Origin of the sequence: Octadecabacter ascidiaceicola (assembly GCF_900185015.1) — a bacterium.
GTDB lineage: Bacteria > Pseudomonadota > Alphaproteobacteria > Rhodobacterales > Rhodobacteraceae > Octadecabacter > Octadecabacter ascidiaceicola.
In genome coordinates this window covers 1-112,537 of record NZ_FXYD01000001.1, presented here as the reverse complement: position 1 = coordinate 112,537, position 112,537 = coordinate 1, and the positions used below count along the sequence as shown (strand labels likewise).

The 112,537-nt window shown below is 55.1% G+C and carries 117 protein-coding genes, 1 tRNA gene, 1 other RNA gene and 1 pseudogene (1 of these 120 cut by a window edge); 49 read left to right on the top strand and 71 right to left on the bottom strand.

Going from position 1 to position 112,537, the window contains the following annotated elements; all coding sequences use genetic code 11:
- Positions 1 to 270 carry the start of an alanine--tRNA ligase gene (gene alaS / locus OCA8868_RS00605; RefSeq protein WP_093994631.1) on the bottom strand. 2,385 nt of this gene lie to the left of the window's left edge, so only the first 270 of its 2,655 coding nucleotides appear in the window; its start codon is at positions 268 to 270; the stop codon falls past the left edge of the window.
- Between the two features lie 129 nt (positions 271 to 399).
- On the bottom strand, positions 400 to 1,476 hold the full coding sequence (gene recA, locus OCA8868_RS00600) for a recombinase RecA (protein ID WP_093994630.1): 1,077 nt from the start codon (positions 1,474 to 1,476) through the stop codon (positions 400 to 402).
- Between the two features lie 181 nt (positions 1,477 to 1,657).
- Between recA and OCA8868_RS00595 the strand changes: the two genes are divergently transcribed.
- Entirely contained in the window at positions 1,658 to 2,257 is a 600-nt protein-coding gene (locus OCA8868_RS00595) for a gamma-glutamyl kinase (RefSeq protein WP_093994629.1), read from the top strand.
- 87 nt (positions 2,258 to 2,344) lie between these two features.
- Positions 2,345 to 3,256, top strand: coding sequence for an MBL fold metallo-hydrolase (locus OCA8868_RS00590; RefSeq protein ID WP_093994628.1), 912 nt, complete (start codon positions 2,345 to 2,347; stop codon positions 3,254 to 3,256).
- Here the strand turns inward: OCA8868_RS00590 and OCA8868_RS00585 are convergent.
- From OCA8868_RS00585 to OCA8868_RS00520, 14 genes are all read right to left on the bottom strand, one after another.
- Positions 3,253 to 4,308 carry a YeeE/YedE family protein gene (locus tag OCA8868_RS00585; RefSeq protein ID WP_093994627.1) on the bottom strand — a complete coding sequence of 352 codons (1,056 nt, stop codon included), beginning with the start codon at positions 4,306 to 4,308 and terminating at the stop codon, positions 3,253 to 3,255. The two genes, OCA8868_RS00590 and OCA8868_RS00585, sit on opposite strands and share 4 nt — an antisense overlap.
- Positions 4,309 to 4,339: 31 nt before the next feature.
- Complete coding sequence (gene hemA, locus OCA8868_RS00580) at positions 4,340 to 5,563, bottom strand: 5-aminolevulinate synthase (RefSeq protein WP_093994626.1); 1,224 nt, start codon at positions 5,561 to 5,563, stop codon at positions 4,340 to 4,342.
- An 8-nt stretch (positions 5,564 to 5,571) separates the two neighbouring features.
- Positions 5,572 to 6,003 carry a DUF302 domain-containing protein gene (locus OCA8868_RS00575; protein ID WP_093994625.1) on the bottom strand — a complete coding sequence of 144 codons (432 nt, stop codon included), beginning with the start codon at positions 6,001 to 6,003 and terminating at the stop codon, positions 5,572 to 5,574.
- 84 nt (positions 6,004 to 6,087) lie between these two features.
- The gene (locus OCA8868_RS00570) at positions 6,088 to 7,359 is read right to left on the bottom strand and encodes an NAD(P)/FAD-dependent oxidoreductase (RefSeq protein ID WP_093994624.1); all 1,272 of its coding nucleotides are present in this window, start codon (positions 7,357 to 7,359) and stop codon (positions 6,088 to 6,090) included.
- A 26-nt stretch (positions 7,360 to 7,385) separates the two neighbouring features.
- Positions 7,386 to 8,090 (bottom strand): c-type cytochrome, encoded by a 705-nt coding sequence (locus OCA8868_RS00565; protein WP_093994623.1) that lies wholly within the window; start codon positions 8,088 to 8,090, stop codon positions 7,386 to 7,388.
- Complete coding sequence (locus tag OCA8868_RS00560) at positions 8,087 to 9,334, bottom strand: c-type cytochrome (RefSeq protein WP_093994622.1); 1,248 nt, start codon at positions 9,332 to 9,334, stop codon at positions 8,087 to 8,089. Before OCA8868_RS00560 ends, OCA8868_RS00565 begins: the two co-directional genes overlap by 4 nt.
- Entirely contained in the window at positions 9,318 to 10,592 is a 1,275-nt protein-coding gene (gene soxC, locus OCA8868_RS00555) for a sulfite dehydrogenase (protein ID WP_093994621.1), read from the bottom strand. Before soxC ends, OCA8868_RS00560 begins: the two co-directional genes overlap by 17 nt.
- Positions 10,593 to 10,607: 15 nt before the next feature.
- Positions 10,608 to 12,311, bottom strand: coding sequence for a thiosulfohydrolase SoxB (soxB, locus tag OCA8868_RS00550; protein ID WP_093994620.1), 1,704 nt, complete (start codon positions 12,309 to 12,311; stop codon positions 10,608 to 10,610).
- Positions 12,312 to 12,412: 101 nt separating this feature from the next.
- Positions 12,413 to 13,264, bottom strand: coding sequence for a sulfur oxidation c-type cytochrome SoxA (gene soxA / locus OCA8868_RS00545; protein ID WP_093994619.1), 852 nt, complete (start codon positions 13,262 to 13,264; stop codon positions 12,413 to 12,415).
- A 24-nt stretch (positions 13,265 to 13,288) separates the two neighbouring features.
- A complete protein-coding gene (gene soxZ / locus OCA8868_RS00540) occupies positions 13,289 to 13,618 on the bottom strand; it encodes a thiosulfate oxidation carrier complex protein SoxZ (RefSeq protein WP_093994618.1) in 330 nt (109 codons plus the stop codon).
- Positions 13,619 to 13,632: 14 nt separating this feature from the next.
- A complete protein-coding gene (gene soxY, locus OCA8868_RS00535; protein ID WP_093994617.1) occupies positions 13,633 to 14,049 on the bottom strand; it encodes a thiosulfate oxidation carrier protein SoxY in 417 nt (138 codons plus the stop codon).
- Between the two features lie 33 nt (positions 14,050 to 14,082).
- Positions 14,083 to 14,553 carry a sulfur oxidation c-type cytochrome SoxX gene (gene soxX / locus OCA8868_RS00530; protein WP_093994616.1) on the bottom strand — a complete coding sequence of 157 codons (471 nt, stop codon included), beginning with the start codon at positions 14,551 to 14,553 and terminating at the stop codon, positions 14,083 to 14,085.
- 106 nt (positions 14,554 to 14,659) lie between these two features.
- Positions 14,660 to 15,223, bottom strand: a complete 564-nt coding sequence (locus tag OCA8868_RS00525) for a thioredoxin family protein (RefSeq protein WP_093994615.1) — start codon at positions 15,221 to 15,223, stop codon at positions 14,660 to 14,662.
- A gap of 12 nt (positions 15,224 to 15,235) precedes the next feature.
- A complete protein-coding gene (locus OCA8868_RS00520) occupies positions 15,236 to 15,973 on the bottom strand; it encodes a cytochrome c biogenesis CcdA family protein (RefSeq protein ID WP_093994614.1) in 738 nt (245 codons plus the stop codon).
- A 58-nt stretch (positions 15,974 to 16,031) separates the two neighbouring features.
- Between OCA8868_RS00520 and OCA8868_RS00515 the strand changes: the two genes are divergently transcribed.
- The 9 genes from OCA8868_RS00515 (at position 16,032) to OCA8868_RS00475 (ending at position 25,061) form a co-directional block, all read left to right on the top strand.
- A complete protein-coding gene (locus OCA8868_RS00515) occupies positions 16,032 to 16,418 on the top strand; it encodes a thioredoxin fold domain-containing protein (protein ID WP_370737980.1) in 387 nt (128 codons plus the stop codon).
- A gap of 113 nt (positions 16,419 to 16,531) precedes the next feature.
- Positions 16,532 to 16,867: an ArsR/SmtB family transcription factor gene (locus OCA8868_RS00510; protein ID WP_093994612.1), complete on the top strand. Its 336-nt coding sequence runs from the start codon at positions 16,532 to 16,534 to the stop codon at positions 16,865 to 16,867.
- Positions 16,868 to 16,921: 54 nt separating this feature from the next.
- Positions 16,922 to 17,977: a YeeE/YedE family protein gene (locus OCA8868_RS00505; protein ID WP_093994611.1), complete on the top strand. Its 1,056-nt coding sequence runs from the start codon at positions 16,922 to 16,924 to the stop codon at positions 17,975 to 17,977.
- 68 nt (positions 17,978 to 18,045) lie between these two features.
- On the top strand, positions 18,046 to 18,645 hold the full coding sequence (locus tag OCA8868_RS00500; protein ID WP_093994610.1) for a TetR/AcrR family transcriptional regulator: 600 nt from the start codon (positions 18,046 to 18,048) through the stop codon (positions 18,643 to 18,645).
- A gap of 4 nt (positions 18,646 to 18,649) precedes the next feature.
- Positions 18,650 to 19,813, top strand: a complete 1,164-nt coding sequence (locus OCA8868_RS00495) for an acyl-CoA dehydrogenase family protein (RefSeq protein ID WP_093994609.1) — start codon at positions 18,650 to 18,652, stop codon at positions 19,811 to 19,813.
- Positions 19,813 to 21,420, top strand: coding sequence for a carboxyl transferase domain-containing protein (locus OCA8868_RS00490; RefSeq protein WP_093994608.1), 1,608 nt, complete (start codon positions 19,813 to 19,815; stop codon positions 21,418 to 21,420). Before OCA8868_RS00495 ends, OCA8868_RS00490 begins: the two co-directional genes overlap by 1 nt.
- 8 nt (positions 21,421 to 21,428) lie before the next feature.
- Positions 21,429 to 23,414, top strand: coding sequence for an acetyl/propionyl/methylcrotonyl-CoA carboxylase subunit alpha (locus OCA8868_RS00485; RefSeq protein WP_093995452.1), 1,986 nt, complete (start codon positions 21,429 to 21,431; stop codon positions 23,412 to 23,414).
- A complete protein-coding gene (locus OCA8868_RS00480) occupies positions 23,407 to 24,264 on the top strand; it encodes a hydroxymethylglutaryl-CoA lyase (RefSeq protein ID WP_093994607.1) in 858 nt (285 codons plus the stop codon). Before OCA8868_RS00485 ends, OCA8868_RS00480 begins: the two co-directional genes overlap by 8 nt.
- Complete coding sequence (locus OCA8868_RS00475; protein WP_093994606.1) at positions 24,261 to 25,061, top strand: crotonase/enoyl-CoA hydratase family protein; 801 nt, start codon at positions 24,261 to 24,263, stop codon at positions 25,059 to 25,061. The genes OCA8868_RS00480 and OCA8868_RS00475 overlap by 4 nt, the downstream gene beginning before the upstream one ends.
- Here OCA8868_RS00475 and OCA8868_RS00470 read toward each other — a convergent pair.
- The 7 genes from OCA8868_RS00470 to OCA8868_RS00440 form a co-directional block, all read right to left on the bottom strand.
- Complete coding sequence (locus OCA8868_RS00470; RefSeq protein WP_179214739.1) at positions 25,058 to 26,179, bottom strand: phenylacetate--CoA ligase family protein; 1,122 nt, start codon at positions 26,177 to 26,179, stop codon at positions 25,058 to 25,060. The genes OCA8868_RS00475 and OCA8868_RS00470 overlap by 4 nt on opposite strands.
- Before the next feature lie 14 nt (positions 26,180 to 26,193).
- The gene (locus OCA8868_RS00465) at positions 26,194 to 27,021 is read right to left on the bottom strand and encodes an ABC transporter ATP-binding protein (RefSeq protein WP_093994604.1); all 828 of its coding nucleotides are present in this window, start codon (positions 27,019 to 27,021) and stop codon (positions 26,194 to 26,196) included.
- Positions 27,022 to 27,084: 63 nt separating this feature from the next.
- Positions 27,085 to 28,371: an ABC transporter substrate-binding protein gene (locus OCA8868_RS00460; protein ID WP_093994603.1), complete on the bottom strand. Its 1,287-nt coding sequence runs from the start codon at positions 28,369 to 28,371 to the stop codon at positions 27,085 to 27,087.
- Between the two features lie 63 nt (positions 28,372 to 28,434).
- Entirely contained in the window at positions 28,435 to 29,511 is a 1,077-nt protein-coding gene (locus OCA8868_RS00455) for a branched-chain amino acid ABC transporter permease (RefSeq protein WP_093994602.1), read from the bottom strand.
- 41 nt (positions 29,512 to 29,552) lie between these two features.
- On the bottom strand, positions 29,553 to 30,548 hold the full coding sequence (locus OCA8868_RS00450) for a branched-chain amino acid ABC transporter permease (protein ID WP_093994601.1): 996 nt from the start codon (positions 30,546 to 30,548) through the stop codon (positions 29,553 to 29,555).
- Positions 30,549 to 30,577: 29 nt separating this feature from the next.
- A complete protein-coding gene (locus tag OCA8868_RS00445) occupies positions 30,578 to 31,399 on the bottom strand; it encodes an ABC transporter ATP-binding protein (protein ID WP_093994600.1) in 822 nt (273 codons plus the stop codon).
- Positions 31,396 to 33,360 carry an AMP-binding protein gene (locus tag OCA8868_RS00440; protein WP_093994599.1) on the bottom strand — a complete coding sequence of 655 codons (1,965 nt, stop codon included), beginning with the start codon at positions 33,358 to 33,360 and terminating at the stop codon, positions 31,396 to 31,398. The genes OCA8868_RS00445 and OCA8868_RS00440 overlap by 4 nt, the downstream gene beginning before the upstream one ends.
- A gap of 147 nt (positions 33,361 to 33,507) precedes the next feature.
- On the opposite strand from OCA8868_RS00440, the gene OCA8868_RS00435 reads away from it, so the two are divergent.
- The gene (locus OCA8868_RS00435; protein ID WP_179214738.1) at positions 33,508 to 35,424 is read left to right on the top strand and encodes a hybrid sensor histidine kinase/response regulator; all 1,917 of its coding nucleotides are present in this window, start codon (positions 33,508 to 33,510) and stop codon (positions 35,422 to 35,424) included.
- Positions 35,421 to 36,125: a response regulator transcription factor gene (locus tag OCA8868_RS00430; protein ID WP_093994597.1), complete on the top strand. Its 705-nt coding sequence runs from the start codon at positions 35,421 to 35,423 to the stop codon at positions 36,123 to 36,125. Before OCA8868_RS00435 ends, OCA8868_RS00430 begins: the two co-directional genes overlap by 4 nt.
- 2 nt (positions 36,126 to 36,127) lie before the next feature.
- On the opposite strand, the gene mmsB is transcribed toward OCA8868_RS00430, so the two are convergent.
- From mmsB to OCA8868_RS00405, 5 genes are read right to left on the bottom strand one after another with little or no spacing between them, the layout of a single operon-like run.
- Entirely contained in the window at positions 36,128 to 37,003 is an 876-nt protein-coding gene (mmsB, locus tag OCA8868_RS00425; protein ID WP_093994596.1) for a 3-hydroxyisobutyrate dehydrogenase, read from the bottom strand.
- The gene (locus OCA8868_RS00420; protein ID WP_093994595.1) at positions 37,000 to 38,040 is read right to left on the bottom strand and encodes an enoyl-CoA hydratase/isomerase family protein; all 1,041 of its coding nucleotides are present in this window, start codon (positions 38,038 to 38,040) and stop codon (positions 37,000 to 37,002) included. Before OCA8868_RS00420 ends, mmsB begins: the two co-directional genes overlap by 4 nt.
- A gap of 4 nt (positions 38,041 to 38,044) precedes the next feature.
- Positions 38,045 to 39,190, bottom strand: coding sequence for an acyl-CoA dehydrogenase family protein (locus tag OCA8868_RS00415; protein ID WP_093994594.1), 1,146 nt, complete (start codon positions 39,188 to 39,190; stop codon positions 38,045 to 38,047).
- Entirely contained in the window at positions 39,187 to 40,377 is a 1,191-nt protein-coding gene (locus OCA8868_RS00410; protein ID WP_093994593.1) for an acetyl-CoA C-acyltransferase, read from the bottom strand. Before OCA8868_RS00410 ends, OCA8868_RS00415 begins: the two co-directional genes overlap by 4 nt.
- A gap of 9 nt (positions 40,378 to 40,386) precedes the next feature.
- Positions 40,387 to 41,136 (bottom strand): SDR family NAD(P)-dependent oxidoreductase, encoded by a 750-nt coding sequence (locus tag OCA8868_RS00405; RefSeq protein ID WP_093994592.1) that lies wholly within the window; start codon positions 41,134 to 41,136, stop codon positions 40,387 to 40,389.
- A gap of 84 nt (positions 41,137 to 41,220) precedes the next feature.
- Here OCA8868_RS00405 and OCA8868_RS00400 point away from each other — a divergent pair, with 84 nt between their 5' ends.
- Positions 41,221 to 42,243 (top strand): AraC family transcriptional regulator, encoded by a 1,023-nt coding sequence (locus tag OCA8868_RS00400; RefSeq protein ID WP_093994591.1) that lies wholly within the window; start codon positions 41,221 to 41,223, stop codon positions 42,241 to 42,243.
- Positions 42,244 to 42,454: 211 nt separating this feature from the next.
- Here OCA8868_RS00400 and OCA8868_RS00395 read toward each other — a convergent pair whose 3' ends face one another.
- From OCA8868_RS00395 to OCA8868_RS00375, 5 genes are all read right to left on the bottom strand, one after another.
- Complete coding sequence (locus tag OCA8868_RS00395) at positions 42,455 to 43,510, bottom strand: DUF1513 domain-containing protein (RefSeq protein ID WP_093994590.1); 1,056 nt, start codon at positions 43,508 to 43,510, stop codon at positions 42,455 to 42,457.
- Complete coding sequence (locus OCA8868_RS00390; protein ID WP_093994589.1) at positions 43,510 to 44,463, bottom strand: imelysin family protein; 954 nt, start codon at positions 44,461 to 44,463, stop codon at positions 43,510 to 43,512. Before OCA8868_RS00390 ends, OCA8868_RS00395 begins: the two co-directional genes overlap by 1 nt.
- A complete protein-coding gene (locus OCA8868_RS00385; RefSeq protein ID WP_093994588.1) occupies positions 44,464 to 45,996 on the bottom strand; it encodes a di-heme oxidoreductase family protein in 1,533 nt (510 codons plus the stop codon). It abuts the gene before it with no gap.
- A gap of 76 nt (positions 45,997 to 46,072) precedes the next feature.
- The gene (locus tag OCA8868_RS00380) at positions 46,073 to 47,332 is read right to left on the bottom strand and encodes an imelysin family protein (protein ID WP_093994587.1); all 1,260 of its coding nucleotides are present in this window, start codon (positions 47,330 to 47,332) and stop codon (positions 46,073 to 46,075) included.
- Positions 47,333 to 47,341: 9 nt separating this feature from the next.
- The gene (locus tag OCA8868_RS00375; protein WP_306456093.1) at positions 47,342 to 47,989 is read right to left on the bottom strand and encodes a hypothetical protein; all 648 of its coding nucleotides are present in this window, start codon (positions 47,987 to 47,989) and stop codon (positions 47,342 to 47,344) included.
- Between the two features lie 196 nt (positions 47,990 to 48,185).
- Here OCA8868_RS00375 and OCA8868_RS00370 point away from each other — a divergent pair, with 196 nt between their 5' ends.
- The 3 genes from OCA8868_RS00370 to OCA8868_RS00360 are packed head-to-tail and all read left to right on the top strand — an operon-like array spanning position 48,186 to position 49,996.
- Entirely contained in the window at positions 48,186 to 48,710 is a 525-nt protein-coding gene (locus OCA8868_RS00370; protein ID WP_143849468.1) for a hypothetical protein, read from the top strand.
- Entirely contained in the window at positions 48,710 to 49,183 is a 474-nt protein-coding gene (locus OCA8868_RS00365; protein ID WP_093994584.1) for a hypothetical protein, read from the top strand. The genes OCA8868_RS00370 and OCA8868_RS00365 overlap by 1 nt, the downstream gene beginning before the upstream one ends.
- A gap of 27 nt (positions 49,184 to 49,210) precedes the next feature.
- Complete coding sequence (locus OCA8868_RS00360) at positions 49,211 to 49,996, top strand: siderophore-interacting protein (RefSeq protein WP_245847967.1); 786 nt, start codon at positions 49,211 to 49,213, stop codon at positions 49,994 to 49,996.
- 71 nt (positions 49,997 to 50,067) lie between these two features.
- On the opposite strand, the gene OCA8868_RS00355 is transcribed toward OCA8868_RS00360, so the two are convergent.
- The 7 genes from OCA8868_RS00355 to OCA8868_RS00325 form a co-directional block, all read right to left on the bottom strand.
- Entirely contained in the window at positions 50,068 to 52,059 is a 1,992-nt protein-coding gene (locus tag OCA8868_RS00355) for a TonB-dependent receptor plug domain-containing protein (protein ID WP_143849466.1), read from the bottom strand.
- Between the two features lie 140 nt (positions 52,060 to 52,199).
- Positions 52,200 to 53,147 carry a cell envelope integrity protein TolA gene (gene tolA / locus OCA8868_RS00350; RefSeq protein WP_093994581.1) on the bottom strand — a complete coding sequence of 316 codons (948 nt, stop codon included), beginning with the start codon at positions 53,145 to 53,147 and terminating at the stop codon, positions 52,200 to 52,202.
- Positions 53,144 to 53,539, bottom strand: a complete 396-nt coding sequence (locus OCA8868_RS00345; RefSeq protein WP_093994580.1) for an ExbD/TolR family protein — start codon at positions 53,537 to 53,539, stop codon at positions 53,144 to 53,146. The genes tolA and OCA8868_RS00345 overlap by 4 nt, the downstream gene beginning before the upstream one ends.
- Before the next feature lie 3 nt (positions 53,540 to 53,542).
- Entirely contained in the window at positions 53,543 to 53,887 is a 345-nt protein-coding gene (locus OCA8868_RS00340; protein ID WP_245847965.1) for a biopolymer transporter ExbD, read from the bottom strand.
- A gap of 47 nt (positions 53,888 to 53,934) precedes the next feature.
- Positions 53,935 to 54,549 (bottom strand): MotA/TolQ/ExbB proton channel family protein, encoded by a 615-nt coding sequence (locus tag OCA8868_RS00335; RefSeq protein ID WP_245847964.1) that lies wholly within the window; start codon positions 54,547 to 54,549, stop codon positions 53,935 to 53,937.
- Entirely contained in the window at positions 54,546 to 54,995 is a 450-nt protein-coding gene (locus OCA8868_RS00330; RefSeq protein ID WP_093994578.1) for a hypothetical protein, read from the bottom strand. Before OCA8868_RS00330 ends, OCA8868_RS00335 begins: the two co-directional genes overlap by 4 nt.
- Before the next feature lie 2 nt (positions 54,996 to 54,997).
- Entirely contained in the window at positions 54,998 to 57,034 is a 2,037-nt protein-coding gene (locus tag OCA8868_RS00325; protein WP_093994577.1) for a TonB-dependent receptor domain-containing protein, read from the bottom strand.
- Between the two features lie 201 nt (positions 57,035 to 57,235).
- On the opposite strand from OCA8868_RS00325, the gene OCA8868_RS00320 reads away from it, so the two are divergent.
- The 4 genes from OCA8868_RS00320 to OCA8868_RS00305 are packed head-to-tail and all read left to right on the top strand — an operon-like array spanning position 57,236 to position 60,997.
- Positions 57,236 to 58,282 carry a hemin-degrading factor gene (locus tag OCA8868_RS00320; protein ID WP_093994576.1) on the top strand — a complete coding sequence of 349 codons (1,047 nt, stop codon included), beginning with the start codon at positions 57,236 to 57,238 and terminating at the stop codon, positions 58,280 to 58,282.
- Positions 58,283 to 58,285: 3 nt separating this feature from the next.
- Positions 58,286 to 59,122, top strand: a complete 837-nt coding sequence (locus OCA8868_RS00315) for a heme/hemin ABC transporter substrate-binding protein (RefSeq protein WP_093994575.1) — start codon at positions 58,286 to 58,288, stop codon at positions 59,120 to 59,122.
- Between the two features lie 3 nt (positions 59,123 to 59,125).
- On the top strand, positions 59,126 to 60,205 hold the full coding sequence (locus tag OCA8868_RS00310) for a FecCD family ABC transporter permease (protein WP_093994574.1): 1,080 nt from the start codon (positions 59,126 to 59,128) through the stop codon (positions 60,203 to 60,205).
- A 3-nt stretch (positions 60,206 to 60,208) separates the two neighbouring features.
- Positions 60,209 to 60,997 carry a heme ABC transporter ATP-binding protein gene (locus OCA8868_RS00305; protein WP_093994573.1) on the top strand — a complete coding sequence of 263 codons (789 nt, stop codon included), beginning with the start codon at positions 60,209 to 60,211 and terminating at the stop codon, positions 60,995 to 60,997.
- Here OCA8868_RS00305 and OCA8868_RS00300 read toward each other — a convergent pair.
- From OCA8868_RS00300 to OCA8868_RS00285, 4 genes are read right to left on the bottom strand one after another with little or no spacing between them, the layout of a single operon-like run.
- A complete protein-coding gene (locus OCA8868_RS00300; protein WP_093994572.1) occupies positions 60,994 to 61,746 on the bottom strand; it encodes an iron ABC transporter ATP-binding protein in 753 nt (250 codons plus the stop codon). The two genes, OCA8868_RS00305 and OCA8868_RS00300, sit on opposite strands and share 4 nt — an antisense overlap.
- The gene (locus tag OCA8868_RS00295; RefSeq protein ID WP_093995450.1) at positions 61,743 to 62,627 is read right to left on the bottom strand and encodes an iron chelate uptake ABC transporter family permease subunit; all 885 of its coding nucleotides are present in this window, start codon (positions 62,625 to 62,627) and stop codon (positions 61,743 to 61,745) included. Before OCA8868_RS00295 ends, OCA8868_RS00300 begins: the two co-directional genes overlap by 4 nt.
- Before the next feature lie 49 nt (positions 62,628 to 62,676).
- Positions 62,677 to 63,630 (bottom strand): ABC transporter permease, encoded by a 954-nt coding sequence (locus OCA8868_RS00290; protein WP_093994571.1) that lies wholly within the window; start codon positions 63,628 to 63,630, stop codon positions 62,677 to 62,679.
- A 6-nt stretch (positions 63,631 to 63,636) separates the two neighbouring features.
- The gene (locus OCA8868_RS00285; RefSeq protein WP_093995449.1) at positions 63,637 to 64,524 is read right to left on the bottom strand and encodes a siderophore ABC transporter substrate-binding protein; all 888 of its coding nucleotides are present in this window, start codon (positions 64,522 to 64,524) and stop codon (positions 63,637 to 63,639) included.
- Between the two features lie 360 nt (positions 64,525 to 64,884).
- On the opposite strand from OCA8868_RS00285, the gene OCA8868_RS00280 reads away from it, so the two are divergent.
- Positions 64,885 to 65,049 carry a hemin uptake protein HemP gene (locus OCA8868_RS00280; RefSeq protein ID WP_093994570.1) on the top strand — a complete coding sequence of 55 codons (165 nt, stop codon included), beginning with the start codon at positions 64,885 to 64,887 and terminating at the stop codon, positions 65,047 to 65,049.
- A gap of 69 nt (positions 65,050 to 65,118) precedes the next feature.
- The gene (locus OCA8868_RS00275) at positions 65,119 to 65,376 is read left to right on the top strand and encodes a DUF1289 domain-containing protein (protein ID WP_093994569.1); all 258 of its coding nucleotides are present in this window, start codon (positions 65,119 to 65,121) and stop codon (positions 65,374 to 65,376) included.
- Between the two features lie 95 nt (positions 65,377 to 65,471).
- Here OCA8868_RS00275 and OCA8868_RS00270 read toward each other — a convergent pair whose 3' ends face one another.
- Positions 65,472 to 65,942 carry a Dps family protein gene (locus OCA8868_RS00270; RefSeq protein WP_093994568.1) on the bottom strand — a complete coding sequence of 157 codons (471 nt, stop codon included), beginning with the start codon at positions 65,940 to 65,942 and terminating at the stop codon, positions 65,472 to 65,474.
- Positions 65,943 to 66,202: 260 nt separating this feature from the next.
- Between OCA8868_RS00270 and OCA8868_RS16565 the strand changes: the two genes are divergently transcribed.
- The 4 genes from OCA8868_RS16565 to OCA8868_RS00250 all read left to right on the top strand — a co-directional run bounded on the left by OCA8868_RS16565 (position 66,203) and on the right by OCA8868_RS00250 (position 68,399).
- Positions 66,203 to 66,379 (top strand): hypothetical protein, encoded by a 177-nt coding sequence (locus OCA8868_RS16565; protein WP_179214736.1) that lies wholly within the window; start codon positions 66,203 to 66,205, stop codon positions 66,377 to 66,379.
- Positions 66,380 to 66,891: 512 nt separating this feature from the next.
- Positions 66,892 to 67,275, top strand: a complete 384-nt coding sequence (mobC, locus tag OCA8868_RS00260) for a plasmid mobilization relaxosome protein MobC (protein WP_245847962.1) — start codon at positions 66,892 to 66,894, stop codon at positions 67,273 to 67,275.
- A complete protein-coding gene (locus OCA8868_RS00255) occupies positions 67,272 to 67,511 on the top strand; it encodes a hypothetical protein (RefSeq protein ID WP_093994566.1) in 240 nt (79 codons plus the stop codon). Before mobC ends, OCA8868_RS00255 begins: the two co-directional genes overlap by 4 nt.
- Before the next feature lie 12 nt (positions 67,512 to 67,523).
- The gene (locus tag OCA8868_RS00250; protein WP_093994565.1) at positions 67,524 to 68,399 is read left to right on the top strand and encodes a relaxase/mobilization nuclease domain-containing protein; all 876 of its coding nucleotides are present in this window, start codon (positions 67,524 to 67,526) and stop codon (positions 68,397 to 68,399) included.
- Between the two features lie 300 nt (positions 68,400 to 68,699).
- Here the strand turns inward: OCA8868_RS00250 and OCA8868_RS00245 are convergent, their stop codons facing one another.
- On the bottom strand, positions 68,700 to 69,734 hold the full coding sequence (locus tag OCA8868_RS00245) for an IS110 family RNA-guided transposase (RefSeq protein ID WP_093995447.1): 1,035 nt from the start codon (positions 69,732 to 69,734) through the stop codon (positions 68,700 to 68,702).
- A 132-nt stretch (positions 69,735 to 69,866) separates the two neighbouring features.
- Between OCA8868_RS00245 and OCA8868_RS00240 the strand changes: the two genes are divergently transcribed.
- The 3 genes and pseudogenes from OCA8868_RS00240 (at position 69,867) to OCA8868_RS00230 (ending at position 71,757) form a co-directional block, all read left to right on the top strand.
- On the top strand, positions 69,867 to 70,394 hold the full coding sequence (locus OCA8868_RS00240) for a hypothetical protein (RefSeq protein ID WP_093994564.1): 528 nt from the start codon (positions 69,867 to 69,869) through the stop codon (positions 70,392 to 70,394).
- Positions 70,322 to 70,501 (top strand): annotated as a pseudogene (locus tag OCA8868_RS16975) (type IV secretory system conjugative DNA transfer family protein); the annotation flags it as partial. The gene OCA8868_RS00240 and the pseudogene OCA8868_RS16975, both read left to right, overlap by 73 nt.
- Before the next feature lie 59 nt (positions 70,502 to 70,560).
- Positions 70,561 to 71,757: a recombinase family protein gene (locus OCA8868_RS00230; protein ID WP_245847960.1), complete on the top strand. Its 1,197-nt coding sequence runs from the start codon at positions 70,561 to 70,563 to the stop codon at positions 71,755 to 71,757.
- A gap of 249 nt (positions 71,758 to 72,006) precedes the next feature.
- Here the strand turns inward: OCA8868_RS00230 and OCA8868_RS00225 are convergent.
- The 12 genes from OCA8868_RS00225 to OCA8868_RS00170 all read right to left on the bottom strand — a co-directional run bounded on the left by OCA8868_RS00225 (position 72,007) and on the right by OCA8868_RS00170 (position 82,595).
- A tRNA-Ser gene (locus tag OCA8868_RS00225) sits at positions 72,007 to 72,096 on the bottom strand.
- A gap of 58 nt (positions 72,097 to 72,154) precedes the next feature.
- On the bottom strand, positions 72,155 to 72,520 hold the full coding sequence (locus tag OCA8868_RS00220) for a hypothetical protein (RefSeq protein ID WP_093994561.1): 366 nt from the start codon (positions 72,518 to 72,520) through the stop codon (positions 72,155 to 72,157).
- Positions 72,517 to 73,236 (bottom strand): alanyl-tRNA editing protein, encoded by a 720-nt coding sequence (locus OCA8868_RS00215; protein WP_093994560.1) that lies wholly within the window; start codon positions 73,234 to 73,236, stop codon positions 72,517 to 72,519. Before OCA8868_RS00215 ends, OCA8868_RS00220 begins: the two co-directional genes overlap by 4 nt.
- Complete coding sequence (locus tag OCA8868_RS00210) at positions 73,233 to 75,614, bottom strand: DUF3772 domain-containing protein (protein ID WP_093994559.1); 2,382 nt, start codon at positions 75,612 to 75,614, stop codon at positions 73,233 to 73,235. The genes OCA8868_RS00215 and OCA8868_RS00210 overlap by 4 nt, the downstream gene beginning before the upstream one ends.
- Positions 75,614 to 76,651, bottom strand: coding sequence for a cysteine synthase A (locus OCA8868_RS00205; protein ID WP_093994558.1), 1,038 nt, complete (start codon positions 76,649 to 76,651; stop codon positions 75,614 to 75,616). The genes OCA8868_RS00210 and OCA8868_RS00205 overlap by 1 nt, the downstream gene beginning before the upstream one ends.
- 50 nt (positions 76,652 to 76,701) lie before the next feature.
- The gene (locus OCA8868_RS00200; RefSeq protein ID WP_093994557.1) at positions 76,702 to 77,820 is read right to left on the bottom strand and encodes an NUDIX domain-containing protein; all 1,119 of its coding nucleotides are present in this window, start codon (positions 77,818 to 77,820) and stop codon (positions 76,702 to 76,704) included.
- A complete protein-coding gene (locus OCA8868_RS16435; RefSeq protein ID WP_143849464.1) occupies positions 77,820 to 78,260 on the bottom strand; it encodes a TrgA family protein in 441 nt (146 codons plus the stop codon). Before OCA8868_RS16435 ends, OCA8868_RS00200 begins: the two co-directional genes overlap by 1 nt.
- A gap of 240 nt (positions 78,261 to 78,500) precedes the next feature.
- Entirely contained in the window at positions 78,501 to 79,484 is a 984-nt protein-coding gene (acuI, locus tag OCA8868_RS00190) for an acryloyl-CoA reductase (RefSeq protein ID WP_093994556.1), read from the bottom strand.
- 18 nt (positions 79,485 to 79,502) lie between these two features.
- The gene (locus OCA8868_RS00185; protein ID WP_093994555.1) at positions 79,503 to 80,609 is read right to left on the bottom strand and encodes a dimethylsulfoniopropionate demethylase; all 1,107 of its coding nucleotides are present in this window, start codon (positions 80,607 to 80,609) and stop codon (positions 79,503 to 79,505) included.
- 6 nt (positions 80,610 to 80,615) lie between these two features.
- A complete protein-coding gene (locus tag OCA8868_RS00180) occupies positions 80,616 to 81,119 on the bottom strand; it encodes a DinB family protein (RefSeq protein WP_093994554.1) in 504 nt (167 codons plus the stop codon).
- Entirely contained in the window at positions 81,116 to 81,829 is a 714-nt protein-coding gene (locus OCA8868_RS00175) for a DUF1326 domain-containing protein (protein ID WP_093994553.1), read from the bottom strand. The genes OCA8868_RS00180 and OCA8868_RS00175 overlap by 4 nt, the downstream gene beginning before the upstream one ends.
- Before the next feature lie 13 nt (positions 81,830 to 81,842).
- The gene (locus OCA8868_RS00170; RefSeq protein WP_245847956.1) at positions 81,843 to 82,595 is read right to left on the bottom strand and encodes a DUF2182 domain-containing protein; all 753 of its coding nucleotides are present in this window, start codon (positions 82,593 to 82,595) and stop codon (positions 81,843 to 81,845) included.
- Between the two features lie 70 nt (positions 82,596 to 82,665).
- Between OCA8868_RS00170 and OCA8868_RS00165 the strand changes: the two genes are divergently transcribed.
- From OCA8868_RS00165 to OCA8868_RS00155, 3 genes are all read left to right on the top strand, one after another.
- Positions 82,666 to 83,385 carry a FadR/GntR family transcriptional regulator gene (locus OCA8868_RS00165; protein WP_093994552.1) on the top strand — a complete coding sequence of 240 codons (720 nt, stop codon included), beginning with the start codon at positions 82,666 to 82,668 and terminating at the stop codon, positions 83,383 to 83,385.
- A gap of 94 nt (positions 83,386 to 83,479) precedes the next feature.
- Positions 83,480 to 83,830, top strand: a transfer-messenger RNA (tmRNA) gene (gene ssrA / locus OCA8868_RS00160).
- 133 nt (positions 83,831 to 83,963) lie between these two features.
- The gene (locus tag OCA8868_RS00155) at positions 83,964 to 84,608 is read left to right on the top strand and encodes a DUF1194 domain-containing protein (protein WP_093994551.1); all 645 of its coding nucleotides are present in this window, start codon (positions 83,964 to 83,966) and stop codon (positions 84,606 to 84,608) included.
- Positions 84,609 to 84,656: 48 nt separating this feature from the next.
- On the opposite strand, the gene OCA8868_RS00150 is transcribed toward OCA8868_RS00155, so the two are convergent.
- On the bottom strand, positions 84,657 to 85,118 hold the full coding sequence (locus OCA8868_RS00150) for an Lrp/AsnC family transcriptional regulator (protein WP_093994550.1): 462 nt from the start codon (positions 85,116 to 85,118) through the stop codon (positions 84,657 to 84,659).
- A gap of 135 nt (positions 85,119 to 85,253) precedes the next feature.
- Here OCA8868_RS00150 and cysG point away from each other — a divergent pair, with 135 nt between their 5' ends.
- From cysG to OCA8868_RS00120, 6 genes are all read left to right on the top strand, one after another.
- The gene (gene cysG, locus OCA8868_RS00145; protein ID WP_093994549.1) at positions 85,254 to 86,651 is read left to right on the top strand and encodes a siroheme synthase CysG; all 1,398 of its coding nucleotides are present in this window, start codon (positions 85,254 to 85,256) and stop codon (positions 86,649 to 86,651) included.
- Positions 86,651 to 86,956: a DUF2849 domain-containing protein gene (locus OCA8868_RS00140; RefSeq protein ID WP_093994548.1), complete on the top strand. Its 306-nt coding sequence runs from the start codon at positions 86,651 to 86,653 to the stop codon at positions 86,954 to 86,956. The genes cysG and OCA8868_RS00140 overlap by 1 nt, the downstream gene beginning before the upstream one ends.
- Positions 86,949 to 88,613, top strand: coding sequence for a nitrite/sulfite reductase (locus OCA8868_RS00135; protein ID WP_093994547.1), 1,665 nt, complete (start codon positions 86,949 to 86,951; stop codon positions 88,611 to 88,613). Before OCA8868_RS00140 ends, OCA8868_RS00135 begins: the two co-directional genes overlap by 8 nt.
- The gene (locus tag OCA8868_RS00130) at positions 88,603 to 89,322 is read left to right on the top strand and encodes a phosphoadenylyl-sulfate reductase (RefSeq protein ID WP_093994546.1); all 720 of its coding nucleotides are present in this window, start codon (positions 88,603 to 88,605) and stop codon (positions 89,320 to 89,322) included. The genes OCA8868_RS00135 and OCA8868_RS00130 overlap by 11 nt, the downstream gene beginning before the upstream one ends.
- 48 nt (positions 89,323 to 89,370) lie before the next feature.
- Entirely contained in the window at positions 89,371 to 89,787 is a 417-nt protein-coding gene (locus OCA8868_RS00125) for a DUF934 domain-containing protein (protein WP_093994545.1), read from the top strand.
- 85 nt (positions 89,788 to 89,872) lie between these two features.
- Complete coding sequence (locus OCA8868_RS00120; protein WP_093994544.1) at positions 89,873 to 90,727, top strand: ferredoxin--NADP reductase; 855 nt, start codon at positions 89,873 to 89,875, stop codon at positions 90,725 to 90,727.
- A 69-nt stretch (positions 90,728 to 90,796) separates the two neighbouring features.
- On the opposite strand, the gene OCA8868_RS16560 is transcribed toward OCA8868_RS00120, so the two are convergent.
- Entirely contained in the window at positions 90,797 to 91,687 is an 891-nt protein-coding gene (locus OCA8868_RS16560) for a hypothetical protein (protein WP_179214735.1), read from the bottom strand.
- 202 nt (positions 91,688 to 91,889) lie between these two features.
- On the opposite strand from OCA8868_RS16560, the gene infC reads away from it, so the two are divergent.
- Entirely contained in the window at positions 91,890 to 92,438 is a 549-nt protein-coding gene (infC, locus tag OCA8868_RS00110) for a translation initiation factor IF-3 (protein WP_093994543.1), read from the top strand.
- 80 nt (positions 92,439 to 92,518) lie between these two features.
- Here infC and OCA8868_RS00105 read toward each other — a convergent pair whose 3' ends face one another.
- Complete coding sequence (locus tag OCA8868_RS00105; RefSeq protein WP_093994542.1) at positions 92,519 to 93,484, bottom strand: XdhC family protein; 966 nt, start codon at positions 93,482 to 93,484, stop codon at positions 92,519 to 92,521.
- Positions 93,481 to 94,674 carry a LysM peptidoglycan-binding domain-containing protein gene (locus OCA8868_RS00100; protein WP_245847954.1) on the bottom strand — a complete coding sequence of 398 codons (1,194 nt, stop codon included), beginning with the start codon at positions 94,672 to 94,674 and terminating at the stop codon, positions 93,481 to 93,483. Before OCA8868_RS00100 ends, OCA8868_RS00105 begins: the two co-directional genes overlap by 4 nt.
- 74 nt (positions 94,675 to 94,748) lie before the next feature.
- On the opposite strand from OCA8868_RS00100, the gene OCA8868_RS00095 reads away from it, so the two are divergent.
- A complete protein-coding gene (locus tag OCA8868_RS00095; RefSeq protein ID WP_093994541.1) occupies positions 94,749 to 95,303 on the top strand; it encodes an LOG family protein in 555 nt (184 codons plus the stop codon).
- Positions 95,304 to 95,320: 17 nt separating this feature from the next.
- On the opposite strand, the gene OCA8868_RS00090 is transcribed toward OCA8868_RS00095, so the two are convergent.
- Positions 95,321 to 96,436 carry a hypothetical protein gene (locus OCA8868_RS00090; RefSeq protein WP_143849462.1) on the bottom strand — a complete coding sequence of 372 codons (1,116 nt, stop codon included), beginning with the start codon at positions 96,434 to 96,436 and terminating at the stop codon, positions 95,321 to 95,323.
- Between the two features lie 174 nt (positions 96,437 to 96,610).
- Positions 96,611 to 97,210, bottom strand: a complete 600-nt coding sequence (locus OCA8868_RS00085; RefSeq protein ID WP_093994539.1) for a superoxide dismutase — start codon at positions 97,208 to 97,210, stop codon at positions 96,611 to 96,613.
- A 237-nt stretch (positions 97,211 to 97,447) separates the two neighbouring features.
- On the opposite strand from OCA8868_RS00085, the gene OCA8868_RS16745 reads away from it, so the two are divergent.
- The 3 genes from OCA8868_RS16745 (at position 97,448) to OCA8868_RS00065 (ending at position 101,870) form a co-directional block, all read left to right on the top strand.
- Positions 97,448 to 100,051, top strand: a complete 2,604-nt coding sequence (locus tag OCA8868_RS16745; RefSeq protein ID WP_245847952.1) for a glycosyltransferase family 2 protein — start codon at positions 97,448 to 97,450, stop codon at positions 100,049 to 100,051.
- Positions 100,051 to 101,064 carry a glycosyltransferase family 2 protein gene (locus tag OCA8868_RS00070; RefSeq protein ID WP_093994538.1) on the top strand — a complete coding sequence of 338 codons (1,014 nt, stop codon included), beginning with the start codon at positions 100,051 to 100,053 and terminating at the stop codon, positions 101,062 to 101,064. The genes OCA8868_RS16745 and OCA8868_RS00070 overlap by 1 nt, the downstream gene beginning before the upstream one ends.
- A gap of 62 nt (positions 101,065 to 101,126) precedes the next feature.
- Positions 101,127 to 101,870, top strand: coding sequence for a sulfotransferase (locus tag OCA8868_RS00065; protein ID WP_143849459.1), 744 nt, complete (start codon positions 101,127 to 101,129; stop codon positions 101,868 to 101,870).
- On the opposite strand, the gene OCA8868_RS00060 is transcribed toward OCA8868_RS00065, so the two are convergent.
- The 6 genes from OCA8868_RS00060 to OCA8868_RS00035 all read right to left on the bottom strand — a co-directional run bounded on the left by OCA8868_RS00060 (position 101,867) and on the right by OCA8868_RS00035 (position 108,270).
- Positions 101,867 to 102,871 carry a glycosyltransferase family 2 protein gene (locus OCA8868_RS00060; protein ID WP_093994536.1) on the bottom strand — a complete coding sequence of 335 codons (1,005 nt, stop codon included), beginning with the start codon at positions 102,869 to 102,871 and terminating at the stop codon, positions 101,867 to 101,869. The two genes, OCA8868_RS00065 and OCA8868_RS00060, sit on opposite strands and share 4 nt — an antisense overlap.
- Positions 102,872 to 102,875: 4 nt before the next feature.
- Positions 102,876 to 103,907, bottom strand: a complete 1,032-nt coding sequence (locus OCA8868_RS00055; protein WP_143849457.1) for an ATP-grasp fold amidoligase family protein — start codon at positions 103,905 to 103,907, stop codon at positions 102,876 to 102,878.
- A 145-nt stretch (positions 103,908 to 104,052) separates the two neighbouring features.
- Positions 104,053 to 104,583: a sarcosine oxidase subunit gamma gene (locus tag OCA8868_RS00050; RefSeq protein WP_093994534.1), complete on the bottom strand. Its 531-nt coding sequence runs from the start codon at positions 104,581 to 104,583 to the stop codon at positions 104,053 to 104,055.
- Positions 104,576 to 107,584: a sarcosine oxidase subunit alpha family protein gene (locus OCA8868_RS00045; protein WP_093994533.1), complete on the bottom strand. Its 3,009-nt coding sequence runs from the start codon at positions 107,582 to 107,584 to the stop codon at positions 104,576 to 104,578. The genes OCA8868_RS00050 and OCA8868_RS00045 overlap by 8 nt, the downstream gene beginning before the upstream one ends.
- Positions 107,581 to 107,922, bottom strand: a complete 342-nt coding sequence (locus tag OCA8868_RS00040; RefSeq protein ID WP_093994532.1) for a sarcosine oxidase subunit delta — start codon at positions 107,920 to 107,922, stop codon at positions 107,581 to 107,583. Before OCA8868_RS00040 ends, OCA8868_RS00045 begins: the two co-directional genes overlap by 4 nt.
- A gap of 129 nt (positions 107,923 to 108,051) precedes the next feature.
- Positions 108,052 to 108,270 carry a hypothetical protein gene (locus OCA8868_RS00035; protein ID WP_093994531.1) on the bottom strand — a complete coding sequence of 73 codons (219 nt, stop codon included), beginning with the start codon at positions 108,268 to 108,270 and terminating at the stop codon, positions 108,052 to 108,054.
- A 344-nt stretch (positions 108,271 to 108,614) separates the two neighbouring features.
- Between OCA8868_RS00035 and OCA8868_RS00030 the strand changes: the two genes are divergently transcribed.
- Positions 108,615 to 108,824 carry a hypothetical protein gene (locus OCA8868_RS00030; protein ID WP_093994530.1) on the top strand — a complete coding sequence of 70 codons (210 nt, stop codon included), beginning with the start codon at positions 108,615 to 108,617 and terminating at the stop codon, positions 108,822 to 108,824.
- A 32-nt stretch (positions 108,825 to 108,856) separates the two neighbouring features.
- Complete coding sequence (locus tag OCA8868_RS00025) at positions 108,857 to 109,039, top strand: hypothetical protein (RefSeq protein ID WP_093994529.1); 183 nt, start codon at positions 108,857 to 108,859, stop codon at positions 109,037 to 109,039.
- A 20-nt stretch (positions 109,040 to 109,059) separates the two neighbouring features.
- Here OCA8868_RS00025 and OCA8868_RS00020 read toward each other — a convergent pair whose 3' ends face one another.
- Positions 109,060 to 110,304, bottom strand: coding sequence for a sarcosine oxidase subunit beta family protein (locus OCA8868_RS00020; protein ID WP_093994528.1), 1,245 nt, complete (start codon positions 110,302 to 110,304; stop codon positions 109,060 to 109,062).
- Between the two features lie 169 nt (positions 110,305 to 110,473).
- Here OCA8868_RS00020 and ccmI point away from each other — a divergent pair, with 169 nt between their 5' ends.
- From ccmI to OCA8868_RS00005, 3 genes are read left to right on the top strand one after another with little or no spacing between them, the layout of a single operon-like run.
- Entirely contained in the window at positions 110,474 to 111,697 is a 1,224-nt protein-coding gene (ccmI, locus tag OCA8868_RS00015; RefSeq protein ID WP_245847951.1) for a c-type cytochrome biogenesis protein CcmI, read from the top strand.
- Complete coding sequence (ruvX, locus tag OCA8868_RS00010) at positions 111,694 to 112,170, top strand: Holliday junction resolvase RuvX (RefSeq protein WP_093994527.1); 477 nt, start codon at positions 111,694 to 111,696, stop codon at positions 112,168 to 112,170. The genes ccmI and ruvX overlap by 4 nt, the downstream gene beginning before the upstream one ends.
- Entirely contained in the window at positions 112,167 to 112,397 is a 231-nt protein-coding gene (locus tag OCA8868_RS00005) for a DUF1289 domain-containing protein (RefSeq protein WP_093994526.1), read from the top strand. Before ruvX ends, OCA8868_RS00005 begins: the two co-directional genes overlap by 4 nt.
- Positions 112,398 to 112,537: the final 140 nt, after the last annotated feature.

Here is a 112,537-nt window from a genome sequence, read left to right as displayed (position 1 = left end):
AAAGAATGTATGGTGACGTGCGGTGTAGCCGACATTATCGAGGTCATTGTGTTTGCCCCCTGCGCGGACGCATTTCTGCGACGTCGTCGCGCGCTGGTAGTCGCCAGCTTCAACACCGGTAAAGCGGTTCTTGAACTGCACCATGCCGGAATTTGTGAACATCAGCGTCGGGTCATTGCGCGGCACCAGCGGGCTGGAGGACACGACCTCATGTCCCTGACGTTTAAAGTAATCAAGGAAGGTAGAACGGATGTCTGACAAGCTGGTCATGGCACTTCTTTCGGGCGGGTTAATTGCGACCCATGAAATAGCCCTGCACCTGCGCCAAGTCCACAGTGGGAAAACAGAAAAGGGCGCAAGGTTTCCCCTGCGCCCTTCAATTCTAGTAATCAGGCCGGATTAGTCTTCCAGCAAGGCACCATCATCATTGGCGGCATCTTCCGCGCCGTCAAAATCAAGCCCGTGCGCTGCGCGGATCTTATCTTCGATCTCGACTGCGAAATGCGGGTTGTCGCGCAGGAAGGATTTGGCGTTCTCGCGCCCCTGCCCGATGCGTTCATCCCCGTAGGAGAACCAAGAACCGGATTTCTCAACCACACCGGCCTTCACACCCATGTCAATCAGCTCGCCCATCTTGGAGATGCCTTCGCCGTACATGATGTCGAATTCAACAACTTTGAACGGTGGTGCAACCTTGTTCTTTACGATCTTGACCTTGGTGGTGTTACCCACAACTTCGTCGCGATCCTTCACAGCACCGATGCGGCGGATGTCCATGCGCACGGAGGAGTAGAACTTTAGCGCGTTACCGCCTGTCGTTGTCTCAGGAGAACCGAACATAACACCAATTTTCATCCGGATCTGGTTAATGAAAACAACAGTACATTTAGTGCGGCTGATCGAACCGGTCAGCTTGCGCATCGCTTGGGACATTAAACGCGCATGCACGCCAACGGAATGATCCCCCATGTCGCCTTCAAGTTCTGACTTCGGAGTCAAAGCTGCCACGGAGTCTACGACAACCATGGATACAGCGCCGGAACGCACCAATGTGTCAACGATCTCAAGAGCTTGCTCGCCCGTGTCTGGCTGGGAAATCAGCAGTTCATCAAGGTTAACACCAAGCTTTTTAGCATAGCCCGGGTCAAGCGCGTGTTCCGCGTCAACAAACGCACAAACACCGCCCTTTTTCTGCTCTTCTGCGATGCAGTGCAGTGTTAGCGTTGTCTTACCAGATGATTCCGGCCCGTAAATTTCAATGATGCGACCCTTCGGGATACCACCAATGCCAAGCGCAATATCCAGCCCGAGTGAACCGGTTGAGGTGCTTTCAATCTCTTGCACGGCATTGCCGCCCAACGTCATGATTGAGCCTTTGCCGAACTGACGTTCGATCTGTGCCAGCGCAGAATCGAGCGCCTTTTGCTTGTCCGCTGATTTCTTGTCACTCATTTTTAAAAGCTCTGCCGTTGCCATGATTTTCTTCCTTATTCCACGCCCTACTAAGGGTAGCAATTGATTGCTTTGTTCACCTCTTGTTCTCTCCCTTATGAGATCAAAACGAGAACGCATCAACTAAAATCGTTCATAACGCATCTTTCATGCCTATTGGTTAAAGAGTAGTTTACGGTTAATCGGAGAGTGGAGCCGCATATAGATGCTTGTTTTTGCAAAAGAAAAATTAGTCCTACTGGCCCTCCCGAAGACGGGTACGACTGCGATCGAAGAAGCGCTGTCACCGCGCGCTGACATGGCATTGCGCAATCCAGCGATTCTAAAACACACGCCAGCCTATCGGTATAAACGCTATTTAGAGCCTTACTTAGGCAAGTGCGGGCTGAACGACTTAGAAGTCGTTTGCACCGTGCGCCACCCGATTGGCTGGCTTGGAAGCTGGTATCGGTATCGCCAACGCCCCGCCGTTGACGGAAAACCCCAAAGCACCAAAGACGTATCGTTCGATGACTTTGTGAGTGATTACGCCAAGGGCGACCCAACAAGTTGGTCGCATGTGGGTGACCCGAAAAAGTTTGTGCGGAGCAATGATGGTGAATTAGCCGTCGATCACATGTTCCAGTACGAACAGCTGGATAAATTGGTCGCATTTCTTGAGGAACGTTTGGATACGGAAATCAAGCTTGAGAAGCGCAATGTCTCCCCTGCGGGTGACATGACACTAAGCCGCCAGACCGAAAACAAACTGATGCGAATGCGACCTGAATTGTATTCGGATTGGGAAGCCGCGCGGCATGGCTGAACTCCATCTCTCATCTGCCGTGGCATTTGACTAAACACGGAGAAACCCATTACACATTCCTAAATGAGAATATGTAAAGGACGTGCCATGACTTTATCGCGAAGAAAATTACTTTCGCTTAGCGCCGCAGGGGTCGCTGGGTCACTTTTGCCCTATAAACCGTTGATGGCGCAGACAGAAATTGGCACCTATACATTGACATCGCTATCTGATGGCTCCCTAACGCTGCCAGCGTCGATGGTCCTTGCACCTATTCCCGAAGGTGACAAAACGGGAGCAATCGAGGCGTTTGGTTTGGGTGAGGCCTTAACCCCACCTTGCAACGTCACCCTTTTGCAAACCGGTGAGCGCAACATCCTGTTTGATGTTGGTGCAGGATCCGAGTTCATGAGCAGTGCGGGCTTCTTGCTTGATGCACTTGATGAAGTCGGGCTGTCACCAGAAGATATCACCGACATTGCCTTTACCCATGCGCACCCCGATCACATTTGGGGTCTGGTGGATGATTTCGATGATCTGCTGTTCCCAGATGCGAAATACATGATTGGTCAGGCCGAATGGGACTATTGGACCAACCCTGAAACCGTCGACACCATTGATGAAGGGCGTACGACCTTTGCGGTGGGCGCAGCACGCCGTCTAGCGCGGATAGCGGACAACATCACGTTCTTCAACGACGGCGAGGAAATCCTGCCCGGCGTCGCGGCGCGTGCCACTTTTGGTCACACACCGGGGCACATTGCGTTTGAAGTACGGCAAGGCTCGAATGCGATGATGATTATTGGTGATTGCATCGGGAATGATCATATCGCACTGGCCCACCCCACGTGGAAAACTGGCTCGGATCAAGATATGGAAATGGGTGCTGCGACGCGTACATCCCTATTGGATCAGATTGCCCATGAACAGATGTCGGTTCTTGGTTTCCATCTAAAGGGCAATGGTATTGGGCGTATCGAAGCCGCTGGCGACGGATACCGTTTTATTCAGGATATCTAGGCTGTTACCGCTTGCGGGCGGTCCAGCACCAGCTTTGCACCCATCGCACCCAACCACATGCACGCAACAGCTACCCACGCCGTGAGAGAGAAGATCGCGCCGCCAGACATACCTGCGCCCACGGCGCAGCCGCCAGCAAGCATGCTGCCAAACCCCATGAGGAACGCACCGATTAAATAGCGCTCCATCGGGGTGTCTGGGCCAAACCTTTGAATGCGCAGGCCAGACATCAATGCCGCAGCCGTTGCCGCGCCGACAAACACCCCAGGAACGAGGCCAAGGCCAAAGCCCATTGGCACCGTTGGCGCTGTGACCAATGCCATCAAAGTATCCGCCGACGGCCCTGTGAACGTAACCGAGGTGATTGAAACCACATCAAAAGATGCTTGCGCAATCTGGTAGGTACCGACCCACCCGCCAGCAACCGCAAGCCCGACAATTACCGCTGCACCGTACTGGGAAACCGGAACCAGTTTTTTCATCGCGAACACAAGCGCGCCTGCAAAGCAGATACCTGCCAGAGCCGCGGCGCCGGATGCATTCAATCCAATCAGGGCCAACATATCGCGCGCCGATCCCCCTTGGATGGACCATAAACCGGACAAATAGACTCGTGCAGGTGCAAGGACCCCGCTGAGGGATGCTTGTGCCACAACCGTTAGAACCAAGCCTGTTACCAGCGCACGTAGGTTTCCTGTGCCGGACAGTACCAGTAACCGGCTCGCACAGCCGCGTGCCAGGACCATGCCGACGCCGAACATCAATCCGCCAATGATTGCCCCGGACAGGCTGCCGACGTTTGCCAATTGGCGTGCATCTGCGACACTCAGCCAACCCATTGCGATGGAAAACTGAACACCGAATACGGCCGCGCAAAACGCAATGAGCCAGATGCTCAACCGGCTTCCGAATTGACCCTGCGCAACTTCGATCGTCGCTGCACGCAGACAAAACTTTGACTGATAGGCCGCCGCGCCGAACACCAACCCGACAATACCGCCGAGCGCGAACAATACGGCACCTTCGCCGTAGATTTCCAAGAGATTTTCCATGTGACCTACCCGTTATCGAGCGTTGGAATTGCTACTGCGCCGCCATCGGAATGCGTGCCAACTCGCACTGGGACCAAAGCAGTTCCAATGCGCCAACGAGGTTATCAATATCCGCTTGGCTATGGACCGGAGACGGCGTGATACGCAGACGTTCGGTTCCCTTAGGAACCGTTGGATAATTGATCGGCTGGATATAAATACCGTGATCTTTCAACAAAATATCAGACAGGTATTTGCATTTAACCGGATCACCTACCATCACCGGAATGATGTGGCTTTCGTTATCAGTGTGTGGAATTCCAACCGCGTCCAGACGTGCGCGAACTTGCGCCACGCGCTGCTTTTGCTGCGCACGCTCAAAACTGCTGTTTTTCAGGTGACGCACCGACGCCGCCGCGCCTGCGGCAATAGCCGGCGGAAGCGCTGTTGTGAAAATGAACCCGCTTGCGAAGGAGCGGATGAAGTCACATAGCGCAGTTGAGGCCGCGATATAGCCGCCCATCACGCCGAATGCCTTGCCTAACGTCCCTTCGATCACTGTCAGGCGATCCATCAGACCGCGTTCCTCGGCGATGCCCCCACCGCGCGGGCCATAAAGGCCAACAGCGTGAACTTCATCCAGATAGGTCATCGCGTTGTACTTGTCCGCCAGATCGCAAATTTCCTCAATCGGGCCGATGTCACCGTCCATCGAATAGACGGATTCAAAAGCGATCAGTTTCGGGCGATCAAGCGGCTGCGCCTTCAGCAGCTCTTCGAGGTGTTCGACATCATTGTGGCGGAACCGCTGGCATTCGGCACGCGAATGGCGGATGCCTTCGATCATGCTGGCGTGGTTCAAAGCGTCCGACAACACCAAGCAATTTGGAATACGCGCGGCCAATGTGCCAAGCGCGGCCCAGTTGGAAACGTAGCCGGATGTGAACAACAACGCCGCTTCTTTGCCATGCAAGTCAGCAAGTTCCTGTTCCAGAACGACGTGTTGGTGGGTTGTACCAGAAATATTGCGCGTCCCGCCTGCCCCTGCGCCGACCGTATCAATGGCGTCGTGCATTGCACCCAAAACGTCTTCGTGCTGGCCCATGCCAAGGTAGTCGTTGGAACACCAGATCGTCACGTCGCGCTTATTGTCGCCGTCGCGATTCAGGGCCTGCGGAAAGGAACCGCGCTTGCGTTGCAGGTCAGCGAAGACACGGTAGTTGCCGTCGTCGCGCAGACGATCAAGTTCGCCAGTGAAAAAGTCGCTGTAGTTCATGTCGCGTGTTAATCTCCGAGGGCCTCTTGGACGATGTCGTCAAGAAGGCTTTGGACCTTCTGCATTTCGCCCTCTGGGTAGTTGCGATAGCCGATCATCACTTTGCCGTCACGTTCGGCGACAAAGACACCGTATGGGCAATATGCGATGTTCATTGGATCCGCTTCCATCACTTCGCGGGACAGGCTGGCGGAGCAAAACACAAAGATGTCTGCGGCCGTAAACAGCTCCACGTCGCTACCGACGTCTTGCGCTGTCCGTGCCAGCATTTCACCTGTGTGACTGACATAATCTATAACCAAACCATGGCCAACAATCGCGCTTTCAACTGAAAAAGTTGCGTCATCAAAGGATCCGTCAAACGAGTAGACTGTGGATCCTTGTGCCGCAGAAATCGTGGCAATTACGCTAAAGCAAGCTGAAAGCAGAAGTCGTTTCATTGTCTTTCCTCCAAAGTTCAACTTTTGGTAACGCAATTGGGTGTGCTGGACCGTGACATAGATCAAAGCCCAGCAGCTTTTTTTTTAGCCAAACATGTCGGCTGTAATGCCGTCATACCAACCAACAGATTCTTCAAACGTCGCTTGGCGCACATCCGCGCTTTCGCCGACCTCAGAAATGAACCCGTCTACCTTAGCGATCTTTTCGTCCGTTGCTTCATAAGACGCACCAACTTTAACACCGTCGTTGGTGTCGATCAGCGACCAGCATGTGTTTGCAAAACGTGCTGGGAACACAGTGGACCCCGTCAACGCACCGCGCACGGCATTGGCGCAAACCTTCGCCTGAGAGTTGGCCGAGAAGCCGGATTTGGGCATATCGCCCTGCGCACAAGCATCGCCCAAGATGTGGATGTTTTCATCCATCTTGGAAGACAGATCAGCCGCATTTACTGGGGCCCAGTTGCCTTCAGTGATGCCTGCGATTTCTGCGATCTTGCCCGCTTTCATTGCTGGGATAACGTTACAAACGTCTACGTTTGTAACTTCGCCATCAATGCTGAGCGTCATTGCGTTTGGATCAACTTCAACGTTGTCACCGCCAAAGTCAGGACCGACGCGTTCGATCATGCCCGCGTAATGCGTGCTCCAGCCATCTTCAAACAGACCCTGCTTAGAGAACTTTTCCTTCGGGTCCGCGATCAGGATCTTGGCTGTTGGATTGTTCTCTTTCAGCATATGCGCAACCATGCTGATCCGCTCATACGGTCCAGGAGGGCAGCGGAATGGGTTTGGCGGAGCAACCATTGCGTATGTACCACCCTGCGGCATGGCCTCAATCTGGGCACGCAACAGTTCGGTCTGAGAACCTGCTTTATAGGCGTGTGGCATAGCGTTCTGGGATGATACATCCCAACCAGCAACGGCACCGTCAACAAAGTCGATACCTGGTGACAGGATCAGGCGATCATATGGGATTGTGTAACCACCAGCCGTCGTAACTGTCTTGGCGTCGCGATCAACACCTGTTGCCCAGTCATGTACAACGTTGATGCCGTATTCTGCTGCCAGTGTACCGTAAGAATGGCCCAGGCTGTCCATTGTGCGGAAGCCGCCCAAATAAAGGTTGGAAAAGAAGCAGGTGTAATAGGTGCGTGTTGGTTCGATCAGCGTAACGTCGATTTCGCCATTGCTATCCTTGGCAATGTAGCGCGCAGCAGTCGCGCCACCAGCGCCCCCGCCGACAATTACAACACGTGGCTTTGCATGACCGTCAGCACGGACCAACAGCGGTGCGGCAAATGTGCCGGCTGCTGCCGCGGCGGTGCCAATAAAGGCGCGTCTGTTGAGTTTCATTTCACTTTCTCCCTAAAATGCACCGATTATTCGATGTCTTTGAAATACGCAGCAAGCGCCGCAATCTCTTCGTTTGACAGCCTCCCAGCCATCATTTGCATGACTGGATGCTGGCGAACCCCATCCTTGTAGGCATGCATGGCGATCACGAAATCTTCGCTTGGCCAATGAGTGATGCTTGGAATGCCGTTTGCCGCACCACTGGTTTGGTGGCATGCCGTGCATTCTCCGGAAAGGTATTCGCCGTACGCAGGGTCCCCCACGATCGCAAGGATTTCGGGAGCGATCTCATGGTCAACCGCAACAGCGGTTGGGGCGGATTCTGGAATGTCTTGTGGATTGTCAGAAAAGCGCCGCAGGAACGCTAGAACGTCATCACGGTCTTGTTGGTCATCAAAACCACCGAAAGACATACGTGTCTGGGACACAAGCGAACGCGGATCTTTGATATAGGCATCAAGGGTTTCGTATGTCCAAATCAAACCACCCGCAGCCGCACGTTCCATCCCGTTGGAGTAGCGATACCCTTCGGAATCCCCTGCTGGGCTGTCGAAAATGCCGTTAAGGTGCGGGCCGACCCGATCTTCCGCGCCTGCCCCTACTTGGTGGCAGCCAGAGCATTGACGGAAAAGGTTTTCGCCGCGCTCGGCGTCACCCCCTACATCGGCGTGCGCCACCGCTGCAAATGCAGCGATGGCGACTGTCGAAATGGTGTTTCTCAAAGAGCTCATTCAGCACCAATGCTTTCGATGTAAGCAAGGACCGCGGTGATGTCGGCAGGATCAGACAGACCGCGATAGGCCATCTTCGTTCCCGACATTGCACCGCGTGGGTCCGTCAAGAACGCTTCAAGCGCTTCAGTTGTCCATGTTTCACCCGCTTCAGCGGCATCCTTGAAGGAGTTGGAGTACCGGAAACCATCGATGCTGCCGATTGTACGACCTAGCAAACCGTTCAGCTGTGGACCTGTGCGGTCAGACGCGCCTTCACCAACTTCGTGGCAAGACTGACATTGGCGGAACACGCCTTTACCCGCATCGATCAACGCAGGGTCAACAGAGGCTTCAACGACTTCAGCATCACCAGTCGCGTCTTCAGCGGCAGGTTCCTCGGAGTGCATAGCTTCTTCTTCCATGCCCTCTTCTTCTGGTGTCACATCGACAACAGACGCGTGCATTGTGATTTCAACGCTGTCTTTACAACCCGTCATACATGGCTCAGCGCGCCAGATGGAGTATTCTGTTTCAGCACGGTCATCGATGACAAAGCCGTCCGCATTCGGCATTTCGATTTCAAAGAACGTCTCGTTGCTTAGAACGAAATCGTCATCAACCATGTCGTTGGAATACAGAATGTAAGCCACGATCGCATAGGTCTCATCAGCACTCAGTGTGCCCGCAGCGCCAAACGGCATAGAGCGGTTGATGTAGTCCCAAGACGTAGACAGGTACGGCCAGTAGGAACCGACTGTTTTCACTGGGTCCTCATCTGCAAGTGTGCCAAAGCCACCTGCAAGAACCGGCCAGTTACCTGAACCTTCTGCGAAGTCACCGTGACATGCAGCACACTGATCAACGAACAGCTCTTCGCCCGTCCAAACGTCACCGCTACCTACAGGCAAACCTCGCCCGTCTGGGAGAACATCAACGTCCCAAGCCGCGATTTCTTCTGGCAGTGCTTCACGGCCAAGACCATAAACAGCTTCTGCAACCGGTGCCGGCTGTGTCAGCCCACCGCCTGCTGCGGCAATAGCTTGAAACTCGTCGCGCTCTGCGGCCAGACGCGCGATCTCGGCCTCAGCAGCGCGCGCTGCTTCTGTCGCGCTCGCGGCACTTGCAGTTGATTGCTCAACTCGTGTTTCAAGGCTTTCGATTGTTTTCGCGCCGTAGTCGCGTGCCATAAAGCCGTATGCGCCACCTAATACGAGGGCCGTACCGCCAATTGCAGGGAGAAATAGATTAAGAGACTTCGACATTCTCTGCGACCCCTTCTTCGTTCACGAACCATGTTTGGATACAGTTGTTGTGGTAGACCGAGTTTTCGCCGCGCATCTCGCGGAGCTGGTCTTTGGTTGGTTGGACGTAGCCAGTGTCATCCATCGCACGGGCTTGCATCAGCATCTCGCTGCCGTCCCAATCCATATCGAGATAGAAACGGGTCAGTGCTTTGGTGTCGCCCTGCTTGCCCAAACGTGCAGTCTGCCATGTCACACCGCCATCGATGGAGACATCAACGCGGGTGATCTTACCGTGGCCGGACCATGCAAGGCCGGACACAACCAGCGGACCAGGCCCATGAGTGATCGGCATTTGCGGGCTTGGCGATGTGATGACAGATTTCGCGTCCATCACCCATGTCCACTTACGTGCAACACCGTTCTCGTGAACGTCTGTGTACTTGGATGTTTCTTCACGGCTTTCAGTGGCGGCATCTGTCACTTCAATGCGGCGAAGCCACTTGACCCACATGTTGCCTTCCCAACCAGGTACGACAAGGCGCACTGGGTAACCGTGCTCCATCCGCAATGCCTCGCCGTTAGCCTTGAACGCAACAAGCACGTCATCCAAAGCTTTTTCCATTGGGATTGAGCGACCGTTGGACGACGCATCTGCACCTTCAACATAAACCCACTTGTCCGCCAGATCGCCTGTTGCGTCGAGGCCAGCCTCGGCCAGCAGCGTGCGCAGTGGAACGCCGGTGTATTCCATGTTGTGGATCATACCGTGGGTGAACTGCGCGCCGTTCAGCTGCGCGCCAGCCCATTCCATGCCGGTATTCGCCGCACATTCGCAGAAATACACGTGGTTTTCGCGTGGCAGACGCTCAAGATCAGCGTAAGTGAATACCAGCGGGCGATCTACCAAGCCGTTGATCATCAAGCGATAATCGTCTTTGCTCAGCTCGATAGCGCCGGAGTGGTGACGTTCAAACGCGCAACCCTGCGGCGTGATCGTACCTTCAAGGGCGTGGATCGGCGTAAAGTTGATTGACGAAATTGGCGACGCAGTCAGCCAAGCCACATTGCGGCGCACGACGTCTGTTTCGAATTTGATCGGCAGACCATATGGCGTTTCATCGACGCCAACGCCGAGATAGGACGCCCAGTCCTGTAGTTCTGTGATCGCCGGATCAGGCGCGCCCTGTGCAGCCGTCTGCCCTGCGACAGTTCCCGCAGCAACTGCTGCGCTGCCGCGCAGAAACGCGCGACGGGATGTTTTTGCAAACTCATCCATTTCTATTGCTCTCCTTTAAGCGCCTACAACGTCGACACTGGTGTTCGGTGCCACGCTGACGGTGCCCTCGCGTTTGATGTAGTTTTCGACCACGTCCCAAATTGGTGGGCCTTCTGTGCCCTCGTTAACCGATGCCCACCCCGCAACCACGTAGGTCTTGGACGGGTCGATCGATTCACCGGTTTTCAGCAGCGTTAGATTGCTGACGCGCTCACCGATGGGCTTGTTGATGTCGATGCGGTAGCCCATGCCACCAACGCGGACCATGTCGCCGCCTTGCTGGTAATACGGGTCCTCATTGAACAGGTTATCCGCCACGTCCTCCATGATGGTGTGAATAAATTCACCCGTCATTTCAGTGCGATAGGCGTTCGGGTATGTCATAGACGTAACATTCCAAAGATCTTCACGTGTGATGTCCTGACCCGGCAAGATAGACGGCCCCCAACGCACCCCTGGTGACATTGCGATGTCGGCTTCGCGTTCCTCAATCAGCGCGTCACAGATCAGATCATCCCATGACCCGTTAAAGTTACCACGACGGTACAGCGTCGTATCATCGGATGTGCGACCCAAGACCTCGGACAGCTCAGCTTCAAATGGTGCGCGCTGCTCGTCGATCACGGCTGTGACCTCGGCGTCTGGTTCAATCACGTCTGAAAAAATCGGGATCAGCTTGTGGCGGAAGCCCATCATTTTGCCGTCGCGCACGTCCAGATCAACACGACTTACAAACTTGCCGTTGGAACCGGACGCGATGATGATGGTGTCGCCAACGATCACAGGCTCAGGCAATGCATCATGGGTGTGGCCCGCGAGGATCACGTCGATCCCTGTCACACGGCCTGCCATGGCTTTATCGACGTCGAAACCGTTGTGGGACAGGCAAACAACCAGCTCAGCACCCGCTGCGCGGACTTCATTAACCATTTCTTGCATCCGCTGATCGCGAATACCGAAGGAATACTCTGGGAACATCCAGCCAGGATTGGCGATCGGCATGTATGGGAACGCCTGCCCGATTACGGCAATTTTCACGCCACCACGCTCAAAGAATTTGTATGGTGCGAAGTCTTCGGATGGTTCATCCCATTCGCTATCAAAAATGTTCTGACCAAGGGCCGCGAACGGCAGGTCATTTACGATGTCGCGAACACGGCCGGAACCGAGCGTGAATTCCCAGTGGAACGTCATCGCGTCTGGCTTCAGCGTGTTCATCACGTTGACCACGTCTTGGCCTTCTGTGTGATAACACGTGTAAGACCCGTGCCATGTGTCGCCGCCATCCAGCAGCAGCGCATCAGGGCGTGCAGCGCGGATTGAGTTCACAACAGTGGACACGCGGTCCATGCCACCCATCTTGCCATAGCCTTGGGCCAAAGCGGAAAAATCGTTATATGTCAGCGCATAATGAGACGGACTTCCATCATCAATACCGTAAGCCTTGCGGAAGTCTGCGCCCGTAATATGCGGCACTGCGCCTTTGTTGCGGCCCACGCCAAGGTTTACTTCAGGTTCTCGGAAGTAGATTGGCTTTAGTTGCGCATGAATGTCTGTGACATGGATCAGGGACACATTGCCGTAGGTGTCAAAATCAAGCAGATCGTCTTGCGACAGCATTTGCTGCGCAGCCAATTTGCCCCAATTGCCGAAACCGGATGCACCGACAAGTGCACTAGCTGCCATGCTGGCTTGAAGAAAATCGCGGCGAGAAATCATGCTCTGTCCTGTCCTTTAAAATTTAATCACATTCACAAAGGTGAATGTGTTAAATGAAAGAAAGGCCGCGTACGCTTTCACGCCGCGGCCCTTCAGAATGTTTAGTTACGGACGGATGGGCCTTCGACGTCCAATCCGTTGCCCCTTGAAGCAACGTAAAGCTCAAGCGCAATAAACTCTGGGCTACCAACCGCGTAAGTCTCAGCGCGGGTGTCACGGACACACCCGCGGAAGCGGGAGTGCACACCGTTCAAACGCGCGTTCTTAAGACGATAAGTTGGGAAGCCGTTGATCTGACCTTGGCTCAAGTGGTCCGCACGGATGTTGTTGCCGTAATTGTCTTCGTGGCAATTCGCGCAAGACAATTCAAGAATGCCGGTACGTGTGTAGTACAAATCACGTCCCTGCTCCCATGTAGCCGCCGCAGGGCCATCGATCGCAACGTTGACAGGCATACCGCGAGACACGGAGGCCAAAAGCGCCGTCATGTTCAACATGTCAGGTTTGTCATATTTCCATTCTTCAGCGCCCATCTGCTCAGTGCGGCAAGCGTTGACCTGCATGGTCAGTGTACGAACTTCTTCCGCATCATCGTTCCACTTTGGATAGGTCGCACTGACACCGGCCATTTCCTCAGCATCGCCATGACAGCTTGCACAAGACTCGCCCGCTTCACCTTCGACCGTGGTCCAAGATTCAAGACCTGAATCAACAAAAATCATGCCCGGGTTTTCGAAGTCGTCCAGTTGAAACGCTTGCGTTTCTGTTGAGCGATACACCCAACCCGATGTGATTTCATCGAGGTTCTCGAGATGCGCTGGTGCCGGAGCACGTACGGTAATCTCAAGCTCGCCGTTTACGACAAGATCTGCATCCTCATCCGCAAACGCCTGCCCAAAAGGAACGGCCATTGCGAAGCATACGGCACCTATTGAAGTAAGTGTTTTTTTCATCTTGGCCCCTCCCCGGGTCAGTGATTAGCTAACGGCGATTTCTTTTTCTTCGGTGTAGATGTCACCGTCATCGTCGTACCATGTGAAGACAAACGTGCCCGCCTCTGGGACGACCGCTTGGAATTCAAGGAACGGATTTGTCGAAATCGCTGGTTCCATCGTTACGTCGATGACGTTCTGGCCGTTGAAATCACACGTGAAACGGTTGATGATCGAACGCGGGATGACGTTTCCGTCACCGTCTTTGCGCTGACCGGATTCCATTGGGTGAGAGATCAGTGTTTTGATTGTGATCGTTTCGCCAGCGGATGCTTCGCGTGGAACGCGAATGCGTGGTGTTACATTATCTGCCATGTTCTTATGCTCCCTTAGCCGCCGCAGCCGCCGATTGTGACTTTCACTTCTTGGCGCGCCTGAACAAAGGTGCCGTCAGCCATTTTTGCGATTGCAAGAACGTCTTGCGTCCCAGCAAGTCGGATCCGTGTGGACGCCATTTGCGCGCCAGCCAGTGGACCGAAGTTAAACGTGCCAACAGCCGGTGTCGGGTTACCAGTCGCGAGAACCAAGATCGCAACTGCGCCCGGGGCGTCGACTTCGATTGGCACGGTGTTGCCGTTTTCTGCGATTTCCGGCGCGACGAGTGTGATGCCGCCCTCACCGATTTCAGCGCCTTCAGTGAACGCTGCAACGTCTGCGTCTACGTCAGCAAATACTTTGAATGGAACAGCGGCCGCAACTGCGGTGCCCATTGCCAATCTGAGCGTATCTCTACGTGTAAAGCTCATGATTTCTCCTGTTATTTTATCGAAAGCTGACGATTACTCGGTCAGCGTCATTAGGTATGCGACCACATCTTCAATTTCTTGAGCGGTCAGAATTGGCTCAATCTCGCCTTCTGCGGCACGGCCTGTGTAGGCGTTGCCTGGACGAATAAAGCCTTCGGTCTTGTAAAATGACGGCATGATCGATTCAGGGAACGTCATCTTCGCGCTTGCGACGATGCCCCGAAGGTCAGCTTCTTCCCAACGTTCGCCGACGAAATCCAATGACGGGCCAACTTCCCCGTGGAATGGATATTCCTCGAGCGCGGTCACTTGGTGGCAAGCAATGCAATTGCCTTTGCCACGTGCGACCATGATCTCAAGACCCGCCGCCGGATCGCCAGCCACACCGGACAAAGATGTCTCGATCTGACCATACTCACCGAAGGTGATATCGTTTGGTGCTGTTTCTGCGAACGCGATGGTTCCCAAGCCTGTTACAGCGGCTGCTAGTATCGTTCTTTTCATGGGCCCCTCCCAGAGTCCGTCCTCTTGATGTATACCGTAGCGCACCGGATCAGATTCTCGCAACTACAAAATCAACTATTTGAATGTGATTATGTAACTTTGAGTTTTATTCAACGATTCCGCGCTCTTGTAGGATGCGTGCGTGATAACGTTGAAAGTTTTCCCCCCCTTCGTAGCGGTCTTCGCTAATCCAGTTCAGCAAATTCAATGTCGTCCACTTCCCAAACGCGCCCGGCATGGACACAATCGCTGCGTCATCCGCAGCGACGTCGTTCGCAACTTCTGGTGGAAAGAACATGATCATCGGTGTGAAGTTCGCGTTCCATCGCTGCGCGATATCTTTCTCTGACATCGTCTCTCCGTCGAAGTCAGTGACATCAACGTCGCCAAACATGTTCAGCTGCACGACATAGAAGTCATCCATCAACGCGGCCGTAATTTCTGGATCCGGAAACACCTCCTCGTACATCTTGGTGCAATAGATGCAGCCACGCTGTTCAATAATGACCATCAAGGTCTTGCCCTGCGCTTCGGCTTCTTCCAAATCCTCACGTAAATCTTTGAACGTCTCTTCGATCCAAGGGGCTTCGTGCAACCCGTCGTCACCAATTTCAGCGGCGAATACAGGTGTCGCGAGTAAAGCGAGTGCTGCAAGTGTTGTTCGAAACATGAGAATTCTCCTTTAACCAATAGTCGTGAAAGACGGGAACGTGCGGATCATCCAATCCGCGATGTAGTTGATCGAATTTGTCGCGATGAGAACCGCAAACAGGATCAGCATTGCGCCCATGACTTTTTCGACAGCGCCAAGGTATTTGCGGTTGCGCTGCGCCCAGCCAAGGAACGGACGCGCAAAGAATGCCGCGGCGATGAACGGGGACGTCATGGACAGCCCGTAAACCGCAAGTAGCGCCCCACCCTCCCAGATGTTACCAAACCCGCTGGCCAACATCAGGATCGACGCCAAAGCTGGCCCAACGCAAGGCGTCCAGCCAAACCCGAACGCGAGGCCCATCAGGTACGCGCCAACAATGTTGGACGGCTTGGCGCTGCTTTCGATTTTCGCTTCGCGGTACAAAAGCGGGATTCGCATGATCCCGAGGAAATGCAGCCCGAACAGCAATAGAATTGCCGCCGCGACCCAGCGCAGCTCGTCCTTCCATTGCCCAAACACACCGCCCACGGCTGTCGCCCCTATGCCCAGCAGAATGAAAATCGTGGTCACGCCGCAGGCAAATGCGGTCGCTGAAAAGATCAAACGGCGCTGTGTGCCCGGCGGAAAATCATCCTCGCCTTGCAGCTCGTTCATGGACACCCCTGCCATGTAGCTCAGGTAAAACGGGACCATTGGAAGGATGCAGGGCGTGAAGAAAGACAGCAGGCCTGCAATCATTGCTCCAAAGAATGTGATCTCTTGCATGTAAGGCTTTCTTGAAACAGTGCACTAATCATATTACAATAATTGAATGTTTAATCATTTGACCAGAGTTTTCGCTGCAACCGCATTTTTTGCCCTGCCGAGTTTGGCACCGGCGGAAACGACCCTATTGATGGCCGAAGAACCGGGCTGCGTTTACTGCGCACAATGGAATGCGCAGATCGGCCCTATTTATGAAAAGACCGGCGAAGGCGCCGCTGCGCCCCTGCGCCGGATGGATATTACCGAACCTCAACCTGATGACATAACGCTCGCTCGGGCGATCAATTTCACACCGACGTTTGTATTGCTCGTTGATGGCGAAGAAGTATCGCGCCTAGAGGGCTACCCAGGGGAAGACTTCTTCTGGGGGCTTGTTGGCATGATACTTGAGCAGAATGACATCCCCTTTGATGTAAAAACCGAATCCAGCGGCGATGGCACTTAAAGCACGCTGTAATTATTAATTTTTGCGAGTCTCGCATTGTTAACGCGAACTCTGTAAAAGACCCGAAACTGGCGAAATCGCCCTCACCGCGCGTTTAAGAGCAGATTAGAAATATGTCCTTACCCGTCCTTGATGACAGCCTGAGCGAAGCTGAGATCGACAATATGGTCGAAAGCGCTGCGCTTGCGACGAATTTCTTGAAAGCCATCGGTCATGAGGGCCGCCTTCTTATTCTGTGCCACCTCGCAACCGGTGAAAAATCTGTTCATGAACTCGAACGCCTACTGTCCGCACGCCAAGCTGCGGTGTCCCAACAACTGGGCCGTTTGCGCCTCGAAGGGCTGGTTAAACCACGTCGCGAAGGCAAAGCGATTTACTACAGCTTGACGGATGACCGCTGTAAGCGGATCATATCTGTAGTTTACGATCTATTCTGCAACAAAGACTGATCGACGCGCAGGGAGGTAAGACGCGACGGCCATGTCATTTAGGGAGGACGCACCATGCTGGATGCTTGGGGTGATGGGACTGTTGCGGCGCTCGGCGGTGCCTTTGGGGGCATTCTTCTAGGGCTGGCGGCACGATTGGGTCGGTTTTGTACGCTCGGCGCAATAGAAGACTATGCTTTCGGACGCAGTGACGTGCGCCTGCGCATGTGGGTCCTTGCGATCGGGACTGCAGTTTTCGGCACTTTCGCGTGCCTTGCGTTCGGGTTGGTTACGCCAACGTCCTCCTTTTATCTGAACCAAAACGTTGCCCCTATCGCTACGATCCTTGGAAGCCTTGTGTTCGGGTACGGAATGGCAATGGCGGGAAATTGCGGCTTTGGCGCGCTTGCCCGGCTTGGCGGTGGCGACCTGCGGTCTTTCGTTATCGTCGTTGTCATGGGCATGGCGGCCTATGCTACCATTTCAGGGCCGGTTGCTTGGCTTCGCGTGGCGGCATTCCCACCTCCTGCCCCTGCCCTTGAACCCCAAGGTATCGCGCATTTCACCAATGGCTTCACGGGCCTGCCCGTTTGGGTCGTTGGCACCGCAATTGGCCTCGGCCTAATCGCGCTTGCCCTTTCAAGTGCGAGTATGCGGTCCGACAAACGGGCAATGTTCTGGTCTGCGGTTGTTGGCATGGCGGTCATCAGTGCGTGGGTTTCCACAAGCTGGATTGCTGCGAATGGTTTTGATGGCACGCCTGTTGTGTCCCACACTTTCTCCGCCCCTATTGGTGAAACGATGCTTTACGGGATGACCGCGTCTGGTCAGACACTTAGCTTTGGGATTGGATCGGTTGCCGGGGTTTGGCTCGGCGCATTTATCGGCAGCTTAATCAAAGGCCATTTCCGCTGGGAAGCCTGCGAAGACCCACGCGAATTGCGTCGTCAGATCTTTGGGGCGGCCATGATGGGCGCAGGTGCAGCGGTGGCGTTGGGCTGTAGCATCGGCCAAGGCCTCTCTGCGTTCTCGCTTCTGGCGTTCTCAGCCCCCCTCGCCTTTGCGTCCATGTTCATTGGCGCACGCATCGGCCTTAGGCACCTTATCGAAGGGTTTGTTCCCGCCGAATAACAGAGCTCTACCGCCTCCTCTGACAACACAAACATTGACATGAATGAACGTTCATTTATGTTCGCGCCATGAAAACTGGCCACAACACCAAGAACCTTATCCGCGACGCTGCGCGCAGCCTGTTCGCTGAACATGGCTACAACGGTGTTTCCATGCGCGAAATCGCCCAAGGCGTCGGCAAACAGCCCGGTGGCATCTACAACCATTTCCCGAACAAGCAGGCGATCCTTGTCGATCTGATGCAAGAGAATCTAAGCCGCGCCCATGATGCGGTCATTGCACCGATAAACAATGACCTCGCCCCCTCCGCGCGTCTGGAACAGTTCGTACGTAGTCACGTGCTCCATAACATCGCCAATCCAGATGATATCTTCATCGCCTATATGGAATTGCGCAGTTTGGAACCCGATGGCGCCACACAAATCCTAAAAGAACGCAACGATTACGAAGCCGCATTGCGGGCGATCTTGCGCGACGGCCAGACTGCTGGCGACTTCAAGATTTCCGACCCTGCCATTCACGCGCGGTCGATCCTCTCCATGCTGGGAGGCGTAACCGTTTGGTTCCGTCAATCCGGCCCTCAAACCCCTACAGACGTGGTCGAATGCTATGTGCAAGCAGCACTGCAAAGCGTCGGTGCGACCTACTCTGCTCCACCCGAAAGGTAAGATAATGTTTCACGGATCAATGACGTTCGACTTAGGCGAAGATGTGAATGCCCTGCGCGATATGGTGCATCGCTGGGCGCAAGATCGCGTAAAGCCTTTGGCGGCAAAGACGGATCAGGACAACGTTTTCCCAGAAGAGCTTTGGGCGGAAATGGGTGAGCTGGGATTGCTCGGCATTACAGTGCCCGAAGCCCAAGGCGGTTCGGACATGGGTTATTTGGCCCATGTCGTCGCGGTTGAGGAAATCGCCCGCGCATCGGCGTCAATCTCTCTCAGCTATGGGGCGCATTCGAACCTGTGCGTGAACCAGATCAATCGCAACGGAACCGACGCGCAAAAGGCCCAGTACCTGCCAGACCTGATTTCCGGTGCCAGCGTTGGTGCCCTCGCCATGTCCGAAAGTGGCGCCGGTTCTGACGTTGTGGGCATGTCCCTGCGGGCTGAGAAAAAAAACGACCGTTTCATCCTGAACGGCAACAAGTACTGGATCACCAATGGCGGTGAGGCGAACACGCTTGTCGTTTACGCCAAAACTGATCCGGATGCTGGGCCAAAAGGCATCACCGCGTTCCTCATTGAAAAATCAATGCCCGGGTTCAGCCAGTCCAACCATTTCGACAAGCTCGGGATGCGCGGGTCCAACACGGTTGAACTGGTGTTTGAAGACGTCGAAGTGCCCTACGAAAATATTCTTGGAGAAGAGGGCCGCGGCGTTCAGGTTCTGATGTCCGGTCTTGATTACGAACGCGTCGTTTTGTCTGGCATCGGCTCAGGCATCATGGCCGCCTGTCTGGATGAAATCATGCCCTACATGGTTGAACGCAAACAGTTCGGCAAACCCATTGGGTCGTTCCAGCTGATGCAGGGCAAAATCGCTGACATGTATACCAAGCTGAACTCGGCACGTGCCTATACGTATGAAGTCGCCAAAGCCTGTGATCGCGGCGAAGCCACGCGCCAAGATGCCGCCGCTTGCGTGCTTTATGCCTCAGAAGAAGCGATGATCGTGGCGCATCAGGCCGTGCAGGCTATGGGTGGCGCTGGCTTCATGAACGATGCCCCGGTTGCGCGTATTTTCCGCGATGCAAAGCTGATGGAGATCGGTGCAGGCACCAGTGAAATCAGGCGCATGCTGGTCGGGCGCGAATTGATGGCGGCGATGTCATAATGGCCGTACTTCGCTCGCAAATCTCACCTGCATCTGACAGTTTTCAAGCCAATCAAACGGCCCATCTTTCCAGCTTGGCTGAAATCGAAGAGGCCGCAAATCACGCGCTGCAAGGCGGTCCAGAGGCGTCTCGCGAACGGCATGTGGAACGTGGCAAACTGCTGCCACGTGACCGCATCGCAGGGCTGCTCGACCCGGGGTCTTCGTTCCTTGAGGTCGGGTTGTTTGGCGCGCATGGCCTGTACGACAACGCCAGCCCTGCTGCGGGTGCGATTGCGGGCATTGGCCGCGTTGCGGGCCGCGATGTGATGATCTTGTGCAATGATGCGACGGTCAAAGGCGGAACCTATTTCCCGATGACCGTGAAAAAGCACCTGCGCGCGCAAGAGATCGCAGAGCAAAACCACCTGCCCTGCGTTTACCTTGTGGACAGCGGCGGTGCGAACCTGCCCAATCAAGACGAAGTATTCCCTGACCGCGATCATTTTGGGCGCATCTTTTACAATCAGGCACGGATGTCTGGCAAAGGAATTGCCCAGATCGCCGTTGTGATGGGGTCTTGCACAGCGGGCGGTGCTTACGTTCCTGCGATGTCTGACGTCACGATTATCGTAAAGGAACAGGGTACGATTTTCCTAGCTGGGCCCCCCTTGGTGAAGGCCGCGACCGGCGAAGTTGTCTCGACCGAAGAATTGGGTGGCGGCGATGTTCACACACGTTTGTCTGGCGTTGCGGATTACTTGGCAAACGATGACGCCCACGCGCTGGCCTTGGCCCGTGACGCGGTACGCAATTTAAACCAATCGCCTACTGCCTCTATCGAGCTTCAGACACCTGAAGCCCCACTATACGATCCATCTGAATTGTTGGGCGTTGTGCCTGCCAGCCTAAAGACCCCCTATGACATCCGCGAAGTCATCGCCCGTCTTGTTGATGGGTCCCGCTTTGATGAGTTCAAGGCGCGATATGGCACGACACTCGTGTGTGGGTTCGCGCATGTGATGGGTATTCCTGCCGGCATCATCGCCAACAATGGCGTGTTGTTTTCCGAAAGCTCGCTAAAGGGCGCGCATTTCGTTCAGCTCTGCACCAAGCGCAAGATCCCCCTTGTCTTCCTGCAAAACCTCTCGGGATTCATGGTTGGCAAATCCTACGAAAACGGTGGGATCGCAAAGGACGGTGCGAAACTCGTCACCGCCGTTGCCACTGCTGAAGTGCCGAAAATCACGATGCTTGTTGGCGGCTCATTTGGGGCTGGAAACTACGGCATGTGTGGCCGCGCCTATTCACCCCGTTTCCTTTGGACCTGGCCCAATAGCCGGATCAGCGTCATGGGCGGCGAACAGGCTGCGGGCGTTCTCGGCACGGTAAAACGCGCAGCAATCGAGCGCAAAGGCGGCACTTGGTCAGAGGCCGAGGAAGCCGCATTCAAACAGCCAACGATCGATATGTTCGAAGAACAATCCCATCCGCTATATGCCTCTGCACGCCTTTGGGATGACGGAATTATTGATCCACGCAACTCACGCGAAGTGCTTGCCCTGTCATTGCGGGCTGCCTTGAACGCGCCAATAGAGGACACGCACGTCGGCGTGTTCCGGATGTAGTAATGGCCATGTTTCAGAAAATCCTGATCGCCAACCGCGGCGAAATTGCATGTCGCGTTATGGCCACGGCAAAGCGCCTTGGTGTGAAAACCGTCGCCGTTTATTCCGATGCTGATGCAAACGCCAAACACGTCGCGATGGCAGACGAAGCCGTGCGCATTGGCCCAGCCGATGTTGCCCAAAGCTATCTGCAAGCGGATCGAATTATCGCCGCAGCAACGGCCATTGGCGCGGATGCGATCCATCCCGGTTATGGGTTCCTGTCAGAAAACCCCGAGTTTGTTGAGGCCGTCGCAAAAACTGGCCTGACGTTCATCGGCCCCTCGGCCGACTCTATCCGCGCGATGGGCCTAAAAGACGCCGCCAAAGCGTTGATGGTTGAGGCTGGCGTGCCTGTCGTTCCAGGTTACCACGGCGCGGATCAAGACCCTTACATGCTTGCCGCTGAAGCTGAAAAGATCGGCTATCCGGTGCTGATCAAAGCCCGCGCCGGTGGCGGCGGCAAAGGTATGCGGCTGGTCGAAAAACCTGCCGACTTCCCTGAGATGCTTGCCGCTGCACAGCGAGAAGGCCTTGCGAGCTTTGGCGATCCGGTTTGCCTGATTGAGAAATACATCACCCGCCCGCGCCACATCGAGGTTCAGGTGTTTGGCGATACCCAAGGCGACGTCGTGCATCTGTTTGAACGCGATTGTTCCCTGCAACGACGCCATCAAAAGGTGATCGAAGAAGCCCCCGCCCCTGACATGACTGATGCCGTTCGCGCGGCGATGGGTAAAGCTGCCGTTGAAGCGGCTAAGGCCGTCGGGTATTTCAATGCGGGTACCGTAGAATTTATCGTCGATGGGTCCGGCCCTCTGCGCACGGACGGGTTTTGGTTCATGGAAATGAACACCCGCCTGCAAGTTGAACACCCCGTGTCAGAAGCCATCACCGGTTTGGATTTCGTGGAGCTGCAATTGAACGTCGCCGCAGGTCAGCCCCTGCCCTTCACGCAAGATGATCTTGTGCTCAATGGTTGGTCCATGGAAGCACGGGTTTACGCCGAAGACGCCAACCAAGGGTTCCTGCCTGCCACGGGAACGTTGCACCAGTTGAAATTCCCGACCGGTTCCGAATTTGCGCTTGGCGACGTGCGTATTGATAGCGGTGTATCAGGGGGCGATGAAATCAGCCCGTGGTATGACCCGATGATCGCCAAAGTCATCGTTCACGCGCAAACCCGTGAAGCGGCGCGTGGGCTCCTTGAGGCGGCGCTAGAAGCGAGCCAAATTGCGGGCTGTGTCACCAACATTGAATTCTTGGCGGCACTGGCACGTAACGAAGACTTTGCAGCGGGCCGTGTGGATACTGACCTGATCGCGCGCGATCTTGATAGCTTGATCCGTCAGGATGGGCCGTCTGAATTGGCGGTTACACTTGGGGCGATTGCTGCGGGCGGTTTGCTGCCAAACCGCAGCGCCGACCCATGGGATGCGTATCAGGGAATGCGCTTATGGGGGACGGCTGAACATATCGTTGCCTTGGGCGTCGCTGATCATGATCAAACGGTCCGCGTGTCTGTGCATAGCGATGGAAACTACACCGTGAACGGGTTGTCGCTGTCCATCGCCCCAACGCCGGACGGCTGGCGTGTGACCACAGATGGCTACCAACAAAACGCCCAAACTGTAGTCACGCAGAACAGCGTCAGCGTCTTTGCGAACGGCCAATGTGATACGTTCAAAATCAGTGATCCACTTGCCCAAGATGATGTCCAAGCAGGCGGCGGAGACTTCGTAATGGCGCCCATGCCTGGACTGGTCGCGCAGGTTCTCGTCGCGAAGGGAGATACTTTGACTGCCGGGCAAGACCTGATGATCTTGGAAGCCATGAAAATGGAACACCGCCTGTCCGCGCAGCGTGACGGGGTTGTTGCAGAAGTTTTGGTGACAGCAGGTGAACAGGTCAGCGACGGGGTACTTCTACTTCAACTGGAGCCCGAAGATGACTGATAACGTTAAAATTTTCGAAGTTGGCCCTCGTGACGGGTTACAGAACGAGAAAACGCAAATCAGCACGGCCGACAAGATCGCCTTGGTCGACATGTTGTCCGATTCAGGGTTCTCCAAAATAGAAGTCACCAGTTTCGTCAGCCCCAAATGGGTGCCGCAAATGGCGGATGCGGCGCAGGTGATGGCGGGGATCACCCGACGCGACGGTGTGACGTACGCGGTGCTCACGCCAAACCTCAAAGGGTTAGAGGGCGCTCTCGAGGCTGATGCCGATGAAGTGGCGATTTTTGCCTCGGCCTCTGAGGGATTTTCACAGCACAATATCAATTGCTCCATCGCGGAAAGCCTTGAGCGTTTCGCGCCAGTTGTCGCTGCAGCCAAAGCTGCAGGCGTTCCCGTGCGGGGCTATGTGTCCTGCGTCGTGGAATGCCCTTATGACGGGGCCACGCCACCAGAAAGCGTTGCCTATGTAACCAAGGCTTTGGCGGACGCGGGGTGCTATCAGATTAGCCTTGGCGACACGATTGGACGAGCAACGCCGGAGCAAGTCGATGCCATGCTCGATGCGGTGTTGGAGGAGGTTCCTGCGGACAAGCTCGCGGGTCACTTCCACGACACGAGTGGTAAAGCGATCGCAAACATCAGCGCCAGCCTCGCACGCGGATTGCGTTGCTTTGACAGCTCTGTCGCCGGTTTGGGCGGCTGCCCTTATGCCCCAGGTGCGGCCGGAAACGTCGCAACAGAAACCGTCGCAACCTATCTAATGGGGCAAGGTTTTGAGACGGGCCTAGACCTAACCAAACTCGGCGAAGCGGCGCGCTTTGCGGCAACACTCAGGACGGCATCATGACCGAATATCAAACACTTAACGTGAAGATTGACGACCAAGGCGTCGCCTTTGTCGAGATGAACCGCCCTGAAAAGCGCAACGCCCTATCGTCACAGATGATGGATGATCTTACGGACGTGGCCGCGACCCTTGGGACCGATCTGAACATCCGTGCGATCGTTTTATCAGGCAACGGCGACATCTTTTGCGCCGGTGGTGATCTTGATTGGATGAAAGAACAGATCGCAGCAGATCGCGAGACACGCATGGCTGAGGCTGGCAGGCTTGCGGCGATGTTAGGTGCGTTGAACACGATGCCAAAACCACTGATTGGGCGCATTCATGGTGCCGCCCTTGGCGGCGGCATCGGTATGGCCTGTGTCTGCGATGTTGCGATTGCCCAAACAGGTACGAAATTCGGGCTGACGGAAACACGCCTTGGCCTGATCCCCGCAACGATTGGCCCCTATGTGATTGCCCGCATGGGCGAAGGCTTTGCCCGCCGCGTATTTATGTCAGCACGAATTTTCGGCGCTGAGGAAGCGCAAACGCTTGGGATCATTGCAAAACATGTGGATGCTGCAGATATAGACGCGGCAATCGCTGCTGAAGTTGAACCCTATCTGAACGTCGCCCCTGCTGCTGTGGGCGCAGCGAAACGGCTCGCACGTGGCCTTGGCCCTGTGATTGACCAAGCGGCGATTGACTATTCGATTGAACAGCTCGCCAACACTTGGGAAGGCGAAGAAGCCGCCCACGGATTGGATGCGTTTTTAACCAAGTCAGCGCCACGTTGGGCGAAGCCTAAATCGACCTAAGGAACTTCGCGCAGATCGGAGACCAAAATGCCGTCGCGTGGAAGACTCCCGACTTCGACAGTCGTGATCTTGCTGCGCAGTTTAAGGATATCTTGCACGATGGCGGAGTAGTCCTGAGACCCCTCGCCGCTGCATTCAAGCATCACTTCGATCTGTTCAGACATGCCGCTGCCAGTCACTTCAACGCGCGCGCGGGAAACGTCAGCACAATCGGCCACAAGTTTCGACACCTGTTCGGGGCGGATAAACATGCCCTTAACCTTAGTCGCCTGATCCGCACGGCCACGCCAGCCAACAATACGGGCACGTGTTTCGCCTGACGGATCTTCGTCCGTGGCAAAGGCGCTCAGATCCCCGACCGAGAACCGGATCATCGGGTGATCAGGGTTCAGGACCGTCACGACGACTTCGCCGATTTCACCATGTGGCACAGGCGTGCCCGTCCCCGGAGAAACGATTTCGACAATTACGTCTTCATCAATCACCATGCCGTTGGTGCAGGCCGCGGTTTCATAGGCAATCAACCCGACATCGGCGGTGCCATAGCATTGACGACAAAGGATACCGCGATCTTCATATGCTTGGCGCATTGCAGGGAACAAAGGCCCAGCACTGACAAAAGCGAACTTAATCAATGGCAACGGCGTGTTCGATTCAGCAGCGCGGTCCAGAATTATCTGTAAGAAATCTGGCGTGCCGACATAGGCTGTCACGCCGGTCGCGGCGGCTACTTCAACCTGTTGGCGGGAACTACCGGGGCCTGTCGGCACAACCACAGCGCCGTTGGCGCGCGCGGCGGCCTCAAACATCGCGCCAGCGGGCGTGAAGTGATAGGCGAAGGTGTTCAGAACCACATCGGTTTCCGACAGGCCGACTTCTTTAGCAAAGCGTCCAAACCGCCAGAAATCTTCGGTCGCAAGCCCCGGTTCGTAGATTGGACCCGGTGACTGGAAAATATGGCTTAAACGGTTCGGTCGATGCCCACCGAATGGCGGATTGTCCCGTTGGGCTTCCAGCAGTTCGTCTTTGCGGGTCACTGGCAGATTAGCCAACCCCTCTAGGCTGTCCAACTGCTGGTCCGCCCCTAACACGGCATTCAGGCGGTCTAACTTTGACATCTTAGACCTACCCATTACGACAACCACCTCTTGCGGCGGCGGTAGGAGCGAACATCACGGTATGACTTGCGCCCCTCATCGGACAGGCCAAGATAAAATTCGCGCACATCAGGGTTCTCGCGAAGCTCTTTCGCGGTACCTTCCATAACGACGCGCCCAGATTCCAAGATGAACCCAGTGTGCGCAAAGCGCAGCGCGACGTTTGTGTTTTGCTCGGCCAACAGGAAGGACACGCCTTCATGTTCGTTCACCGATTTCACGATCTGGAAAATTTGTTCGACCAATTGCGGGGCCAGTCCCATGGACGGCTCATCCAGCAAAATAGTTTCGGGGTTTGACATCAACGCTCGCCCAATCGCGCACATTTGCTGTTCACCACCAGATGTGTAGCCCGCCTGACTTGTACGGCGTTCTTTCAGACGCGGGAAATAATGGTAAACTTTTTCGAGGTCCGCGCTGATCGCCCCTGCACCGTCGTTTCGGGTATAGGCACCAGTCAGCAGGTTTTCCTCAACGGTGAGGTGTTCAAAACAGTGACGGCCTTCCATCACCTGAACAACACCCTTTTTCACGAGCGCTTCGGGGCTCATGTCTTGAACAGGTTCGCCGCGGTATTCAACGCTGCCTTTGGTGACTTCGCCGCGCTCAGAATGCAGCAGGTTCGACACGGCTTTAAGCGTGGTGGTCTTTCCTGCGCCATTACCGCCCAACAAGGCCGTAATCCCGCCCTTTTGAACGGTCAGGCTGACGCCCTTCAAAACAAGGATGACGTGATTGTAGATCACCTCGATGTTGTTCACCTCGAGTAGTGTTTCGGCTTTGGGTTCAGAGGTGTCCAGCATGGCGATCTTCCAATTTTGGTTGCGTGTGGCGGGCGGCGCTAGGGCCGCCCGCAACGTTCAGGCTTAGAGGCAGCCTGGTGTGATGTTGTTTTCAGCAGCAAACGCTGTGGAATCTTCGGCAATAAGTCCGTCGATCAGCGCGTCCTGTGGCGAGATGTAGTCGGTCAGGGCAACCCACTCGGCATCAGCCGCGTTCCACTGCTGAACAATGCCAAGACCGGAACCACCGTGGTTTTCACAAGACACAGAGAACTCAGGTCCGATTTGGGCCATGCCGAGCTCTTCCATGCGGGCGTTGGTGATTTCCAATGCTTCCATACCGTCACGCACCATCGCTGGTGTTACGTCAGCAACGCCGTGGATTTCTTGCGCCTTGGCAATCGCTTCTGCTGCCAACATCGCAGCGTACATGCCGCGTGTGTAAAGAACAGAACCAATGTTGGAACCATCACCGGCAGCGTTGCCAGCCTCGTGGACCATGCTATCGATTTGGCCGAAGACAGGAAGGCTGGTATCGATCCGGTTCATGTTGAGAGACAGGTAACCGTCTGATGCAGCACCAGCCGGAGTGACATCGTGCTCAGCACCAGCCCACCAGTTGCCGATGAAGTTTTCCATTGGGAAGCCCACGTTTGCGGCTTCTTGAATGGCAACCTGGTTCATCACGCCCCAGCCCCACATCAGAACGTAGTCAGGACGTTCACGACGGATTTGCAGCCACTGGGACTTCTGTTCCTGACCAGGGTGGTCAACAGCAATCTGTGTAAAGGTAAACCCGTGCTCTTCAGCCAATTCCTCAAGCGTGCGGATCGGCTCCTTGCCGTAGGCGGAATTGTGGAACAGCAACGCGATGTTCTTGCCTTCCAGCGAGCCATCGTTTTGTTCCAACAAATAGTTCACCATCACAGATGCGGCGTCCCAGTAGTTCGCAGGGTAGTTGAAGACCCAAGGGAACACTTCGCCAGCCGCCGCGGACGTACGTCCGTAGCCCATTGTGTGAAGCGGGATTTCGTCAGCCGTCGTTTTTGGGATCAGCTGATATGTGATACCTGTGGACAGCGGTTGATAGATCAATGCGCCTTCGCCCTTGGTGGACTCGTAGCATTCAACGCCTCGCTCGGTGTTGTATCCTGTTTCGCACTCAACGACGCGTACGGTCTCCCCACCGATGCCGCCGTCACGTGCGTTCAAAAGATTGAAGTAATCCTGATACCCATCCGAGAACGGCGTGCCGCCCGCAGCATATGGTCCAGTCCGGTAGCTCAGATCCGGGATCACAAGATCAGCTGCTGCCGAACCCGCGACGAGCGCACTGGTCAAAGCCAGAGTTGTTAAGGTCTTCATTTTCATCGGTTTATCCTCCCATGGTTTCCGACGGATTTGGTTACCCAGTCACGACTGGGGTCGTAAGTATCAGTGCGGGAAAGGCCAAAGCCGTAGCTTTTCCTTAGCCACCCGCCAAAGCTGTGCAAGGCCGTGTGGTTCTTTCACCAGAAAGAACATGATCAACAGGCCCACGACCACGAGCTGTAGATGTGCCACCAAGTCAGTAGGCCATCCCAGCAGGTCCACGCCGATCAATTTCAAGAAAACAGGCAATGTCACCAAGAATGCAGCACCAGCAAAAGCGCCAAAGATCGACCCCAGACCGCCAATAATGATCATGAACAAAACGAGGAACGATTTGTTGATGCCGAAGGCTTCACCGACTTCGACCGCCCCCAAATAGACTGCAAAGAACAACGCGCCTGAGATGCCGACAAAGAACGACGATACAGCGAAGGCCGTTAGTTTGGCTTTAAGTGGGTTCACGCCGATGATTTCAGCGGCAATATCCATATCACGAATGGCCATCCACTGCCGGCCCAATGCGCCACGCGTCAAGTTACGGGCGATTAACGCGCAGAACGTGACGAAGACCAGACAGACCAAATAACTCGCCCAGGCAGGTGTATTCGGCCCAGTTACCGCCACGCCAAACACAAAGCGCTCTGGTGCACTGATTTGACCCGAAGCCGAGTAGTTATAAAACCACGCCACTTTGTTAAACAGCCAAACCAGAAAGAACTGCGCAGCCAGTGTCGCCACCGCAAGGTAGAACCCTTTGATACGCAAGCTTGGCAGGCCAAACAGCGTGCCGACGATAGCCGTAATGCCGCCAGCCAACAGGACATGGATCAGGATGTTCACATCCGGAAACGCGGTCATCAGCTTGTAGCAGGCATAGGCGCCCACGGCCATGAAACCACCAGTACCAAGGCTGACCTGCCCCGTGTAACCGGTCAGAATGTTAAGCCCGATCGCCGCAATCGAATAGATCAAGAATGGCAGTAACAACGCGTTCACAACGTAGTCGTTCACCAGAAACGGCAGCACCAAAAAGGCGACGGCCAGTACGAACCAATACCGATAGCGGTCAAAGGCAATGGGGAACGTTTGGCTGTCCGCCTCGTAGGACGTTTTGTAATCACCAGCTTCGCGATACAGCATCTTAAAGGCTCCCGTTTGAGGTTAATACGGCGTGGATAGGGTCAGACGCGTTCAATGATCTTCTCCCCGAATAGGCCTTGCGGGCGGAACACGAGGAACAGCAGGGCAAGAACGTAGGCGAACCAGTTTTCAGTCGCGCCGCCCACCATTGGGCCGACCAAGAATTCGAACAGTTTTTCACCGACACCGATGATCAACCCGCCAACAATTGCGCCGGGGATGGATGTAAATCCGCCAAGCATCAAAACCGGCAGCGCCTTAAGCGCGATGAGCGATAGGGAAAACTGCACACCGGATTTCGCGCCCCACATGACGCCCGCGACCAACGCCACGAACCCAGCAAGGGACCAAACGAGGATCCAGATGAAGTTAAGGGAGATCCCCACGCTCAACGCGGCTTGGTGGTCATCCGCAACAGCCCGCATCGCGCGACCGTGCTTGGTATATTGGCTAAATGCGATCAGTCCAGCGACCAGAACGATGGCAACCAATGTCGCCACAAGGTCGAGTTTATCAATGAAGAACCCGTAGAAATCATCGCCACCAAGACCCGCAGTTGCATCTTCGATCCAGCGTGCGCCACCTTGCGGCAGGCCAAGCGCGAGGGTCTTAATGTTTGACCCCCACATCAGATCGCCAACACCTTCAAGGAAATAGGCCAGACCAATGGTGGCCATGAACAGAATGATCGGCTCTTGCCCGACAAGATGGCGAAATAGGAACCGTTGAACGGCCCAGGCAAAGATCACCATCACCCCGACGGTAAGCAAAATCGCCAGCAAAGCAGGAACATGCCAGCCAAAGTGGTGGATTTCTGTTCCAAAGGTCGCGTTGATCAGGTGGGCGAAGGGCACCTGCCCTTCCATAATACCAACAAGGGTCAGCGCCGCGAACAGCGCCATAACACCTTGGGCAAAGTTGAAAATTCCGGACGCCTTAAAGATCAAGACAAACCCCAAGGCCACAAGCGCGTACATAACGCCTGCCATCAGACCGTTCAGGACGACTTCGATACCATAATAAAAATCAGCTGGCATTGGTGCCCCCTGCAATCGAGTTGGATTGGTTATTCATCGTGTGCGACCCCCAAATAGGCGTCGATAACGTCTTGGTTGTTGCGCACCTCATCGGGTGTGCCGTCGCCGATCTTCTTGCCGTAGTCCATCACGACAACGCGGTCAGACAGGTCCATGACAACGCCCATGTCGTGTTCGATCAGCGCGATTGTCGTTCCAAATTCGTCGTTCACATCAAGGATGAAGCGCGACATGTCTTCTTTTTCTTCGACGTTCATGCCCGCCATAGGCTCGTCGAGCAAAAGCAGCTTGGGTTCAGCAGCCAAAGCACGCGCCAGTTCCACGCGCTTCTTCAGACCATAGGGCAAGCGCCCAACAGGGGTTTTCCGAATTGCCTGAATTTCAAGAAAGTCGATAACCCGTTCAACGCGCTCGCGGTTCTCGGTTTCCTCACGCTCTGCTTTGCCCTTCCAGATCGCCTGTGCCAGCATTCCAGATTTGGTGTAGTTCAAGCGCCCCGTCATGATGTTGTCCAAAACGGACATGCCTTCAAACAAGGCAATGTTCTGGAATGTGCGTGCGATGCCTTGGCGCGCAACCTGAAACGGCTTTACTGGCGGACGTTTCTTGCCGTGGAACCAAACTTCGCCCTCTTGAGGGACATAAAAGCCGGAAATCACGTTCAGCATGGATGACTTGCCTGCCCCGTTCGGGCCAATGATGGCGCGAATTTCGCCTTCGCGGATGTCAAAGCTGATGTTCTTGATCGCCTCAACGCCACCAAACCGAAGCGTAATCGCGCGCAAGTCCAGCATCACGTCACCAATCTGACGTCCATCTTCGGTCACATATCCTGTCTGCACTTCGCTCATTCTGCAGCAACCTTCTTAGCAACGGGTGTGGAAAGTTCAGCGTCGCGAATGTCCAGTGTCGCGGCAATCTTGCCTTTGCGACCGTCCTCATACGTCACTTCAGTTTCGGTATAGATTTCAGACATATCGCCATACAGTGCATCCAACAGATCATCGAACTTTTCAGCAATAACGCCACGGCGAACCTTACGTGTACGGGTCATTTCGCCGTCGTCCGCATCCAGTTCTTTGTGCAGCACCAAGAAACGATGCACCTGACAACCAGACAGCATTTCGTCCTGTGCGATGGTGGCGTTCACTTCGGATACATGCTGCGAAATGATATCGAGAACCTGCTGGTTCTGCGACAATTCCTGATAGGATGAATAGGCAATGTTGTTACGTTCAGCCCAGTTGCCAACAGCCGTAAGGTCGATGTTGATAAACGCAGTACAACGATCACGACCCGCCCCGAACACAACCGCCTCAAGGATATCAGGGTAGAATTTCAGTTTGTTTTCAACGTACTTGGGCGCAAACATCGACCCGTCGGACATTTTCCCAACGTCTTTCACGCGGTCAATAATCCGCAAGTGGCCGGATTTCTCTTCGATGAAACCAGCGTCACCTGTCGCGACCCAACCCTCAGCGTCCTTGGTATCGGCTGTGCTTTCGGGGTTGTTGAAGTATTCAACAAAAACACCAGGGGAGCGGTAGAACACCTCACCTGAGTCGGAAATCTTCAACTCAACCTCAGGCGATGCAACACCAACCGTATCCGCACGCACTTCGCCGTTTGGTTGCTGTGTAATAAACACCGTTGCTTCAGTCTGACCGTAAAGCTGTTTCAGGTTGATCCCGAGCGAGCGGTAGAATTGGAACAACTCCGGCCCAATCGCCTCGCCCGCTGTATAACCGACGCGCACGCGACCAAGGCCCAGCGTGTCTTTCAGCGGTGCGAACACGAGGTAGTTGCCCAGCATGTAGGACAAGCGATCCATAAGGGCGACAGGTTCACCGTCCAACAGTTTTGGACCAACACGCTTAGCGACATCCATGAAACGATGGAACATACGGCGCTTAAACTTGCCGGCGTCCTCCATGCGGATCATCACTTGGGTCAATTGACGCTCAAACACCTGTGGCGGAGCGAAGAAATAAGTCGGCCCGATTTCACGCATATCGGCCTGCATGGTGTCCGGGCTCTCAGGACAGTTGACGCAGAAACCCGTCCAAAGTGACTGCCCCATTGAGAAGATGAAGTCCCCCACCCATGCCATCGGCAGATAAGCGAGAATTTCTTCGTTGGCCTTCAGATCATCGAACGCACATGAGTTCTTAGCGGTCTCAATAATGTTGCGGTTAGACAGCACCACGCCCTTGGGCTTGCTGGTTGTGCCAGATGTATAAAGCATGACGCAGGTCGCATCGTATGTTTGCGCATCTTGGCGCGCTTTCAGCTCAGCGTCATTGTTTGCTTTTGCGCCCGCATCTTGAACAGCTGCATAAGACGACAGGTGGCTATGATCATATTTGCGCAGACCTCGGCCATCTAGATAGACCACGTGCTTTAAGTTCGGGAGTTGGTCGCGAACATCGGCGATCTTATCGACCTGTTCTTGATCCCCGACAATGGCAAAACGCGCATTACAGTTTTCAAGCGCGTAAGCGATCTCTTCTGCGGCCGCGTCTTGGTATAGCGGCACCGGAATTCCGCCTGTCTTCTGCACAGCCAACATCGCCCAGTACAGCGCTGGTCGGTTACGACCTGCCACAGCGATCAGGTCGCCAACTTCGACACCAAGGGTCAACAACCCCTTCGCCAAACTATCGACCTCAGCTTCGGCCTCGGACCATGTCCAAGTTTGCCAAATACCAAATTCTTTTTCACGATAGGCAGTCTTACTACCTATAGTTTTCGCATTCCGCGACAACAAATCCGGAAGCGTTTTCACGCCTGACGTGTTCGGTCCTGCCGACATTTTGTTCCTCCCAACCGCGGTCCTCCACCGCAGCACATGCCCACCTTAACGTGGGAATCCTACATTGATATTTCTGAATCCTAACAAATTGTTACCATGCTCCGGATCATGGCTTCGCGCCCCGCAAAAACTGATAGACTCGAACGTATGAACAGACAGAACACACAGCTTGTCGGGATGATCCGATCAGGGTTGAACCTGATCACACAGGCGATTTCCATTCATGATCAAGACCTGAAACTGGTCCATGCCAATCGACCCTTTCAAACGATGTTCCAGATTCCCGATGCTTTGATGCAAATCGGCACAGATTTTCACGATACGCTGCAATACGTCACTAGGCAGGGTGAATACGGGCTGGTGGATGATGTTGATGCTTTCGTTGAGGATAAAATTGCCCTCGCTCGCCAATTCAAGCCGCACTACTTTGAGCGCACGCGGGCCAATGGCACGTCGATCTCGATTGACGGTAGCCCGCTTGAGGAAGGCGGCTGGATCACTGTTTATACAGACATCACCGAAATTAAACGCAAGGATGATCGCATTCGATCCCGCGCCCAAAGCCTTTCGGATGAATTGCTGGAACGCTCAGCGACCTTGGCCGAGACCAACCGCGAATTAACGGCGACGGTGCGTGCGTTGGAAGTTGCAAAACAAGACCTTCAGGCCAGCCGCGAACGGCTTGACCTTATCAACCGCATGACACCTGCCCACATTGCCCATGTCGACGCGGGCGGGTTTTACACCCACTCGAACGGACGACTTCCGCGCATTTTGCCAGACACGGATTTTGATATTATCGGCGAACATATGGGCCATATTCTGGGTGAACAAATTTGGGCCCATGTCGCGCCCCGCCTTGAACGGGTATTGAAGGGCGAAGAAGACGTAACCGAATTTCGCGACGAACACTCTGGCACCTATGTCCGCCTTGCGATGTCACCTGACTTTAGCGCACCGGACGTCGTAGATGGGGCCTACATTCTGTCGACAGACGTGACCGAAGAAGTCACCGCCCGCAACGCCCTAACCTATGCCAGACGACGTGAGTTGGCGACGCAGTTGACCAGCGCAATGGCGCACGATTTTTCCAACCTGTTAACCATCATCATGGGGGAACAGGCCCAGCTGGACAGCATCGAAACGCTGGACCCAAAAGCGCGCGAAATCAGCGACACGATCAAGTCCGCCGCCAAACGGGGTGCCGATCTCGTTGGGCGGTTGAACAGTGTCTCGCCGCAAATGACGCTTGATCAGACGGCTGTGAAATTGTCGGCGTTCTTTCAAATGTTTGAACCCCTCGCCCGCGCCGCATTGCCGGATAGTGTCGCGTTTGATCTGATCAACGACGTGCCCGATGATACGTTGGTGTTTGACGCTGGCTTTGCGCAGGACGCGCTATTGAACCTTGTGATCAACGCTGGTGAAGCATGCGCTGCAACCGGTTCTGTAACGGTGTTTGCTAACAAGACCTCAGGCGGACAGTTTGAATTGCGGGTCGAGGACGACGGCCCCGGATTTCAGGATGATGCGCTAGAAAACGCGATCAACCCGTTCTTTTCCACCAAAGGGCAAAAGGTTGGCCGCGGGCTGGGCCTGACGTCCGCCTATGACTTTGCTAAAACCAGCGGCGGTCGATTGACCTATGGCAACAGGCCAACGGCGGGCGCACATGTAACGTTTCGCATTCCTTACCTTGTCCCATCGCTCCATGAAAATGGTCTGGTTTTGTTGGTTGACGACGATGACGCTGTGCGCGGCACAGTTCGGACCTACTTGCGCAAGCAAGGGCATGATGTCATCGAAGCTGCCTCGGCGGATGAGGCCGCGCAACTGATGGCGGTGGACGGGCTTAGTCTTATTGTGACGGATTTGGATATTGGCGGCACGGGCACCGGCCTTGATGTAGCCGCGGCATCACCGCCTGACGTGCCTTTGTTGGTCATCACAGGGCTTCCTGAAACCGATCCATTGCGCAAAGAAGCCGCAAGCAAACACATGGTGTTGGCCAAACCATTTGACCAAGACGCGTTGAAACGAACGTTAGAAAGCATAACAAAATGACCGACCCTATCCGTGTTTCGGTGCTTGAAGATTCAATCGAGTTGCAGCGGCTGTTGGTCGATGTCTTGTCGGGTGTCGGGTACGACGTGCGCGCCTATGGCCGTGCGCGGGATTTCGAGGAGGACTTCGACAAATTCCAACCCAAGGTCTGCGTTATTGACCTAGGGCTGCCCGACAAGGACGGGTTAGGTTTACTGAACAAAATATCGCTTGAACGGGACACGGCTGTTTTGGTGGTGTCAGGCCGATCCAGCCTGACGGACAAAATCGCGGGTTTGGAATTGGGTGCTGATGACTACCTCGCGAAGCCCTTTGAGATGCCGGAATTGGTCGCGCGGATCAAAGCCTTGTTACGGCGATCAAACACCCCTGCCCCTAAACGGCAAAGCATTCACACTGTTGGCAATGTGACGGTCGATCTGTCCCGCTTCACCTTGGCCGACAGCACCGGCAAAGAGGAACGGTTATCCGCCAGTGAAGTCGCCATTTTGACGGTCTTTTTGGACAACCCCAACCGGTTGGTCACCCGCGATAAGCTGCGTGAAGAACTGCAAGACCGTAGCGATCAGCAATCGTTTGATCGCGCCATTGATGTGCGGGTGTCTAGACTGCGCTCCAAACTCAAGGACTCGCCCAAAACGCCGAAAATCATCAAGACAGTTTACGGTGCGGGCTACATTCTGATTTCAGAGGCAGACTAGGCTTAGCTGTCAGCGCGGCCTCGGCCAGAGAACCAAGGCAGCACGGCAGAGAAATCACGCCCCATACCGCCCTCGTCATTGACGAAACGGTCATACAGCGCCTTCGCCAACTCACCCATCGGCGTGTCTGCGTCGCAAGACGCCGCCGCATCCTGACTTAGCCCAAGATCCTTGAGCATCAGTTCAGCTGCAAAACCAGGTGCGTAATCGTTGTCTGCCGGGCTGACAGGGCCAACGCCCGGAGCTGGGCAATAGTTGTTCATTGTCCAGCTGTAGCCAGAGGACGTGGACACAACATCAAACATCGCCTGCCGATCCAAGCCGAGCTTATCCGCAAGCGCAAATGCCTCGCAGGTGCCCAGCATCGTGACACCGAGGATCATGTTGTTACAAATCTTCGCAGCCTGCCCCGCGCCTGACGCGCCGCAGTGAACAGCCTTTTGACCCATGATATCAAACAGCGGTTTGGCCGTTTCAAACGCGCCATCGTCGCCGCCAACCATAAAGGTCAGCGTGCCATCAGCCGCGCCTTTGATCCCGCCGGAAACCGGTGCATCAAGCGCGCCCAAACCAGCCGCGTTTGCATCTGCGGCAACATCACGTGCGCTGTCGACATCTACGGTTGAGCAATCAAGGAACACGGCCCCCTTAGGCAGTGCCGCAATCACGTCTGCCGCGACTTTGCGCAAGATGGCGCCGTTGGGCAGCATCGTAATGGCAATATCCGAACCAACGCAGCCTTCCTCAATAGAATTGGCCATCGCGATACCATCAGGACCACCAACCGGATCAACGCCAACAACTTCGTGACCTACAGCCTGCAAATTCAACGCCATGGGTCCACCCATGTTTCCAAGTCCGATAAAGGTAATCTTCATGGCATGTCTCTCTCTTCTGTCCATTCAAACGGGCCGAGACCCGCAAGCATTGTGTCTATGTCTTTTGGCGGCACGTCAAAATCCGCGTGCTGCCACTTTGGTTTGAAATCACGGTCGATAATCTGTGCACGAATGCCTTCTAGGAAATCACCCTGTTCTTGGGCGCGATAAGAAAACCGATATTCCATTTGAAGGGCCGCTTTCAGATCACCCTGCCTTGCTTGCCGGATCGTGACCAGTGCGCAGGCCAAAGACAAGGGTGCGCCTTTAGACAGTTTTTTGGCTGCCGCCGCCGCAAATTCTGTGTCGCTGTTCGCCAGATTTGCAGCGATTTCCGAAATCGTCTGACCTGCGAACAAATCGTCAATGGCCGCTGCGTTCTGAACCAGTGTCCCTTCTGGTGCGGATTTGGTTGCCACCTCAATCGCGGATAGGTCAGCATCGTCGATCATCTTGGTCTTCAGGTCACCCCATTCCGCCTCTGGCACGAAGTAGTCCGCAAAGGTCGCAGTGATGGCATCTGCAGGGCCCATGCGCCCACCCGTTAGCCCGAGGTATACCCCCGCCTCACCAGGTGCGCGGCCAAGCAAGAACGTACCGCCAACATCCGGCATCAGACCAATGCCGCACTCTGGCATCGCTATCTTGGTGCTTTCTCCGACAATGCGGTGGGATGCATGGCCCGCTACACCAACTCCGCCGCCCATGACAAACCCTTGCATGAACACCACGATCGGCTTGGGGTAGGTCGCGATCTTCAGGTTCAGGCGATATTCCTGCCACCAAAACGCGCGGCCAAAGTCGAAATCCCCAGCGGTGCCGTGGGCGTACAGCTCGGCGATATCCCCGCCTGCGCAAAATGCCTTCTCGCCAGCCGCATCAATCACGACAACGGCCACGTCCACATCATCGCGCCACTGGTCCAGCGCGTCTTCAAGCGCCAAGGCCATTGCAGCCGTCAGTGCGTTCAACGCGCCGGGACGGTTCAGCGTGGCACGCCCAGCCTTCCCTTCTTTGCGGATAACAATTTCGCTCATGCGCTTAACCCGCCGCCTCAGCCTGAATTGTACGTGCAATCACAAGACGTTGAATTTCGCTGGTGCCCTCATAGATCTGACAAATACGGGCGTCGCGGTAAATGCGTTCCACAGGATGATCCGCCAAGAACCCGTATCCGCCGAGGATCTGGATCGCCTGACTACAGACTTTCTCGGCCATCTCTGATGTAAACAACTTCGCCATCGACGCTTCACGCAGGCAGGGTTTTCCCGCATCCTTCAGACTGGCCGCGTGATACACCATCTGGCGCGCGGCCTCGATCTGGGTGTCCATATCGGCCAGCATGAACGAGATGCCCTGATTGTCGAAAATCGGCTTTCCAAACGCTTGCCGATCAACGGCGTAGTCACGGGCATACTCAAACGCACTTCGCGCCATGCCCACGGCCTGCGCCGCGATACCAATGCGCCCGCTTTCAAGGTTGGCCAAGGCGATCTTATAACCCTGACCTTCCTCACCCAGTAGGTTTTCAGCGGGGATACGCATGTTTTCGAAAGCAATCTGACAGGTGTCAGACGAGTTGATCCCGAGTTTTTTCTCAACCCGCACAACCTCATATCCCGGCGTGTCGGTTTCCACGATAAAGGCGCTAATCCCGCGTTTACCTGCGGCTTTATCCGTCACAGCAAAGATAATGATCATACTGCCATTCTGGCCCGATGTGATGAACTGTTTTGCACCGTTGATCACATAGTGGTCCCCGTCACGCACAGCCGTCGTGCGCAGGTTGGATGCATCCGACCCCGCTTGCGGTTCGGTCAACGCAAAACCGCCAATCCATTCGCCAGTGGCCAGTTTCGGCAGGTATTTTTGCTTTTGCGCCTCTGTTCCATAGTCGCGGATCGGGCCGCACCCGACTGAGCTGTGCACCGACAAAATTGTAGAACACGCGCCATCGCCAGCTGCAATTTCCTCCACCACACTGGCGTAGCTGACGAAATCTGCGTCAAAGCCGCCGTATTCTTCGGGTACTTGCATCCCAAGAAAGCCGAGTTCTCCCATCTTGGACAGTTCTTCTTTCGGGAACCGCGCCTCGCGGTCGCGTTCTTCTGCGCCGGGCCAAAGTTCGGCCTTAGAAAACTGGCGGGCCATGTCTTGGATGGCGGATTGGGTTTCATCTAAAATCATGTCTGCTCCATCAGTTCGAGGCCAATTGCTGTGGCTTCGCCGCCACCAATACAAATCGCCGCCATTCCGCGTTGTACGTTGCGCGCGCGCATGGCGTGCAACAGGGTCACCATGATCCGCGCACCTGACGCACCAATGGGGTGGCCTAGCGCACAGGCGCCACCGTTCACGTTCACCTTGTCATGCAGGATGCCAAGCGAATGCATCGCGGCCATTGCGACAACAGCGAAGGCTTCATTCACTTCGAAAAGACCATAATCATCAAGTGTCGTGCCTGTCTTCGCTAACAGTTTTTCGACCGCTCCGATTGGCGCGATTGGGAACTTCTCCGGTGCTACTCCGTGGCTCGTATGGCCCGTGATTTTCGCGATTGGGGACAACCCTTTTGCCTTAGCAACGGATGCCCGCGTCAGGATCAACGCCGCTGCCCCGTCAGAGATCGACGAAGCATTCGCAGCCGTCACAGTGCCGTCTTTGGCAAACGCAGGCTTAAGCTGTGGAATCTTATCTGGGCGCGCATTGCGGGGCTGTTCATCGGTTTTAATTTCGGTCGTCGCCCTGCGGGTCACAACATCTGTTTGGGCGAGTTCTGCATCGAACGCACCGCTAGCCTCAGCAGCCAAAGCGCGTTCTAACGATGCAATCGCGAATGCGTCCTGCGCTTCGCGCGAGAACTGGTAATCTGTGGCACACCGTTCCGCAAAGACGCCCATAAGGGTGCCTTTTTCGTAGGCGTCTTCAAGCCCGTCGATAAACATGTGGTCCTGCGCCACGCCGTGGCCCATGCGCAACCCGTCGCGCACCTTGGGCAACAGATATGGCGCGTTGGACATGCTTTCTGCCCCGCCTGCCAGTGCCATATCAATGGACCCCGCAGCCAGTAGATCATGGGCCAACATCGCGGCCTTCATCCCTGATCCGCACATCTTGTTCACGGTCGTCGCGACTGCGCCCTCAGACAGGCCGGCACCAAAAGCAACCTGACGCGCTGGCGCTTGCCCCTGCCCCGCGCCCAGCACGTTGCCAAAAATAACCTCATCGACATCGCTAGGGGAAACACCCGCCTCAGCGACAGCGGCCTTCGCGGCAACTGCCCCAAGTTGGGACGCAGTCATCGCGCTTAACTCGCCGCCAAGCCCACCCATTGGCGTGCGTTTGGCTGATAAAATTACAATCGGATCAGTCATGACAATCTCCTATTTCGGGGCCATGCGCAGCGCGCCATCCAAACGGATGACCTCGCCGTTCAGGGTTTTGTTTGTGATAATATGATGCACAAGGCTCGCGAAGTCCTGCGGATCACACAGTTTTGGCGGAAATGGCACGGTTGCGGCAATGGACGCGCGCACCTCTTCGGGCATGCCTTGCATCATTGGCGTGTCAAACACGCCTGGCGCAATCGACACCGCACGGATACCAGTGCGCGCCAGTTCACGTGCCGCTGGAAGCGTCATCGCCGCGACAGCGCCCTTTGAAGCCGCATATGCGATCTGGCCAATCTGACCTTCGAACGCGGCAACTGACGCCGTGGTGACAATGACACCGCGTTGCCCGTCTTCGTCAGGCTCGTTGCCCTGCATGAGGGCTGCGCATTCCGCCATCAGATGAAAAGTTCCGAACACATTCACGGCCATCACTTTTGCGAAAAGGTCCGCGTCATGGGGGCCGGATCGCCCAACCAGTTTCGAACCCGGCGCGATCCCCGCGCAACAAACGAGCCCTGTTATGGCGTCAAAATCCTGCCCGACTTGAGCAATTGTCGCCTTCACAGCTGACGCATTTGATACGTCACAGGCGTATCCCTTGCTACCTTCTGGCAATTGATCAGCGGCAATTTCATTCAGGTCCAATGCGGCGATTGAATACCCCTGCGCGGCAAGGTTTTCCATCACTGCACGCCCAAGACCAGAAGCGGCCCCCGATACGACAATCCCCATTTGCTTCATCTCAGATTTCCCCCGGTAGCATTATCCGTTTGGCAACCATAGCACTTGTGATCCTTGCTACCAGTGCCGTATCGTGCGCCAATCATGACACAAAATGACAGACATGTTTCCTTCCGTCCCGTCGCGCCCGTTTTCGTGGCCGAAGCGTTGGATTGCGCCCGCAAAGCGGACCTCGACATTGACCGGCTGTTGCATGATGCACGCGTGCCGCCAGATCGCCTCGACCGCCTCAACACCGAAGATTTTGGCCGCATATGGCTGACGCTGTCCCTTCAAATGCGCGATGAGTTCTTTGGATTAGGCGCACGGCCCATGCCCCCTGGCAGCACCACGCTTTTGGGACATGCGATCCGGGGCGCGCAAACGCTTGAAATCGCAATGAAACGGGCGTTGCGGTTCTTGCGCGTGGTGCTTGATGAACCCTACGGGACGATGCGAACAACCGGCCGCAACTGCGTGGTTGAACTGCACGGCGCAACACCATCCCAAAGCGCGTTTACCTACCGCGCCTTCTTTCTCATTCTTCATGGGTTTAATTGCTGGTCTGCTAAGGAACGTATCCCCATTAAAGCAGTGTCATTCCCCTGCCCCGAACCCGTCGGCCAAAGCGACTATCGCGACTTCTTTGGCGTACCCGTTGTCTTTGATGCCCCCGTCGCGCGATTGGTATTCGACCAGAAATACCTATCCCGTCGCGCCGCGCGGTCCGAGAAAGACCTCAAAACCTTTTTGCGCACCCTTCCCGAGGCATTCCTGCGCGGGTACCGCGACACCGAAGGCCTAAAACACGTCATCGTCGAAAAATGCCTGCGCGGTGCGCCCGCGGATTGGCCAGATGCAGATGGCATCGCAGATGATCTTGGGATGTCGCGCTCAACCTTGCACCGAATGCTAAAAGACGAAGGCCATTCAGTGACACTGCTGAAAGACGAGCAAAGGCGCAACCGCGCAACGGTGCTTTTATCGCGTACGGATCAATCAATTTCACAAATTTCAGAGGCCGTTGGCTATGCGGACGAAGGCGCATTCTACCGCGCCTTTTATCGCTGGTACCAAACAACACCGGGCACTTTGCGTGAAAAGCCAGGGCAGTTTAAGATAAAATAGAGCCCTAATCCTGCGCGTTTTGAATGCAGACGCGATAGAAAATCCAGCAGGTTCCGGTTTTCGCGATTTCCAAGGAAACGAGTGGTGACGGACAGCAAGCCCCCCGAACAATCACCATTACCTATTGTATTTGAATACAAATCATGAGGGCATTGAGGATAGTGCCACTTTAGGGACCACACTGCGCTCACGAAACGCGTCATCACGGCTGTTAGTAAACTTGAACAAGGTGATTGTCCCATGACAGATCATGCGCCGCAATTCGCTGCGCTGTTTGTCCAATATCAAAGACATCCCCTAAACCGCTTGTAAGCAGCATTCCACTGTTCAAAGCCGCTACTCCACAAACATCCTCTTTTCGGATTTGTTCAATTTTTGATCCAGTTTGGGAGTCAAAAACTTGCGCTACACCTGCCCGTGGCGATGTGACAGCAAGCTGCGACCCATCACCAGAAAATGCTATGCTGCCAACATAACCTGCAAGCTCAGCACCGCGTCCTATTTCACGCAATACTTGGCCGCGTATATGCGTTGCGGTCAATGAAGGGGCGTCCGCAAGTTCGCCTTGCCATTGCATCCCAACCCCGACCAACCCGTCAGGTCGCACGGTCAAATGCCGGATGCTCGCCAGCAGCTCATCAGGCTCAACATGGTCGATCAATTGTCCATCAATATCTATGTAACTCAAGTTTGGGCGCATGGTCGGGATGTTCAGCTTTTCACGCCCTGATGCGGGGTGGGTATCGATACCGCCATTGGCAACGACAAGTGTGCCATCTGGCATCAGCCGCACATCATGAGGACCAACACCATGGGACGCAAACTCACCGATCCGCGCGTAACCGTTTCGCGCGTCCCACAATCCGATACGTCCCTGCCCTGCGTCATAATCATTCTCGGTTGTGAATAGCAGATCGCCCGACGCATCAAAAATTCCATGGCCGTAAAAATGGCGCCCCTCAGGACAATCAAGACGACTCAAAACATCCCCGTTGCGGCAATCCATAACCATTGCAAACGTGCCGGGTCTGCGTGCGAAAGCGACAGCTTCTGGACGTGTCGGGTGTGCGGTAGCGGCATGGCCTCGCGCGGGTAATGGAATACGAAATCTCTCGGCCCCTAGGGCGTCCAATCCGACCAAAATGTAGTCGCCATCGGGCTTCCGAGCCGCAGAAAGAAAGGCAGGACTTCCGGCATCCGCCCAAGACGGGACGGGCGCAAAGCCACTTGCCAGCATTCCCGCAAGAAATCCGCGCCTCGTCGCCATCAATCACCGTCCAACGAATTGAAACCTTCTATAACACCCAACTCTGGGCCGAGGTCTTGGCTCAAAAACGCGCGCAGTTCGACAACGCGTTGCTGAAGTGCTTCGACCTTGATGCGATCCGCAACGTTTTCAACAATGCTAAGGTCCGCTGATCCGACGACGGACGCAACCGAACCGGCTTGATCAATGGCCTTTTCAAAACGTGCTTCAACGTCCGGCATTAGTTCTTCCCCCGCTAAAATCAGGGCAAGTTCTTCAAGGCTAGTTAACGAAACCCTGACGTTATCAAGTGATCGCCCGGACCGCCTCATTTCAGCACGCGCAGGACGGGGCCGATCAAATGTCCCCAAGGGGCGACCAAGGCGCATGTCGGACGTAAAATCTAAACCTGTCGTCAAAGCTTTGTAGAGTTCTTGCAAAGCCTCGGTGTCGTTGCGGTAGATTTCATTACCCGTGCTGCGCAGAACTGCGTCGTAGCGATCCTCCCAATCAGATTGAATCGCCAGCGCAGTTAAATGGGCATCATTGGCGATATCTGCAATGAGGTCGCACCTGCCTTCGATGTTCGCAAACGCGGGGTCAAAGAGTAGAAATTCCATTGCATAAAGACCGCGACCAGCCACGGATGCATCGGAAATTGCTGGAGCGTCGTCTGTCAAAAGGGCCGCCAGAGATTTTGGCGTCGCGCCGCGCGGGTCGGGCCAAAATGCCAAAGCGAACGCGCGATTGTCAATTTCTGTCGGGCCAAACCGCAAGTGCGACACACCAATCCAAGCCGTCGCTGCCGTATTCCACTCCTCCTCAACTTCGCAGCTTTCAGCCGCGGCCAGCGCTGCAGTCGCATCTGTCAAGGCTGCAAAGCGTGGCAAGATGTGGGTGTCTAAGGCCACATCAATGCGTGGATCAGCAAAGGCCATTGTTGGGGCGAGCATGAAGGCGAACACGAATTTCATCTAAAGGCTTTCCAAAAATTCCAGCAACGCCGCGCGATCTTGTACTGGCAATTCAACCACGCGATCCCGCGCCGCTTGGCCTTCGCCACCATGCCATAGGATTGCTTCTAACAGATTGCGCGCGCGACCGTCATGCAGGAATTGCGTGTGGCCGGACACTTGTTGGGTCAACCCAATGCCCCAAAGCGGCGGTGTGCGCCATTCACGGCCATTTGCAACCGCTTCAGGACGATTGTCCGCCAGCCCCTCGCCCATGTCATGCAGCAACATATCTGTGTAAGGCCAGATCAACTGAAAACTCTGTGCCTGTTGATCCTCAAGCCGATGGGTCACAAAAGATGGCTGATGACAGGCAACACAGCCAATATCAAAAAACACCTCTTTGCCGCGCAAAACACTTGGGTCTTCAATGTCACGCCGCGCAGGAACCGCGAGATTGCGACTGTAAAAAGTAACCAAGTCCAAGATTTCTTGATCAACTTCAAACACCCGATCATCGCCATCCCCATGCGGCGCATTGATGCAATCAGTCTGCGTGGTGGTGCATTCCCCTGCGCCGTTCGGATGCAACGGGTTAGAAATGCCGATGTCGCCAGCAAACGCACCTGCCGATTGCTCCAAGACCGTTGGAGAACCTGCTTTCAACCCAAAACGCCCCAACATCGCGCGATCATGGACCTGCGACCAAACGATGTTTGGGCGACCAGACACACCGTCATTGTCATCATCATCAGGGTCGGCAAGTGCAAGAATATCAGCCGCAGGGATCGCTTCGAGCAACCCAAGACCAATCATTTGAGGCGCGACGCGCGGTGACAGCATCGCGCCATCTGCCAATGGCCCGTAGCCCAAATCGGCGGCGGCGTAAGTTGGCGCGCGCAAGTGCGCCACCTCCCCCCCTGACAGGGCGATTTCGATTTCCTCGTAAGAAATTTCTAAACGGTATTCGGCGGCGATACCCGCGAGCGCAAAATCCTGCAATTGCTCACCATAGGTCGGATCGCCTTGCGTGGCGTGGTAGCCGTTTATGGCGTAAGGCGCGTTCTCTGCCGGTACAGAAATCCGAAGGAACATCGAAATAGCCGTGTCGTCTTCCCCATCTGGCGCATGCCCTCGCCCGTCTTTGATGTGGCAACGCTGGCAAGATCGCGCGTTGAAGATTGGACCTAACCCGTCAGAGGCCAGCGTCGACGAAGGCGACGAAACCCAAATTTTTCGGAACAACCCGTTGCCGACACGAAAGTTCATTTCATCATCAAACGACAAGTTCTCTGACGGTTGACTAAATGCGTTGGCATCAGGTGTCACACGAACCGTTGCCGCCCCTGCCGGTCGCCCTTCGAAAGCCTGCGCCATGCTGAAATCTGTCGCCAAGGCTGTCACTGATGCAATGCGTGCCTGCTCGTCCTCAGTGCGCGGGACAACTTTCAAATGAACATCGTCAACTAGCAGCGCGTAACGGTTTGTCTCTGCAACGACAATGGATGCCGCCAGCACAGCTGCCATTACAAAAATGGGGAACCGTGGGTTCATTGATATCTGCCATCTAATTTAGGAAAGACGTGCGCTGCGCTAAGACGCCGCGCACGTCATTTTTTGCATTTGCGATCTATTGGAAGACAGCTTCCGGATCATCAAGGCTGTCGGACCCTTCGATTGCAATACCATCTACACCCACGGCTGCAACGATACGTTCAATAGAACGCGTTTGGTCGATGAATGCGTTCACGCCGCCCATGATCAGGTCTTCGCCTTCTGCATTGCCTGCCTGTAGCATCATGTCATAAGCAAACCCAGCCTCTGCTGCATGCTTGATGTCGCCAAGCTCGCGCATCGTTGCTGACAACCTGTTGCGCATTTCTGCATCCAACGCAGGATCGACCCCCGCTACAAGATCGGCCATGGACGCGCCGGACACCACAGTCCCGCCAATGCGTGTGTAGCTGCCAAGGTATACGTTCTGCACACCCAGCCCATCATAGTAGTGATCGTTGTGGGTATTATCGGCGAAACAGGAATGTTCTTCCTCTGGATCGTTTAGCATTACGCCGAGACGCATGCGTTCGCCTGCAACCTCACCATATGAAAGCGACCCCATGCCTGTCAGCATCGCAGACAAACCAGCCGTTTCATCCGCCATGATTTCGGCGCGCGCGCCTCCGTCTTGACCCCATTGACCGACCATCCACTCTAGGTCCGCAACTAGCAAATCCGTCGCCGCCTTCAGATACTCACCGCGGCGGTCGCAATTGCCGTTGGTGCAATCATCGCCCATCGCATAATCCGTCCATGCACGATCCCCAGCACCAGTTCCGTGACCGTTCAAATCTTGGCCCCAGAGCAAAAATTCAATTGCGTGGTAGCCGGTAGCAACATTGGCTTCTACACCATCAGCCTCGTGCAACTGGCCTTCAAGAAAATCAGGCGTGATTGATGTCGCATCAACGTCTTGCCCTGACAGGGTGAACGTCGGATTTGCAATCACATTCAACGCTGCAAATTCATTTTCATCGGTTGGACCACCGTAAGACGCATCAACATAGTCAATCAAACCTTCGTCGAGTGGCCACGCATTCACTTTGCCTTCCCAATCATCAACGATTGCATTCCCGAAACGGTAAACTTCTGTCTGCTGGTAGGGGACGCGCGCCGCCAGCCATGCGGACTTGGCGGCGTTTAAATTGGCCTCAGATGGGTCGGCAATCAAGACGTCAATAGCCGCCTGCAATGTCTGGGCTGTGATCAGGCTATCCTGATATTTAGCCTCAGCAATATTGGCATAGGTATTCAGCACGTCTTGTGCATGACCTTCAGCGAACGCCATAGGCGCCACAAATGTGAGTGCAGTTGTTAGCAAAGTCTTTTTCATTTGTTTTCCTTAGTGGATGGTTTTTGAGGTAGAGTGTGTTTCCGCGGCGATATTGGGCGCGCCACGCGGCAATTCGGCCAGGGCCATACGCCTTAAGGCCAACCCGAAGGTTTGGGCCAATGCGGCCATGGGCAAACAAAGGTCTGGCTTAACGATCAGACTGGCAATCAATGCTGCATCTTCCCGCTTACATTCTGAGGCATAGCCGATGAAATTCGCGATGCAGCTTTCATCCGCCCCAAGGCATTTGCAATCAAGGTCATGCCGCATCAGGGGACGTCGCCCGTGTCGCACGCAGAGATCGAAAATCTGGGCTAAGGCGTCGACTGCTTCAAAACCGGGCTTTTCACCCAGCACTCGGCTGAAATCAGCATGTGTACGTCGCTGCCCATCAATACCTGTCGACCAAAGGCGCCAATAAATAACTGCCCCAGCTTCAATAGCATTGAGTTCGCCTAAATGTCCGACAGCAGCGCCGCCTCGAGGTGGTGATTGATGTTCCATTCGCAATACCTGACAAAAACCGTCAGAACAGTCAATCCCTATAAAAACAGTCAGGAATAATTGAAATGTATCGAATGACAAACAGGTCGCATTTGGCTCTACGCCCATGCTGATAGCTACGTTCGAAGGAAATAGAGCGCCGCGCAGGATCATACGCACGCGTCGACAGAGGGCCGTCCGATCAGAGACACGTAGAGTTGAACTCATCTTCCCCCCTTCCATTACCCGACTAAATCTGTCAGATAACAAACACCTAGCCCAACTTGCCCGGTAAAACTGCAGTTATTGCCCCATTTCATGAGGCCATTTGCAGAAAAACTGACCAGTAATCCAACCAAGGGGGCACCACATGAAAAGCCAAACTTCTGCCGAGTGCGGGCGAAAAATGACCGAAAAGGACAGCTTTCTGTCCGATCTAGATATGCCATTGAGCTATCTGGCTGTTTTACAAATTATGCGGCTCTTTATTCAAAGCGTTTCCCATCCGCCGTCAATGGCATGGATGGCAGCACTGTCCGGCGCCGATGAAACGTTCGACGCAACTTATGGGCCGCAAATTGCCTCCCGGACCTTAGAAGCACTGCAAATGGTCAGGATGTCTCGCCGATCCTTGTTTCACTTCAACAGCCCGTCTTGCCCATCTTGCTGTCAGATCGTGACCGAACATGAACGACGTTTCATGCGGGCCCTCGATAACATTCACAACGGCTCGACCGGCCAAGCACGTATGGAATTGATCATGTTGTGCGAAGGAAACGACGTCGCACCTGCGTTAGATGCAATGGAACGACTGAGCCAGCTGATTCAGGCATCGCAGCTTTCCAACACTCAAAGCTTTGAAAGCCCTGACACCATTGAGCGGAGGGTGAATTAATGTCTTCAATCTCGCCATCCATTACAGACGTCCCTCCCTCGGTCGCGGCCCTCCTGCCTGTGTTGCGCCACCATTTGGCGGCCCTTCAGGGCTCCAACCCATTGGGATGGCGGCTGGCCTTTGGTTTGGCCGAACAACGCTGGGGTGAGGGCAAAGGCCTTGCCCTAGCGCACCGCAGTCAGGTCTTCTTGTCGGCATTGCTTGCTGCACGTCCCGTCCCGCTTGACTGCGTTGATCCGCTCCACATCGACGATCGAGATACCCTAACCGAAGACGAGGGCAACCTGATGATTGCCCTATCCGCGATGTCTTCGGATGACGCCCCCCGCGCGCGCCTAACAATCATGGCTTTGACGGGCGGCCGAGTGCCGGCCAGCGCGGTCAGCACCGGACTGTCGCTCGTTCATTTATTGGGATCATCTCCAACAACCATTCGGCGCTCTGGCGCACCTGCATTGCGGGCCGTGAGTTAAACCAAACCAACACAGAAAGTTCAAACTATGGCGACAGCCCCGAAACGAACGCCTCGCATCATGCAGGTTTTGGCGAAATCATGGATCACACCCTACATGATCCGCGTGACCTGCAAGGCGGATTGGATGACGGCGCTGGACGCCGGGATCGCGGGTGCGCATTTCAAATTGTTCATCCCAAAGCCGCAGCAACCCGACGAGACCTTTCTTGCCGAGTTGGAAAACGGTCCACGGCCAGACGTGCGCACCTACACTATCCGGTATGTACGCCCTGACGCTGGCGAGATTGATATCGATTTCGTTGATCATGGCGATGCCGGCCCTGCCAGTGCGTGGGCCCGTCGTTGCGCGGTTGGTGATATCGCGGGCTTTGCGGGCCCTGGCCCCATCAAGCTGAAGGACTATTATGCAGACACTTATGTCGTTGCCGCAGATATGTCCGCCCTGCCCGTCGCAGCCGCCACGCTAGAGGCAATGCCTCGTGACGCCAAAGGGGTCGCCTTTCTGGAAGTTACCTCTCCCGAAGACAAACAGGACGTGATCGCGCCGGAAGGTGTTGATGTGCATTGGTTAGTCCATCCCGATCCACATCGGGTTGGCACACAATCCATTGATCATATCAGCGCATTGCCCGCATTTACCGGAACTGTTCAAACCTGCATCGCAGGCGAAAGCGGCATGATCAAAGCACTGCGCCAAGAAATCATCAACCGCCGCGGTGTCCCTAAAGGTGATGCGTATATTTCAGGATATTGGAAGATCGGGCTTATTGAGGACGAGCATCAACAACAGAAACGCGCAGAAGCGGGATAAGCAAACCGCCGCAAGAATTTCTGGATAAGCAGGAAGGTAAAGCGCCCGTGGAAACACGGGCGCTTTGTTTTTTAGAACGCGTATTCAACACTTAGACCGAAGGAGCGGCCTTCTTCGTAGTTTGGCTCAACCGACGCGAAATCCTGACCATAAGTGGCACGGGCCACATAAGCTTCATCAAGCAGGTTGTTGACCTCTGCACGCACCGTCAGGCCATCGACATTGTCGGGACGATATTCAACGAACGTGTTCACGACGGTGTACCCCGCAAGATCAACCGAGCTGCTATAGGCCGTATCCGTCAACGTGAAATCAAGCGCGTGCTGGACGTCCCCACCGATAACAACGCCGTTGTTAAACTGATGTGCCGCTTGAAGCGTAACGATTTCGCCCAGCGGAATGGTAAGGTAATTGGCGTTGTATGAATCCGCATTCAACCCGTTCACTTCAGTGTCCGTGTTTGCATACCCAATTCGAACGAAGCCGCTGTTCCAATCCCGAGAGAAACCAAGCTCAAACCCAGTGGCTTCGACATCTGCGGCAAGTGCAGGACCACCCCCCCAAGACGCGGCCCGCGAATTGTCGATCGCTGTCGAAAACACTTTACCGTCGAGAACACCCCAACCCGCGTCATAGCTAGCTGCCAGATAGAAGTTGTCGGACGTGACGTCTTCGATATCGGCAGCGGAATAGTCCCAAGCCGAATTCAGGATATAGTTTTCCGCCAACTCAATGCCGCCCCAAACATGGGAGTAGCCTGCGCTAAGCGTTAGATTTGCAGATACATCAACTTCACCGCTTGCGTTAAATGACAGACCGCTCGTGGATTGCTCGGATCCGTCAATCCCGGTGAATTGTTGGAAATCACCTCGGACACCCGTGGACAAACGTGTATTCGCAGTCGGCTCCATGCGCAGTTGCGCAAAGACACCGATGTTGGTCAGCTCTTCTCCAGCCGTCTCATTCCACGCAGGTGTTGTAGCGTTTTCGTAGTTCAGGAACGTTTCATCCGTGAAGAAGTCAACGCCCGCATTCAACTCACCAAACGCAAGCTCAAACTTGTTGGAAACCTCGCCGTTCAAGCTTGTGGTTTCCCCTTCGCTGTAGGCCCTTGTGCTCAGTGAAAGTTCATCGTTGATAAGTGTCGTACCACTATAAGAAAGACGAAGTGTCGGATCCCAAAACGCGGTCGGATTGATAGTGGTATACTCAAAGCTGAGGTTCGTACGCGTCAAATCATAAGACCTTGTTTCCGGCGTCGGGCGCCCACCAATGATCGCACCGATGTTTGCGCGGTACGGGCGCAATGCATCGTCGGAAACCTGCTCCATCGAGAACTCAAAACGGCCACCGCCTTCTGATTCATAGGCCAATTTACCCAGAAGGCTGGCCAAATTGGTCGTGGAGCCAATGATCGTATTGCCGTTGCCGTCCGTGCGGTCATTGCCTGTCGCATAGCGCGCGAAGGCAAGCGCTTCAAAGCGACCTACTCTCGCGTAAGTCGTCAGGCTGTTGGTGAAGACATCCCCATTTGAATCGTATTCCGTCTTGAAAGAGCCACCAAAGTTGTCGTCTTCATCCAAAAGGTCTTCGACATCGACAGTCTCGTATTCCAACGCCCCAGCCAATGCGCCCGGGCCGGCATCCGCAGGTGCAACACCGGGGTCGATCCGCACCGCTTGCAGCAAGGACGGGTCAATCAACGTGGTCGTGTTGTGGTGGAAGATGCGGTTGTTTTGCCGTGCGCCATCAATCGAAATCGCGAGGTTGTTTTCCTCGATCCCGTTCACATAGAGCTTTTGTGCCATCGGAATGCCGCCACCGACGGACAATGTCGGCTCAGCTGCGAACAATTCAGACAGATCAGCAGGGTTGCTTAGCGCCAGCGCTTCACTGGTGATGGAAACGCCATCTTCCGCTTCTGGATTAAGTGGCGCAGATACGAAGATCGTGCCCAGAAAAACGTTTTCGTCGCTGAAGTCGTTTGTGGTCAGGTCTTGCGCCCATGCGGATGCCGGGCCCATGCCCAGCAAAATGCAGGTCGTTAGTTTTAGGTTTTTCAAAGGAAGTCCCCCGATAGAATTACTAGGGGGCTGGAGAATCCTTGCTGCCTATTGAGGTTCTTTTTGGCTGTGTGGGCCGGGAACGCAATGCGCAACCCTTTTCAATACTAAGGTGTTGTGAATGTGTGACAAAACACGCCCTATTGCCCCTGAAACTGGATCGAAAACGACGTTTGCGCACCTTGAGGCGGCGCTGGAAATGGTGCCGCACGACGGACATGATTTACCGCGACTTGGTCCAGACTGGCATCGCCCGAACTCTGCGCAATTCCAATGGACGCCAGTTGGCCAGAGGACCCAACGCGAAAGCTGACAACAGCAATGCCGCGTGATCTGGTTCTTTCACGACGTGTACGACTGATCGCACGCATCACCACATTTCCGTAGTTCGCTGCCGCCTGCCGCGCAGCCGCAACTGCCGCTTGATCTGCCTGCTGGCCCTGCCCGCTTTGTGTCGCTTGTCCGGCATTTTGTGTAGTCGCAACAGTGCCGCGACGCGCGTCTTGATTGGCATTCCCTTGCGGCGCCGCCGGTGCCTGCCGCGCTTGTTGCGTTTGACGCGGCGGCGGTGAAGGTGGTGTCTGTCCCAGATTGGCAGGACGGCGCGGTGGCCGCACGGTATCAGATGTTACTTCATTGACCTCAACATCGGGCAACGCTTCGATGACTTGCGGTTGAACACTTGTGATTTCGGTCGGTTGAATCGCCGTCACTTCCGCTGGTGCGGCCGGAACGATTGCCGCAACTGATGTCGCCGCAACATCGGCGAGCATCTCGCTCAACTCTTCGGGCTGCAATTTTAGACCCGCATCAACATTCTCAATATCTACTGCGACTAACGTCGGGGATACGGATGGCACGGGCGTCGCATCAGCCTGATCTGTCACTTCAGACGGCGAGGACGTGTCGGGGGTTGCTGCCTCACTCCCTTGAACCATGTCAGCAAAGCTGTTCCCATGAGCCGTCAACGCCGGAGGAGGCCCCGCAGCAGACGGCGCATTGTCGGGAACAGCCATTGCCAAAACGAATGCACCGTGGACGATGATCGAGATCGCGAAGAACGTCATAGCAGATGTTCGAAAACTCATTGCTCCAAACCTCGCTCGGTCACCAACCAAACGGACTCTGCCCCTGCCCCGCGCAATTCAGCTACCCGCGACATAAGGGTTTTGGCTGGCACTTCGCGATCAGCGACCAAACGTAGATCCGCCCCGTTTGGCCCGAGCATTGACGCCTCGACTGCCTGCTGCACTGTCACCACTTCGCCGCGTAAAAACAGCGTTCCATCAGCGCGCAAAACGGTGGTGTCTGGGGGCGCACGCCCCTCCAGTTCTGCGGTGCTTATCAACCGGATGTCCTCATCCAAAGTCGGTGCCAAAGCCCCGGCGATCATAAAAAACACCAACATCAGAAAGACGATATTGATCAAGGCGATCGTCGGTTCTGATTGGGTGCGGCGTGAGGGTTTCGTCAGCGGCATGATCTATTCCAACACGACAACAGAAAGGTCAGGCCGTGCCGCGAGCACAACCAAAAGGTCGACTAAGCGCTGCGACGTGACGGCATCACGCGGCGCAACCACCAATTGCTGCCCTTTTGGAGGAGCAATAGTGTCGATCTGTTCGATCACGTTACTCAACGTATAGTCCTGCCCATTCAGTTCCACACCATTCTCGCTCAATCGCATGAATAATGGCGGGATTTCGGGGGCCGACGCCCCTTGCCCTGCGTTGGCACCGGTCAACGGAATCTCCGCAAACCGCGTAAACGTCGAACTCAGCATAAAGAACAAAAGCAACAGGAAAATGACGTCAATCAGTGACGTCATAGACAGTTGTTTACGTCGCAATGTGCCAGACCGAAGAGCCATCGCAATCAACCTGCCCGCGCTGCAAATTTGGACTCAATCGCGCTTTCGGCAAGCACACGTTCGCGGGCAACACGGCTGTCAAAAAACGTCAAAACCAGAGATGTCGGCATAGCCACGGCCAAACCTGCGGCGGTTGTTAGCAACGCCACCCAGATACCGCCAGCCAACAAGGACGGGTCAACCGAGTTACCGGCCTGTTGCAGTGCTTGGAAGGCATCGATCATCCCCAAAACCGTACCGAACAGACCTAGCAATGGCGCAATCTGCGCGATGCTGTCCAGAACACGAAAACCGCCTTCCAGCTTTGCAATGTGGGCGCTCACTTTTGCTTCGATGCGTGTTTTGGGACCATTCACTTGGCGACTTTGTAAGGCGGCAGACAATGAGTTCCGGCTTTGGGCCAATGCAGCTTCTGCGTCGTTTTGGTTGCCCGCATCCCATTGAGAAATCGCGGTCGCAATTTGAAAGTTGCACCCGACCCCGAGCCGAAAAAACTGCCAGACCTTCCAAAGGATCACACCTAATGAAAGCACCGATAGCGCCAGCATCAGAATAACGACTGGGCCGCCAAGGTCGTAGATGGACTGCAATTGGGCCTGTATACTAGTGAAAATGTTCACCCCAAGATCTCCACATCAATACGTGTGGAATAATCCAACGCGTTTAAGCAGGCAGCAGTTTCAATGTTGTCCCCGGAACATTCAGCGACACCATTGATAAGGACTTGCCCCAGTTCATCACACGTGAGCGATGGAACGTTGAACTGGCGTACGCGTGGCGAACCATTCGGTAGATCGCGCATGTCAAACAACGTCAGTCGATCAACGGCCCCATCTTTGGTCAATAGCACTGTTTCAAACACCAGCGACGCAACATCGGCGTCAAAACCATTCGCCAACATAAACGTCAGCTGACAGGCCCCTTCCAATTGCAAGGTGCTGTTCATTTCTACAGTGATCGAGGGAGACGCGTCAGCGCCCCCCTCTTGGGCAAGGATCGGTGCTGGCAGCGCCACGAGGAGTGCGGTTGCCAGTGCCAAACCTATATCGGTGTGGGTGTTATTCATATTTAGAACTCAAATGTTCGGGTTAAGCTGATGTCATAGGACCGGCCTTCGCCTGCGTCCCCAGCCAGAGAGTTTTCGTATTTGGTGTCGAGGACGTTGTTAACGCGCAAACCAACCTCAAAGGCTTGGAACGCGCCCGATTGTGGCTGCCAATTGACGAACAGATCATGGACGGCGTAACCGCTGTAGTCGTTGCCGACCCCGTAGCTGATGTCGTCATAGAAGCCGCCCTGCCAGCCGTATTCCAGACCACGTTGCGCATCACGGCCACCAATCGTCAGGTTCAGGTTACGGGCGGGAATTGAGGACAGCGTTTTACCTGTCGCATCGTCTTCGCCGCGCACATCAGAATAGGCAGCACGCACGAACATCCGGTCGGATTCATAGGCGGCCTCTACCTCGAGACCATAGAGCGTCGCGGCATCAACGTTATCGTAATAGGCGGTCCCGGCCGTGTTATCGCGAGAGATAAGATCGTCGATTTCGGAATAGAACAACGTCGCTTTCACGTCCAAGGCGTCAGATGATCCAAACAGCCCGTAATAGGATGCGCTTGCGCCAAACTCTGCGCTGGTTGCCGTTTCCGACAACAGGTCCGGGCTGTTTGGCTCATTGGAATCATACGAGAAAATCTCGTCCAAGGTCGGTGCACGTTGCGTGCGCGCAACGGAACCAAAGATCGCGTATGTGTCATTGATCTCGTAGTGTGCCGCCAGTTTCGGAGACACGGCAACCTCATCGAAATCAGCAAAGGCAAGGCCATCACCAGATTCTAGCGAGATGAAATCAGCACGAATGCCTGGCACGATAGTCAGGCGATCATTTAAGATAAACTCGCCCTGCGCATAAATACCGACTTTGGTATCGGTTCCTTCGGGGTGATACCCAAGGCCACCCAAAACAGTTTCCGCGACACGTTCCTGCTGAGACAGCTGCACACCCGCCGTGACGTAGGCCTGATAGTTGGCACCGCTGAACTCAGATGTGTTCTCAAGCTTCAGGCTCGTTGTTTGGTATCCGTATTCAACATCACAGAACAGCCCCGCGGTCGCACAGGCAGGGCCGAAGGGTGCGGATGAATCCGATTGCAAAACCTCGGTGTCTGAGACGCTCAGAACCGCGTCCCAATCTAGAAGGCTGTTGCCCAGAACGGCGTTTTCGTAGCGAATGGCCAAGGTTTGATCGGTGATTTTGCGGTCAATCGTACCAAAGCCCGCCGTGCCCGTTTGCGAGTATTCCGTGTCATCCGCGTCGCTGCTCCAACGGGTATAGGACACGGTCAATGCCTGGGCATCGTCATCACCAAATGTCAGCCGAGATTTGACAAGGCCAGAAATGGCGTCGAATTCAGAACCGGCAATTTCATTACCATCCCCATCCGAGTAATTGCCCGCCCTGCGGTAGTTGAGCGCAAACAGGTTTTCCAAGTTGTCCGTCGCTTGTTCCGCAACAATGACCGAAGCCGCATATTCATCAGCGTTGCTGCCATAGCTCAACTGTGTGCGGATCGCGGTATCGGTCCCGTTCAGGAAATCTGACGCATCCTTGGTTTCAAAGTTAATAACCCCACCAAGGGCGCCTGCCCCATACAGTGTCGACGACGCGGGCCCCCGCAGAACTTCGACCTGACGGTATAGCGCGGGGTCAGAGAAAAACGACCCAAGACGGTATTGCTCGTAAAATTTCGTTGCCCCATCGACCGTAATAATGATCCGCGATTCATCCGATGCGGCCAAAGATCCAATCCCACGGATGTTGAACGATTCCCCCGCCACGCGGCCAGACCCGATGGCCTGCACACCAGGCACCGTTTCAAACAACTCGCCAACTGTTGTTGCTTGCGCGCGGTCGATTTCGGCTTGATCCACAACTGTCACAGCCTGCGGCGTGTCAATCGCAACACCGGAGGTTCCGGTGCCAAGGATAATGCGCCCAAGTGGTGTGGCGTTCGTGTCTTGAGCAAAGGCAGCGCTGCTGCCCAGAAGTGTTACAGAACTGAGAATGGTTGCGCTCAGCAAGGCGCGTTTTGTGTAAGTCATCTTTATCCCTCGGCCATAGTGGCTTGTTGTTGCGTCCTAGCTGGCCGAGGTATGAAATGGCTTGCTGAGATATTTATTCACTTGCCGCTCCTAATTAACCTGATTAAAACAGTCAAGTAACGGAACGTTAATAATTCCGCTTAAAAGCCAGCCAATCGCGCCAGCTCTCATTGAACACTATAACTGTATGAGGACTGCCTGATGACGATGGCCACCCCCTCGCCCGATGCGATTCGGGCGTACTTGAACGACAACCCCAATACGCGCGCACGCGACGCTGCTGCTTCATTGAAAACCGGAGAGGCCGCCTTGCTGGCTGCACAGGGTGCGATGCCGATCAGCACGCATCTGGATACAGTGATGCCAGCCCTGAACACTGTTGGTTCCGTCATGGCACTGACACGCAATGAAAGTGCCGTTCACGAAAAAGACGGCATTTATGAAAACTACCGTGGCGGGCCGCACGCCTCGATGGTCATTAATGACGACATTGATCTGCGCATGTTCCCGAAGCATTGGGTCCACGGTTTTGCACAGATCAAAGAAACCGAACGCGGCACGCAGCGTTCTATGCAGTTCTTTGATGCTGCGGGTGATGCCGTCCATAAGGTCTTTGCGCGAGAAGACACCGATATTGCGGCGTGGGACGACATGGTGAAAACGCTGTCTTTAGACGAGCAAATTACAAACCTCACCCTTGCGCCACGTGCCCCTGCCGATGGCCCAAAGGCAGACCCCGCCAAGGCTGAAGAACTTCGCAAGGCATGGACCGCCATGACCGACACGCATCAATTCATGCGGTTGACGTCTCACCTTAATATGAACCGGTTGGGCGCCTATAGAATTGCAGGCAAACCTTTTGTGAAACCCCTCGCCCCTTGGGCGTTGAACGACGCGATTGTATCCCTTGGCGAAGCAGACACAGAAATCATGTTGTTTGTCGGCAACCCTGGTTGCATCCAGATTCACACGGGGCCGTTGAACACGATCAAACCGATGGGGCCGTGGCAAAACGTGTTGGACCCAAAGTTCAACCTTCACCTGCGCAAAGATCACGTGACCGAGGTTTGGGCCGTTGAAAAGCCAACCAAACGCGGAATGGCGGTCTCAATCGAGGCCTTCGACAAGCACGGCACCTTGATTTTGCAGATGTTTGGCCGGCGTCGTGAGGCAGACACAGTGGATCACACAGGTGCCTTCAAGCAGTTGATCTCGGAACTTCCCCAACTTCACCTAGAGGACGCATAACCAATGAGAATTCGTATGCTTACAGGTGTGGCCGCCCTACTGACCTCCGCCCTATCAACGTCTGCATTCGCAGAAGACCGTGTTCTTTCTATCGGTGGGTCGATCACCGAAATCGTCTACGCGCTAGGCGAACAAGACCGGCTGATCGCGCGCGATACAACATCCAGCTTCCCCTCAAGCGTCGCGGACCTTCCGGACGTTGGGTATATGCGTGCCTTATCGCCCGAAGGAGTCTTGTCGGTAGACCCTACTTTGATTATCGCTGAAGAAGGCAGCGGCCCACTTGAAACCATTCAGGTGTTGGAGAGCGCGAATATCCCATTCATCACGATCCCTGACGGGTTTGATCGACAGGCAGTCGCCACAAAAATCCAAGCGGTCGCGCAGGCGCTCGGCGTTCCGGAAAAGGGTGCGGAACTTGCGGCGGAAATCGATGCGCAGTTGGCAGCACTCGACACCTCCGTCGACGCGCCTGCGCGCGTGATGTTCATTCTGTCCACACAAGGCGGGCGGATCATGGCATCGGGCACAAACACCGCAGCAGATGGGATTATCGCTCTCGCAGGTGGCACGAATGCTGTCGTTGGGTTTGAAGGCTACAAACCGCTGACCGACGAAGCGGTGACATTGGCGGCCCCCGACGTCATCGTGATGATGAGCCGCGACGGCGACCATGCCACCGAGGACGCTGACCTTTGGGCGCACCCTGCAATTTCAACCACGCCAGCTGCGCAAACCCAGTCTGTTGTTCGCATCAACGGGCTCTTGTTGCTTGGCTTTGGCCCGCGCACTCCCGAGGCGGCAACTGCCTTGCACTCAGCGCTCTATGACGAGGGTTAAGGGATGGCAGTCGTAGAGGCAGGATCGCAGTTCGCGTCAAGGCAAGCCGGAGATCGCAGCGGTCGTGCCATGACGGTTCTCATTGGATGTGCCATTCTTCTGGTGGTTATGATGATGGCCAGCCTAACAGTTGGCGCATCCGGCACGTCCCTGTTTCAAGCTTTGATGGCATGGGCCTCAGGAGAACCAATCGAGCTGCGTGAAAGGGTCATCCTGTTTGACATCCGCGCACCTCGGACTCTGCTTGGCGCGCTCGTGGGCGCGTCATTGGCTGTGTCAGGTGCGGTCATGCAAGGATTGTTTCGCAACCCATTGGCCGACCCGGGTTTGGTTGGTGTCAGCGCGGGTGCGGGACTTGGCGCGATATTAGCAATCGTTCTGGGTGGGCTTTTGCCGCCCGCTCTGGCGGTCCTTACAGGTATGTATACAGTTCCAGTTGCAGCGTTCGTGGGGGGCTGGCTATCGACGATATTGCTCTATCGCGTCGCAACCCGAAAGGGACGCACGTCCGTCGCAGTAATGCTTTTGGCGGGTATTGCATTGGGTGCATTAACAGGCGCGGTTGCTGGATTGATGGTCTATATCGCCGACGACAATCAACTGCGTGATCTGACATTTTGGGGCCTTGGATCATTGGCGGGCGCAACATGGGCAAAGCTCATGGTTGCGGGCCCACTTATTGTTCTGGCCTTGGCGGCGACCCCGTTCTTGGCACGCGGTCTTGATGCGCTGACCTTGGGCGAAGCGACAGCAGGGCATTTAGGCATCCCCGTCCAACGCATGAAAAACATCGCTATCCTAACGGTTGCCTGTGCAACAGGCGCATCCGTTGCAGTGTCTGGTGGCATTGGATTTGTTGGTATCGTTGTGCCACACCTCCTTCGGCTTTCCGTTGGCCCAAGCCACCGCTACCTGCTGCCCATATCCGCCCTACTCGGAGCAGCGTTCCTCCTTGGCGCTGACATGATTTCTCGGACAATCGTCGCGCCCAGCGAATTGCCGATCGGAATCGTAACGGCCACCATTGGCGGGCCGTTTTTCCTTTACGTCTTGCTGCGCAATCGCAGCCTTTTGGATATGTAAACAATGCTAATAGCGACCAAAATCAATGTGTCTATTGGCAAGACGCCAATCCTGCACGGTGTGAACTTCGACGCACAAGCCGGACAGCTTTCGGCAGTTGTTGGTCCGAATGGTTCAGGTAAGACCACACTGCTAAAGGCTATGACTGGCGACCTTCCTTATACGGGATCAGTTGTGCTGGACGGGACCGATGTTAAAGTCATTCCTGGTACGCAACTGGCAACACGTCGCGCAGTTTTACCCCAAGCTGCCGGCCTCGCCTTTCCCTTCACCGTGCTTGAGGTTGTACGCCTTGGCCTTACGGCGGGCCTTGGCGCACAGGACCGCGGCCTCCCCCAACGCGCTCTCGCCCATGTTGGTTTGGCAGGCTTTGAGGGGCGCCTTTACCATGCCCTGTCTGGTGGCGAGCAACAACGATGCCAATTGGCGCGGGTTCTGACCCAAGTCTGGGAGCCCAAGCGCGACGGGCAAGCATCGTGGTTGTTTCTGGATGAACCCGTTTCCGCCCTTGATATCGGTCATCAGCTAGAGGTCATGACAATCGCACGTCAGTTCGCGGATGCTGGCGGCGCAGTCGTTGCTGTCATGCACGATCTGAACCTTACGTCGATGTTTGCAGATAGCATTTTGCTGATGAAGAGTGGCCACTCTGTGGTTCAAGGAAACCCGCAGGCCGTGCTGTCAGATGAATACCTATCCAGAGCCTATGGGTGCCGCGTGCGCGTAAATGTACCGCCCTTTCACGTTCAAGACGCTCCCTATATTTTGCCCCATATGGCCGACCTGATCTAAACCATAACCATCGGCGCGCCATTGATTTGATGTATGGCGGCATCCGTTTGAAAGACATCTCGCAACAGATCTGGGGTTACCGTTTGCGCCGGTGGCCCCTCAACGGCGACTTTGCCGTTGTGCAGTGCCACAAGCCAATCCGCATAGCGGCTGGCGTAGTTGATGTCATGCAAAACGATGACGATGGTTTTCCCATGGGTGTCAGACAGGTCACGCAACAGCGCCATCAAGGACCGCGCACCTGCGATGTCGAGGTTGTTCAACGGCTCATCCAGAAGCATGTATTCCGTATCTTGCGCGAAAGTCATCGCGATCTGCGCCCGCTGCCGTTGCCCACCGGACAGTTCATCCACGGATCGCTGGGCCAAATCGGTTAATCCAAACACGTCCAACGCATGATCTACTTGGGTGTCATCTTCTGGCGTTGGCCGGCCTTGGTGATATGGATAACGACCAAAGGACACCAATTCTCGTACGCTAAGACGTGGCACTTGATCCGGCATCTGCGGCAAAATCGAAAGAAGTTTCGCAAGCTCGCGATTTGAGCACGCACCGACGGCCAAATCACCAACCGTTACCGCCCCGCATTGCAGCTTTTCCAACCGCGCGACCAGTGACAGCAGCGTTGATTTCCCTGCGCCATTCGGGCCGATCAAGCCCGTGATCTTGCCCTTCGGCAGGTCAACAGAAATGTCATTTAATATCTCCGCATCCCCGATCTTGTGGGACAGGTTTCGAATAGAAATCATCTGTGTCGTCCTTTCAAAAGCAGGATCAAGAACAGCACACCGCCCAGTAGATCAATTACGACCGACAGTGGCGTTGAGAGCTTGAACACGCGTTCCAAAACCGTCTGCCCGCCAATCAATGTGATGGTCGAAATCAAACCAGCGCTGACAAGAATGACACCGTGCCGTTCAACGGGTGTGACCAGCCGCGCTAGGCTGACGACCAACAACCCCAAGAATGCCACCGGCCCTACCAAAGCCGTCGAAACAGCAACCAACACGGCCGTCAAAATCAATGCCCGCATCTGCAGGCGGCCAACATCAAGACCAAGGTTCACGGCAGCCTCACGGCCCAGTGCCATAACATCCAAGGCAAACCGCATACGCCAAGTCATCACCAACGCCAATCCACACAACACCGTCGCGATCAGCAGTAAATCGACTTCGACGTGTGAAAATCGCGCATAGGACGCGCCTTGAATGATCGCGAACTCATTGGGATCAATCAAACGTTGCATGAAGTCAGTCAGCGACCGGAACAGCGCGCCTAACACGATTCCTGTTAGGATCATCCGCAACAGGTTGTTTTGCCCTGATCGCAAAAGCGTCGAAAACAATGCGAGCGCCGCCAGCGTCATTGCACAGGCCGTTACAGCAAAGGTAATTTGATCAGAAAGACCCGCGACAGTCATACCACCAAGAAAAAACACCGCCCCAGTTAGGATCATCACATAAAGCGCGTCGAACCCCATGATGGATGGGGTCAAGATGCGGTTCTGGGACACAGTTTGAAACAAAACCGTGGACGTGGAGACCGACACACCTATAAGGATCAATGCAGCCAGTTTCCCACCCCGAAACGGGATCACGAAACTTAACGGGCCACGGGCACCTATGGTCATATAGCCCACGCAACAAAGGCATAAAACAACGGCCAGCCAGAACAAACGCCTATGCATAACGCGGGCTCCGGTACAGCAACCACAGAAAAATCACAGCGCCAGTCACGCCCAACACGGTCCCCACCGGGATTTCAAATGGATATCGAATGATCCGCCCAGCGATGTCGGACGCCAACGTTAGGCCCGCCCCCATCATCGCCACCAACGGCAACGTCCGGCGCAAGTTATCACCAACCAACCTCGATATGATATTAGGCACCACAAGCCCGACAAACGGGATGATCCCAACGGTCACAACCGTCAGCGCCGAGATCAGTGAAATGGCCACCAACCCGACCAAAACGACCTGTTTGTAATTCAAACCCAGCGACGTGGTCACCGTTTGGCCCATCCCGACAATCGCGAACTGATCCGCCGCGAAATAGGTTAAAACCGCACCGCCCGCCGCAAGCCAAAGCAACTCGTACCGGCCGCGCAAGATACCGGAAAACTCGCCGCTCAGCCAAACCGAGATAAACTGCAACAGGTCCGCCTGATAGGCGACAAACACCACCCCAGCCCCGATGATGCCTCCGTAGACGAGCCCCACCAAGGGAACCAACAGCGGTTGGGTCGGGGGCAATCGACGCACAATTGCGAGAAACCCAAGACTGGAGATTAATGCCGTAGCTGATGCCAGTGCCATCTTCGCAAAGATCGATGCCTGCGGGGTCAAAACCGTAACCAGTAGAATGCCCAATGCGGCGCCCTGCCCTGTGCCTGCCGTCATCGGTTCCACGAACCTGTTGCGCACCAACATCTGCATTACAGAGCCCGCGATCGCGAGCGTCCCGCCCGCAATAATCGCCGCGGCGGTGCGCGGGAAGCGGCTGATCCCGATCAGGCGCATCGCCTCTGGGTCGCGCCAGAGATCGCCGAATGACAGATCAATCACACCGACGAAAATCGAAAAGAATGACAAAAGGACGAGCGTGATAACGCCCGCCCAATACCAGCGTTTCACCTGCGATTAATCCGTAAACTGCGTCGCGAACTGCGTCAGAATTTGTGTCATCGACTGGACACCACCGTTCGCAATGTAAACATTCGCACTGTTGAGGTAGATCACGTCATCATTTTTCCACGCAGCGGTTTCATGAACCAACGCATTGTCCAAAGTCATGGCTGCGGCATCAGCCTCTTGGCCGATGGCTGCGGCGCGGTCGATCACGATCAAAACATCTGGATTGGCATCGCGAATGAATTCAAAACTAATCGCTTCTCCGTGTGTGGCCTCTTCGACGGCTTCGATCGCTTCAGGAAGCTCAAGCGCCGTGTGCAGCCACCCAAAACGGCCGTTAGCACCGTAAGCAGATACAGTCGGGCCATTTGTCATAACGATCAACGCGCTGCCTTCGTCGGACACCGCGGATTTGGCGGCGTCGAGCGCGTCTTCGAACGCTGCCTGCAATGCCGCGGCCTCATCTTGTTTGCCGAAAATTTCACCGTATGCGTTCAAACGTGCGAGGCCCTGCCCCACGGTGTCTTCCCAAATCGTCATGTCGATGGTCGGTGCGATCTCAGCCAAGTCAGGCGCCACGACGGACGACCGTCCGCCCGCAATCAAAAGATCATAGCCACCTGCGGCGATTACTTCAAAGTCGGGCTCAAACAAGGTGCCTACATTTTCGGCCTCTCCTGCGGTGTCGGTCACATAGTCAACAAACAGCGTTGAGACCGCACCAGCCACATCGACACCCAAGGCATCCAATGTGTCCAAAGCAGCAATATCAAAAACTGCGATTCGTTCTGGTAAAGTCGTTACTTCTGCTGTGCCGGTATAGGTGTCAATCTCAACCGTTTCCGCAAATGCAGGCGCAGTCATTACAGTCATGGAAAGTGCAATTGCACGAAACATATCAGTCATCCTTTGTGTGAAGGCATGGCTGACCAAAATGGTTGGCTTTGCGGATTAGCCGCTGGATAAGTCCCAGATTTTCAAGAGTCCAGAGCTCGCCACGCTCTTTCTTGACATTCCTGACTAATTTTATCAGATTAAGGAAAATCGGTCCTAGCCAACCTATAGGAGAGCCCAGACCATAACACTCAGGAGACACGTCATGGTCTGGCGAACGAACACAAACCAAGCGAAGAAACCGGTGGAGAAACCTCCACTAAATAAGAACGAAATCTTCGAAGTGATGCTCTGTGATGGGGAAACTTCATTGGATGTCGCCGAAATTGTTTTGGACAGAATCGCGATCAAGGAGCGTATCCAATGACCGACCTTGCGATACCGATCGCCGCAAACGAAACACACCGCCCGAAGACATATGATGCGCAAGACCTTATGCCAGACGGTCGTCCCGCTTGTATTGTATTGGGTGACCAAACTTACTTTTTGCGCATTACCCGTGCCGGAAAGCTCATCTTGACGAAATAGTTTTAGCCCCTTTGTTGGATACCCAGCGTACTGCGGCCACACAGCTGTTTGACACGCAAGGAAGACCCTATGCCGAAAACACCTAGCCCCTGTATCGATGTTTGCAAATTCAAACGAGAAGGCCATTGCCTCGGCTGTTCGATGACCAAGGCGCAGAAATCTCTGTTCAAAGAACTGAAGAAAAACAAGAGCCGAGATGCATTCATTGAGATGCTGCTAGAACAACAAAAACGGCTCGGAAAATACGGGCACTGGTCGCCCGGGTATTTGAAGAAATGTAAAAAGAAAAAGGTCAAGCCAGTCGCCTTGGTACAGGACTTGGCTTGACCCCGCTTGGGTGGCTACCGTGCTTGCTTGCTGCCATTTAGGTGGCTGGCTGGCGCGGTGGCTTCCTTCGCTTTTCAGCCACGCGAACGCGGTATTCAGCTAAGATGCGCGCGCAAGAACCACGCAAATTTTTCATGTGTTTGACCACGCGCGATGCACAGATCTTCGGTCAACGTATCACCGTGTTCAGCCGAGATTGCGCCCGCGCCTGCTAAAGTCGCGGCTAATGTTTCTTGCGCGACCTGCATTGCTTTGATCATTTCTTTGTCTGTCGCGTGGCCATCGTGTTCTTTCACCTTGGACCGCGCCAACATACCGGCAAGCGTGCCCTCAGCATGCGCATCAAGCGCCTTAACACGTTCAGCCAGATCGTCCTGAGCGATGAAGTGATCTTCGTATATTTTCTGGAACAAATCGTGTAGCGGGCCAAAACCCATGCCGGTTACGTTCCAGTGAAAATTCTGCGCCAACATCGTTGTTACAGCCGTCTCCGCAACGGACTGGTTCAAAGCTTCGACAATGGCGGTTTTTGCGTCTGTAGACAGTGCGGCTGCGGTCTGTGTCATCTTTTTACTCCTGAGAATGAAAAGCTGGCTTGTGCTCGTGTCACTGGCTTGCTGGCGCCAAAGTTAGCGTCAGCATTTTATATTGCAAGAGTTTTTAGAATAACTCTAATCCAAGGAAAAACTGTCGACTATTCGTTTGACCAGAAATCCAACCAACCTTCGGTTCTCATGCGCCACGCGCGACCGCAATAAAAAGGCCTGACTGAGATGGTCCCCTGCTGCAAAAGCCTTCCCAAGTTGAACCAACCATTGCTCATCAAATGTCATTTCGTTCGCACCAGGTGCCAATAGCCGCGCGGGTTGCCCCAGTGCTTGGGATAGACATCGCATCAACGCTTCTGAATGGGCGGTTTGGCTTTGTGACCGTGACACCTGCAACAATGCGCAAGCTTGGAAAAGTTCAGTTTGCGGCTTTGTACGGCATTTCATTGCCGTGAACCGAAGATGGTTCAAAAACGCGACGGCCTCAGCTTTGTGAGCGGGCAACGGGGCAACTTCACAAAAGTTCGTTTGAGTAATAGGGATCATCAAGGTGCTTTTCCGGAGTTCGAGCTGCCACTACCCACATACCTGACTATTTCAATCGGAAAATGCAAGTCGAACCCTCTTCCGCCTCTCAATGGGGCCAAAGCATTTGCGGACTCGTCAGGTTGTCCCCAACTGCCCTGAATAAGACGACTTAAGCAATTGTCGTTTTCCGCGGTGTTAGGTGCTCGTTCCTTGGCAACTGATTTTTCAGGAATAACTTCAACCTGTGCCTAGCACTCTTGATCGACAACTCCCTATTCCACCAATATCTAACATGACTAATGCCACGGAAACGCGCTTGTGCGATTTTCTCGCGCGTTCGTTGGGAACGGTCTTTAGCATTACCTGAGTTATTTGAGGAATTGGAGCGTTGGGATGAAATACTCAAACCCCATGCGCATTTTTTGCGGGGGCCACGCCCATGACACAGCAACAAACGAATTCAAAACCCAAACGTCCTGCTCCGCTTTCATTGCGCCTGTCTGATGTTGAGCGCCAGCAACTTGCTGCTCAAGCCGGATCACTGCCGCTGGGGTCATATATAAAGTCCGTGGTTCTCGCGGATCAGGCCCATCAATACCGTAAGACGCGCAAACCTCCTGTTGCAGAGCAACAGCTTTTGGCTGAGATTTTGGCCCGCCTCGGTGAAAGTCGGACTGCGAGCAATCTCAACCAAATCGCCAAGCATCTCAATCAAGGGACGTTGATTGTTGATGACGAACTGGAAGCGGACCTCAAACAAGCAATTGCCGAAGTCGCATGGATGCGCACAACGTTGATGCAGGCGTTGAAAGGCCGCCCATGATTTTGATTGGGTGCCAACGCTCCGGTGCAAAGGCATTGGCAGATCATCTTATGAATCAGGTGGAAAACGATCATGTTGAGGTGATCCCGATAGATGGGTTCATGGCCGATGATCTGCATGGCGCTTTGGAAGAGGCCCATGCAATATCAATGGGAACCAAATGCCAGAAGTTTCTGGTGTCAGTGTCCCTCAATCCGCCTGAGGGCGTTGTCGTTACCGATGAAGGGTTTCGGTAAACGGCGGATCGCATCGCCAATAGGCTGGGCCTTGATGGTCATCCTCGCGCCATCGTCGTTCATGAAAAAAACGGCAGGCGGCACGCACATCTTGTGCTCCATCGTATCGACACGAACACCATGACGGCCAAAGAACTTGGCCTGTTTAAACTCAAACTGCGGGATTTATCGAAAGAGCTATTTCTTGATCACGGATGGGATTTGCCCGATGGTTTGCGGACTTACGGCAAAGGCAATCCGCTAAACTTTACTTTGGAACAATGGCAACAAGCACAGCGCTTGGGTGTTGATCCCAGAGGGATGAAGCAGGCCTTTCATGACGCATGGGCGCAATCAGATGATCGCAAATCACTGACCAACGCGTTGATGGATCGTGGACTTTACCTCGCCAAAGGAGATCGCCGTGGATTTGTCGCGTTGGACATTGATGGCAATGTATATTCGCTGTCGCGTTGGGTGGGTCTAAAAACCAAAGAGATCAATGCCCGTTTGGGCGACGCGTCGGATTTAGATTCTGTTGCCGCCGTCACCTCATGGCTAAAAGACCGCAAGACCGAACAGGTCAAAGGATTTATCCGGCAGGTCAAAGCCAAACACACCAATGACATGCAACCATTCCTTGATGAACGCGCTGAGATGGTTGCAGCGCAACGCAAAGAACGCGCTGATCTCAAAGCGAAACAAGACGCACGATGGACCAAAGAAACCAAGGAACGGCAAGAACGTCTGAGTGGCGGTTTACGCGGCCTGTTTGATCGGATCACAGGTGCGCATCGTAAGACCCAGAAAGCAAACGAACAGGAAGCTCTGAATAGTCTGAATCGCGACCAATCCGACACACGCGGTATCAATCGTCACCGCAAAAGAGGTCATACCTTCGAGCGATAATTATATGATGGTTCTTACCACCCCCGTTTCACCACACCACATGTGTGGATGCCCCGTTTCGTGCAAGTAAATTTTCAACGTCTTGAGCATGTGATCGGGTGCGGTCATGTGTCAGGCCTCATTGTGCGGCTTTTCACATGCCGCGGGCCGGTATGGTAAGTTCGCGGATCAGGTCCAAATCAAGGAAGCGCGCTGTAAGCGCTTTGTGGTGAACTGGTTTTCCTGTTCCCGATCTGACGATCAATTGCCCATTCTGTTCAAAACCTCCTCACACGCCCAACGACCGACGAATGTACGTTGCTATGCAACTGCCACAGTCGCCGGATTCCTATAATCTTCACCTTTGGTCAGCATAGCCCAAATGGTTCGCGCCATCTTGTTGGCCAGCGCGACGGCCACCACCATTCTGGGCTTTCTTTCCAAGAGTTGCCCCAGCCACGATGGATTGCTCTCGTCTTTTTTGTAAATCGCAGCTTTGATGACAGACATGGCACCAACTATCAGCAGATTCCGAATGTCTTTTTGGCCCATTTTTGATGTTCGACCCAAAACCTGTTTGCCACCCGTTGAATGTTGACGAGGGACCAAACCGAGCCAAGCCGAGAAATTCCGGCCTTTCTCAAATCGCTCCATCTCAGGTGCAAAAGCTTCGATGGCCATAGCTGTGATGGGACCAACACCAGGAACAGTGCGCAACCGTCTCGGCGTTTCGCTGGTTTCTGCCAGCCCCTTGATCGTTTTCTCTAGTACTTTGATACGGTCGGTATGCTGCGTGATCTGCTCGAGATAGACTTCTCCGATCTGGACAACTTCAATAGGAATGCTCTCATCGGCGCTCTCAACATACGCCGCGAGACGTTTGAGATTATGCAACCCCTTGGGGAAGATCACGCCAAACTCAGCAAGGTGCGATCTCAGCGCATTTACGGTTTGTGTTCGCTGACCAATCAACATTTCTCGTGTGCGGAACATGATGCTTCTAGATTGTTGTTGCACGCTCTTGATTGGTACAAAGCGCATGTTGGACCGCGACGCTGCCTCTGCAATCGCCTCCGCGTCGGCTGAGTCGTTCTTCTGGCGCTTCACAAACGGTTTCACGTAGATCGGTGGGACCAGCCTGACCTCATGGCCAAGATCTTCCATCATTCGCGCCCAAAAATAGGCACTGCCACATGCCTCCATCGCGACAATGCAGGCGGGTTGGTCAGCCATGAACTTTGAAAACTGTGGGCGCGACAGCTTCTTGCGATAGACAACCGAACCGTCTGACCCAGCCCCATGTACCTGAAATACTGATTTGGCCAGATCGATCCCGATGATTGTGACGTTATTCATATTGGTCTCCATTTCAAAATTGCGATGATGGCAACGGTAGCAGACTGGAGCTGCGGGGAGGGGCATCCACCCCATCAAGGCCTGAGGTCTCCTTCATCCCCATGAGCAAGTTCACTCATTGGATAAGGAGAAATGACCGTGCAACGAACTTTGAAACAAACTTGGTTGTGGAGTGCCGTGTTGGCGCTGTCTGCGACTGTATTTATGGCCCACCCTGCCTTTGCAGAAATGATTTGGTACCAAGGACAATGGGTCGATAGCCGTTATCTGACTTCATGGCAGATTGAAGATGCCAGACAGGCAAGGACAGTTTTGGGCGTCCTGCGTATTGGCATGATGTTATTGGCCACTACGGCTGGGTTTGCCATTGGATGGTTCTTCTCCCCTGAGGCCAAAGCTTTACGTGAGTGGATCGCCTTAGGCCTCTTCTTCGTTCTGGCGCTTGTTGCGATCTTTAACCCCAGCCTGACAGGATGGGGCTTTGCAATATTGGTCGCTCTTCTTGGGTTTGCATGGGGACTTGGCTACTGGCTCGGACGCGGTGTGCAGGCGCTGTTTGAAACCCCAACTACGTTTGGGTCTAGCCGGTGGGCCACGCAAAAGGACATGGAAAAACCAGTCTCTATGGCCATGACGGAATCATTCTTGGTGAGGCCGTGAAAGATGCCGTGCGTCAGGTTTTTTCTTATAAAGGGGATCGCCACATTTTGACGGTTGCACCCACGCGGGCTTGGAAGGGGATTTCTCAGATTCTGCCCAACCTACTCAAATATGATGGCTCGGTTTTGGTCATTGATGTGAAGGCCGAGAATCTGACGGCCACGGATTGGAAAGCCAAGAAACCCGCTGCCGCCAATATGCGACGGCAAAAGGCTATGACATTGCGGCGGTGTTTCCCGATACCTTTAGCGGCGGTGGGGATTTCATGCAGCGCCCTGGAATGGTGGCTTTGCTGTCCTTTCTGGATGCGCAACCGCATGAAAATTTTGTGGTCATCTTTGATGATCTCAAACGTTTTGCCCGTGATCGCGAGTTCCACTTCCTCTTGCGAGACTCCTTCCGCAAACGCGGCGCCCAAGTTGAATGTTTGAACTTCCGGTTTGAAGACACGCCGGAAGGCGAGTTCATCGAAACGATCCTTGCCGCCCAAGGTCAACTTGAGCGCAAACAAAACGGGCGTCAGGTCTCTCAAAAGATGAAGGCGCGTTTGGAAAGCGGGTATTGGGTCTTCGCTGCGCCGCAAGGCTATACTTATGAACGCGTGGCTGGACACGGAAAACTATTGGTGCGCGACGAACCTGTCGCCTCGATCATCCAAGAGGCCTTGGAAGGTTTTGCAGCTGGACGTTTTGAAACCCAGTCAGAAGTAAAATATTTCCTTGAACAGCAACCCGCGTTTCCCAAGGATACGCCAAGCGGCGCTATCCGATATGAAAAGATCATCCGGTTGATGTCGCGGATCGCTTATACAGGCCACGTGGAATATTCTGATTGGGATGTGAGCCTACGCAAAGGGCATCATCAGCCGATTATTTCGATGGAAACGTTTGATGCGATACAGCAGCGCCTCAAAGAAGGATCACGCCCGCCGTTCCGCAAGGACATCAGCGCAGACTTCCCACTGCGCGGCTTCATCACCTGTGATGACTGTGGCACGTCCCTGACGTCCTGCTGGTCCACAAGTAAATCAGGCGCAAAACATCCATATTATCTGTGCCACTCCAAAGGCTGTGAAAGCTATCGCAAAAGCATCCGCCGTGATGTGATTGAAGGCGCGTTCGCAGGGCTGATCAAAGACCTGCAACCAACAGAAGGCTTATTCGCCGTGACCAAGCGCATGTTCAAAGATGCGTGGGGCAACGACAGCAACAGGCGGATGCCAATCAAGATGTTCTGCGAACACAACGTCGGACGGTTGAGAAACAAATCGAGGGTTTTTTGGACCGCATTGTCGCGTCTAACAGTGGAACCGTCATCGCAGCCTATGAGAAACGCATCGACACATTGGAAAAACAAAAACTGATTTTGGACGAAAAGCTCTCAAACCGAGCCCCAAAACAAGGCACCTTCGAGCAATTGTTCGAACACGCTTTGGTATTTTTAGCAAACCCTTGGAAACTCTGGGAAAGTGATAACCTCGCCCTGCGCAGAACGCTCCTAAAACTCGCCTTTGTGGACCGCATAGCATACTCGCGACAGACAGGACTTCGAACACCAAAAACCACCTTACCGTTCAAGGTGTTAGGGCAATCCTACATGAATGAATGTAAAATGGCGGACAGACAGGGATTCGAACCCTGGAGACGGTCTCCCGCCTACACACTTTCCAGGCGTGCGCCTTCGACCACTCGGCCACCTGTCCGTGAGGGGCGTTTAGCCAATAATGCCCCACCATTGCAAGAGGCGTTTGGCGCTTTGTTCTAGTTTTTGCGCGTGCCAAGCAGAAGTGCCGCAATCAACGCCTCACCTGCTGCAGCCAAAAGGGTCATCGGCGATGCAACCCCCTGCATCCATGCCATCACGCCCGTTACGCCAACACCGGCAAACAAGGCGGCAAAACCAAAGGCAATGGCATCACGCAACCCATTGCGCGGCGCACTGGACGCGGCCCACAAGATAATCATCGGCGCTAAAAACATGGGCGCGGCGCGGCGTGTCATGAACTGCGCGCTCTGGTTCGTCTCAACCCCATAAAGCGGAGAATAAGCCTGCGGGGCGATCAGGAAAATCACGAACAATACAGCGCAGACAAGCACGACAAGGCGCGCGACCAGCTGAAACGTCATGTATCCAAGTGCAAGTAAACACGGCGGTTCTGCTTGCCCTTTTTTTCAACCTTCCCCAAACGAACGCGGCCGATTTCGGACGTATAACGCACATGGGTGCCGCTACAGGGCTGCAAATCGGCGGTGTTTTCGCCTTCCCCGATCCGCACAAGGCGAATGCGCCCTGCCCCTTTGGGTGGTGCAACGGACATGGTTTTCACCAGCTCAGGCTTCGCGGCGAGTTCCTCTTCGGTAATCCATTCGCTCGACACTTCGAAATCACAATTGATCAGCTTGTTCAGCGTTTCTTCTAAAGCCACCTTATCCTCAATCGCATCGGGCATATCAAAATCGAGCCGCCCTTTTTCCGTGCCAATCGATCCACCCGTAACTGGCAGCGGAATGACAACTGACAACAAATGCAGCGCGGTATGAACCCGCATGTGGCGGTGGCGGCGTTCCCAATTCAGAGCCTGCGTCACAGACGCGCCAACAGCTGGCAAGGCGTTCGGCTCGGCTGGAACAAGGATCACGGTGCCGCCGTCACCCTTCACGGCTGTCGCGATTTCGATTTCTCCGCCGTCCCATGTCAACTTGCCGCTGTCACCCGGTTGACCGCCGCTGGTGGCATAGAAAATCGTCTCATCCAGAATAATGCCGCCTTCGTCCGTGACGGCAAACACACGGGCCTCTGCGTCGCGCTGGTAGGCATCTTCAATGAACAACTGCTTGGTCATGATTTCGGATCACACTCCGGTTTGCTCGGCTTACGGGCGGGCCGTTTGGCGCCAAAATCCAACGCTTCGGGATTGCGCAACCAGATGTCACGCTGCCCGAACGGGATTTCGATGCCCTCTTCCACGAAACGCTTGGCGATCGCGTGGTTCATTTCGGACTTCACCGACAGCACGTAGTTCACATCCCGCAAGATCGCCCGGATTTCAAAGTTGAGGCTGTCTGCACCGAATTCTTGGAACACAACAGACGGGCGCGGGTTCAACAGCACCATCGGATGCGCTTCCGCGATCTCTTGTAGGATGTCAGTGATCATATCGGTGTCGGTGCCATAGGCCACGCCCACCGGCACAATCACACGGCCAACGCTGTTGCCGCGCGTCCAGTTGGTGACCTGATTGCTGACAAGATCGGCGTTGGGCACGATGACGTCTGTGCGATCAAAGGTCTCGATCCGCGTTGAGCGCACCGAAATATCACGCACATAGCCCATCTGCCCACCGACCTCGATCCAGTCGCCTTGGCTGATCGGGCGTTCGATCAACAAAATGATCCCCGCGACAAAGTTGGACACGATGTTTTGCAAACCAAAACCGATACCAACCGACAAGGCACCCGCAACAATCGCCAGCCCGCTTAGGTCGATACCAGCCGTGGTAATCGCCACGACGGCGGCCAAGAATATCCCGACATAACCGACACCTGAAACAACCGCGTTCTGCCCGCCCACATCCATCTTTGTGCGCGGCAGAACGCTTGATCGTAGCGCCCCCTGAACCATGCGTGTCACCGCGTAACCGGCAACAAAGACGACGGCGAACAACATGAAGTTCGACGGCGAAATCGTCGTTTCCCCAATGCTGAACCCTTCACGGAACCGCGTCCAAAGTTCGGTAATATCGGTAACCTGTGCGCCCCAAATCAGCGCGAAGACTGGCAAGGAAAGCAGCACAAGGACAAAGCCGATCAACACAGGGATAAGCGCCTCGGAGGCCAGCCCATCCCCCTTGGAAAACAATGCGTAACCGTCCACGGCCAAGCGCTGCAGTAACATCAACACTGCGATCACCATGACGGACAAAGCCGCCGGATAGGTCACCCCTTCAAAGGCATTGGCATAGCCCAAACAAGCCAAAACAAAGCCCCCCAACGCTGAAAGCATCAGACCTCTGCTAAACGCGGTACGCAGTCCGGCCCTGAATTGGCGTGTGGTGTCATCGCCCATCTCGACGGCACTTTTGCCTAAGGTTTTCCCAAACAAATAAAGCGCCCAAGCAAGCAAGAACCCAAACGGGAACATCACCAAGGCTTCTGACGTGGTGTTAAAATTGTTGGACGCAATGAACGTCTGCGCGAACCCGAACAGCGCCATCGCGTATCCCAAGATGATCATACGCTTATGGGTGCGGGCCGAAATCTGTGGCGACATTCCTAGCGGGTGCGCTTCAACGTCCATGTTGTAGGGCGTCAACTGCCCCGCAAGCCAATGACCGACAATCGCAATAAACCCAAAGACCGGAAGAACCTCAATAAGCGCACCAAGGCGTCGCCCTGACATCCCCACAAGCCCAAGCGCTTGGGCCAACGCAATAAGACCGATGAGCGGGATAACAACTTGCCCAAGCGATAGGACAAACTGAACAACCGCATTCCCGCGCCGAAAGCGCGCAACAATGGCGTCTGCCGCCACCCTGAACCAAGCACGCCCGCGGATAAGAAACACGATCGCAACGGCGAGCAGCGCAAGAATGGCTGGCAGGTTGCTTACAAATTCTGTTTTGCGGCTCGGGTTGGAGACTTCGCCTTCCACCTCGCCTTTTATACTTAGTGAAGCATCTCCGAGGGACGCCCACGCTGCGTTCCACCCGCTTGGGTTCAACGGGGATTGCGACCGCGCAAGGAAGTTCTCGGTCTGGCGATTGCGCATCAGGCTGTCGATCTCGCCGATCAGACCATCCGCTTGGGTATGGGCTTCAGTGGCCAACGTCACCGGCACGCTGAGTTCCGTAAGCTGAGCAGTCAGTTCAGCGCGACGGGCCGCAATACGCGCGTCCTCGTCCCCTGTTTCAGGAACAGCGCCCAGCGCATCAATCTGCGAGCTAACGGTCGCAATACGTGGTGCGTTCAGTGATTGGCGCGTCAGAAACGTATCACGCCATTCCACTAGTTCGCTTCTTAGCCCCGTCAAAACCGAATTGGAGGCAAGCCCCGCTTCAATCGCGCGCTCAACACGGGCGGTGAAACTGTCCCACTCGGCCTCGTCAGCAAAGGTTTCACCAATGACGTCTTCTTCGACGGCCACCACCACACTGCCGTCGTCTTGTGCCCACACCGGGGACGCCACAAGAAGCAATACAAGGCAAAGCCTTATAAAACGCATTACACATCTTCCATGACTGACGGGATATCCATTGGCTCTTTGTCCAACCAACTTGGCACAGGCAGCCCCTTTTCGCGCAGGAAATCGGGATTGAACAGTTTGGACTGATAGCGCGTGCCATAGTCACACAGCATCGTCACAATCGTATGACCCGGCCCCATGTCCTTGGCCATGCGCACGGCACCCGCGATGTTCACACCGCTTGATCCGCCCAAGCAAAGGCCTTCGTTTTGAAGCAGATCAAACACATAGGGCAAGGCATCCGCATCGTGGATGTTATAGTTGTAATCCGGTGTCAGCCCTTCAAGGTTCTTGGTGATACGCACCTGACCGATGCCCTCATTGATAGAGCCCCCGTCCGTCATGCTCAGCTCACCCTTAGTGTAATAGTTGAACAGCGCCGCCCCGTCAGGGTCCGCAAGGCCGATCTTCACGCCCTTGGGCTGAAGCGCCATCGCGACACCTGCCAACGTGCCACCTGATCCAACAGCACAGATGAACCCGTCAACCTTGCCACCTGTCTGATCCCAAATTTCGGGGCCAGTGGTTTCAATATGGGCTTGGCGGTTGGCGACATTGTCAAACTGGTTGGCCCAGATCACGCCTTCATTGGTGCTGCGGGCCAGTTCATTTGCCAGCCGTTCTGAATAACGCACAAAGTTGTTTGGGTTGCGGTAAGGTGCCGCCGGAACCTGTACCAGTTCCGCCCCCGCAAGGCGCAACATTTCTTTCTTTTCTTCCGATTGCGTCTCGGGAATGACGATGACGGTTTTGAACCCCATCGATGCCCCAACCAACGCAAGACCGATCCCCGTGTTACCTGCCGTGCCTTCAACGATCGTGCCGCCCGGTTTCAACAGCCCGTTTTCCACCGCATCGCGAATAATGAACAACGCCGCGCGGTCCTTAACCGACTGACCAGGGTTCATAAATTCCGCTTTGCCCAAAATCTCGCAGCCCGTTTCCTCAGAGGCGGCTTTCAGGCGGATAAGGGGTGTGTTGCCGACAGCGTCAGCGAGGTCATTTCGGATGGTCATTGGCAAGCCTTTCACATTTGTAACAGGTGTAGGCGAGCCCTCGCGTACCTTCAAGCAGATGCGCGCAAGCTTTCACGATTGCGTGCCAACCAATGCCCCGCGACAAGCAGCGGCAACAGACGGAACTCACCAGCATTCAAGGCCGCATCAAACTCCGTCCAATCCATTACTTGCGAACGAATGTCTTCAGCCTCTGACAGGTTACCTGCTACGCCTTCGGCACCGTCAGGCAATTCAGTAATGCCGATAAAAACATAGAAATGCTCGGTGGTCGTCCCCGGACTTGGATAGGCCGCGGACACGCCGCGCAGCGACGTGATCTTAATCCCCGCCTCTTCTTGCGCTTCACGAATTGCCGCCTCTTCGGGCTCTTCACCGGGGTCGATGCGCCCGGCAATTGGTTCCAGCGTCCAAGGGTTCGGATCCCCTCGGAAATATGCACCTGGGCGGAACTGTTCGACCAGCATCACGCGGTCTCGGACAGGATCATATGGCAGCACAATCGCTGCATCCACTCCAACGAAAACAGCACGGTTTACAGGCTCTGACATAGATCCATCAAAACGACGGAAGGTTAGGTCCAACTCTTCGACATTGAAGAAACCGGCATATGCCTTACGCGCCTCGATCAAATGAACATCTTCGCGCCCCATCCGCCCATTCACACCGGATTTCGCAGCACGTTGACGTGACGCTGCACGTGACATCATGTTCGGATATTGCAGACCCATTTGCATGGGTGTCATATTACCAAGCGCCGCGATAGCTTCAATCGCGGCCATCGTGGTGACTTCGCCAAAATCGGAAATCCATTTTTCACGGTTCCAAGGTTCAGCAGGTGTCCAGCGCCCGTCTGGCGGCACATAGGCCGTGACACTTCGCGGCGCCTGATCCCTATCAAGAACAACGAAATCAACGCGACTATAATCAAAGGCTTTCTCGTAAAAATCCAACCTTTCAAGTTGAGCATCGCTCAAGCCTTCAATCACCACACCTTCGGCAACGCTATCTGCGTCTTCGTGCATGATCGGAAACTCATGCCCGTCAACACGGCTGACACGATACCCTGGTCGCACAGCCCAAGAGATACGCTTGGTAACGTCGGAGTCGCCACTCACGACTTCCAAAAGCGGCATGTGCAACAACGTGCCGAAAATAAAAACGTCCATTAGGTGAACCGCCGTCCAAACGCCTCAGTTACAAGACCACCAACCACACCGCCAACCAGCAATGTCGTAATGATCTCCGGCGTAAGGATCATCATCCCATGCTCCATAAACAACGCAAAAACATCTGTTACGGCCTCTCCCGCCCCGTCATAGCGCTTTCGCAAAGACCGCTCGATCATGACGACGAAGGAATTAAAGAACAGCGCCATGACAACCATGGAAACCAGTGCTGTCAGCCCATAACTAATTGACGCCACATAGCCCGTCCCCGCGCGCGGGCCAGCAACGGTCCAACCTGCGACCAAGCCAAAGAACGTGTTCAGCTCTTGGAAGTAGCCTAAGTTTGTTCCCTCTGGAAACAGTGGCACAATCAATGTTGTCGTGTACCACGCAAGCGCGCCGAAAAGGATCGCTCCAACCAATCTTCCCATTGTAGGCATTGTTCTGCTCCTCACTTGATCTCCGTCCGACGTCTTTTCGTTCTTGGTCGGATCACCATGATCTGCGTTATATCGCAAATACCCTTCCCCAAGCCACCCGCGCAAGAGCCGTGGCAAAAGTTCGACATATACGGTGAATAGGCTGCGAAAGGGCAACGCCTTCACGCCGCCCCTTTTGCCTTTGTTTCTTAAATATCCCCGCCGGAGGCTCCAGTCAGAACCCCAAGCGCGGAGTTGCCGCTATGCGTTCACATCAACGACAACACGGCCCTTCACTTGGCCCTTCAAAATATCACGCCCAAGGGCTGGCAGGTCAGACAGAACAGCCGGTTGCACCATCGCGTCAAGCTTATCTATAGGCAGATCTTTGGCAATTCGCGCCCACGCACGCACACGGTTGTCGTAAGGCTGCATCACGGAATCGATCCCAAGCAGGTTCACGCCACGCAGTAAGAACGGAATGACTGTGGCCGGAAGCCCCGCCCCTCCCGCAAGGCCCACCGCCGAAACGGACGCGCCGTATTTCATTTGGCCCAGCACGCGCGCCAGCATCTCTCCGCCAACCGCATCAACACACCCGCCCCAGGTTTCCGCCTCAAGCGGGCGCTTGGTGGTTTCGTTCAGCTCTTCACGGGCGACGATCTGTGTTGCACCAAGGGATTTCAGGTAATCCGCCGTGTCAGGCCGCCCTGTGACGCCAGCAACCTCATGACCCAAGTTCGCCAAGATCGCCGTTGCTACTGATCCAACGCCCCCTGCAGCCCCAGTCACCAGTACCGGACCGTCTTTGATGCCATGATCTTCAAGCGCCATCACGGCGAGCATCGCTGTGAAACCAGCGGTGCCAACGGCCATCGCTTGACGGGCATCCAGACCATCAGGAAGCGGAACCAACCAATCCGCCTTAACGCGGGCCTTTTGGGAATAGCCACCCCAATGCGCTTCACCAACGCGCCAACCGGTTAGAACGACCTTATCACCCGCCTTGTAGCGCGGATCATCGGATGTCTCGACGGTACCAGCAAAATCAATACCTGGAACATGTGGGTAATTGCGCACCAACCCGCCACCAGGCCCAATGCACAAACCGTCCTTGTAGTTCACGGTGGAATATTCGACTGCAACCGTCACGTCGCCTTTAGGCAGACGGTCCAGATCAATTTGCTGGACGGACGCAGAGGTCTTACCTTCGTCATCCTTTTCAACCATCAACGCATTAAACATGGCGTCACTCCTCATTTTCTATATCCAAAAAGTTTCTTGTACGACGGCAGGGAAAACCCCTGTTTGTGTCACAACATCTACGTCGGTTTTCGGTTCCCAGTGGGTCATCCGCACCATGCCAATTGCGACATTCGTTTCAAAATCAGGCGACCAAGCGGCGGAGGTAACTGCGCCGATCTGATGCTGCCCTTCTGCGTCCATTATCGGCCACGCGCGATCACAAGGCGGCAAGGTTCCCTCTATCCGCAGGCCGCGTATCTGCTTAACCGGTCCTTCCTTTGACACACGCAAAAGCGCGTCGCGCCCGACACAGCCAATCGCGGTTTGAGTCGAACAGAACCGCCCCAAGCCTGCCTCGTGTGGTGTGTTATCGCGGGTCATGTCATTGCCGTATGACAACAGGCCGCCCTCAATCCGTTCAATCAGGTTTGGGCAACCTGCATGAACATCAAGGTCTTTTCCTGCCTCCATCAGCGCATTCCAAAACGGCATCCCGTTCTTCGCGCCCTCAACGTAAACCTCAAAACCGCCCTGCTTTGAGTAGCCAGACCGCGCCACGATCATGCCTTGGCCCATGAAATCAAAATGGCCGTAGCGGAAGAACTTCAGGTCCTTAACCTTGTCACCAAACACCCGCGCCGCCAGTTCATCGGCCTTGGGTCCTTGGATCGCAAGTGGTGAAACATCCGGCTCATCCACCAGAACATCCAAGCGAAGACCGTGCGCCAAACCTTTGATCCAGAACAATAAGTCGCTATCGGCAATCGAAACCCAGAACCGATCTTCCGCAATCATCACAGCGACAGGATCATTCAGCATGCCGCCCGTTTCATCCACCATCGGCACATAGTAGCACATGCCGGGCAACATCCCGCGAAGGTCGCGTGGGGTCAGCATTTGCATCAATCGCGCAGCATCCGGCCCGCGAATTTCGACCTGCCGCTCACACGCCTCATCCCAAACCTGCACTGCAGATTTCAGGTGGTGATAGTCCTCCACGACCGAGCGAAAAACGGTTGGCAAAAGCATATGGTTATAGACCGTGTAGCCCTTGACGCCCGCGGCCTCGACGCCGTCCGAGAACGGTGTGCGCCGAATGCGGCGTGATCCTGCAATAGTTGCCATTTACGATTAACCCTCTGGAATAAAAGGAAGATCAGTGTCGTTGAGCGTATGACCCGCAGCTGTCAGCATCGCATGCACCTGCCCACGGTGATGGGTTTGGTGATTGAACAACTGCATCACACAAATCGCCTTTGGCTTCACCATGTCACGCCCCAAGGCACCGGAATACCAATGCAAGTCACCCACCAGATCAATGGAAGCGAGCTTGCGCGCCCACTCGCTGATCCGGCCATCCATGCGGAAACGCTCAGCAGCCCATTCTGTTCCGGACGCCGTAAACGCGCGGCTTTCCTGAATGGACGCTTCCGTGCTCGGCCCGCCGTCGAAACGGCTGATCCAAAGCGTGTCGCCCCATAGTAAATGGTTTAACGTTTCTAAAATCGATCCAAAAAACGCGCCTCGATCTTGGCGAAGTTCATCTTCATTCATCGACTTAACAACGTCGCGCAATCCATTGTTTTGCCATTGATTGTACCGCGCCATAGTTTGGCAGTACTCAGGCGAAATCATGGTTTTGGGCCTTTCCAATCAATCGCACATATTTCGGCCGATTTACCGGACAGATCCCACACACGACCATAGTCCCGCACCTTGGATTTCAAGCCACGCGCAGCAATGACATCGGGCCCCATCCAGTATTTGGTGTTGGTCATGACAACAGGCTGATCGCGGTCGGCACCGGTCAGCATTTCGATCTCGCCCTGCACCTTGCGCCCGATATAAAGACCGCGCTTGGTGCCTTCGCGCATGATATCGACTTTTTCGCGCTCGGCACCGATAATCTCGCTCACCAAGATGGTGAACAACCCCGTTGTGCCCCCTGCGGCGCCTGACAGAATCTGAAGCAACCCGTTGTAAGCTTTTTGGCTCGCTTTCTCGTCAATATATACGGCGACCTTCCAGTTGCCCTCCGCCATCCGGCCCGGGATCTCAGCCAAAAGGCCGATATTGATACCCGAAAGGTCTTCCCCCTCAAAATGCCCTTCATCAACCGCAATCGCCATCCACGCTTTGCAGTTTCCCTCGGTTGGCGGATGCTGCCCAAGGCTCACGACACATGGGCAAAAAACCGTGCAATTGCAGTTCAGGAACAGTTCACCCTTGATCGCCCAGTCCGTCGGTCGTGACTTGCGACGCAATGGATTGCTTTCCATCTTGCTGTCGATCCGCTGGCTCACCGGCAAACGATCAGCTGGAGCTCTTGTTTTTGTTTTGCTCATTTCTTAGTCCTTCCTATGCGAAAATCACTGTGACAAGGCCAGCGCCAACCAGCGCAACCCCCAATGGAAGCGTCAATCGCTCCCCAATTTGCGGTAATTTCTCAAACACCATCAGCAACGTCGCCAGCCCCATGAACGCAAGGCTCATCACCCCTCCCACAAAGGCCAACAACATCAGCGCCCAGCAACAACCAAGGCATACTGCCCCCAGTTGAGCCCCCATTCGCCACGGCCCTGAAGGCCAATGCTCCATAAAAAATGCAAACGGTGCGCGGCATTTGCTGACGCAAGCCGCTTTAAACGCGCTAAACTGATATGCTCCGGCAAGGATCAGCAGCCCGCCAGACAGCCAGGCGTTCAGGCTAAGACCCGTCCGATCCACCAACCCCAGCCACCAAAGCCCCATTTGCGCTGCGGCTGCAATCGCTGAAAACACCAACCAAACCGCAAGGTATCCGCCGACCAATCGTCCGAAATCACCCTGCGTGCTTGGCAAATCATCAAAGGTAGCAAAGGCTGGCAGCGCGGTTGGCAACATCATCGCTGCCGACATCAGCGCCCACATCGCCCAAAGCTTAAGACCCCCCGCTGCATCTGGTGTCACACGGCACAGATCAGCCCAAAATTGTGCGCCGTATATCTGGGATAGCTCGCGCAGCTCTGCTGGAATGGCCATCAGATACAAGGCAACCCACCCCACCAGCACGGCCCCAAACAGCACCAGCCAATGCGGGGCACCCATGCCTCTGATCCATTCTGTGCGCATATGTCCTCCCCGACATGTCTTGCGACTCAGTCCTTGCAAAACAAATGTCAGACATTTAAATGTCTGACAAATGAAAAATGCACCTGACCTCTCCGCCCAGATCGCCAAATCCATTCGTGACGCCATTGTTTCAGGCGATTTGCCTGTAGATGAACGCCTCCCGAGCGAGGCCGAGCTGAGCGAGCAATTCAACGTGTCCCGCTCAACAGTGCGCGAAGCGCTGAAACGCCTTGCAGCGCAATCCCTGATCCGCACCCAACGCGGGGCCACAGGCGGTGCCTTCGTGAACCGCCTCACGTTTGAGGACGCTTACGGCCAACAGATCACCACTTCTGCCCTGCTTCTCAGTATGAACACAGTGGACTTTGACACCGCCTGCGAAGCGCGCTTTGCACTCGAACGCGCCTGCGCACCTCTTTCCGCCGCACGCCGCAGCGCAGATCATCTGGCCACCATGCGCGCCGAAATCACCCGTCAGGCCCAGCCCGGCCTCAGCGATGAAAGCTTCTGCGCGTCAGACGTCGCCTTCCACCGCGCCTTGGTTGATGGTGCTGGCAACCCCGTCTTGTCCTACCAGCTGGCCGGCGCCGTTGAAGCGATTGAACCTCTGATGAACATGATCACCTTCACCGCACGCTCCCGAACCCATATCGTCGGCCTGCACACCGCCATCGCCGACGCACTTGAGGCCCAAAACGCAAGCGACGTTGACGCGCTTCTGGCGGATCTAGCAACCTACACCGCCCAACTTGGCCGCTCCGTAGCGGATGCAAAGAAAACATCCAGCTAACAACAACATTGCCATTTGAATTGGCAAATCAGGGCGCATCAAACACCGAAAGACGCCGCCCCTTTTTTCTTTGGCTCAAAAATACTCAATTCCACCCTTTGCAACGGGCGATCACGCCCCCTATATAAGACCTGTCCCTCGGGACTATGAACATAAACGCGCTCGCAATAAGCGGATCGGACCCGGGGGCGGTACCCGGCGTCTCCACCAACACACCCTCATTTGGGGTAGGACGGGGACGAAATAGGATCGACGAACGTCTAAAGGGGTTAGCTTTGTTTCGGTGAGTTACCACCGTTATCGGTACGTTTTAAGCTAGTTGCAAATGACAACAATGCTCAGGTTGCTCTCGCTGCGTAAGCAGTGCGAAATGCCGAAACTTAAGCCCCTACGCTTTGCAGCCTAGGGCGGGGTTCGCAGGTACCTGGCAACAGAAACCTGCACTTACACCCCTATATGATTTGGCCAATGTATTGCGTTCCTGATCCCGCGTAGGTGTTTGCAAGCAAACCCCTGTGGCAACAGAAACCTGCACTTACACCCTTCCCATTTCACGCGATACGCATCACGATACCCTAATGAGGGGACTAGTTGCCGCTGTAATACTGACCGCCTCGCAAGCCCAAGCTTGCGACACCGCCCTCATGCTAACGATTGATGTCTCAAATTCCATCGACCCCGTTGAGTACAAACTCCAAACCGATGGCATGGCTAACGCTGTGCTAGATGCCGAAGTTTCCGAGGCGCTAATCCAAGGCCAGGTCGCCGTCGCTGTCATCCAATGGTCTGGCGTGGATCGGCAGGAACTGTCGATCCCGTGGCGTCAATTGCGCTCAGTCACTGATATTCAGGCTTTCGCTGTTGACGCCCGCACGATGCCACGCGCGTTCGTCCAAAGCGACACAGCACCGGGAAATGCGATCATGTTCGCGCTGGATCAGTTCGAAGATGCACCCAAATGCGACCGACAAGTCATTGATATTTCAGGGGACGGAACGCCGAACGCGGGCAGCGACACCCGCCTCGCCTCACGCGAGGCAGAGCGCCGCGGAGTGACGATCAACGGCATCGCTATCGAAAGTATGGGCGTGGCGATCACAACCTTCTTTACACGATCCGTCATCACGCGCGACGGTTTCGTTATTACCGCACGTCGCCACCGTGACTACCCGCGTGCAATCCGCGAAAAGATCCTACGCGAAGTCAGCCGTATTTTCGGGTGACCCAAAATTTCCCAGAAATTTTGAACCAAAGTCTCGTTGAGACTTTGGCTACAGCGGCAAAGCCACCGTTGATTTGATTTGTTCCATGCTCAGCAATGCAGTCACGTTAAACACACGCACTTCCGAAATCAGCGCCTGATAAAACACATCATAAGCCCGCGCGTTTTGAACCCGCACCTTCAGGATGTAATCAATGTCGCCCGCCAGCCGGTGCGCTTCTTGTACCTCCGGGCGATCCATTAAAGCTTTCAAAAACTTAGCCTGCCATTCCGCTTCATGCTCGGACGTTCGGATAAGTACAAAGAAACAGGCCTCAAACCCCAGCGCCTCGGCATCTAGCATAACCGTTTGCTGCCCAATCACCCCTGCTTCGCGCATCTTGCGAATCCGGTTCCAAACCGGCGTCTTGGAAGACCCTACAACCTTGGCGATTTCGTCCAATGACTGCCCTGCATCCGCTTGCATCGTGCGTAGGATTTTCCGGTCTAAATCATCTATCCGAACATCCATTCGCTTTTCCTTCCGTTTGGGAAACATTCTGACTGACTTGCAGGCTAATGTGAACAAACGTCCCTTTCAAGCGCAGATATGAAGCATTTTCCGGAATATTATTCTATATTGACCCCAAGCAACGGGATAAGACATATGAACCACTTTCCAATCTTCCTCGCCACACAGGGGCGCAGCATCGTCCTTTCGGGCGGTGGCGACGCGGCATTGGCCAAATTGCGTTTACTTTTGAAGACCGAAGCGGAGATCACAGTATTCACGCCCGACGCCGCGCCGGAAATCCGCGCTTGGGCCGATGAAGGCCGCCTATCCCTGACTGAACGCGCCCTGAAAGCTGGCGACACCAAGAACGCCGCATTGTTCTACGCCGCCGATGAAGACGCGACCGAAGACGCCCGCACCGCGGACATCGCCCGCGCAGACGGCGCGCTGGTCAACATCGTGGACAATCTGCACGACAGTGAATTTATCACGCCTGCCATCGTTGACCGCTCCCCTGTCACGGTTGCAATTGGTACCGAAGGCGCGGCCCCCGTGCTGGCTCGCAAGATCAAAGCCGACCTTGAGGCAAACCTCCCCGCTTCCCTTGGTACCCTCGCCCGTATCGGCAAAGGGTTTCGCACAATGGCCGAAAAGCTGCCGTTCGGCGTTGCGCGTCGTGATTTCTGGTCTGATTTCTACTTCAACGCTGGCCCGCGTGCCGTGACGCAGGGCGAAGGCGCTGTTGAGGAAGCCCTTGATGCGCTGCTGAACGATCACCTGAACGCGACAGCCAAATCCGGCCACGTTGACCTTGTTGGCGCAGGTCCGGGTGACCCTGACCTGCTGACGCTGAAGGCCCGCAAGGCGCTCGATAAGGCGGATGTCGTTATCTATGACCGTTTGGTGACGCCTCAAATCCTCGAACTTGCCCGCCGCGAAGCGATTATGATCGATGCGGGCAAAGAGGGCTTTGGTAAATCGATGGCGCAGGATGACATCAATGCGCTGATCGTTGAACACGGGAAAAACGGCCACCACGTTGTCCGCCTTAAGGCAGGCGACCCCACGGTGTTTGGCCGTTTGGACGAAGAAATCGACGCGATTGCTGGCGCGAACCTTTCCTACACCATCGTCCCAGGCATCACCGCCGCCTCCGCTGCGGTTGCGGACATTGGCCAATCCCTGACGAAACGTGGTCGCAACTCGTCCGTGCGCTTCATCACGGGCCATGACACCAAAGGCTACGCAGATCACGATTGGAAAACTTTGGCCGAAACGGGCCAAGTCGCCGCGATCTATATGGGCAAGAAATCCGCCCGCTTTATCCAAGGCCGCCTGCTGATGCACGGCGCGGATCCTATGACCCCTGTGACTGTCATCGAAAACGTATCGCGCGAAGACCAACGCGTTATCGCGACGACACTGGGCGAGTTGGAACCAACAATCACAAACGCCATCCTCACGGGCCCTGCCCTGACATTCCTCGGCCTTGCACCTCGTGCTGCATTGGCCGCCACATCATCACACGACTTGCAATTGGAGGCTTTATAATGGCCCGCGCTTTCACCCCTAAAGTCATCACATCCAACTTACTGCTTAGCGGTGACGCCGTTTGGTTCACCGCCAACGATACATGGTCCGGCGACATCGCCGAGGCCGAATTCCTGACGGACGAAGCCCACGCCGAGCTGCGCCTCCTCGAAGCGAACGCCCAAACAGGCGTCATGGTTGGTGCCTATCTTGCGGACGCCAAGCTTGGCGATGCAGGCCCAGTGCCAACCCACTTCCGCGAAGATTTCCGCACACGCGGCCCATCCAACTACGCCCACGGCAAACAGGTAGAAACAAATGTATAAGTATAACGACTTCGACGAAGCCTTCGTGCGCGAACGTGTGGCCCAATTCCGTGGCCAAGTTGAACGCCGCATTGACGGATCGCTGACCGAGGATGAATTCAAACCGCTGCGTTTGATGAATGGTTTGTACCTGCAACTGCACGCCTACATGCTGCGCGTCGCGGTGCCCTATGGCACGCTGAACAGCAAACAGATGGATATGCTCGCGCATTTGGCCGAGACATATGACAAGGGTTACGGCCACTTCACCACGCGCCAGAACATCCAATACAACTGGCCTGAACTGCGCGATGTGCCTGATATGCTGTCCGATCTGGCGGACGTGGAAATGCACGCAATTCAGACGTCCGGCAACACAATCCGCAACGTCACGGCTGACCACTTCGCAGGCGCTGCAGCCGATGAGGTCGCCGACCCGCGCCCTGTCGCGGAATTGCTGCGCCAATGGTCCACAGATCACCCTGAATTCCAGTTCCTGCCGCGCAAATTCAAGCTTGCCGTGACGGGCGCTGCGGCAGACCGCGCGGTCATCAAAGCGCACGACATTGGCATCCGAATTCTGGAACGTGACGGTGTGCGCGGTTACGAAATCCTTGTGGGTGGCGGCCTTGGCCGCACGCCAATGATCGGCAAAGTGCTGCACGACTTCCTACCAGAAGCCGACCTGCTGCCGTTTATTGAGGCCACGGTTTCCGTCTGGAACCGCCTTGGCCGTCGCGACAACAAATATAAAGCGCGTATCAAGATCACCGTGCACGAGCACGGCATTGAAGAAATCCGTCGCCTTGTGGACGAACGGTTCGCTGAAATTCGACCTACTTTCAACGGTGTAGACCAAGAGGTCTTGCGCGAAATCGAGGCGCAGTTCGCCGCACCTGAGTTCCGCACAGATGGCGTTGACGACTACGATATCGCTTATGCTGATAACCCGTTGTTCAGGTCTTGGGCAGATACAAACCTGTCCGAACACCGCGCGGATGGCTATGCGATCGTCAGCATTTCAATCAAGAAACACGGCGCCACACCGGGCGACGCGACGGCGGATCAAATGCGGGTGATGGCGGACCTTGCCCGCAAGTACGGCCATGATGAGCTGCGCATCAGCCATGAGCAAAACGTCATCCTGCCCCATGTCCACAAATCCGACCTTCCAGCACTTTACCTTGCGTTGCGTGCTGCTGATCTGGCGACCGCCAACATCGGCCTCGCGTCCGACATCATCGCCTGCCCCGGCATGGATTATTGCGCGTTGGCCACGGCGCGTTCCATCCCCGTCGCTCAGGAAATCGCGACCCGTTTCGACGAGCTGAAGATCGAGCATGACATCGGCGCACTGAAGATCAAAATCTCGGGCTGCATCAACGCTTGTGGCCACCACCACGTGGGTCACATCGGTATTCTTGGTCTAGATCGCGCTGGTGTGGAAAACTACCAGATCACGCTTGGCGGCGATCACACGGAAACCGCTGCTGTGGGCGAACGTGCCGGACCGGGCTTCAGTGCCGATGACATCGTTCCGGCAATCGAACGTCTGGTGCTTGGCTACATGGACCTGCGCGACAGTGCAGATGAGACCTTCATCGAAACCTACCGTCGCCTCGGCGCGGTCCCGTTCAAAGACATTCTATACCCAAAGGAGGCCGCAAATGCCGCTTGATGGGCGCCTTCAAACGCTAAACCGCGTGTACAAAGACAAGACGGCGCAGGATGTGCTTGAGCATGCGCTAACCAGCTTCGAAGATATGGCTTTGGTCAGCTCATTTGGTGCGGAAAGCGTTGTTTTGTTGCATATGGCAGCGCAGATTAACCCTGACGTGCCGGTGTTGTTCATCGACACGGAAATGCTGTTCGCCGAAACGCTTGAGTACCAGCGCGACGTTGCGGCCCAACTTGGCCTAACGAATGTGCAGGTGATCCGTGCCAAACGCGAAACATTGTTTGAGCATGACAACGAAAACCTGCTGCATTTGCACGACCCTGACGCCTGCTGCGCCCTGCGCAAAACCGAGCCGCTTCAACGCGCTTTGGAAGGGTTCGACGGCTGGATTTCTGGGCGCAAGCGCGTTCAAGGCGGGGATCGTAAGGCATTGGAATTCTTCGAGATAGAGCGCCCGCTTGGTCGCCTCCCGCGCGCCAAGGTCAACCCGTTGGCCCATTGGGATCGCGATGATCTGCAAGAGTATATCAAAACCCACAACCTGCCGCGCCACCCGCTGGTCGCTAAGGGCTACCCTTCCGTTGGCTGTGCGCCCTGCACCACCAAAGTCAAAAGCGGCGAAGACGCGCGCGCGGGTCGCTGGCGTGATCAAGGCAAAACGGAATGTGGCATTCACTTCGGTGCCAACGGCGCTGTTCGAGCTTCCTGAATTGAGTTTATTGGCCAAGATGAAGTTGCGCCAGAAAAGGACGAAAAAATGAGTGTGATCGTAACGGACATAGGATTTAGCACTGACAACTGGCAAACCGGATGGGTCGCTTTTGCTGATATCGCGGCCAATGATTGCGGTGCGCTGGCGGTGGATCTTGCCTCGGATGCTGAACCGTCTGATCTGGCGGACAGCCTGGAAAAGATCGACATGATCCGCGTAGATTTCCCATCCTTCGCAGATGGCCGCGGTTTCACGATTGCCGCGCAGCTGCGCCGCATGGGGTTCACGGGGCGCCTGCGTGCCCGTGGCCATGTGATTGCGGACCAATACGCAATGGCGCGCCGCTCTGGCTTTGACGAGGTTGAGATTTCGGATGACCTCGCCACGCGCCAACCGCAAGCCCAATGGCTGGCCCGTGCGGACTGGAAAGCCCACAATTATCAAGCACGTTTGCGCGGTTAATCCCCGCGCGACAACGCTCCCCCTTTCACTGACATAGATCAAAGCGTAACAGAGGGGCGTGGGTGTACACCCGCGCCATAGACACATGACAGAAATGACACCCGTGACCGATACATCCTTAGCGACCAAAGCCGTCCCCGCCCTGCCCGATGCGCAGAAAGTGACAGAGGTAAAGCACTACACTGACCGCCTGTTCAGCTTCAAAATGACCCGTCCGGTATCCATGCGGTTCCGTTCAGGTGAATTTGTGATGATCGGCCTGATGGGAGATCCGAACCCCGAAACGGGCAAGGTAAAGCCGCTGTTGCGCGCCTATTCCATCGCCTCCCCGAGCTGGGACGAAGAATTGGAATTCTATTCCATCAAAGTGCAAGACGGCCCACTGACATCCAAATTGCAACACATCAAAGTTGGCGATGAAGTCATCTTGCGCCCGAAACCGGTTGGCACTTTGGTGCATGACGCGCTGATCCCCGGCAAGCGCATCTGGTTCTTTGCCACCGGCACTGGCTTTGCGCCATTCGCCAGCCTGCTGCGCGAACCACAGACCTATGAAGACTACGACGAGATCATCATCACCCACACCTGCCGCGAAGTCGGTGAGCTGACTTATGGTCGTGATCTGATTGAAGCGCTCAAAGATGACGAGTTGTTGAACGAAGTCATCGGCGAAGGCTTCTGGAAGAAGATCAAATACTACCCGACCACCACCCGCGAAGAGAGCCCGAAAATGGGTCGCATCACGGACCTCATGCGCTCTGGTGAAGCATTCGAAGACCTTGGCGTGCCGCCGCTGAACCCTGAAAGCGACCGCGCGATGATTTGCGGCAACTTGGCGTTCAACCTTGAGCTCAAAGAAATGTTTGAGGACTACGGCTTAGTTGAGGGTGCGAATTCGAACCCTCAACACTACGTGGTTGAGAAAGCCTTCCTAGACTAAACAACTGTTACTGAATGCAAAAAGGGCCGCTCGATTGAGCGGCCCTTTTCGTTTGGTATGCCGATTGGCTTACATGCCAAGCGCTGTTTTGATCGCAGCCAGAACGTCTGTCAGCTTGGATGGGTCAGCCGCAGCTTCTGCAATCTGTGCAGCCAGCTGTGTCTTAGCAATCGCGCCAAGGTCGGAAGACTGAACCAGTTCCAGAACCTGTGCAGCGTCAAAACCTTCAGGTGTCAGAAGTGTTGCGATGTCCGCAGCGCCCTCAGTTGCAGCAGCAGCAGCTTCTTCGGCAGCAGCGGCTTCAGCGGCTGCGGCTTCTTCTGCAGCAGCTTCAGCGGCGGCGGCTTCCTCGGCAGCGGCGGCAGCAGCTTCTTCGGCAGCGGCAGCTTCAGCAGCGGCAGCTTCTTCTGCAGCAGCGGCGGCAGCAGCGGCTTCTTCTTCAGCGGCAGCAGCGGCGGCGGCAGCTTCTTCTTCGGCTGCAGCGGCAGCAGCAGCGGCCTCTTCTTCAGCAGCAGCGGCAGCGGTGGCAGCTTCTTCTTCGGCGGCAGCGGCAGTTTCAGCAGCTTCGTCTGTCGCGCCCTCTACTGCACCTTCAACTGCATCTGCAGCACCTTCAACCGCGTCAGACGCAGCTTCAACAGCGCCTTCGGCGGCGTCTTCTACAGCGTCAACAGCACTCTCAACCGCGTCACCTGCTGTTTCAACAGCATCTTCAGCAGCCTCTGTGACCGCTTCAACAGCGCCTTCGGCAGTATCTGCAACTGCGTCAGCCGCATCAGACGCCATGTCTGTGGCGCCTTCTACAACGTCGCCTGCCATGTCAGCAGCGCCGTCAGCGGCGTCGCCAGCCATTTCAGCTGCGCCTGTGAAAACTTCCATCGGGTTCTTGCCGTTAGCGCCCCACTGGTAACCAAAGTAACCAAGTACTGCGATAACGATAATTGCAATCGTGCCTCTCATGTGTCTCGTCCTTTAAAATACATGGCCCCCAACTGGACCTCGGGCGGACGTATGTCATGCTGCACACGCAAAGAAAAGCGGGAAGCGACAGGTGTTCTTCCCCGTTTCACTCATTCAGGAATTCGCGATTTGCGCCTTGAAGTGCGCCTCGCGCAGGTTTACGTTCCGCCCCTGAACGACAAACAATTTAAGGAAAAGTCCAATAGCCCGCAGACCTCATAACGCGCCACCACAGCGCGACACCGGCCCCCGCGTAAATGAACGCATTCGCGCATCCGAAATCCGTCTCATTGGGGCGGATGGCGAAAACGCCGGCGTAGTAACGCCCGAGCGCGCCATGCAAATGGCAGATGACGCTGGCCTCGATCTGGTTGAAATCTCTCCGAACGCCACGCCTCCCGTGTGTAAGATCATGGATTTCGGCAAGTTCAAGTATGAGACCCAAAAGCGCGAAGCCGAAGCCCGCAAGAAGCAAAAGATCATCGAGATCAAAGAGGTCAAGTTCCGCCCGAACACGGACACCAATGACTACGACGTCAAAATGCGTAACGTGTTCAAGTTTTTGGCGAATGGCGACAAGGTAAAAGTGACATTGCGTTTCCGTGGTCGTGAAATGGCACACCAGAACCTTGGACGCGAGCTGTTGGAACGTGTCGCAGAAGACACCAAAGAGCACGGCAAGATCGAGAACTTCCCAAAGATGGAAGGTCGCCAGATGGTCATGATCATCGGGCCGTTGCCGCAGAAATAAGTCGCTCGCGACATATTGATCTTAGAGCGCCGCACAGATTTGTGTGGCGCTTTTTCGTTTGAAGGCCGGCAGTTAGCACCCTACCCTTGACGCAACGCTTGCGTCACCTGCGCGATGATGCTGACGGCGATTTCTGCAACCGAGCGCCCACCAATATCCAAACCAACGGGTGCGTTGATCCGCTTGATCTCGTCGCCAAATCCGGCATCCCTCAACCGCGCCATCCGTTTCGCATGGGTGCGCGTGGACCCGAGGCAGCCAAGGTAGAATACATCCGAACGCAGCGCGGTCATGATCGCGGGGTCATCCAATTTCGGGTCATGGGTTAGGGTCACGACAGCGGTACGCGCATCTAGCCCCAGTTCGTCCAGCGCCGCATCCGGCCAGTCCTCAACAATCGTGACATCAGGAAACCGCGCGGGGGACGCAAAACTTGCCCGCGGATCAACCAAAGTGACGTCGTATCCACAGGCCCGTGCCATGGGTGCCAGATGCTGGGCAATATGCACCCCACCGATAATGATCATCCGCAAAGGCGGGTTATGAACGGCCACGAAGGTCTGCCCGTCCCCTTCCACGCCAGAACGATCCAACCGAAACCGGTCTGGATAGGCATCAGCGCCCACCAACGACCGCGCTTCGCCGTTCAGGTCAGCAACATATCCAACGGATTCGCCAGATTCTCGCTTGGCAACCAATTGCGTTAGAATATCAACGGGCATCGTCCCGCCGACAGGTTCCACCAGTATTTTAATGCGCCCACCACAGGCCAAACCGACAGCAAAGGCCTCATCGTCGCTAACGCCGAACTCCAAAAGTCGCTGTTTGCCGTCATCCAATGCCTCAAGCGCCTCAACGATCACCGCGCCTTCAACGCAGCCGCCAGAAACGGAGCCCTCCATACGTCCATCCGCGCGTATTGCCAGCTGGCTGCCCGCTGGCCGTGGCGCAGAGCCCCATGTTTCAACGACCGTCGCAAGCACAGCACCTTGCCCGCTTAAGTGCCAATCAAGCGCCAGTTTTGAAAGCCCGCACAAGCCGCTCAATTGGAGCCCTCGTCGGCCTCAGGCACCATAAACACCTGCCCCGGGTAAATCAGGTCAGGATCGCGGATACGGTCACGGTTGGCTTCGAACACTTTGAAATACAAAATACCGGACCCATAGCGTTCCTCCGCAATCGCCCAAAGCGTAGCACCCGGCTGAACGGTGCGCGTCGCAACGGTAAATTCGGGGTTAGCCACATCTTCAGCCATCGCTTCGATCACATCGGCAGGATCTTCGCGCAGGAATGGAGTTTCAATTCGGCTTACAACGTCGCCCTGATCGTCCACTTCATCAATCCGTAGCGTGTAAACACCCGTATCCACATCCGGCAAATCCCCACGCCAATCACCGTTCGAATCCACAGGCAGTCGGCTAACGGGCGCATTATTGACGTAAACCTGCACGTAACCACCGTCACCAATGGCGCGACCTTGCAAGATAACATCGCCCTCTAGATCATAAGTGATCGTATCAAGGGCGACATTGGACATCACTTCAGGTGGAATATCTGCAGCGACCGGCGCTTGGACAACATCCACACCATCCGGCGTAATCGCGATGATCGCTGGTGTTGATGGGCTGGCGGGAGCCGTTGTAATGGCAATTTCCGGTTCGATAGGCGCTTGCGGGTCTTCCACGACTTCAGCCTCTTCCGTTTCCCCTGCATTATCTATAGGATCACCGCCCTCTGGAACGACGTCTTCCACTGCCGCAACGACAACCGGTGCAGGATTGGCCGCCAAAACAAACATCCGATCCGCATCCAATGCGTCCCCGTCAGGGTCACTTATGGCGGTCAACGTGCGCGGGCTGTCAGAGTGGCCAACAAATCCCACAAACGAAAACGCGCCATCTGCCCCAGCGAAAACGCGTTCCACTTCAACGCCGTCGATCATCACTGCAATTGGAACGTTCGGCTCCCCTGTACCAAAGACCACAAAGCCCCCGTCAGGCTCAAACCGCATATCGGTCAACAAAAGCGGTGCGACCGCATCAGGCACAACAACCGGCGCAACGTCTTCAATACTTTCAGCAGGTTGATTGTCGACAGCAATATCCTCAACCACTTGCTCGCTTACCGTATCTGGTGCTACCGCGATGTCCTGCGGCAACAGCCGAAAATAAATCGCCGAGGCAATCGCCACAGCAACGACAGCCCCTCCGCCGGTCAATAGATATTTCGTCTGCACGTTTTGCTCCCCAACAGTTGGCAGACTGTAGCAACCGGACTATCACGGGTCAAAACCAATGATTGGACCACAACATGACCTCCCCCAGCTTTTCCGTCTGCGTTTACTGCGGTTCCCGTGACGGCGCAGACCCTGCCTATGCCCAAGCGGCAACTGATTGCGGCGCGATGCTGGCCGCGAATGGCTGGCGTTTGGTTTATGGCGCGGGCGATGTCGGGCTGATGGGGCGCGTGGCGCGGGCGGCCCAAACCGGCGGTGGCGACACCTTCGGCGTTATCCCGCAGCACTTGATCGATTGGGAAGTCGGCAAAACGGACCTAACCACCTTCATCGTCACCGAAACCATGCATGAGCGCAAAAAGGTCATGCTGATGAACGCCCAAGCGGTTGTCGTCTTGCCCGGCGGCGCCGGCTCCCTAGACGAACTGTTCGAAGCCCTTACATGGCGACAACTCGGCCTGCACGACAAACCTGTGTTCCTGCTCAACACCAACGGCTACTGGGACCCGCTGCTGGCGCTTTTGGATCAGATCATCACACAAGGCTTTGCGGACGAGAGCCTAGGAAAGTATTTGGATATTGTGACCACAGTTGACGAACTTCACTCAGCGCTTGAAGCCGCTAATTAAATTTAGTCCGCAACGGCTCATTGTTTTGGAGAACCGGGCTCGTTACCAGTCAGTTCCGCGTCAGAACTATTCTCGCCCGGAATAGGCGTTGCCAATACTGGTTCCGGGAATGGGCTATCTCGCAGAGCCCGGATCAGGTCGCTTCTCGCTTCGGACGGCGCTTGCTTCCACGCTACTCCGTCGGGTGCGCGAATTCCGAAACCACAATGAGGATTTGACCCAGCATTTGCAGCTGCCTCGGGTCCCAGTTGTCGATGGTAGGCCACCTCACAAGACTGATCAATTTGCTGAATAATCGCGATATATTGAGGATCGCTCAACCGCCACTGGGATCCATCGAAGACCCGCTTGGCTAGTTCAAGCATCCGCTGGACATCCCGCTCTGGCAAATTTGGGTCAGGGACAAATCCGTCCTCGCGCGCGAGCCCCCTGAACTTCTGCCTCATAAATCCTTGTAGCCTAAGACACTCAGCACGTTCAGTATCGCAAGTTGCTTGCGAAATATCAGCATATAAAATGACGCCCCCCCTGAACCGCGCTGCAGTCTCTCTGAACATCGGAAGCAGGTCTTCAACTTTCCTCCAAAGCCGAGCGAGCGTCCATGCGTTCAAGCGCAGCAGATCCTCTGCCTCTGTATTGAGTTCCAAGTTAACAACGACCGAGCGCGCGACAAAAAACAAGTCTTGCTGAACTGCGTTCTCCAATTGCTCGAACTGGTAGCCGTTGGAGCGTAGCTCGTCTCCAATATCTCCCCATGCTTCAGCTGGGTCGTCAGTTTGCTGTGAATCACAAACCACCGCGTATCCGCCTGGCGGCACTGGGACGTTGTTCATCGAACCAACACCGTCACCGCAATACAAGGACCTGCGCAATTCAGCCAAGGACGCGTACATTGCATTTACGCGCCTTATAGTTGCGGCAGCTTCTTCTTCATCTACAGCCGTTTCCAAGGCCGCTGGTGCAAGAATCATTGCAATAATCATATAGCGATCAAACCGCTGTTGCGGTGTTTGAGCAGGTAAAAAACTGTTGGCCCTTGCTCCGACAAACCCACCTGATTGATACAATTCGTCCTGAACAAATCCACAAGCCGACAGCAAAAATAGGGCAAATGCCCTTACAAAATTCTTCACAATACTTCCCCTACAAGCGGGACTAGGAAACTTAGCAGTGCCCCGATTGACGTAGAGTAAACCAAACACAACCAAGGCCTGTAAAGTTTTAGCAAAACTCAACCATATATAGTCTGAAACAAAAAAGGCGCCCCCAAATCGGGGGCGCCTTAAAACAGAATCGGGTGGGTTAGATCACATGCGGGATGCGACGTTTTCCCAGTTCACAAGGTTGTCGAGGAAGTTTGTGAGGTACTTCGGACGCGCGTTGCGGAAGTCGATGTAGTAGGAATGCTCCCATACGTCGCAGCCAAGCAGCGCTGTTTGGCCAAAGCACAGTGGGTTCACGCCGTTTTCTGTCTTGGTCACGGCCAAGGAACCGTCAGCGTTCTTCACGAGCCATGCCCAACCGGACCCGAACTGGCCTGCGCCTGCTGCGGAGAACTGGGATTTGAACTCGTCAACGGAACCGAAGCTCTCTTTGATGGCGGCTTCAAGCTCGGATGGCATCGCGCCGGAATTCGGGCCCATCATTTCCCAGAACTGGTTGTGGTTCCAAAGCTGGGAGATGTTGTTGAAGATGCCGTTCTGCGCTGTTGCGGATGCATCGTAAGTGCCGACGATGATCTCTTCGAGGGATTTATCAGCCCACTCAGTGCCCTCAATCAGCTTGTTGCCGTTGGTGACATATGCGTTGTGGTGCAGGTCGTGGTGGTATTCCATTGTTTCAGCGGACATACCGTGTGCTGCAAGCGCGTCGTGGGCATATGGAAGATCAGGAAGTTCAAAAGCCATGGGTGTACCTCATTGTTGGATTTGCATCTGTCTAACACGTAACAAAGCCTTCAGGCACCCAAGGTCAAGTCGCTTTGCATCAAAATGATCGCATTCTGCATTGTTTCCCCATTTGCAACAGTGGACTTGGAGCCTCAGGTCGTTATGGTGCGGTAAGGCCGGATCAACCGGCAACCGCGCAAAAACGCGAAATAAAAGCAGGTTAAACGTGAACGACGCACAGCTGGGCCGCATTTAATGGCCAAACACCAGTATACAATCTTGTCGATGATGAAGGACGAAGGCCATTCGCTTGTCGAATGGGTCGCCTATCACAAGCATATCGGCTTCGATAACATCTGCGTTTACACCAACAACTGCGGCGACGGCACGGATGAGATGCTTATCCGTTTGCAAGAACTCGGCTGGGTTCAGCATTTCCGCAACGACGTTCCTGAGGGCAAAAAGCCCCAGCCAAACGCCTTGGCCTTGGCGGCTGACAATCCCGAGATTACGGATTCCGATTGGGTCCTTACAATGGATGCCGATGAATTTGTTTCGATCAAATGCGGCGATGGCATGATTTCGGACGTGATGGACCGCCTCCCCCCTCAAACAGATGCTTTGGCGATCACTTGGCGGTTTTTCGGATCTTCCGAAGTGACGCCGTGGAACCCGGGGCTCGTGACGGAAACCTACACGAGGGGCGCACCAGACAGGTTCCGCAAAGGCTGGGGCGTTAAGTCCATGTTCAAGCCGCGTGAGCACATCAAATTCGGCATTCACCGCCCTACCAACAAACCCGGCAAGATCGAACAGTTGGGCGAAGACGCAGATATCTTGAAGCATTGGGTCAACGGGTCCGGCCAACCCATGCCTGAAAGTTTTCAACAGAAAGGCTGGCGTTCAACGGGACGCACGTTGGGCTATGGGCTGATTGAGTTGAACCACTACGCGGTCAAAAGCTACGAAGCCTATTTGCTGCGCCGCCTGCGCGGGAACGTAAATAACAAAGAAGATAAATATAACGCAGGCTACTTTGCAATTTTTGACCGCAACGAAGAAGAACATCTGAACGTGCAGCGCCACAGCAAAGCGCTCCATGCGACAATTGCAGAAATCCTAAAAGATCCGATCATGCGTGACCTACAGGATAAGGCCTTAGAATTCCATGCAGGCCGTGTTGAGCGCCTGCGCAGCCTTGGTGAATATGACCCATGGCTGGTTGAGTTAAAGAAGGCCAGCGCGGTTGAGATCACCGGTTTGGATGAAGTTTTATTTACCCAACACCTCCCCAAGGTTTGGCAAGAAAAGATCAAAGAAATGCAGGCGAACGGAATTCCAGACGGGCAAATCGCCAAAATGGTGGCGAGTTCTGTTGGCATCAAAGCAGACGATGATGAGCGTGCTGCTGAAGTCTTTGACGCAGCGCGACCAACGCAGCGCGGTGACAACCGCCCCACCCCAGAACAAAAAGCCAAAGACAAGTCGCCCAAACTGAACGCTAAGGTCAATCCGGAAACCGCGGCCCCCAAATACCGCACCACAATTCTGTCGATGATGAAGGACGAAGGCCATTCGCTTGTCGAATGGGTCGCCTACCACAAGCATATCGGCTTCGATAATATCTGCGTTTACACCAACAACTGTAACGACGGCACCGACAAAATGTTGATGCGGTTGCAGGAATTGGGCCATGTCCAACACTTCCGCAATGACGTTCCCGAAGGCAAGCGCCCGCAGATGAACGCGCTGTCTTTGGCTGGCCGAAACCCTGAGGTGATGCTTAGCGAGTGGGTTTTGGTGATGGATGCCGATGAATTCCTCACTGTGAAAACCGGTGACGGTAAGATCAACGACTTGCTGGAAAAGATGGACCCCGATGCACAGGCGATGGCGATCACGTGGCGTTTCTTTGGCTCATCCGGCGTCACAGACTGGAACCCCGGCCTCGTGATCGAAAACTACAACCGTTCCGCAGAAGACGGGTTTCGCAAAGGCTGGGGCGTCAAGACGATGTTCAAGCCATATGCGGACATCAAGCTGGGCATTCACCGCCCCTCGATCCGCAAACTGAACCACCGCCCCGAAAACGCCAAGGCGTTGCTGGATCAACTATGGCTCAACGGCTCTGGCAAACCTTTGCCCGAGGAATTTTCCCTGTCAGGCTGGCGCTCAACGCGGCCGACAATCGGATACGAGCTTGCGGAAATGAACCACTACGCCGTCAAAAGCTATGAGGCCTATTTGCTGCGCCGTGTCCGCGGCAACGTGAACAACAAAGAGGACAAATATAACGCCGCCTATTTCGCCTATTTTGACCGCAACGAAGCCAAGCCAGGGTCCATTGATCGCCATATCCCTGCCGTGCGCGAAAGCGTGGATGAGATCCTGAGCGATCCACAAATGCGCCAGCTGCAAGATGAAGCCCTAGAATATCATGCAGGCCGCGTGAAAATGCTGCGCGATAACGGCGAATATGATCATTGGTTGTCCGAGCTGAAAGAAGCCTCATCGATTGATGTCGACAACCTTAAAGAGTCCGTCATTTTCACACAGCACTTGCCCAAATCAGCACAAGCAGAAGTGACCCGCCTTAAGGAAGCCGGCGTTGCGGATGATGATATCCGTGAATTCATAACGTCCCTTCGCACGGCCTCCAAAGGCGCGAGCCGCAGTAACCTGATTGCTCAGGCCAAAGGCGACGCGGTTCCTGAAGCGACCAAAGAAAGCGAAGATGACGCAAACGCACGTACGAGCCGCGAAGAAGCAACCGCTTCCGCTGATGCCCTCATCGCAGCTGTCTCAAAAAAAAACTCCCGAAAGCCCGCAAAGGGCTCAAAATTGAAAGCAGGAAAATAATGGCCAAAGCACCTGACGCGGGCCGCAAAGTCCTTGTGTCCACAATGAAGAATGAAGGCCCCTACCTGTTGGAATGGCTGGCCTATCATAAGTCCATTGGCATCACGGATTTCTGTATCTTTTCAAATGATTGCACGGATGGAACCAACCTGATCCTGAACCGGTTGGAACAGATGGGCGTCGTAAAGCATTTCGACAACCCTCTTGGTCCCAAAATGGACCCACAGCGGCGCGCCTATTCGCGCGCCAACCAAATTGACTGGGTTAAGTCGGCGGATTGGGTGCTGATTGTTGACGCTGATGAGTTCCTCAACATCCATGTTGGGGACCGTTCCATTGATGCACTTATTGATGCCTGCGGCTCACCTGATGCTATTTCGATCAACTGGCGTTTGATGGGCAGCCAAGGCCAATCCAAAATGTCCGATGAGTTGGTAACAGAGCGCTACACGCATGGTTCCAGCTTTGATAACCCTGAAAACGGCCTTGTTTGGGGCTTCAAAACTCTCTTCCGCCCAAACAAATTCGGCTACTTCGCCGTACACCGTCCAAGGTTTCAAAAGAGCACTGAAATTGTACCAGGTATGGTCAAATGGACCAATGCAGCGGGCAAACCTATGGGCGATCAGTACCTTGAAAAAGGTTGGCGTGGGAACAGTGAGAACGTCACCAACGAGTTTGCACAGGTAAACCACTACGCGATTAAGTCGCGTGAGGACTTTCTGCTCAAACGTCTGCGCGGCACCGCGAACTCTAAGAACAAAGACCGTATCGACATGGAGTATTGGGATAAATACGACATCAACACCTGTGAAGACACGACGATCTGCACGGATGGAATTCGCCCTATCCTTGATGAATGGATGAAAGACGACGACCTTGCCGCACTGACCCGCGCTTGTGCGGATTGCTCGCAGCGTGTGCTGGATTACCAGCTAGAGGACCCGGATTTTCGCGCGTTCATCGACACTGGGCACTTCGCAAAACCAAAGGACGCAAAAAAAAAGCGCTAAATCCGGCTGAAGACGGTCCTGCGCGGTTCTTATGTGTTGGAACGCACCATAAGACGGGCACCGTGTGGCTACGGCGTGTCTTGCACGGGATCAAGAACGAGCAAGGCATCCCCCTGATGCAGTGCCATAGGCCGGACAAGATCAGTTTTGCGGTAAAAACAGGCCCGCAGATTATTGTAAATTGGGAAAGCAGCTTTCCCAAAGAACTGCACGCCCTGCCCCATGCCCGATTCATTCACATGATCCGTGACCCGCGCGATGTGCTGCTGTCTGGCATGCGCTATCACCGCAAAGCTCCGCTTGGCCGCGAGAAGTTCTTAGCTGACCCGCGCGACGATCTGGGCGGGAAAAACTACCAAGATCACCTGAACGCCCTGCCCAATGACCTCGAACGTTGGCAGTTCGAAATGCGCAACAAACATGCCGAGACGGTAAAAGAAATGTTGGCGTGGGATTACAGCGGCAACGCCATCGGCGACGTACGATACGAAGACCTGATTGTTGATGTCGACTGTGTGAAAATTCGCGAGATACTCGAAGAATTCGCGATTGAGGGGCTCGATATCGACAAAGCCGTGCAGACCTATTGGGAAAACAGCCTGTTTGGTGGCGTGAACGAAGCAGCCGAGCTTGGCAGACAGCATGCGCGCCACATTACCTCAGGATCCGTCGCGCAGTGGAAAACACAAATGCCGCGCGACTTGGCGGAAATCTATGCGGATGAGTACGGCGATGCGCTTATCAGCCTCGGGTATGAGGACGATAAGAAATGGGTGAAAGACTGCCCCGTTAAGGTGAAAGCCTAGCCCGTAAGCCCTGGATTATTGCGTTGCTGTTTGCGGATACGATCATACAACGCGCGCACGTTTTCGTCTTGCTTCAACTCAACAAGGCGATTTTGGTGAATTTCCACGGCCCGTTGATGTAGGTCGTTCAGCTCTGGGTCCTTGCACAGATCTGCAACCGCATCCTGCACCCGTTCTGACCATCGCTGAATGCGCGTGTCATGCACGTCGTTGTTGTTGTAGCGGCGCCAATACTTAAAGTCTGCGCTGCGGTCCGCATGATTGGCATTGCCTCGATCCGCTTGGACCAGAAAGCTTTCCGCGGATTTGATAACGTAGTGGTTCAGCTGCACCAGATCATAGCCGAAATCCGGCGCTTCAAGCAGTTTCACGTCCTTCAACAACCGTGATGGATCAAGCGGTTTGCCGCAGCCATTGACGTATTTAATACTTGCCAAGTCTTTCTCGTGAACCTTTGGCGAATGGTTCGCAAAGTAATTGGCCTTGGCGGATTTATGGGTCAGTGACTTGGTTCCGCGGCGCGAAATGCCTTTGTGATATTCGCCCTCATACGCCCAAGCGTATTCAAACTGATCAATCAGCAGACGGTCTTCATATGCATCCAGCCCGCTCGAACCGAAATTCAGTTGATTAAACGTGATGACATTCGCCCCGTCCACGGCCTCAAACAGATCGTGCAACGTGCCGTCCCCAACATTAACGCAGATGAACTCGTCCACATCAAAGCTTGTGACCCAATCGGACCGCTTCAGCCGCGCAAAGGTGTTGATGTACTTTGTCGCCTGCCAATGGTGATGAACATTATTTGAGTAAACGGATGGGTTGGTGAAATGGCGAAGCTTGCCCAGCTCGTCCAGACGTTCAAGCATCTGATCCGTGCCGTCAGTGCAGTCATTTGAAAACACAAGGAAATCATTCACGCCAATTAAGCTGTGATACGCGTACCATTCAAGTATGAACGGAGCTTCATCCTTCATCGGCGTGATTGATGTAATTCGCATTGGATTATTCTACCCGCACAACTCTGGGTGGCTCTTCTTTCCAGTGATCTGAAAAGAGTTCGTCAATTTCAGGCGCACGGGTGCGGCGACGACCGGAATTTGGCAAGAACGTCATTTCACCTAGAAAAACCTCCTCCCCTTTCAGATACAAATCAACACGGCAGTATTGATGTGCCTTCCCGATTTTCGTCGCCACTTCTTGTGCGAATTGCGCGTTACTCGGCAGCGGTTCTTCGTGGGTGTTTGATCGAAGGAAGTCGTACGGAAGATAGTTCAAGTTCTTATCGTACACAGGGTTATTCCTGACGCCTTCGCCGCCCTCAGTGTCCATTTGCAAAAGAACCGGCGTGCCATTCACAACATGAAACCGGAAATCGACAATAGGAACGTCTTCGCCTTCCTGACGCAGGTCTTTTTCTAGGAAAACTTTGCTGTCAATAAAGGCGTACCACCACTGACAAGAATTCTGACCGTAGATGGTTTCAAGCCAGCTCTTGGCTTTAGCTTTCACATGCGCCAGTTCTTCATCTGAACAAGGCAACGTCAATGGGATGTTCTGGTCACTTCCGTCATTTGATTTGAAAAAGTATTTCCCGGGTTTGATCCCATCGAAAGAAATATCTTCATGGGATGACCAGACGCCAACAACTGTCGCCGCCTTTACGCGATCTCGATACTCTTTCGGAATAAATTCAGGGACCAACAGCTTGTCTGCTGGGCTTTTTTTCGGAAAAGGCATCAACAGGGAATGCAAGATATTCGTGGCGCCAAATGTTCTGGGTTCGACGAACCCCGGCCAAACTCCGGTGGCTTGAAAGAACCCATTGATACCACGGCGGGACCGTTTCAATAGATTGTTTGGATTTAACGCGCTAAAGGCAGTGTGGTGCGTTTTTCCAGATACGACGTGCGGCGTTTGTTCCGTGGATTCAGCCAACCATTCCAAGAAATCCGAAACAAATTCTTTTGTCCGTGTATCACCGACCAAGGAACGTGGTCGGCGATCATAGTGATACTGTTCGTAAAAAGGCCGCACCGAGATCTCCTCAAGGGTTTTTTTGATGTTATCTCAATTCCCAAAATTCAGATCAAGGCAAGCCTTCTGGTTAACGACGTGTTGAGGCTAATTCAACACTATATGCCCCGCGATCAGGGTGGATTGTTGTAAGGTACACATACCTTTAGGCGAAAAAGCCGGTCTTCTCGCCCGTGGTTGCCGCGCGTGTCAGAACGCCTTCGGCGTAATCCGCAACAGATCGGAAACAGACTACGTCAAACCCAGCATCATGCATCCAGAACGCAGCTGCGATCTGTGCCAAACGTGTGCGCCGCACCTGCCCCGTGCCAAAGCTGTCGGGATGCAGATCAACAGGACAAAGCCGCGCCAAGACATCCCGCGTACCATCGCCAGAAACCGTAAACGTCGCCCGCGCGTCCGACACATCCACCGCAAGGAAATGCGTCTTAACGAGGGCCTGTTCCAACACCTCAATCGCCTGCGCAACGCCGTCATAAGGCACGATCAGCAGCAACTCATCCGGGGACATCCATGCGACGCCTTTGTCGCCATTCCCCAAGAACTGCCCAGACGTCGGTATCGCCTGATCTGTGGCAGCTTTGACCGCCTTCTTCATCTTTGCACTGCCCAGATCACCGCGCAGGGTGATCATACCGCGTGCGTCCGCGCGTGTTATCACTGCCATATCAGACATTCTGTTTCTCCCCTGCTGGGTCATAGAAAACCGGATCCACAATCTTGGCCGTTACCGAAGTCCCATCAGTTTTCGGGAAGGTAATGAACTCGCCCATACGATCTGGCCCGTCTTTCACCAACCCCATCGCGATGCCGCGACCCAAGTTGGCGGAATAATATGTCGACGTAATGCGGCCCTGCGTGTTGCGCTGGCCATTGGCGTTTTCGCCATCTGCCACGGCATAGGCGCCATCTGGGATCACAGAACGGTCGGTTGTTTCCAACCCGACCAGTTTCCAGCGATTAGGGTCGACCATATGGCTGCGCAGCTGGCCGCGTTTGCCCAAGAAGTCTTCTTTCTTCTTGGAAATCGCCCAGTTCAGCCCCAGATCCTGCGGGATGACCGTGCCATCGGTTTCATCCCCGATCATGATAAAGCCCTTCTCTGCACGCAGCACGTGCAGGCCTTCGGTGCCATAAGGCATCAACCCGAACTCCTGCCCCGCCTCATACAGGGTCTTCCAGAACGCCTCACCCTCGCTGGCCTTCACCGCGATTTCATAGGACAGCTCACCAGAGAATGAGATGCGATAGGCGCGGCAGTCAAACCCGCCAATCATGCCATCGCGCCATTGCATGAACGGCAAGGCCTCTGCCGAGACGTCCATTCCACCAAGCTTTTCCAACAACTTGCGGGCATTTGGGCCAACAACCGCGATCTGGGCGTATTGCTCAGTGATATTGGCGACATAGACGTCCCAGTCCCACCATTCGGTTTGCAACCATTCTTCCATATGCGCATGAATGCTGTCCGCGCCGCCCGTGGTCGTGTGGCAGAGCCAGCGATCCTCAGCAATGCGTGCAACCACGCCGTCATCCGAGAGGAAGCCCTGCTCACCGCACATCAAACCGTAGCGGCATTTACCGACTGCCAGATTGGACATCATGTTGGTGTACATCATATCAAGGAACTTGCCCGCATCGGGGCCGGACACCACGAGCTTACCCAGCGTTGATGCATCCAGCAGCCCAAGGTTCTCGCGGGTGTTCTTCACCTCGCGGTTCACCGCGTCCTCAATGCTCTCTCCGTCGCGCTGATAGGTATAAACGCGGCGCCATTGGCCGACAGGTTCCCAGTATGCACCATTCGCATCATTCCATTCATGGATCGGCGTTTTGCGCAGGGGCTGGAACAGCTCGCCACTGGCTTCACCACCAATAGAGCCCAGTGAAATCGGCGTATAAGGCGGGCGGAACGTTGTCGTGCCCGTTGCCGGAATTGGTTGACCCAACGCATTAGAAAGGACCGCCAGCCCGTTGATATTACTCAACTTACCCTGATCTGTTGCCATCCCCAAAGTGGTGTAGCGTTTGGTGTGTTCAACACTTTCATAGCCTTCCTGCGCGGCCAGTTGAACGTCAGACACTTTCACGTCGTTCTGATAATCCAGCCACATTTTTGAGCGCAGCTTATATCCCGCGCCCTGCGGCATCATCCAAACGGCCTCCATCTGCGCCTCATCAGGTGCGTCGCCTTTCGGGGCTTTGCCAGCCTTGCCAGCCGCCCCTGCAAGTGCCGCTGCCTGCGCGCCCGCGTCATGGCCGCTCAAAAGGCAGTCGCGGGTGGTCATGGCACCATGGGCGATCCCCGCGGTGGCAACAAACCCGTTGCCGTCAGCACCCAAAGGTGGGCGCGCAGGATCAGGGCGGAAATGGCTTTGCGCCTCGTCCCAGATCAGTTTACCGCCGCAATGGGACCACAGATGCACTACGGGCGACCAGCCACCAGACATGGCAACCGCATCGCAAGCGATCTCTTCCAGCACACCGCCTTCTCCGGCCTGCGCGCAAACCTCAACACCAGCGACCTGTTTGCCGCCTTTGACCTTAGAAATGCCCTTGCCATGCAGCACGCGAATGCCCAGCGCCTCCGCCTCTTCCGCCAAGGGACCAGCCGACGCACGCGCATCAATGATCGCTGGAACGTCCAACCCTGCATTCACCATCGCTATCGCGGTGCGGTACGCGTCATCGTTGTTGGTCACAACAACCGTGCGGTCGCCAACCGACGCCCCGAAATTCACCACATAATCACGCACCGCGGACGCCAACATCACACCAGGAATGTCATTTCCAGCAAATGACAGCGGGCGCTCAATCGCGCCAGTTGCCGTGACGATTTGCTTCGCACGAACGCGCCACAGCCGGTGGCGCGGGCCGTTTTTGTCGCTCAGATGATCGGTCAGACGCTCATAGGCCAAGGCATAACCGTGGTCATAAACGCCCGCGCCCATACAACGCGCAACCACCGTGACATTCGACATAGATTCAAGTGTTTGCAGGGCGTCCTTCACCCAAGCATCCGCATCCAACCCGTCAACCTGCGCACCATCAACAGGGGCGCGGCCACCCCAATGGGCCGTCTGTTCAACCAATAGAACACGCGCACCGGCACGGCCAGCAGCCAAAGCTGCAGACAGGCCCGCGATACCACCGCCAACGACCATAACGTCCACATGGGCATAGAAATGTTCGTAGATGTCTGCGTCTCGGTCTTTGGGCGCTTTACCCAAGCCCGCAGCATGGCGAATGATCGGCTCATAGACATGCTTCCACAAAGGGCGCGGATGGATGAACATTTTGTAGTAGAACCCAGCGGGCATGAAACGCCCCAGCTTGGCGTTCACGGCCCCCACATCAAACTCAAGGCTCGGCCAGTGGTTCTGTGAACTCGCCTCAAGCCCGTCGAACACTTCCTGCGTCGTGACCCGTTGATTGGGCTCAAAATGCCCGTCCTTGCCGAGGTTCACCAAGCCGTTTGGTTCCTCAGCGCCAGACGCCACAATCCCGCGCGGGCGGTGGTACTTAAACGAACGCCCCACCAGCATCTGGTCATTGGCGATCAGCGCAGACGCTAAGGTGTCGCCCTCAAACCCCTGCATGGTCTTACCGTTAAACGTAAAGCTCATCGGCTTGTCACGGTTGATCAGCCGCCCTGCATTGCTCAGACGTGTGCTCATGTCGATGCCCCCCCGAATTCACGCCATGTCCAATCGGGGCGCTTCTCTTTAATCTTTGCGACCAGTTCTTTTGGTGGCGCGAGTGTTTGTGCCGGATATGTACCGAACACCTCTAGCGTTGTCGTGCAACGGGCCGCGTGAAACCACTTGCCGCAGCCATAGCGATGCTGCCAGCGTTCCAGATGCACGCCTTTGGGATTTTCGCGCACGAACAGATAGCCTTCAAACTCTTCATCAGACGCCTCAGGCCCAAACCGCTTCAGGTGCGCTTCGCCCCCTGCGTGCAGTTCGGTTTCATCGGCGTTCACGCCACAATACGGGCATTCAAGGATCAGCATGGGCGGACCTCCGTAGCGGAGGCAGTGCTGCCCCCAAGTTCAAAGTGAAGGGGCAAATTCAGGCAACGCACGGGCTTAGGGGCGGGGTTTGCGCCCCGCCCTGTAAGACTTAACCGTGAGTGGTGTACTTTATTCTGTAGGCGCGGGTGCCGTTTCAGTAGCGGGCGCAACGGCGCTTGGGTCTTGTTCAAGCGGCACGGCAGCGCCCCCGAAGACGGCGTAAAGCACGACGAGCACAATGACGGTGCCGACGAGGATAAGCCCCAAGCCCCCCGTGCCCGACCCCGTGTCGTGCGGGATACGGTGCGACCGGTCGGGCGCAGGTTTCGAGAAGTCGTAGTCAGCCATTTCAAGTCCTCCTGTTTAGGTGAGGACAAACTGGCAGGATTCGCGAAGCTTGGAATATGAGCGGAAAACGCCGGAGCGTTTGGGCGAGAGGTGGCCCGTCGCCCTTGGTTACGTCGGCTTGAATCTGCCAAATTGGTCAATGTTGCACTCCGGCGCGAACGCGCCCGGCCCGACCTCCCCCCCGGGAGGGCCGATTGCGCATCAGATGCCGCACAGGCATTCAACGACGGATCAAGCCCCTCGGTCACAACAGACAACGAAAGCCCACCCGAGGACGGCCCAGCCGCGCCCGCGCCATTCAACGTAGGATTGAACCGAACACTATTCGTTCTTAAGTTGATGACATGACAGCAAATCAAATCATGATCCCGCTGGCCCTGCTGCTTCTCGTAGCGTGGGTCATTCTTTTGGTCGTTCGAAGCCGCCGCATCGCGCAGGCCAGCACTCAGCGCGAACATCTTCCTAATGCGCCCAGTCGCGGACTGGACGCCGATGCCCCTGCTAAGGAGTCCGCTGAAAACGCGGGACGCGGGAATTTCACTGGCGGTTATTAGCATCACCGCAAAACCTTCACGAAGGAAACGCCATGTCTTGGACTCTCACTATTGTCACAGCCGTGATCACGGCTTTCCTTATTATTTTCCTTATTGATTGGCGACACGACGAACGAACCAACCCCGATACACTCTTTAAGGGGCCCGCCCCGATCCGCTTTATCAAGCACATCGCGATGCGCATTGCAGATGGTTTCCTGATGGGAGGTCCATGAGTATACCTCAGAAACAAACATCAATGCGCCACCCCCGCCGCAACGCTCTCATCAATGAACTTCCCTTCACGGAAGCGATACATGCTGAACTCATCCGTCAGCGGTGACGCGCCTTTCGCCATCAGTTCTGCCATTGCAAAGCCCGACCCCGGAATGGCCTTAAAGCCCCCCGTGCCCCAGCCGCAGTTCACGAACACACCCTCAATCGGTGTCTTGGACAGGATCGGGGATCGATCCCCTGTCACATCCACAATACCGCCCCACTGACGCAGCATCTTCAGGCGCGACAGGATCGGGAAAGTCTCGTTCAGCGCACGAACCGTTTCCTCAACATGATGAAACGACCCGCGCTGGGTGTAGTTGTTGAACCCGTCTGTGCCGCCACCGATGACCATTTCGCCTTTATCGGACTGGGACAGATAGCCGTGCACCGTGTTGGCCATCACGACGATATCCATGCAGGGTTTGATCGGCTCAGACACCAGCGCCTGCAACGCCACAGATTCCATCGGCAAACGGAATCCCGCCATATCCGCCAGATGCGACGCGTGCCCCGCAACGACCATCCCCAACTTGTCACAATCTATCGCGCCCTTAGTCGTATCGACACCGACGACCTTGCCACCCTCTGTGCGTACGTTTGTAACTTCGCATTGCTGGATAATATCCATGCCCATATCAGAACAGGCCCGCGCGTAGCCCCAAGCCACCGCATCGTGACGCGCCGTGCCGCCGCGTGCCTGCCATAGACCACCCAAGACCGGATAACGCGGCCCTTCAATATTCATGATCGGGCAGAGTTCCTTCACCCGCGCGGGCGTAATCCATTCCGTTGTGACGCCCTGCAGCGCATTGGCATGTGCCGTCCGCTGATAGCCACGGACCTCATGATGGGTCTGGGCCAGCATGATCACACCACGCGGGGAGAACATGACGTTGTAATTCAAGTCCTGCGACATCGTCTCATACAGGCTGCGGGACTTCTCATAGATCGCCGCGGACGGGTCTTGCAGGTAGTTGGAGCGAATGATGGTCGTGTTGCGCCCCGTGTTGCCGCCGCCAAGCCAGCCCTTTTCGATGATCGCCACATTGGTGATGCCGTAATGCTTGCCCAAGTGCCACGCCGTCGCCAGACCATGCCCGCCTGCCCCAACGATAATGGCGTCGTACTTCTTCTTGGGCGTTGGGCTGCGCCAATGGCGTTCCCATCCTGAATGGTAACGTGTGGCTTCACGGGCAATGGCAAAAGCGGAAAAGCGGCGCATGTCTGTCCCCTCGACAGTGAATCATCTCTATTTCTTCTGGGCCGTATGGGAAAAAAGAGGATACTCCCAGCGGCATAAAGACATCAGTTTGCGACACGCGCCCTTTGGCCGCAACACTTCACGCGATTGTCTCTTTTTTCGGACGCGGCAAACGACTACATCTTGCGGCATGAACAGTGAATTTATCATCTTCGGGCTAACTTGCGTTGTACTTGCTGTGCTGGCGGTTGGTGCAATACTAGTCCCGCTTTGGCGCGGCCCCTCGGATGAGGCTGCCGAAGATACCGACATCGACATTTACCGCGACCAATTGTTGGAAGTGGACCGCGACCTTGCACGCGGTGTGCTGGACGAAGCCGAGGCCGAGCGCACCCGCACCGAAGTGTCGCGTCGCTTGCTCACAGCCGATTCCAACGCCCGCGCCGCCGCAACCCGTGCCCCACAACGCGTTAGTCACGCAGTTGCATTGGCTCTCGCCGCCGCCCTCATCGCCGGTGCTGGCGGACTTTACTGGGAACTTGGTGCGGCTGGTTACGGCGACGTTCCACGCGCGACGAGGATTGCAATCGCTGAAGAACGCCGTGCCAACCGCCCTTCCCAACTGGAAAAAGAGGCCGAGAGTCCCGAATTTGACTCCATTTCGCTTGCCGAACCTGAAACTGCCGAAATTCTGCAAGCCCTTCGCGCCGCCGCGTTTGAGCGTGCGGAAGAAGTGCAGGCTTGGGCCTACCTTGCCCAAGTGGAAGCCAGCGTCGGAAACATGCAACGCGCCGCACGCGCACAAGAACGCACCATCGCCCTTTTAGGGGATGCCGTAACTGAGGCCGACTACGTGCGCCTGCTTGATTTCCTCGTGATCGGCACGCAAGGCTATGTCTCACCAGAGGCTGAAACGATCACAGTACGCATCCTGCAAAACAACCCTGAAAGCACGCCTGCGCTTTATTATGCGGGCTTGCTCTATGCGCAAAACGACCGCCCGGATCGCGCCTTTAACTTCTGGCGCAACGTGGTCGAGAACGGCGAAAAGGATACCATGTATTGGGACTTCGCTGCCGGCCAGATTTCTGACGTCGCCGCACAATTGGGGATGGATTACGCCCTGCCCGAGCAACGCGGCCCATCCAACGCAGACCTCGAAGCCGCCGAAGACATGACCCCCGAAGAACGCCAGCAAATGATCCAAGGCATGGTTGGCCAATTGGCAGACCGCCTCGCATCTGAGGGCGGCCCACCACAAGACTGGGCACGCCTAATTTCCTCGCTCGCAGTCTTGGGTGAAAACGACACCGCGTTAACCGTTCTAAATGAGGCCGAGACTATTTTCGGGGCCGACATCCAAGCTGTGCAAATCGTACGTCGCGCCGCCCAAGAGGCGGGCCTGATCGAATGATCTTTGAAGACGTCACAGAATTCGCTGACGCCCTCCCCAGCTACGCGCCCCTTGCTGGTCTTGATCTTGGGACCAAGACCATCGGCGTGGCTGTGTCGGATGCGATGCTGACCATTGCTTCGCCCCTCGAAACTATCAAACGCACCAAGTTTCAGGCAGATGCGACCCGCCTGTTTGAAATCACCGCGCACCGCAACGTAGCGGGCATCGTCCTTGGCCTGCCACGCAATATGGACGGTTCTGAAGGACCGCGCGCCCAATCCACCCGTGCCTTTGCCCGCAACCTCACCCGCCTAACCGAACTGCCGATCACCTACTGGGACGAACGCCTGTCATCGGTTGCCGCAGATCGCGCCATGCTTGAGGCTGACCTGTCGCGCAAACGCCGCGCCGAGCGCATCGACAACGTCGCCGCTGGCATCATCCTCCAAGGCCTGCTTGACCGCCTCGGCCACCTGCGCAGCGCATCATGACAGACGACATCTGGAAACGTGACGAGATCGAAAGCCCCTGCATAAAGATCTGCGTAATCCATCCTGAAACGCGCCTCTGTACGGGCTGTTTGCGCTCAATCGATGAAATTGGTGCATGGTCCAGCCTGTCTGGCGATGCGCGCAAGGCCGTGATGGAAGACCTCCCCAACCGCACCAAGCTAATCACCAAACGGCGTGGTGGCCGTGCGGCGCGGATTAAGAGATGAAAGTCCGCTCTCAGTCGATTCTGTTGAAAAACAATGTGTTGCGAGCGCAGAAAGTACGATTCTCAACACAGCGCGAGCGCCTTTCTGATCAGGCTTTGCACGCTTGCTGCGGTGCAGGAAAGATCTTCGCTAGTTTGCGG

Bases quoted from the DNA above. Each gene is read 5' to 3' on its own strand.
- soxB (WP_093994620.1), bottom strand. From the start codon at position 12,311: ATGATTTCTCGCCGCGATTTTCTTCAAGCCAGCATGGCAGCTAGTGCA.
- OCA8868_RS00365 (WP_093994584.1), top strand. From the start codon at position 48,710: ATGTCTTCAATCTCGCCATCCATTACAGACGTCCCTCCCTCGGTCGCG.
- OCA8868_RS00400 (WP_093994591.1), top strand. From the start codon at position 41,221: ATGACACAAAATGACAGACATGTTTCCTTCCGTCCCGTCGCGCCCGTT.
- mobC (WP_245847962.1), top strand. From the start codon at position 66,892: ATGACACAGCAACAAACGAATTCAAAACCCAAACGTCCTGCTCCGCTT.
- OCA8868_RS00300 (WP_093994572.1), bottom strand. From the start codon at position 61,746: ATGATTTCTATTCGAAACCTGTCCCACAAGATCGGGGATGCGGAGATA.
- OCA8868_RS00565 (WP_093994623.1), bottom strand. From the start codon at position 8,090: ATGAGCTCTTTGAGAAACACCATTTCGACAGTCGCCATCGCTGCATTT.
- OCA8868_RS00070 (WP_093994538.1), top strand. From the start codon at position 100,051: ATGGCCAAAGCACCTGACGCGGGCCGCAAAGTCCTTGTGTCCACAATG.
- OCA8868_RS00405 (WP_093994592.1), bottom strand. From the start codon at position 41,136: ATGAAGCAAATGGGGATTGTCGTATCGGGGGCCGCTTCTGGTCTTGGG.
- OCA8868_RS00490 (WP_093994608.1), top strand. From the start codon at position 19,813: ATGGCCGTACTTCGCTCGCAAATCTCACCTGCATCTGACAGTTTTCAA.
- OCA8868_RS00325 (WP_093994577.1), bottom strand. From the start codon at position 57,034: ATGACTTACACAAAACGCGCCTTGCTGAGCGCAACCATTCTCAGTTCT.
- OCA8868_RS00470 (WP_179214739.1), bottom strand. From the start codon at position 26,179: ATGTCAAAGTTAGACCGCCTGAATGCCGTGTTAGGGGCGGACCAGCAG.
- OCA8868_RS00280 (WP_093994570.1), top strand. From the start codon at position 64,885: ATGACCGACCTTGCGATACCGATCGCCGCAAACGAAACACACCGCCCG.
- OCA8868_RS00295 (WP_093995450.1), bottom strand. From the start codon at position 62,627: ATGACCATAGGTGCCCGTGGCCCGTTAAGTTTCGTGATCCCGTTTCGG.
- OCA8868_RS00445 (WP_093994600.1), bottom strand. From the start codon at position 31,399: ATGAGCGAAGTGCAGACAGGATATGTGACCGAAGATGGACGTCAGATT.
- OCA8868_RS00460 (WP_093994603.1), bottom strand. From the start codon at position 28,371: ATGAAAATGAAGACCTTAACAACTCTGGCTTTGACCAGTGCGCTCGTC.
- OCA8868_RS00475 (WP_093994606.1), top strand. From the start codon at position 24,261: ATGACCGAATATCAAACACTTAACGTGAAGATTGACGACCAAGGCGTC.
- OCA8868_RS00440 (WP_093994599.1), bottom strand. From the start codon at position 33,360: ATGTCGGCAGGACCGAACACGTCAGGCGTGAAAACGCTTCCGGATTTG.
- cysG (WP_093994549.1), top strand. From the start codon at position 85,254: ATGAACCACTTTCCAATCTTCCTCGCCACACAGGGGCGCAGCATCGTC.
- mmsB (WP_093994596.1), bottom strand. From the start codon at position 37,003: ATGAAGATTACCTTTATCGGACTTGGAAACATGGGTGGACCCATGGCG.
- hemA (WP_093994626.1), bottom strand. From the start codon at position 5,563: ATGAACTACAGCGACTTTTTCACTGGCGAACTTGATCGTCTGCGCGAC.
- OCA8868_RS00590 (WP_093994628.1), top strand. From the start codon at position 2,345: ATGACTTTATCGCGAAGAAAATTACTTTCGCTTAGCGCCGCAGGGGTC.
- OCA8868_RS00155 (WP_093994551.1), top strand. From the start codon at position 83,964: ATGAGGGGACTAGTTGCCGCTGTAATACTGACCGCCTCGCAAGCCCAA.
- OCA8868_RS00095 (WP_093994541.1), top strand. From the start codon at position 94,749: ATGACCTCCCCCAGCTTTTCCGTCTGCGTTTACTGCGGTTCCCGTGAC.
- soxC (WP_093994621.1), bottom strand. From the start codon at position 10,592: ATGGATGAGTTTGCAAAAACATCCCGTCGCGCGTTTCTGCGCGGCAGC.
- OCA8868_RS00420 (WP_093994595.1), bottom strand. From the start codon at position 38,040: ATGAGCGAAATTGTTATCCGCAAAGAAGGGAAGGCTGGGCGTGCCACG.
- OCA8868_RS00150 (WP_093994550.1), bottom strand. From the start codon at position 85,118: ATGGATGTTCGGATAGATGATTTAGACCGGAAAATCCTACGCACGATG.
- soxA (WP_093994619.1), bottom strand. From the start codon at position 13,264: ATGAAAAAAACACTTACTTCAATAGGTGCCGTATGCTTCGCAATGGCC.
- acuI (WP_093994556.1), bottom strand. From the start codon at position 79,484: ATGTTTAATGCGTTGATGGTTGAAAAGGATGACGAAGGTAAGACCTCT.
- tolA (WP_093994581.1), bottom strand. From the start codon at position 53,147: ATGAGTTTTCGAACATCTGCTATGACGTTCTTCGCGATCTCGATCATC.
- OCA8868_RS00435 (WP_179214738.1), top strand. From the start codon at position 33,508: ATGAACAGACAGAACACACAGCTTGTCGGGATGATCCGATCAGGGTTG.
- OCA8868_RS00330 (WP_093994578.1), bottom strand. From the start codon at position 54,995: ATGAATAACACCCACACCGATATAGGTTTGGCACTGGCAACCGCACTC.
- recA (WP_093994630.1), bottom strand. From the start codon at position 1,476: ATGGCAACGGCAGAGCTTTTAAAAATGAGTGACAAGAAATCAGCGGAC.
- OCA8868_RS00045 (WP_093994533.1), bottom strand. From the start codon at position 107,584: ATGAGCACACGTCTGAGCAATGCAGGGCGGCTGATCAACCGTGACAAG.
- OCA8868_RS00025 (WP_093994529.1), top strand. From the start codon at position 108,857: ATGTCTTGGACTCTCACTATTGTCACAGCCGTGATCACGGCTTTCCTT.
- OCA8868_RS00215 (WP_093994560.1), bottom strand. From the start codon at position 73,236: ATGACCAAGCAGTTGTTCATTGAAGATGCCTACCAGCGCGACGCAGAG.
- OCA8868_RS00455 (WP_093994602.1), bottom strand. From the start codon at position 29,511: ATGCTGTATCGCGAAGCTGGTGATTACAAAACGTCCTACGAGGCGGAC.
- OCA8868_RS00370 (WP_143849468.1), top strand. From the start codon at position 48,186: ATGAAAAGCCAAACTTCTGCCGAGTGCGGGCGAAAAATGACCGAAAAG.
- OCA8868_RS16435 (WP_143849464.1), bottom strand. From the start codon at position 78,260: ATGCCTACAATGGGAAGATTGGTTGGAGCGATCCTTTTCGGCGCGCTT.
- OCA8868_RS00410 (WP_093994593.1), bottom strand. From the start codon at position 40,377: ATGACTGATCCGATTGTAATTTTATCAGCCAAACGCACGCCAATGGGT.
- OCA8868_RS00060 (WP_093994536.1), bottom strand. From the start codon at position 102,871: ATGCGAATTACATCAATCACGCCGATGAAGGATGAAGCTCCGTTCATA.
- OCA8868_RS00385 (WP_093994588.1), bottom strand. From the start codon at position 45,996: ATGAACCCACGGTTCCCCATTTTTGTAATGGCAGCTGTGCTGGCGGCA.
- OCA8868_RS00020 (WP_093994528.1), bottom strand. From the start codon at position 110,304: ATGCGCCGCTTTTCCGCTTTTGCCATTGCCCGTGAAGCCACACGTTAC.
- OCA8868_RS00040 (WP_093994532.1), bottom strand. From the start codon at position 107,922: ATGCTGATCCTTGAATGCCCGTATTGTGGCGTGAACGCCGATGAAACC.
- OCA8868_RS00465 (WP_093994604.1), bottom strand. From the start codon at position 27,021: ATGCTGGACACCTCTGAACCCAAAGCCGAAACACTACTCGAGGTGAAC.
- OCA8868_RS00240 (WP_093994564.1), top strand. From the start codon at position 69,867: ATGACCGTGCAACGAACTTTGAAACAAACTTGGTTGTGGAGTGCCGTG.
- OCA8868_RS00510 (WP_093994612.1), top strand. From the start codon at position 16,532: ATGTCCTTACCCGTCCTTGATGACAGCCTGAGCGAAGCTGAGATCGAC.
- OCA8868_RS00220 (WP_093994561.1), bottom strand. From the start codon at position 72,520: ATGACGTTTCAGCTGGTCGCGCGCCTTGTCGTGCTTGTCTGCGCTGTA.
- ccmI (WP_245847951.1), top strand. From the start codon at position 110,474: ATGAACAGTGAATTTATCATCTTCGGGCTAACTTGCGTTGTACTTGCT.
- OCA8868_RS00480 (WP_093994607.1), top strand. From the start codon at position 23,407: ATGACTGATAACGTTAAAATTTTCGAAGTTGGCCCTCGTGACGGGTTA.
- OCA8868_RS00575 (WP_093994625.1), bottom strand. From the start codon at position 6,003: ATGAAACGACTTCTGCTTTCAGCTTGCTTTAGCGTAATTGCCACGATT.
- soxZ (WP_093994618.1), bottom strand. From the start codon at position 13,618: ATGGCAGATAATGTAACACCACGCATTCGCGTTCCACGCGAAGCATCC.
- OCA8868_RS00395 (WP_093994590.1), bottom strand. From the start codon at position 43,510: ATGGCGACGAGGCGCGGATTTCTTGCGGGAATGCTGGCAAGTGGCTTT.
- OCA8868_RS00340 (WP_245847965.1), bottom strand. From the start codon at position 53,887: ATGACGTCACTGATTGACGTCATTTTCCTGTTGCTTTTGTTCTTTATG.
- OCA8868_RS00175 (WP_093994553.1), bottom strand. From the start codon at position 81,829: ATGAGCAAAACAAAAACAAGAGCTCCAGCTGATCGTTTGCCGGTGAGC.
- OCA8868_RS00180 (WP_093994554.1), bottom strand. From the start codon at position 81,119: ATGATTTCGCCTGAGTACTGCCAAACTATGGCGCGGTACAATCAATGG.
- OCA8868_RS00030 (WP_093994530.1), top strand. From the start codon at position 108,615: ATGACAGCAAATCAAATCATGATCCCGCTGGCCCTGCTGCTTCTCGTA.
- OCA8868_RS00485 (WP_093995452.1), top strand. From the start codon at position 21,429: ATGTTTCAGAAAATCCTGATCGCCAACCGCGGCGAAATTGCATGTCGC.
- OCA8868_RS00585 (WP_093994627.1), bottom strand. From the start codon at position 4,308: ATGGAAAATCTCTTGGAAATCTACGGCGAAGGTGCCGTATTGTTCGCG.
- OCA8868_RS00270 (WP_093994568.1), bottom strand. From the start codon at position 65,942: ATGACACAGACCGCAGCCGCACTGTCTACAGACGCAAAAACCGCCATT.
- OCA8868_RS00125 (WP_093994545.1), top strand. From the start codon at position 89,371: ATGAGTGTGATCGTAACGGACATAGGATTTAGCACTGACAACTGGCAA.
- OCA8868_RS00505 (WP_093994611.1), top strand. From the start codon at position 16,922: ATGCTGGATGCTTGGGGTGATGGGACTGTTGCGGCGCTCGGCGGTGCC.
- OCA8868_RS00140 (WP_093994548.1), top strand. From the start codon at position 86,651: ATGGCCCGCGCTTTCACCCCTAAAGTCATCACATCCAACTTACTGCTT.
- OCA8868_RS00285 (WP_093995449.1), bottom strand. From the start codon at position 64,524: ATGTTTCGTGCAATTGCACTTTCCATGACTGTAATGACTGCGCCTGCA.
- OCA8868_RS00390 (WP_093994589.1), bottom strand. From the start codon at position 44,463: ATGAAATTCGTGTTCGCCTTCATGCTCGCCCCAACAATGGCCTTTGCT.
- OCA8868_RS00320 (WP_093994576.1), top strand. From the start codon at position 57,236: ATGACGATGGCCACCCCCTCGCCCGATGCGATTCGGGCGTACTTGAAC.
- OCA8868_RS00375 (WP_306456093.1), bottom strand. From the start codon at position 47,989: ATGATCCTGCGCGGCGCTCTATTTCCTTCGAACGTAGCTATCAGCATG.
- OCA8868_RS00380 (WP_093994587.1), bottom strand. From the start codon at position 47,332: ATGAAAAAGACTTTGCTAACAACTGCACTCACATTTGTGGCGCCTATG.
- OCA8868_RS00525 (WP_093994615.1), bottom strand. From the start codon at position 15,223: ATGTTTCGAACAACACTTGCAGCACTCGCTTTACTCGCGACACCTGTA.
- OCA8868_RS00415 (WP_093994594.1), bottom strand. From the start codon at position 39,190: ATGATTTTAGATGAAACCCAATCCGCCATCCAAGACATGGCCCGCCAG.
- OCA8868_RS00275 (WP_093994569.1), top strand. From the start codon at position 65,119: ATGCCGAAAACACCTAGCCCCTGTATCGATGTTTGCAAATTCAAACGA.
- OCA8868_RS00560 (WP_093994622.1), bottom strand. From the start codon at position 9,334: ATGTCGAAGTCTCTTAATCTATTTCTCCCTGCAATTGGCGGTACGGCC.
- OCA8868_RS00305 (WP_093994573.1), top strand. From the start codon at position 60,209: ATGCTAATAGCGACCAAAATCAATGTGTCTATTGGCAAGACGCCAATC.
- OCA8868_RS00310 (WP_093994574.1), top strand. From the start codon at position 59,126: ATGGCAGTCGTAGAGGCAGGATCGCAGTTCGCGTCAAGGCAAGCCGGA.
- OCA8868_RS00595 (WP_093994629.1), top strand. From the start codon at position 1,658: ATGCTTGTTTTTGCAAAAGAAAAATTAGTCCTACTGGCCCTCCCGAAG.
- OCA8868_RS16565 (WP_179214736.1), top strand. From the start codon at position 66,203: ATGTCATTTCGTTCGCACCAGGTGCCAATAGCCGCGCGGGTTGCCCCA.
- OCA8868_RS16560 (WP_179214735.1), bottom strand. From the start codon at position 91,687: ATGAGAGGCACGATTGCAATTATCGTTATCGCAGTACTTGGTTACTTT.
- OCA8868_RS00450 (WP_093994601.1), bottom strand. From the start codon at position 30,548: ATGCCAGCTGATTTTTATTATGGTATCGAAGTCGTCCTGAACGGTCTG.
- OCA8868_RS00165 (WP_093994552.1), top strand. From the start codon at position 82,666: ATGAAAAATGCACCTGACCTCTCCGCCCAGATCGCCAAATCCATTCGT.
- OCA8868_RS00135 (WP_093994547.1), top strand. From the start codon at position 86,949: ATGTATAAGTATAACGACTTCGACGAAGCCTTCGTGCGCGAACGTGTG.
- OCA8868_RS00570 (WP_093994624.1), bottom strand. From the start codon at position 7,359: ATGAAACTCAACAGACGCGCCTTTATTGGCACCGCCGCGGCAGCAGCC.
- OCA8868_RS00430 (WP_093994597.1), top strand. From the start codon at position 35,421: ATGACCGACCCTATCCGTGTTTCGGTGCTTGAAGATTCAATCGAGTTG.
- OCA8868_RS00005 (WP_093994526.1), top strand. From the start codon at position 112,167: ATGACAGACGACATCTGGAAACGTGACGAGATCGAAAGCCCCTGCATA.
- OCA8868_RS00520 (WP_093994614.1), bottom strand. From the start codon at position 15,973: ATGCAAGAGATCACATTCTTTGGAGCAATGATTGCAGGCCTGCTGTCT.
- OCA8868_RS00315 (WP_093994575.1), top strand. From the start codon at position 58,286: ATGAGAATTCGTATGCTTACAGGTGTGGCCGCCCTACTGACCTCCGCC.
- ruvX (WP_093994527.1), top strand. From the start codon at position 111,694: ATGATCTTTGAAGACGTCACAGAATTCGCTGACGCCCTCCCCAGCTAC.
- OCA8868_RS00170 (WP_245847956.1), bottom strand. From the start codon at position 82,595: ATGCGCACAGAATGGATCAGAGGCATGGGTGCCCCGCATTGGCTGGTG.
- OCA8868_RS00200 (WP_093994557.1), bottom strand. From the start codon at position 77,820: ATGGACGTTTTTATTTTCGGCACGTTGTTGCACATGCCGCTTTTGGAA.
- OCA8868_RS00205 (WP_093994558.1), bottom strand. From the start codon at position 76,651: ATGACCATCCGAAATGACCTCGCTGACGCTGTCGGCAACACACCCCTT.
- OCA8868_RS00120 (WP_093994544.1), top strand. From the start codon at position 89,873: ATGACAGAAATGACACCCGTGACCGATACATCCTTAGCGACCAAAGCC.
- OCA8868_RS16745 (WP_245847952.1), top strand. From the start codon at position 97,448: ATGGCCAAACACCAGTATACAATCTTGTCGATGATGAAGGACGAAGGC.
- OCA8868_RS00035 (WP_093994531.1), bottom strand. From the start codon at position 108,270: ATGGCTGACTACGACTTCTCGAAACCTGCGCCCGACCGGTCGCACCGT.
- soxX (WP_093994616.1), bottom strand. From the start codon at position 14,553: ATGAAAAGAACGATACTAGCAGCCGCTGTAACAGGCTTGGGAACCATC.
- OCA8868_RS00130 (WP_093994546.1), top strand. From the start codon at position 88,603: ATGCCGCTTGATGGGCGCCTTCAAACGCTAAACCGCGTGTACAAAGAC.
- OCA8868_RS00360 (WP_245847967.1), top strand. From the start codon at position 49,211: ATGGCGACAGCCCCGAAACGAACGCCTCGCATCATGCAGGTTTTGGCG.
- OCA8868_RS00085 (WP_093994539.1), bottom strand. From the start codon at position 97,210: ATGGCTTTTGAACTTCCTGATCTTCCATATGCCCACGACGCGCTTGCA.
- OCA8868_RS00495 (WP_093994609.1), top strand. From the start codon at position 18,650: ATGTTTCACGGATCAATGACGTTCGACTTAGGCGAAGATGTGAATGCC.
- OCA8868_RS00210 (WP_093994559.1), bottom strand. From the start codon at position 75,614: ATGCGTTTTATAAGGCTTTGCCTTGTATTGCTTCTTGTGGCGTCCCCG.
- OCA8868_RS00500 (WP_093994610.1), top strand. From the start codon at position 18,046: ATGAAAACTGGCCACAACACCAAGAACCTTATCCGCGACGCTGCGCGC.
- soxY (WP_093994617.1), bottom strand. From the start codon at position 14,049: ATGAGCTTTACACGTAGAGATACGCTCAGATTGGCAATGGGCACCGCA.
- OCA8868_RS00255 (WP_093994566.1), top strand. From the start codon at position 67,272: ATGATTTTGATTGGGTGCCAACGCTCCGGTGCAAAGGCATTGGCAGAT.
- OCA8868_RS00245 (WP_093995447.1), bottom strand. From the start codon at position 69,734: ATGAATAACGTCACAATCATCGGGATCGATCTGGCCAAATCAGTATTT.
- OCA8868_RS00050 (WP_093994534.1), bottom strand. From the start codon at position 104,583: ATGTCTGATATGGCAGTGATAACACGCGCGGACGCACGCGGTATGATC.
- OCA8868_RS00345 (WP_093994580.1), bottom strand. From the start codon at position 53,539: ATGCCGCTGACGAAACCCTCACGCCGCACCCAATCAGAACCGACGATC.
- OCA8868_RS00185 (WP_093994555.1), bottom strand. From the start codon at position 80,609: ATGGCAACTATTGCAGGATCACGCCGCATTCGGCGCACACCGTTCTCG.